This window comes from Pantoea phyllosphaerae (assembly GCF_051025595.1).
In the GTDB taxonomy this organism is placed as follows: Bacteria; Pseudomonadota; Gammaproteobacteria; order Enterobacterales; family Enterobacteriaceae; genus Pantoea.
This window is the reverse complement of record NZ_JBPFDE010000009.1, coordinates 113,710-207,289: the sequence shown is the minus strand read 5'-3', so window position 1 is coordinate 207,289 and position 93,580 is coordinate 113,710. Positions and strand designations below refer to the sequence as shown.

Annotated in this window: 85 protein-coding genes, 1 tRNA gene, 1 other RNA gene and 1 other annotated feature (1 of these 88 cut by a window edge); of the genes, 31 read left to right on the top strand and 56 right to left on the bottom strand. The window is 60.8% G+C overall.

What is annotated here, in order from left to right; genetic code table 11:
* The 3 genes from ACR6A7_RS14075 to ACR6A7_RS14065 all read left to right on the top strand — a co-directional run bounded on the left by ACR6A7_RS14075 (position 1) and on the right by ACR6A7_RS14065 (position 2,372).
* Positions 1–77: transfer RNA gene (locus ACR6A7_RS14075), tRNA-Val, on the top strand.
* A 344-nt stretch (positions 78–421) separates the two neighbouring features.
* Entirely contained in the window at positions 422–1,834 is a 1,413-nt protein-coding gene (pykF, locus tag ACR6A7_RS14070) for a pyruvate kinase PykF (RefSeq protein ID WP_434125531.1), read from the top strand.
* 301 nt (positions 1,835–2,135) lie between these two features.
* On the top strand, positions 2,136–2,372 hold the full coding sequence (locus tag ACR6A7_RS14065; RefSeq protein ID WP_007374746.1) for a major outer membrane lipoprotein: 237 nt from the start codon (positions 2,136–2,138) through the stop codon (positions 2,370–2,372).
* Positions 2,373–2,458: 86 nt separating this feature from the next.
* On the opposite strand, the gene ACR6A7_RS14060 is transcribed toward ACR6A7_RS14065, so the two are convergent.
* The 7 genes from ACR6A7_RS14060 to sufA are packed head-to-tail and all read right to left on the bottom strand — an operon-like array spanning position 2,459 to position 9,075.
* The gene (locus ACR6A7_RS14060; protein ID WP_434125529.1) at positions 2,459–3,442 is read right to left on the bottom strand and encodes a L,D-transpeptidase family protein; all 984 of its coding nucleotides are present in this window, start codon (positions 3,440–3,442) and stop codon (positions 2,459–2,461) included.
* 56 nt (positions 3,443–3,498) lie between these two features.
* A complete protein-coding gene (gene sufE / locus ACR6A7_RS14055) occupies positions 3,499–3,915 on the bottom strand; it encodes a cysteine desulfuration protein SufE (protein WP_033789826.1) in 417 nt (138 codons plus the stop codon).
* Between the two features lie 20 nt (positions 3,916–3,935).
* Positions 3,936–5,159, bottom strand: coding sequence for a cysteine desulfurase SufS (sufS, locus tag ACR6A7_RS14050; RefSeq protein WP_434125536.1), 1,224 nt, complete (start codon positions 5,157–5,159; stop codon positions 3,936–3,938).
* Positions 5,159–6,436 (bottom strand): Fe-S cluster assembly protein SufD, encoded by a 1,278-nt coding sequence (gene sufD / locus ACR6A7_RS14045; protein WP_434125528.1) that lies wholly within the window; start codon positions 6,434–6,436, stop codon positions 5,159–5,161. Before sufD ends, sufS begins: the two co-directional genes overlap by 1 nt.
* A complete protein-coding gene (gene sufC, locus ACR6A7_RS14040; protein ID WP_033789824.1) occupies positions 6,411–7,157 on the bottom strand; it encodes a Fe-S cluster assembly ATPase SufC in 747 nt (248 codons plus the stop codon). The genes sufD and sufC overlap by 26 nt, the downstream gene beginning before the upstream one ends.
* Positions 7,158–7,199: 42 nt before the next feature.
* Positions 7,200–8,693, bottom strand: a complete 1,494-nt coding sequence (gene sufB / locus ACR6A7_RS14035) for a Fe-S cluster assembly protein SufB (protein WP_434125526.1) — start codon at positions 8,691–8,693, stop codon at positions 7,200–7,202.
* 7 nt (positions 8,694–8,700) lie between these two features.
* Complete coding sequence (gene sufA / locus ACR6A7_RS14030; protein ID WP_434125525.1) at positions 8,701–9,075, bottom strand: Fe-S cluster assembly scaffold SufA; 375 nt, start codon at positions 9,073–9,075, stop codon at positions 8,701–8,703.
* A gap of 391 nt (positions 9,076–9,466) precedes the next feature.
* On the opposite strand from sufA, the gene ACR6A7_RS14025 reads away from it, so the two are divergent.
* Entirely contained in the window at positions 9,467–9,871 is a 405-nt protein-coding gene (locus ACR6A7_RS14025; protein WP_434125523.1) for a hypothetical protein, read from the top strand.
* A 33-nt stretch (positions 9,872–9,904) separates the two neighbouring features.
* On the opposite strand, the gene ydiJ is transcribed toward ACR6A7_RS14025, so the two are convergent.
* Positions 9,905–12,958: a D-2-hydroxyglutarate dehydrogenase YdiJ gene (ydiJ, locus tag ACR6A7_RS14020; RefSeq protein ID WP_434125521.1), complete on the bottom strand. Its 3,054-nt coding sequence runs from the start codon at positions 12,956–12,958 to the stop codon at positions 9,905–9,907.
* A 205-nt stretch (positions 12,959–13,163) separates the two neighbouring features.
* On the opposite strand from ydiJ, the gene ydiK reads away from it, so the two are divergent.
* Complete coding sequence (ydiK, locus tag ACR6A7_RS14015; protein WP_033747493.1) at positions 13,164–14,285, top strand: AI-2E family transporter YdiK; 1,122 nt, start codon at positions 13,164–13,166, stop codon at positions 14,283–14,285.
* Positions 14,286–14,529: 244 nt separating this feature from the next.
* An RNA gene (gene rprA, locus ACR6A7_RS14010) (antisense sRNA RprA) lies at positions 14,530–14,638 on the top strand.
* Positions 14,639–14,697: 59 nt separating this feature from the next.
* On the opposite strand, the gene ppsA is transcribed toward rprA, so the two are convergent.
* Positions 14,698–17,082, bottom strand: coding sequence for a phosphoenolpyruvate synthase (gene ppsA / locus ACR6A7_RS14005; protein ID WP_434125519.1), 2,385 nt, complete (start codon positions 17,080–17,082; stop codon positions 14,698–14,700).
* Positions 17,083–17,535: 453 nt separating this feature from the next.
* Between ppsA and ppsR the strand changes: the two genes are divergently transcribed.
* The gene (ppsR, locus tag ACR6A7_RS14000; protein WP_081137326.1) at positions 17,536–18,363 is read left to right on the top strand and encodes a posphoenolpyruvate synthetase regulatory kinase/phosphorylase PpsR; all 828 of its coding nucleotides are present in this window, start codon (positions 17,536–17,538) and stop codon (positions 18,361–18,363) included.
* A 153-nt stretch (positions 18,364–18,516) separates the two neighbouring features.
* Complete coding sequence (locus ACR6A7_RS13995) at positions 18,517–19,563, top strand: 3-deoxy-7-phosphoheptulonate synthase (protein ID WP_434125518.1); 1,047 nt, start codon at positions 18,517–18,519, stop codon at positions 19,561–19,563.
* A 4-nt stretch (positions 19,564–19,567) separates the two neighbouring features.
* Here ACR6A7_RS13995 and ACR6A7_RS13990 read toward each other — a convergent pair whose 3' ends face one another.
* The 15 genes from ACR6A7_RS13990 to ACR6A7_RS13920 all read right to left on the bottom strand — a co-directional run bounded on the left by ACR6A7_RS13990 (position 19,568) and on the right by ACR6A7_RS13920 (position 33,503).
* Positions 19,568–21,004 (bottom strand): protein adenylyltransferase SelO, encoded by a 1,437-nt coding sequence (locus tag ACR6A7_RS13990; RefSeq protein WP_434125516.1) that lies wholly within the window; start codon positions 21,002–21,004, stop codon positions 19,568–19,570.
* A 139-nt stretch (positions 21,005–21,143) separates the two neighbouring features.
* The gene (locus ACR6A7_RS13985) at positions 21,144–21,875 is read right to left on the bottom strand and encodes an EAL domain-containing protein (protein ID WP_434125514.1); all 732 of its coding nucleotides are present in this window, start codon (positions 21,873–21,875) and stop codon (positions 21,144–21,146) included.
* 313 nt (positions 21,876–22,188) lie between these two features.
* Positions 22,189–22,650: a C40 family peptidase gene (locus ACR6A7_RS13980; RefSeq protein ID WP_033747504.1), complete on the bottom strand. Its 462-nt coding sequence runs from the start codon at positions 22,648–22,650 to the stop codon at positions 22,189–22,191.
* Between the two features lie 71 nt (positions 22,651–22,721).
* Complete coding sequence (gene btuD, locus ACR6A7_RS13975; protein WP_434125513.1) at positions 22,722–23,462, bottom strand: vitamin B12 ABC transporter ATP-binding protein BtuD; 741 nt, start codon at positions 23,460–23,462, stop codon at positions 22,722–22,724.
* Positions 23,463–24,008: a glutathione peroxidase gene (locus tag ACR6A7_RS13970; RefSeq protein WP_434125512.1), complete on the bottom strand. Its 546-nt coding sequence runs from the start codon at positions 24,006–24,008 to the stop codon at positions 23,463–23,465.
* Between the two features lie 37 nt (positions 24,009–24,045).
* A complete protein-coding gene (gene btuC / locus ACR6A7_RS13965) occupies positions 24,046–25,029 on the bottom strand; it encodes a vitamin B12 ABC transporter permease BtuC (protein WP_434125511.1) in 984 nt (327 codons plus the stop codon).
* 247 nt (positions 25,030–25,276) lie between these two features.
* Complete coding sequence (gene ihfA, locus ACR6A7_RS13960) at positions 25,277–25,579, bottom strand: integration host factor subunit alpha (protein WP_033747517.1); 303 nt, start codon at positions 25,577–25,579, stop codon at positions 25,277–25,279.
* 4 nt (positions 25,580–25,583) lie between these two features.
* Positions 25,584–27,971, bottom strand: coding sequence for a phenylalanine--tRNA ligase subunit beta (pheT, locus tag ACR6A7_RS13955; RefSeq protein WP_434125510.1), 2,388 nt, complete (start codon positions 27,969–27,971; stop codon positions 25,584–25,586).
* 14 nt (positions 27,972–27,985) lie between these two features.
* A complete protein-coding gene (gene pheS / locus ACR6A7_RS13950; protein ID WP_033747521.1) occupies positions 27,986–28,969 on the bottom strand; it encodes a phenylalanine--tRNA ligase subunit alpha in 984 nt (327 codons plus the stop codon).
* 66 nt (positions 28,970–29,035) lie between these two features.
* Positions 29,036–29,160: a sequence feature (Phe leader region), on the bottom strand.
* Positions 29,111–29,155 carry a pheST operon leader peptide PheM gene (gene pheM / locus ACR6A7_RS13945; protein ID WP_001386830.1) on the bottom strand — a complete coding sequence of 15 codons (45 nt, stop codon included), beginning with the start codon at positions 29,153–29,155 and terminating at the stop codon, positions 29,111–29,113. Its footprint overlaps the feature before it by 45 nt.
* A 115-nt stretch (positions 29,161–29,275) precedes the next feature.
* Positions 29,276–29,632, bottom strand: a complete 357-nt coding sequence (rplT, locus tag ACR6A7_RS13940) for a 50S ribosomal protein L20 (protein ID WP_010616241.1) — start codon at positions 29,630–29,632, stop codon at positions 29,276–29,278.
* Positions 29,633–29,730: 98 nt separating this feature from the next.
* Positions 29,731–29,928, bottom strand: coding sequence for a 50S ribosomal protein L35 (gene rpmI / locus ACR6A7_RS13935; protein WP_006118955.1), 198 nt, complete (start codon positions 29,926–29,928; stop codon positions 29,731–29,733).
* A gap of 99 nt (positions 29,929–30,027) precedes the next feature.
* Complete coding sequence (gene infC / locus ACR6A7_RS13930) at positions 30,028–30,570, bottom strand: translation initiation factor IF-3 (protein ID WP_434125534.1); 543 nt, start codon at positions 30,568–30,570, stop codon at positions 30,028–30,030.
* Between the two features lie 4 nt (positions 30,571–30,574).
* Entirely contained in the window at positions 30,575–32,503 is a 1,929-nt protein-coding gene (thrS, locus tag ACR6A7_RS13925) for a threonine--tRNA ligase (RefSeq protein ID WP_434125509.1), read from the bottom strand.
* Positions 32,504–32,741: 238 nt separating this feature from the next.
* The gene (locus tag ACR6A7_RS13920) at positions 32,742–33,503 is read right to left on the bottom strand and encodes a DUF481 domain-containing protein (RefSeq protein WP_033747531.1); all 762 of its coding nucleotides are present in this window, start codon (positions 33,501–33,503) and stop codon (positions 32,742–32,744) included.
* Between the two features lie 353 nt (positions 33,504–33,856).
* Here ACR6A7_RS13920 and ghoS point away from each other — a divergent pair, with 353 nt between their 5' ends.
* Entirely contained in the window at positions 33,857–34,147 is a 291-nt protein-coding gene (gene ghoS / locus ACR6A7_RS13915) for a type V toxin-antitoxin system endoribonuclease antitoxin GhoS (protein WP_434125508.1), read from the top strand.
* A 134-nt stretch (positions 34,148–34,281) separates the two neighbouring features.
* Positions 34,282–35,175 carry a fructosamine kinase family protein gene (locus ACR6A7_RS13910; protein ID WP_434125506.1) on the top strand — a complete coding sequence of 298 codons (894 nt, stop codon included), beginning with the start codon at positions 34,282–34,284 and terminating at the stop codon, positions 35,173–35,175.
* 4 nt (positions 35,176–35,179) lie between these two features.
* Here the strand turns inward: ACR6A7_RS13910 and ACR6A7_RS13905 are convergent, their stop codons facing one another.
* Entirely contained in the window at positions 35,180–35,716 is a 537-nt protein-coding gene (locus ACR6A7_RS13905; protein ID WP_434125505.1) for a YniB family protein, read from the bottom strand.
* 143 nt (positions 35,717–35,859) lie between these two features.
* On the opposite strand from ACR6A7_RS13905, the gene hxpB reads away from it, so the two are divergent.
* The 6 genes from hxpB (at position 35,860) to ACR6A7_RS13875 (ending at position 41,256) form a co-directional block, all read left to right on the top strand.
* The gene (gene hxpB / locus ACR6A7_RS13900) at positions 35,860–36,540 is read left to right on the top strand and encodes a hexitol phosphatase HxpB (RefSeq protein WP_434125504.1); all 681 of its coding nucleotides are present in this window, start codon (positions 35,860–35,862) and stop codon (positions 36,538–36,540) included.
* A 194-nt stretch (positions 36,541–36,734) separates the two neighbouring features.
* Positions 36,735–37,571 (top strand): 5-dehydro-4-deoxy-D-glucuronate isomerase, encoded by an 837-nt coding sequence (gene kduI / locus ACR6A7_RS13895; protein ID WP_434125503.1) that lies wholly within the window; start codon positions 36,735–36,737, stop codon positions 37,569–37,571.
* Between the two features lie 16 nt (positions 37,572–37,587).
* Positions 37,588–38,349 (top strand): 2-dehydro-3-deoxy-D-gluconate 5-dehydrogenase KduD, encoded by a 762-nt coding sequence (gene kduD, locus ACR6A7_RS13890; RefSeq protein ID WP_434125501.1) that lies wholly within the window; start codon positions 37,588–37,590, stop codon positions 38,347–38,349.
* Positions 38,350–38,538: 189 nt separating this feature from the next.
* A complete protein-coding gene (locus ACR6A7_RS13885) occupies positions 38,539–39,129 on the top strand; it encodes a metal-dependent hydrolase (RefSeq protein ID WP_434125499.1) in 591 nt (196 codons plus the stop codon).
* Between the two features lie 156 nt (positions 39,130–39,285).
* Positions 39,286–40,677, top strand: a complete 1,392-nt coding sequence (locus ACR6A7_RS13880; RefSeq protein ID WP_434125497.1) for an L-cystine transporter — start codon at positions 39,286–39,288, stop codon at positions 40,675–40,677.
* Between the two features lie 195 nt (positions 40,678–40,872).
* Positions 40,873–41,256 (top strand): DUF6515 family protein, encoded by a 384-nt coding sequence (locus tag ACR6A7_RS13875; protein WP_434125495.1) that lies wholly within the window; start codon positions 40,873–40,875, stop codon positions 41,254–41,256.
* Positions 41,257–41,322: 66 nt separating this feature from the next.
* Here ACR6A7_RS13875 and osmE read toward each other — a convergent pair whose 3' ends face one another.
* The gene (osmE, locus tag ACR6A7_RS13870; RefSeq protein WP_434125494.1) at positions 41,323–41,658 is read right to left on the bottom strand and encodes an osmotically-inducible lipoprotein OsmE; all 336 of its coding nucleotides are present in this window, start codon (positions 41,656–41,658) and stop codon (positions 41,323–41,325) included.
* 193 nt (positions 41,659–41,851) lie between these two features.
* On the opposite strand from osmE, the gene ACR6A7_RS13865 reads away from it, so the two are divergent.
* The 4 genes from ACR6A7_RS13865 (at position 41,852) to cho (ending at position 45,558) form a co-directional block, all read left to right on the top strand.
* The gene (locus ACR6A7_RS13865) at positions 41,852–42,430 is read left to right on the top strand and encodes a TetR/AcrR family transcriptional regulator (protein ID WP_434125493.1); all 579 of its coding nucleotides are present in this window, start codon (positions 41,852–41,854) and stop codon (positions 42,428–42,430) included.
* Positions 42,427–43,620 (top strand): multidrug effflux MFS transporter, encoded by a 1,194-nt coding sequence (locus ACR6A7_RS13860; RefSeq protein ID WP_434125491.1) that lies wholly within the window; start codon positions 42,427–42,429, stop codon positions 43,618–43,620. Before ACR6A7_RS13865 ends, ACR6A7_RS13860 begins: the two co-directional genes overlap by 4 nt.
* Before the next feature lie 126 nt (positions 43,621–43,746).
* A complete protein-coding gene (nadE, locus tag ACR6A7_RS13855) occupies positions 43,747–44,571 on the top strand; it encodes an NAD(+) synthase (RefSeq protein ID WP_434125489.1) in 825 nt (274 codons plus the stop codon).
* 126 nt (positions 44,572–44,697) lie between these two features.
* A complete protein-coding gene (cho, locus tag ACR6A7_RS13850) occupies positions 44,698–45,558 on the top strand; it encodes an excinuclease Cho (protein ID WP_033747571.1) in 861 nt (286 codons plus the stop codon).
* Positions 45,559–45,633: 75 nt separating this feature from the next.
* Here cho and spy read toward each other — a convergent pair whose 3' ends face one another.
* The 6 genes from spy to ACR6A7_RS13820 form a co-directional block, all read right to left on the bottom strand.
* Positions 45,634–46,119: an ATP-independent periplasmic protein-refolding chaperone Spy gene (gene spy / locus ACR6A7_RS13845; RefSeq protein WP_434125487.1), complete on the bottom strand. Its 486-nt coding sequence runs from the start codon at positions 46,117–46,119 to the stop codon at positions 45,634–45,636.
* A 277-nt stretch (positions 46,120–46,396) separates the two neighbouring features.
* A complete protein-coding gene (astE, locus tag ACR6A7_RS13840) occupies positions 46,397–47,395 on the bottom strand; it encodes a succinylglutamate desuccinylase (protein WP_434125485.1) in 999 nt (332 codons plus the stop codon).
* 35 nt (positions 47,396–47,430) lie between these two features.
* Positions 47,431–48,756, bottom strand: coding sequence for an N-succinylarginine dihydrolase (astB, locus tag ACR6A7_RS13835; RefSeq protein WP_434125484.1), 1,326 nt, complete (start codon positions 48,754–48,756; stop codon positions 47,431–47,433).
* Complete coding sequence (gene astD / locus ACR6A7_RS13830) at positions 48,753–50,222, bottom strand: succinylglutamate-semialdehyde dehydrogenase (protein ID WP_434125482.1); 1,470 nt, start codon at positions 50,220–50,222, stop codon at positions 48,753–48,755. The genes astB and astD overlap by 4 nt, the downstream gene beginning before the upstream one ends.
* Entirely contained in the window at positions 50,219–51,250 is a 1,032-nt protein-coding gene (gene astA / locus ACR6A7_RS13825) for an arginine N-succinyltransferase (RefSeq protein ID WP_434125481.1), read from the bottom strand. Before astA ends, astD begins: the two co-directional genes overlap by 4 nt.
* Positions 51,247–52,467, bottom strand: coding sequence for an aspartate aminotransferase family protein (locus ACR6A7_RS13820; RefSeq protein ID WP_434125480.1), 1,221 nt, complete (start codon positions 52,465–52,467; stop codon positions 51,247–51,249). The genes astA and ACR6A7_RS13820 overlap by 4 nt, the downstream gene beginning before the upstream one ends.
* 918 nt (positions 52,468–53,385) lie before the next feature.
* On the opposite strand from ACR6A7_RS13820, the gene ACR6A7_RS13815 reads away from it, so the two are divergent.
* Entirely contained in the window at positions 53,386–54,459 is a 1,074-nt protein-coding gene (locus ACR6A7_RS13815; RefSeq protein ID WP_434125479.1) for a porin, read from the top strand.
* Between the two features lie 99 nt (positions 54,460–54,558).
* Here ACR6A7_RS13815 and ACR6A7_RS13810 read toward each other — a convergent pair whose 3' ends face one another.
* From ACR6A7_RS13810 to ACR6A7_RS13770, 9 genes are all read right to left on the bottom strand, one after another.
* Entirely contained in the window at positions 54,559–55,467 is a 909-nt protein-coding gene (locus ACR6A7_RS13810) for a bestrophin family protein (RefSeq protein ID WP_434125477.1), read from the bottom strand.
* A 104-nt stretch (positions 55,468–55,571) separates the two neighbouring features.
* Positions 55,572–55,934 carry a hypothetical protein gene (locus ACR6A7_RS13805; protein ID WP_434125476.1) on the bottom strand — a complete coding sequence of 121 codons (363 nt, stop codon included), beginning with the start codon at positions 55,932–55,934 and terminating at the stop codon, positions 55,572–55,574.
* A 75-nt stretch (positions 55,935–56,009) separates the two neighbouring features.
* Positions 56,010–57,452 carry a YchO/YchP family invasin gene (locus tag ACR6A7_RS13800; protein ID WP_434125475.1) on the bottom strand — a complete coding sequence of 481 codons (1,443 nt, stop codon included), beginning with the start codon at positions 57,450–57,452 and terminating at the stop codon, positions 56,010–56,012.
* A 163-nt stretch (positions 57,453–57,615) separates the two neighbouring features.
* Positions 57,616–58,413, bottom strand: coding sequence for a glucose 1-dehydrogenase (locus ACR6A7_RS13795; protein ID WP_434125473.1), 798 nt, complete (start codon positions 58,411–58,413; stop codon positions 57,616–57,618).
* A 12-nt stretch (positions 58,414–58,425) separates the two neighbouring features.
* Positions 58,426–59,493, bottom strand: a complete 1,068-nt coding sequence (locus ACR6A7_RS13790) for an ABC transporter permease (protein ID WP_434125472.1) — start codon at positions 59,491–59,493, stop codon at positions 58,426–58,428.
* Positions 59,494–59,546: 53 nt separating this feature from the next.
* A complete protein-coding gene (locus tag ACR6A7_RS13785) occupies positions 59,547–61,073 on the bottom strand; it encodes a sugar ABC transporter ATP-binding protein (RefSeq protein ID WP_434125471.1) in 1,527 nt (508 codons plus the stop codon).
* Between the two features lie 9 nt (positions 61,074–61,082).
* Complete coding sequence (locus tag ACR6A7_RS13780; protein WP_434125470.1) at positions 61,083–61,694, bottom strand: DUF2291 family protein; 612 nt, start codon at positions 61,692–61,694, stop codon at positions 61,083–61,085.
* Between the two features lie 47 nt (positions 61,695–61,741).
* Complete coding sequence (locus tag ACR6A7_RS13775; protein WP_033747606.1) at positions 61,742–62,677, bottom strand: D-ribose ABC transporter substrate-binding protein; 936 nt, start codon at positions 62,675–62,677, stop codon at positions 61,742–61,744.
* 54 nt (positions 62,678–62,731) lie between these two features.
* Positions 62,732–63,529, bottom strand: coding sequence for a GolD/DthD family dehydrogenase (locus tag ACR6A7_RS13770; RefSeq protein ID WP_434125469.1), 798 nt, complete (start codon positions 63,527–63,529; stop codon positions 62,732–62,734).
* A 378-nt stretch (positions 63,530–63,907) separates the two neighbouring features.
* On the opposite strand from ACR6A7_RS13770, the gene ACR6A7_RS13765 reads away from it, so the two are divergent.
* Positions 63,908–64,726, top strand: a complete 819-nt coding sequence (locus ACR6A7_RS13765; RefSeq protein WP_434125468.1) for a DeoR/GlpR family DNA-binding transcription regulator — start codon at positions 63,908–63,910, stop codon at positions 64,724–64,726.
* On the opposite strand, the gene cobA is transcribed toward ACR6A7_RS13765, so the two are convergent.
* The 7 genes from cobA to ACR6A7_RS13730 form a co-directional block, all read right to left on the bottom strand.
* Positions 64,723–65,520 carry a uroporphyrinogen-III C-methyltransferase gene (gene cobA, locus ACR6A7_RS13760; protein ID WP_434125466.1) on the bottom strand — a complete coding sequence of 266 codons (798 nt, stop codon included), beginning with the start codon at positions 65,518–65,520 and terminating at the stop codon, positions 64,723–64,725. The genes ACR6A7_RS13765 and cobA overlap by 4 nt on opposite strands.
* 11 nt (positions 65,521–65,531) lie before the next feature.
* Complete coding sequence (locus ACR6A7_RS13755; RefSeq protein ID WP_434125465.1) at positions 65,532–68,132, bottom strand: nitrate reductase; 2,601 nt, start codon at positions 68,130–68,132, stop codon at positions 65,532–65,534.
* Positions 68,129–72,193 (bottom strand): nitrite reductase large subunit NirB, encoded by a 4,065-nt coding sequence (gene nirB / locus ACR6A7_RS13750; RefSeq protein WP_434125464.1) that lies wholly within the window; start codon positions 72,191–72,193, stop codon positions 68,129–68,131. The genes ACR6A7_RS13755 and nirB overlap by 4 nt, the downstream gene beginning before the upstream one ends.
* A 12-nt stretch (positions 72,194–72,205) precedes the next feature.
* A complete protein-coding gene (locus tag ACR6A7_RS13745; RefSeq protein WP_434125462.1) occupies positions 72,206–72,991 on the bottom strand; it encodes an ABC transporter ATP-binding protein in 786 nt (261 codons plus the stop codon).
* Between the two features lie 9 nt (positions 72,992–73,000).
* Positions 73,001–73,873: a nitrate ABC transporter permease gene (ntrB, locus tag ACR6A7_RS13740; RefSeq protein WP_434125460.1), complete on the bottom strand. Its 873-nt coding sequence runs from the start codon at positions 73,871–73,873 to the stop codon at positions 73,001–73,003.
* A gap of 11 nt (positions 73,874–73,884) precedes the next feature.
* Complete coding sequence (locus tag ACR6A7_RS13735; protein ID WP_434125459.1) at positions 73,885–75,135, bottom strand: CmpA/NrtA family ABC transporter substrate-binding protein; 1,251 nt, start codon at positions 75,133–75,135, stop codon at positions 73,885–73,887.
* Between the two features lie 270 nt (positions 75,136–75,405).
* Positions 75,406–76,635 (bottom strand): nitrate- and nitrite sensing domain-containing protein, encoded by a 1,230-nt coding sequence (locus tag ACR6A7_RS13730; RefSeq protein WP_434125457.1) that lies wholly within the window; start codon positions 76,633–76,635, stop codon positions 75,406–75,408.
* Between the two features lie 498 nt (positions 76,636–77,133).
* On the opposite strand from ACR6A7_RS13730, the gene ACR6A7_RS13725 reads away from it, so the two are divergent.
* The 8 genes from ACR6A7_RS13725 (at position 77,134) to ACR6A7_RS13690 (ending at position 86,155) form a co-directional block, all read left to right on the top strand.
* Positions 77,134–77,628 (top strand): SH3 domain-containing protein, encoded by a 495-nt coding sequence (locus ACR6A7_RS13725; protein ID WP_199187370.1) that lies wholly within the window; start codon positions 77,134–77,136, stop codon positions 77,626–77,628.
* Between the two features lie 85 nt (positions 77,629–77,713).
* Entirely contained in the window at positions 77,714–78,931 is a 1,218-nt protein-coding gene (icmH, locus tag ACR6A7_RS13720) for a type IVB secretion system protein IcmH/DotU (protein WP_434125455.1), read from the top strand.
* Positions 78,931–81,045, top strand: coding sequence for a type VI secretion system membrane subunit TssM (gene tssM, locus ACR6A7_RS13715; RefSeq protein WP_434125454.1), 2,115 nt, complete (start codon positions 78,931–78,933; stop codon positions 81,043–81,045). The genes icmH and tssM overlap by 1 nt, the downstream gene beginning before the upstream one ends.
* A gap of 13 nt (positions 81,046–81,058) precedes the next feature.
* Positions 81,059–81,757: a type VI secretion system-associated protein TagF gene (tagF, locus tag ACR6A7_RS13710; RefSeq protein ID WP_434125452.1), complete on the top strand. Its 699-nt coding sequence runs from the start codon at positions 81,059–81,061 to the stop codon at positions 81,755–81,757.
* A 36-nt stretch (positions 81,758–81,793) separates the two neighbouring features.
* The gene (tagH, locus tag ACR6A7_RS13705) at positions 81,794–82,921 is read left to right on the top strand and encodes a type VI secretion system-associated FHA domain protein TagH (protein ID WP_434125451.1); all 1,128 of its coding nucleotides are present in this window, start codon (positions 81,794–81,796) and stop codon (positions 82,919–82,921) included.
* Positions 82,918–83,694 (top strand): PP2C family protein-serine/threonine phosphatase, encoded by a 777-nt coding sequence (locus ACR6A7_RS13700; RefSeq protein WP_434125450.1) that lies wholly within the window; start codon positions 82,918–82,920, stop codon positions 83,692–83,694. The genes tagH and ACR6A7_RS13700 overlap by 4 nt, the downstream gene beginning before the upstream one ends.
* 14 nt (positions 83,695–83,708) lie before the next feature.
* Complete coding sequence (locus tag ACR6A7_RS13695) at positions 83,709–84,662, top strand: hypothetical protein (protein ID WP_434125449.1); 954 nt, start codon at positions 83,709–83,711, stop codon at positions 84,660–84,662.
* 44 nt (positions 84,663–84,706) lie between these two features.
* Positions 84,707–86,155, top strand: a complete 1,449-nt coding sequence (locus ACR6A7_RS13690) for a serine/threonine protein kinase (RefSeq protein WP_434125448.1) — start codon at positions 84,707–84,709, stop codon at positions 86,153–86,155.
* Between the two features lie 43 nt (positions 86,156–86,198).
* On the opposite strand, the gene ACR6A7_RS13685 is transcribed toward ACR6A7_RS13690, so the two are convergent.
* The gene (locus ACR6A7_RS13685) at positions 86,199–86,876 is read right to left on the bottom strand and encodes a gamma-glutamylcyclotransferase (RefSeq protein WP_434125447.1); all 678 of its coding nucleotides are present in this window, start codon (positions 86,874–86,876) and stop codon (positions 86,199–86,201) included.
* 188 nt (positions 86,877–87,064) lie between these two features.
* Complete coding sequence (chaB, locus tag ACR6A7_RS13680) at positions 87,065–87,295, bottom strand: putative cation transport regulator ChaB (RefSeq protein ID WP_033747642.1); 231 nt, start codon at positions 87,293–87,295, stop codon at positions 87,065–87,067.
* Positions 87,296–87,665: 370 nt separating this feature from the next.
* On the opposite strand from chaB, the gene chaA reads away from it, so the two are divergent.
* Positions 87,666–88,757, top strand: coding sequence for a sodium-potassium/proton antiporter ChaA (chaA, locus tag ACR6A7_RS13675; RefSeq protein ID WP_434125446.1), 1,092 nt, complete (start codon positions 87,666–87,668; stop codon positions 88,755–88,757).
* Positions 88,758–88,821: 64 nt separating this feature from the next.
* Here the strand turns inward: chaA and kdsA are convergent, their stop codons facing one another.
* The 6 genes in view from kdsA to hemA are tightly spaced (at most 43 nt apart) and all read right to left on the bottom strand, a layout consistent with a single transcriptional unit that may run on beyond the window.
* The gene (gene kdsA, locus ACR6A7_RS13670; RefSeq protein ID WP_434125445.1) at positions 88,822–89,676 is read right to left on the bottom strand and encodes a 3-deoxy-8-phosphooctulonate synthase; all 855 of its coding nucleotides are present in this window, start codon (positions 89,674–89,676) and stop codon (positions 88,822–88,824) included.
* Between the two features lie 26 nt (positions 89,677–89,702).
* On the bottom strand, positions 89,703–90,512 hold the full coding sequence (sirB1, locus tag ACR6A7_RS13665) for an invasion regulator SirB1 (RefSeq protein ID WP_434125444.1): 810 nt from the start codon (positions 90,510–90,512) through the stop codon (positions 89,703–89,705).
* A complete protein-coding gene (locus tag ACR6A7_RS13660; protein WP_084881896.1) occupies positions 90,509–90,907 on the bottom strand; it encodes a SirB2 family protein in 399 nt (132 codons plus the stop codon). The genes sirB1 and ACR6A7_RS13660 overlap by 4 nt, the downstream gene beginning before the upstream one ends.
* Positions 90,908–90,919: 12 nt before the next feature.
* Complete coding sequence (gene prmC / locus ACR6A7_RS13655; protein ID WP_434125441.1) at positions 90,920–91,753, bottom strand: peptide chain release factor N(5)-glutamine methyltransferase; 834 nt, start codon at positions 91,751–91,753, stop codon at positions 90,920–90,922.
* Positions 91,753–92,835 (bottom strand): peptide chain release factor 1, encoded by a 1,083-nt coding sequence (gene prfA / locus ACR6A7_RS13650; RefSeq protein ID WP_434125440.1) that lies wholly within the window; start codon positions 92,833–92,835, stop codon positions 91,753–91,755. Before prfA ends, prmC begins: the two co-directional genes overlap by 1 nt.
* 43 nt (positions 92,836–92,878) lie before the next feature.
* Positions 92,879–93,580, bottom strand: partial view of a glutamyl-tRNA reductase gene (gene hemA / locus ACR6A7_RS13645; protein ID WP_434125438.1) — the 3' portion only. Its footprint extends 555 nt past the window's final position; the window shows 702 of its 1,257 coding nt (coding positions 556–1,257); its start codon lies off the right edge, out of view; the stop codon is at positions 92,879–92,881.

The window sequence follows — 93,580 nt, the reverse complement described above, 5'->3', positions numbered from 1 at the left end:
GCGCTCTTAGCTCAGTTGGTTAGAGCACCACCTTGACATGGTGGGGGTCGATGGTTCGAGTCCATTAGAGCGCACCACTCTTGCTGTTTTCCTTCCTTGCGCAACATCGCTTTTTATTGATCTCCGTCGTTTCCTTCTCTGCTTTTTAATTGGTTTTCGGATACTTAGCGTCTATACTATCCCGCGTTGTTCCACTTGAAAGGTTTCAGCGCGGCGTGCCTATGGCGATAACTCAAACTCTTTGCGCAACACGCTATTGTCGGTTTCCAGACGTAACCGCACAACTTCCCTGCACGCTCAGCCTGCGTCACCTATTCTTACGTTGTACTGTCCGTTTCGTTATCAACCAGAATTCTCATTTCGGTGCGTCGTCATCGAATCCCAACCTTCGTCATCCATCACAACTTACAGATAACCTGTCATGAAAAAGACCAAGATCGTTTGTACTATCGGCCCGAAAACCGAATCAGAAGAGATGCTGACCCAGCTGCTTGAAGCCGGCATGAACGTTATGCGTCTCAACTTCTCGCACGGCGACTACGCCGAGCATGGCCAGCGCATCACCAACATGCGCGCGGTAATGCAGAAAACCGGTCGTCAGGCTGCCATTCTGCTCGATACCAAAGGTCCGGAAATCCGCACCATGAAACTGGAAGGCGGTAACGATGTTTCCCTGAAAGCGGGACAGACCTTTACCTTTACCACCGACCAGAGCGTGATCGGTAACAGCGAACGTGTTGCCGTCACCTACGCGGGCTTCACCGAAGATCTGAAAATCGGCAACACCGTGCTGGTGGACGATGGTTTGCTCGGCATGGAAGTCAAAGAAGTCACGGAAAACACCGTGGTATGCACCGTGCTGAATAATGGCGACCTCGGCGAGAACAAAGGTGTTAACCTGCCAGGCGTCTCTATTCAGCTGCCTGCGCTGGCGGAGAAGGACAAGCGTGATCTGATTTTCGGCTGCGAGCAAGGCGTCGACTTTGTGGCGGCTTCCTTTATTCGCAAGCGCTCCGACGTGCTGGAGATCCGCGAACATCTGAAAGCCCACGGCGGCGAGCATATCCAGATCATCTCCAAAATTGAAAACCAGGAAGGCCTGAACAACTTCGACGAAATCCTCGATGCTTCTGACGGCATCATGGTGGCGCGCGGCGATCTGGGTGTAGAAATCCCGGTGGAAGAAGTGATTTTCGCGCAGAAGATGATGATCAAGAAGTGCAACAAGGCGCGCAAGGTCGTGATCACCGCGACCCAGATGCTCGACTCAATGATCAAGAATCCGCGCCCTACTCGCGCGGAAGCGGGCGACGTAGCCAACGCCATCCTCGACGGCACCGATGCGGTTATGCTTTCCGGTGAGAGCGCTAAGGGCAAATATCCGCTGGAGTCAGTGACCATTATGGCCACCATCTGCGAGCGTACCGACCGCGTGATGAAGTCGCGCATCGACGCGCTGGAAGACTCCCGTAAGCTGCGCATCACAGAAGCCGTCTGCCGCGGCGCGGTGGAAACCGCCGAGAAACTGGAAGCGCCGCTGATTGTGGTCGCTACCGAAGGCGGCAAGTCTGCCAAATCGGTGCGCAAATACTTCCCGGACGCCACTATCCTTGCACTGACCACCAATGAGACTACCGCTCGCCAGCTGATTCTGAGCAAAGGTATCGAAACGCGTCTGGTCACCGAGATCGCTTCTACCGACGATTTCTATCGCATCGGCAAAGAAGCGGCGCTGGAAAGCGGCTATGCGCAAAAAGGCGACGTGGTGGTGATGGTATCGGGCGCATTAGTACCAAGCGGTACCACAAATACCGCCTCAGTACACGTCATTTAATTTGTCTGAGCATTTATTTAAAAGCGCCTTCAGGGGCGCTTTTTTTATTCTGTCACTAATACAAAAACGGGAAATTTCCAATCGATAATAACTATTCAATATCCTCCGAAATTAAGGTTAATCCGATTAAATCTCTCTGTTTTCGCTAAATATTTTTATCATATGCGGTTGAGCGCTGCTTCTTTGAGCGAACGAGCAAGTTTAAGCATCTTCTCATCAAAAATTTATTCTCAACTTAAAAAGCTTTGTGTAATACTTGTAACGCTACATGGAGATTAACTCAATCTAGAGGGTATAAATAATGAATCGTACTAAACTGGTACTGGGCGCGGTAATCCTGGGTTCAACTCTGCTGGCTGGTTGCTCAAGCAACGCTAAAATCGACCAGCTGTCTTCAGACGTTCAGACTCTGAACGCTAAAGTTGACCAGCTGAGCAACGACGTGAACGCAATCCGTTCTGACGTGCAGGCTGCTAAAGATGACGCAGCTCGTGCTAACCAGCGTCTGGACAACCAGGCTCACTCTTACCGTAAGTAAGAGTTCTGGTATTAAAAATGGCGCCCATGTGGCGCCATTTTTTTTGCCCTGGTTTTGCCGCCTGGGTACGGCGGCGATTATCAGGTTCAGGGCGTCGCCTGCGCGCTCTGCGTCTGTTCTGACGCCGCCTCAGATGGCTTTGTCACTGCCTCCCCGCTCGACACCAGCACCGGCATGCCGGAACGACGCTCCAGCGCCGCTTTGATCAGCGCGCTGTCGCTCTGTGGACTCTTGATAAACTTCTTCATCGCTGGGCTGAGCGATATCGGCATGGTTTGTGGGTCATCTTTATCGCTGTGTGACAGCGGCTGATGCACTTCGATATAGCGCTTGCCATCCGGCTCAACGGCATACTTCACCGGCTGGTTAATCACCTGCACGCGCGTGCCTTTCGGCACGCTGTTGAACAGCGCTTCGATATCCTGCGGACGCAGACGTATGCAGCCGGAGCTGACGCGCATACCGATGCCGAAATCGGCGTTAGTGCCGTGGATCAGATAGTTGCCGCTGCCGCGCGCCAGACGCAGCGCAAAGAGCCCCATCGGGTTTTCCGGGCCAGCAGGCACCACCGCTGGCAGCGTGATGCCATCTTTAGCGTAGCGCTTGCGGATATTGACGGTTGGCGTCCAGGTTGGATTCGGTATCTTCTGGCTGATGCTGGTCACCATCACCGGCGTCGCGGCGCCAAGCTGGCCGATACCGATGGGATAGACGATAACGCTGTCTTCGCCTTTGGGGTAGTAGTAGAGGCGCAGTTCGGCCAGGTTCACCACAATCCCTTCGCGCGGCGTATCCGGCAGCAGCATCTGCTGCGGCACCACCAATTGCGTGCCCGCCTTCGGCAGCCAGGGATCGGTGCCTGGATTCGCCTCCAGCATGCTCAGCAGACCAATCTGGTACTTCGCCGCAATCGCTTCAAGAGGACGTTTGTCGTCGGGAACGGTGGTTAGCTGATTTTCGCCGATAAGGCGGCTGTCGGCGGCAGGAAGCGGGTATTCCGTGGAGAAAGCCGGCGCGGCAAGTCCAACGCTTAGCAGCAGCGCACCGGCGAAACGTAAGGCTGATTTCATGCAATCTTCTCTTTCAGATAAAAAAACAGACGCCTGTTGGCGTCTGCTAGTTTAACTCAGAGGAGATTTTGAGCGTTATGGCGAATTGCCCGAATCATCGCCTCCAGGCCCTGCGACCGGGACGGCGTCAGATGCTGGGTTAATGCCAGCTCGGCGAACCAGTGCCGCACGTCCAGCGCGACGATATCGGCTGCCGTCAGGTTCTGGTACAGACTAAACACCACTGCAATCAAGCCCTTAACGATAGCCGCGTCGCTGTCCCCTTCAAACGCCAGGGTGCCGTCACTCTGCGGCGTCATCTTGATCCAGACCTGGCTCTGGCAGCCGGAGATGACATTTTCTGGCTGATGCAGGCTTTCAGATGATTCTGGAAGTTTTGCGCCCAGCTCAATGATGTAAAGGTACTTCTCTTCCCAGTTGGCACAACGGTTAAAGTTGCGCACCAGTTTCTCTTTATCTGGCAACGTGGCCATGAATAACTCCTGAACTCGGCTCAACCGCCCAGCAAACGATGAATACGGGTTAACCCCGCCGCCAGGCGATCGGCCTCTTCTTCGCTGTTGTAGAAGGCGAACGAAGCGCGACACATCGCCGGCACGGCGAAATGGCGCATCAGCGGCATGGCGCAGTGGTGGCCGGTACGGATGGCGATACCGTATTGATCCAGGAAGCTGCCGACGTCGTAGGCGTGATGCTTGCCCAGGTTGAACGCGATGACGCCTGCGCGCGCCTGCGGGCCATAAATCACCAGATCGGGCACCGAGGCGAGCTTGTCGAGCGCGTAGCGCATCAGCGTCTGTTCACGCTGCTGAATGGCCTCAAGACCGATCTCTTCGACATAACGCAGCGCCGCGCCGAAGCCGATAATGCCGCCGGTATTGGGCGTGCCCGCTTCGAAACGCCAGGGGGCCTTGTTCCAGGTAGTGCCGACAGGCAGTACCACCTGATCGATCATCGAACCGCCGCCTTCCCAGGGCGGCATCTCATCAAGCAGCGCTTTGCGCCCGTAGAGAATGCCGACGCCGTTAGGGCCGTAAATTTTGTGGCTGGAGAAGACGTAGAAATCGCAGTCGATATCCTGCACGTCGACCTTGCCATGCATGACGGCCTGCGCGCCGTCTACCAGCGTCACCAGGCCGGCGGCCTTCGCCTGCTCCACCAGTGCTTTAACCGGGTTAACGGTGCCGAGCACGTTGGAGACATGCGTCACCGCCAGCAGGCGCGTACGGCTGTCAATCAGCCCTGCCAGCGCGTCGATGGCCAGCTCGCCGCTGCTGTTCAGCGGCAGCACGCGGATCTCTGCGCCGGTGCGCTGCGCCACCATCTGCCACGGCACGATATTGGCGTGGTGCTCCATCTCGGTAATGATCAGGTTATCGCCAGCCTGCAGCTGGCTTGCGCCCCAGCTGTTTGCCACCAGGTTGATGCCCTCGGTGGTGCCTTTGACAAACACAATCTCTTCCGGCGAGGAGGCGTTAAGAAAACGCGCCGCCTGCAGGCGGACGTTTTCCATATCGGTGGTCGCCTGCGCGCTCAGGCTGTGAATCCCACGATGTACCGCCGCATAGCCATACTGATAAAAATGGCTTTCGGCGTTAATCACCGCCAGCGGACGCTGGGCGCTGGCCGCGCTGTCAAGGTAGGCCAGCGGATGACCGTTGACCTCACGCTTCAGGATCGGGAAGTCGGCCCTGATACGTTCGAGATCGAAGTTCATCATGAGGCATCTCCAGGGAAACGCGCCGCGATGCGTTGCAGAACCGCCTGACGCAGCGTCTCATCATCCAGCGCTTCGGTCAGTTCGGCCGCAAAAGCGTGAATAATCATCTGCTGCGCCGCCTCTTCTGCAATGCCGCGCGAACGCAGGTAGAACATCTGCTCATCATCAATGCGGCCGATGGTCGCGCCGTGGCTGCACTTCACGTCGTCCGCATAGATTTCCAGCTGCGGCTTGGTGTCCACTTCCGCCAGACGACCCAGCAACAGGTTGTTGTTGGTCATCTGCCCGTCGGTTTTCAGCGCGTGCTGCGCCACTTTGATGTGGCCGTTAAACACCGCGCGGCCTTTGTCGCGCGAGATGGTTTTATGCAGCTGACGGCTCAGGCAGTGGCCTTTGTTATGCTCCAGATAGCTGCGGGTATCCGCCACTTCCGAATTCATCGGCAGCACCAGGCTGTTCAGCGACAGCTGGGTGTTCTCGCCGTTGAGCTGCACGCTGGTGTTGTGACGAGAGAGGCCCGCACCCAGCAGGAAGCTGGTGCTGCTCACCTGCGCATCGCGACCGATAACGATATCGTTATGGGCAAAGTGGTAGCTGCTGCTCTCTTCAAACGCCAGCTTGATATGTTTCAGCTGGGCATTGTCGCCGACGGCAAAGGTAAAGCGCGCGCCGGTAAAGTGCTGCGCGCCGTCCAGCGTGACATAATGCTCGATAACCTGCGCCTGTGCGCTCTCTTCCAGCTCGCAATGGTGGCGATGATGCACGGTGTTAAGCGCATCGGCCTGGCCGCTGGTGATATGCAGCAGGTAGAGCGGACGCGCCGCCGCCTTGCCGCGCGCCAGGCGAATCGAGGTGACCTCTTCCGCCAGGCTTTCGGTGAGATGCAAAAAGACTTCCGGCTGCACCGGCGCCGGCAGCGGACGACGCTCGGCGGCGCGGCTGTGCTGAACGGTAAAGCCTTCCGTATCGGCCGCGCTCAGCGACGGCTGAAACTGACCGTCAACAAACACCAGACGGATCGCGTCCAGCGGCAGCGCCAGCGCGTCGACCTGCGCCTGGCTCAGGCTTTTTGCCTGTGGCAGCGCAAACTGGTGGGCCAGCAGCCCATCCAGCGCGGTGTATTTCCAGTTTTCATGCTTACGCGTCGGCAGGCCGACGCGCATCAGCTGCTGCCAGTGCTGCTGAGCCTGCAGAGAGCGTGACTCGCCGCGCGATTCAAACAGGTGGTGCCACTGCTGCAGGGCGTTATCACTCTTCGTCGGTAAGCCAGCCATAGCCTTGCTCCTCCAGCTGTTTCACCAGCGTAAAGTCGCCCGATTTGACGATCTTACCTTTGTACAGCACGTGCACGAAGTCTGGCTTGATATAGTCCAGGATACGCTGATAGTGGGTCACGATGATAAAGGCGCGCTTCTCGTCACGCAGGCTGTTGACGCCTTCCGCAACGATCTTCAGCGCATCGATATCCAGACCGGAATCGGTTTCATCAAGGATGCACAGCTCTGGCTCCAGCGCCGCCATCTGCAGAATATCGTTGCGTTTCTTTTCGCCGCCGGAGAAGCCGACGTTGACCGAGCGGGTCAGCAGATCTTCCGGCATCTTCAGCAGATGGATCTTGTCTTCGATAAAGTCCTGAAAGTCAAAGCGATCCAGCTCTTCTTTGCCGCGATATTTACGCACCGCGTTGACCGCGGTCTGCAGGAAGAACTGGTTGCTGACGCCCGGGATCTCGACCGGATACTGAAACGCCATAAAGATGCCTTCGCCCGCGCGGTCTTCCGGGTCAAGCTCCAGCAGATCTTTGCCTTTAAAGCTCACGGAACCGCCGGTGATTTCGTAATCTTCACGGCCAGCCAGCGTGGCAGAGAGTGTGCTTTTGCCTGAGCCGTTCGGGCCCATAATGGCGTGCACTTCGCCCGGTTTCACTTCGAGGTTAAGACCGCGCAGAATCTCTTTGTCTTCAACGCTAACCTGTAAATCTTTAATGCTTAACATACTTATTCCTTCACATTGCTTCCGGCAACGCGTGTGACGGCATCAGCCCACACTGTGCTCAAGGCTGATGGCTAACAGTTTTTGCGCTTCCACGGCAAATTCCAGTGGCAGCTCAGAGAAAACGTCTTTACAGAAGCCGTTAACGATCATGGAGATCGCATCTTCTTCGCTGATACCGCGCTGGAGGCAGTAAAACAGCTGATCTTCGCCGATGCGTGAGGTGGTCGCCTCATGCTCCAGCTGAGCGGTGTTGTTGCGGGTCTCGACATACGGGAAGGTATGCGCGCCGCAATCGGGGCCGATCAGCATTGAGTCGCACTGGGTAAAGTTACGCGCGTTGGTCGCGGTCGGCATGATTTTCACCAGGCCGCGATAGGTGTTCTGGCTCTTACCGGCCGAGATACCTTTGGAGATGATGGTCGATTTGGTGTTTTTACCAATGTGGATCATCTTGGTGCCGGTATCTGCCTGCTGACGGCCGCTGGTCAGCGCTACCGAGTAGAACTCGCCGATAGAGTTATCGCCGCGCAGGATGCAGCTCGGGTATTTCCAGGTGATGGCGGAGCCGGTCTCGGACTGCGTCCAGGACATTTTGCTGTTCTCGCCTTCGCACAGCGCGCGCTTGGTGACGAAGTTGAGAATGCCGCCTTCGCCTTCGCCGCCTGGGAACCAGTTCTGCACGGTGGAGTACTTCACTTCCGCGTTTTTATGAATAATGACTTCCACCACCGCCGCATGCAGCTGATAAGTGTCGCGCACCGGCGCGGAACAGCCTTCGATGTAGCTGACGTAGCTCTCTTCGTCAGCAATCAGAATGGTGCGTTCGAACTGTCCGGTTTTCGCCGCGTTGATACGGAAATAGGTCGACAGCTCCATCGGGCAGCGAACCCCTTTCGGGATATAGACGAAGGTGCCGTCGGAAGCGACCGCGGAGTTCAGCGCCGCAAAGAAGTTGTCGTTCGCCGGCACGACGGTGCCGAGATACTTCTGCACCAGCTCAGGGTGTTCCTGAATCGCTTCGCCAAACGAGCAGAAAATAATGCCCTGCTCCGCCAGCTTGCCGCGATAGGTGGTGGCGACTGAAACGGAGTCGAAAATGGCATCGACCGCCACTTCGCGTCCTTCGCGCACCGGCACGCCCAGCTGATCGAACGCCTTCTCAACTTCCTGCGTCAGGTAGGTGTTGGTCTCTTCGATGCCTGACGACTGCAGCGCGCCCGGCTCAGAGGCGCAGCTGTCGTCGCAGTTGCCGCATGACGGCGCCGAATAGTAGCTGTAATCCTGATAATCCAGTTTGTCGTAATGCGCTTTCAGCCAGTGCGGCTCTTCCATTTCAAGCCAGGCGCGAAAGGCTTTAAGACGAAACTCCAGCATCCACTCTGGCTCGTTACGTTTAGCCGAGATCGCGCGCACCACATCTTCGTTGATGCCGTGCGCCATTTCGTCGGTTTGCAACTGGGTAAAGAAGCCCTCTTTGTAATTGAGCTTGCCTTCCCACATTTGTACATCGTCAGATGTTTCGCTGTGTCGTGACATATTTCACTTACTCGACGCCAAAGCTTTCACCGCACCCGCAGGCGTGTTGAGCTTTAGGGTTATTGAATTTAAAAATCTGGTTCAGGCCTTCGCGGACATAATCCACTTCCGTACCGTCGATAAACGGCATCGCCTGAAGCGGCACGTAAAGCGTTGCGCCGTTATGGGTAAACTGCAGGTCGTCGTCGGCAGGCGTTTTCACCAGATCCATAACGTAACCAAAACCGGCACAGCCGGATTGCTTCACGCCCAGATGCAGACCTTTTACTTCAGGATCTTGCGCTACCAGGCTAAGAATTTGCTTTGCCGCGGAATCAGTCAGCGTGACCCCTTTCCAGACGAAATCATCAGGAGAGAACGTTGCTGCATTTACAGATGCCATGTTGTTACCTCGTAAGTCCGGACCTTTTCAGGCTATCCCCCTATGGTAAGGATCTGGGCGATCACTTCAACCTCTTGTTTTGCAGGGATAATCATCTTGTGCTCTTTTTAATCGCTGCTTTCTTAAGCATAGCTGCTTCACAGCCCTTTGCGGCGAGCGCGAGCGCGCCAAAATCTATGACCTAACCTGTTAAAAATACGTAAAATTTTTTTCGGCCAGTTATTAATAATTTCTTATTGATAGGTTACGCCTTTATCGCATGTGCAGAAATTGTTCTTGCCGATTTTATTAACAGGCTAAGTAAATCGTGAAAATTTTCGCACGGCGCAATTGCAATCCGCATCCAGTTGAATATGATAATTATTATCATTCAATATTTGAGGTGGCGCCCATGACGCTCTCAGTCTCTGCCTGGCTACAACGCAAAATCGACGATTACAGGTTTTCCGTACGCGATATCACCGTTGACTTCTACCTGGCGCAGGCAAAACTGAACCGGGCCGACGCGACTATTCATCAGCTGCGCCAGTTCAACGACACCTGTCTGGATATGGCTGAAATCTGCCAAATCAACGGGGACGATCACAGTTATCTGCACGCCATGGGCAAACTGCATCATCGGCTGGTGCAGGAAATGGGCAACAGCGAGCGCGACAGGCTGTTCCGCATCCAGGCTTATCAACTGGCGCGCCTTTCACTCACTCAACTGTGTCATCAGCTGACGCTGGCTGGAGAGTGGGACAAAGCCACCGCGCTGCAAAGCGACTTTGTACGCCATGCGGGCTGGATATTCTAATCCAGCCGCCTCGTGACGTCGCGCACAATTTCATTACATCAGGGTTAATAGCGCCTGAAGTGGATGACGCATGCCATTGCCTTCCAGCCGCTTAACCTGGCTGCGGCAGGAGAATCCGGTCGCCAGGCAGCGCTGACGCGGCAGTTTCTGCAGCTGCGGATGCCACGACAGCCCATAGATCCCCAGCGAGTTATCAAGATTCTTGCTTTCATGGCCGTAGGTGCCCGCCATGCCGCAGCAGCCGACATTAACACTCTCCAGCCGCGCGCCGAAGCGCGCGAAAATATCCTGCCACTGGTTTGGCGTGTTGGGCAACGCCGTCACTTCGGTACAGTGCGCGAACAGATACCAGCTCTCCCCGCTGCCCGGCATCGCTTCGCGCGTGCTGACCACTTCGCGCAGCCACTCATGCACCAGCTGAACGTGAAAGTCGCCGCGCTTGTCGCCGAGCGTCTGCCTGTATTCATCGCGATAGCAGAGCACCGTTGCCGGATCGACACCGACCATCGGCATACCGAGCCTGGCGACCCGATTAAGGAAATCAGCGGTTTTGCCAGCGGTGCGCGCAAAGCGCTGCAGAAAGCCTTTAACGTGCTGCGCCTTGCCGTTCGGCATAAAGGGCAGCAGCACCGGCCGCAGACCCAGCTTTTCGATCAGGCGAATAAAGTCAGCAATCAGCTGCGCCTCGTAGAAGCTGGTAAAGGGGTCCTGCACCACCAGCACCGTTTCGGCGCGCTGTTCGGGGCTTAGCGCCTCAAGTTTCTCCAGCGTCATGCCCATTGCCGGATGGCCGCTCAGCTCCTGCTTCAGCGAAGGGGACGACAGCAGTGGCAGATCGACCATACCGATATGGGTTTTGCTTAGCTCGCGCACCCAAGGCTGGCGCAGAAAGAAGTTGAACGCCCTGGGCGCTTTTGCCATCAGCGGCGCATAGCCCTCGACCGCCGCTACCAGATGGTCGCTCAACGGACGCAGATAGCGCGTATGGTAGAGCTGCAAAAAGCGGGCGCGAAAATCGGGCACGTCAATTTTGATCGGGCACTGGGTCGAGCAGGCTTTACAGGCGAGACAGCCGGACATCGCCTCATGCACCTCGTGGGAGAAATCATATTCGCCTTTGCTGGCGTGCCAGCTGTTGCGCACGCGGCCAATCAGGGCGCGCAGCGACAGGCTGTTTTCCGGCAGCTGCTTTTCAAGCTGCTGCGGATCGACCCCCTGCTCCGCCAGCAGGCGCAGCCATTCGCGCGTGAGGGTGGCGCGTCCTTTCGGCGAATGGATGCGGTTACGGGTAATCTTCATGGAGGGACACATTGGGCTGCGCGCATCGAAATTGAAGCAGAGGCCGTTGCCGTTGCACTCCATCGCGCCGCGCCACTCGCTGCGTACCGATAGCGGAATCTGGCGGTCATAGCGGCCGCGCGTCGTCGCGTCGACCTGCATCATCGGCTCGTTGCTGTCGATGGGGGTACAGATCTTGCCGGGATTCATACGGTTGTCAGGATCGAACGCCGCCTTGATGCGCCGCAGCTCGTTGAACAGCGTTTCGCCGAAGAATGCCGGGCTGTACTGGGCGCGAAAGCCTTTGCCGTGTTCGCCCCAGAGCAGTCCGCCGTAGCGCGCGGTCAGCGCTACCACCTCATCCGACAAGGTTTTCATCAGCATCTCCTGCTGCGGATCGCACATGTCCAGCGCTGGACGCACGTGCAGCACCCCCGCGTCAACGTGGCCAAACATGCCGTAGCTCAGACCATGGCTGTCGAGCAGCGCGCGAAACTCGACGATATAGTCGGCAAGGTGCTCTGGCGGCACCGCGGTATCCTCGACAAAGGGGATTGGCTTGGCGCGCCCTTTGGCGTTGCCCAGCAGGCCGACCGCCTTTTTCCGCATATTATAGATGCGCTCAATGCCGACGAGGTCCTCACAGAGCTGATAGCCGATTACGCCACCCTGTCGCTGCGCCATCAGGCTCTCCAGCCGCGCACAGAGCGAGGCGACCTGCTGCTCGATCAGCGCGCCGTCGTCCCCGGCGAATTCAACGATATTGAGGCCGAGCATCTCTTTGTCCGGCACGTCGGTAATCAGCTCGCGCACCGAATGCCAGACGATATCTTCCCGCGCCAGGTTAAGGACTTTGGAATCCACCGTTTCAACCGACAGCGCTTTCGCCTCGACCATAAAGGGCGCGTTGCGCAGTGCGGAGTCGAAAGAGTCATATTTGATGTTCACCAGCCGACGCACTTTGGGGACAGGCGTGATATTGAGCCGCGCCTCGGTGATAAAGGCCAGCGTCCCCTCCGCGCCGCACAGCAGGCGCGTCAGATCGAAGGTCTGCATATCATCGCTGAAGACGTGACGCAGATCGTAGCCGGTGAGGAAGCGGTTTAGCTTCGGAAATTTTTCCAGAATCAGCGCACGCTGCTCGCGGCATCGCGTCAGCACCTGCTGATAGATGCGCCCTTCCGGCGTCGCGGTCTGCGCCAGCGTCTCCGCCAGCGCGGCGGCCATTGGCCGGGTATCAAGAATATCGCCGCCGAGCAGCACCGCGCGCAGTCCCAGCACATGATCGGAGGTTTTACCGTAGACCAGCGAGCCCTGGCCAGAGGCGTCGGTATTGATCATCCCGCCCAGCGTCGCACGGTTGCTGGTGGAGAGCTCCGGCGAGAAGAAAAAGCCATAGGGCTTAAGCCAGGCGTTAAGCTGGTCTTTGACCACGCCCGCCTCGACGCGCACCCAACCCTGTTCGAGGTTAATCTCCAGGATGCGGTTCATATGGCGTGACATGTCCACTACGATGCCCTGATTCAGCGACTGGCCGTTGGTGCCGGTTCCGCCGCCGCGCGGCGTGAAGATCAGCTCGTTAAAGCGCGCCTCGCCCGCCAGGCGCGCAATTAGCGCGACGTCGGCGGTGGAGCGCGGAAAGAGCACCGCGTCCGGCAGCAGCTGATAGATGCTGTTGTCGGTGGACATTAACAGACGGTCGGCGTAGCTGGTGGCGGTGTCGCCAGTGAAGCCCTGCGCCTTGAGCGCGTCGAGGAATGTCAGCACCCGTTGAACGAGGCCGGGCGCCTGAGAAATCTGTGGGATCATTATTGGGAGACCAGATGTTGTAAACGTTTGCGTTGCTTGTTTTGTCTGAACGTTCCGTTTTAACACATTTTTTTCGCGCTCGCTGTTTTTTCAGAAGAGGGAAAAACCGCCTCTTTCGCCTCTGTCTAAAGGGGCCAAAATAGCTCATCATTAAGCCGGGCCTGATTGCCCCCTAATGAAGGATTATTTGAGGTCGTTGTCTCTTATGAAAAACCTGCACCGCACCACGGATATGCCGCAGCGGCTCTTTACGCTGCTCTTTATCCTGCTGATGATCGTCGCCTGCATCTGGATAGTTCAGCCATTTATACTGGGTTTCGCCTGGGCGAGCATGGTGGTGATCGCCACCTGGCCGCTGATGCTGCGCGTGCAGCGTCTGCTGTGGAACCGGCGTTCGCTGGCGGTCATCGTGATGACGCTGCTGCTGTTGCTGCTGTTTATTATTCCTATCGCGCTGCTGGTCAACAGCCTTATCGACAATAGCGCGCCCGTTATCGCCTGGGCGACGCAGGGTCATATGGAGATGCCGTCGCTGCTGTGGCTGAATGATATTCCGGCCATCGGCGATAAACTCTTCTCCAGCTACCATAAGCTGGTGGCGGGCGGCGGATCCGCCATAATGGCGAAACTGCAGCCCTACGTGGGTCGCACCACCGGCTTCTTTGTCGCGCAGGCGGGCCACTTTGGCCGGCTGATGATCCATCTCGGCGTGATGCTGCTGTTCAGTGCCCTGCTGTTCTGGCGTGGCGAACAGGCGGCGCAGGGCATCCGCCACTTCGCCTTTCGTATGGCGGGCCGACGCGGCGACGCGACGGTGCTACTGGCCGGTCAGGCGATCCGCGCCGTGGCGCTCGGCGTGGTGGTAACCGCACTGGTACAGGGCGTGCTGGGCGGCATCGGCCTCGCGCTCTCCGGCATCCCCTACGCCACGCTGCTCACCGTGCTGATGATCCTCTGCTGTCTGGTGCAGATAGGGCCGCTTATCGTGCTGGTCCCCGCCATTATCTGGCTCTACTGGAGCGGCGACACCACCTGGGGCACGGTGTTGCTCATCTGGAGCTGCGTGGTCGGCACGCTGGACAACGTGCTGCGCCCGATGCTGATCCGCATGGGTGCCGATTTGCCGATGATCCTGATCCTCTCCGGCGTGATCGGCGGACTGGTCGCCTTCGGTCTGATTGGGCTCTTTATCGGTCCTGTTGTGCTGGCGGTCTCATACCGACTGGTCTCCGTCTGGATGCATGAGGCCCCGCCGCCGCCAGAAGGCGATCTCGCCAGCGTGGTCGAGATTCTGTCCGATCACGACGAAGAGCATCTGCCTTCCTGAAACCGGGCTCAGGGCGGTTAATCGCCCTGACTTATTTGCGCAACGTTAATATTTTTTTTCATTAGCAGTTTTTAAGAAAAAACGCAGTTTTCAGCCATGAGGCCGCATATCAGCGTCCAATAGTTTATTTTTCACACTGGTTTACCTCGATTTTGCTGATAAACAGGTGACAAAAGTTTACTGGCTTTAAACTAATAAGAGGATTCTTAAAGACGCAGAACCGCGCGATGAATAACATGATTCCTAAGTTTGAAATCAACCTACTGATTTTTAAACAACCTTTTTCCCCTGAGTAAAGTGAAGAATTGCTGTGTGTAGTCTTTGCCCATCCCCTGTGATGGGCTTTTTTTTGGCCCAAAGAAAGTAAAAAGGCCAGCAAAGCTGGCCTTCAGGCACTAATTTACCTCATTAATCATGCGCTTTTGCTTAACTCAGCCAGCGATATCCAGGTTTCTACCACGGTATCTGGATTAAGTGACAGGCTGTCGATCCCCTCTTCCATCAGCCAGGCCGCAAAGTCCTGATGATCGGATGGCCCCTGGCCGCAGATGCCGACATATTTGCCCTGCCTTTTCGCGGCCTGAATCGCCATCGACAGCAGCGCTTTTACCGCCTCGTTGCGCTCGTCAAACAGCGCCGACACCACGCCTGAATCGCGATCCAGCCCCAGCGCCAGCTGCGTCATATCATTCGAGCCGATTGAGAAGCCGTCGAAATGCTCAAGGAACTGATCGGCCAGCAGGGCGTTGGAAGGGATTTCGCACATCATAATGATTTTCAGGCCGTTCTCGCCGCGCTTCAGGCCCTGACGTGCCAGCTCTTCAACCACGGCCTGCGCCTGCGCCACGGTGCGCACAAAGGGCACCATGATTTCAACGTTGGTCAGCCCCATGTCGTTGCGCACGCGCTTCACCGCTTCGCACTCCAGCGCGAAGCAGTCGCGGAAGCTGTCCGCCACATAGCGTCCGGCGCCGCGGAAGCCCAGCATCGGGTTCTCCTCTTCCGGCTCGTAGCGCTCTCCGCCGACCAGATTGGCGTACTCGTTCGATTTGAAGTCCGACAGGCGCACAATCACCCGTTTTGGCGCGAAGGCGGCGCCGAGGGTGGCGATCCCTTCCGTCAGGCGTGCGATATAGAACTCGACCGGGCTGTCGAAGCCCTTCATCATGCCGCGGATCTGCTGCTGCAGTTCCGGGGTCTGCTGGTCAAACTCCAGCAGCGCTTTCGGGTGCACACCAATCATGCGGTTGATGATGAACTCCAGACGCGCGAGGCCGACGCCTTCGTTTGGCAGGCAGGCAAAATCGAATGCGCGGTCAGGGTTGCCGACGTTCATCATAATCTTCAGCGGCAGCGCCGGCATTTCGTCTACCTGCGAGCTGGTGACGTCGAAATCGATCAGATCGCTATAGACATAGCCGGTGTCGCCCTCGGCGCAGGAGACGGTCACTTTGTTGCCGTCCTGCAGGCGATCGGTGGCGTCGCCGCAGCCCACCACGGCCGGGATGCCCAGCTCGCGCGCGATAATCGCCGCGTGGCAGGTGCGTCCGCCGCGGTTAGTGACGATCGCCGAGGCTTTCTTCATGATCGGCTCCCAGTCGGGGTCGGTCATATCGGTGACCAGCACGTCGCCTTTTTCAATGCGGTTCATTTCGCTGATGTCGTGGATGACTTTGACTTCGCCCGCACCGATGCGATGGCCGATGGCGCGGCCCTCCACTACCACGCTGCCTGTGCCCTGCAGGTTATAACGCTCCATCACCTGCCCATTGGAGCGCACGGTTTCCGGACGCGCCTGTACGATAAAGAGCTTGCCGGTATGGCCATCTTTGGCCCACTCGATATCCATCGGGCGCTTGTAGTGCTGCTCGATCAGCACCGCCTGACGCGCCAGCGCCTGGACCTCCTCATCGGTCAGCGAGAAGCGGTCGCGTTCGCTTTCCGGCACGTCTTCGATACGCACCTGCTCGCCGTGCGACTGCGAATCGGCATAGACCATACGCACTTTTTTCGAGCCCATATTGCGGCGCACAATCGCCGGGCGATCGGCGGCCAGCGTCGGCTTGTGCACGTAAAACTCGTCGGGATTGACCGCGCCCTGCACCACCATTTCGCCAAGACCGAAGGCGGAAGTGATAAACACCACCTGATCGAAGCCCGATTCGGTATCGATGGTAAACATCACGCCCGAAGAGGCGAGATCGGAGCGCACCATGCGCTGAACGCCCGCCGACAGCGCGACGCCGCGATGGTCATAGCCCTGATGCACGCGGTAGGAGATGGCGCGATCGTTAAACAGCGAGGCGTAAACGTGCTTCACGGCGACGATTACCGCGTCATAGCCCTGCACGTTAAGAAAGGTTTCCTGCTGGCCGGCGAAGGAGGCGTCCGGCATATCTTCCGCCGTGGCGGAAGAGCGTACGGCGAACGATGCCTCGGCATCGTCTGCGGAGAGCTGCTCATAAGCCTCGCGAATAGCCGTTTCCAGTTCAGGCTGAAACGGGGTATCCACGACCCACTGACGGATCTGTTTGCCGGCTTTCGCCAGCTCATTGATATCGTCGATATCAGTCTTGTCCAGTAAATCGTAAATGCGCTGGTTGAGGCCGCTCTGCTCGAGGAACTGATTAAAGGCATAAGAGGTGGTCGCATAGCCGTTAGGAACGGATACGCCCAGCGACGACAAATTCGTAATCATTTCACCCAGAGAAGCATTTTTGCCTCCCACGCGATCGACATCGTGCATACCAAGCTGGTTATACCAGAGCACTAACGGCTGTTCGCCTGTAATGGACATCGAGATTATCCTTTTTAAGAATGAATGGGCACATGGAAAATTTAGCTATTCGCAAAATTAGCCTGGCACAATGCGCAATTAATGACTAAATGTTGAATCGTTAAAGCGCGCAATAAATAGCACTTTAGGAATTATTCCGATAATTACGCCAGGTTGCGCAAATTCGCTATTTCCTGCTAAGACTATGATGTTGTTTGTTTTCGCTATCTATCATTGGCTTATCCGCTCTTTTTGTTGCGCAACAATCTGCTACGTTATTTCCCTGCCGCAGGCGGTAATAGCGAGTGAAGCGAAGTTAAAACGCCATTTCATTATTTAGCAGCGTCTCATTTCGCCACCCAGGCGAGAAAAATGAAAAGTTCACATAATTCAGACATGGATTTTTTATTTTGTTTTGAGCGCTAATTAAAGCTGCTAACCTGATGCTATCTCTCTTTGCATAAGGTAAAGGCCATGAGCAGCGAAAGAAGCGTTTTCTATATTTCCGACGGCACCGCGATTACCGCAGAGGTGCTTGGCCACGCGGTGCTGTCGCAGTTTCCGGTGGGCTTCAATAGCCTGACGCTGCCGTTTGTCGAGAATGTGCAGCGCGCCCAGGCGGTGAAGGCGCAGATCAACGCGCTCTATCAGAAAAGCGGCGTGCGTCCGCTGGTGTTTTTCTCTATCGTCACGCCGGAAGTCCGCGACATCATTATGCAGAGCGAGGGCTTCTGTCAGGATATCGTGCAGGCGCTGGTGGCGCCGCTGCAGGAGGAGCTGGGCATGGCGCCCGCCCCGGTGGCGCACCGCACCCACGGTCTCGACGCCAGCAACCTCGGCAAGTACGATGCGCGCATTGCCGCCATTGACTATACCCTGGCGCACGACGACGGCATCTCACTGCGCGGGCTGGAAGATGCGCAGGTGATCCTGCTGGGCGTATCGCGCTGCGGCAAAACGCCGACCAGCCTCTACCTGGCGATGCAGTTCGGCATCCGCGCCGCCAACTACCCTTTTATCGCCGATGATATGGATAACCTTAAGCTGCCCGCGGCCCTGCGCCCCTTCCAGAACAAGCTGTTTGGCCTGACCATCGATCCCGAGCGGCTTGCCGCCATTCGCCAGGAGCGGGCGGAAAATACCCGCTACGCCTCTATGCGCCAGTGCCGGCTTGAAGTCGGCGAGGTCGAAGCGCTGTTTCGCACCCACCAGATCCGTTACCTCAACAGCACCAACTATTCGGTCGAAGAGATCGCCACTAAAATTCTCGACATCATGGGCCTCACGCGCCGCATGTACTGAGGTACCAGCGGCGGCGTTTTTGTAAAGCGCCGCTGCCGTCGCGCAAAATATCTTTTCAGTTTATAGGCTTGCATTCGCAAACTAATAATTTATTGTGATCATCATCACTTCCCGGTATGTCACCGCTGCGAAGAAAAAGCTTTCGAGACGCCCATGAACAAAACTGATGAACTGCGTACGGCACGCATCGGCAGCCTGATTACGCCTGCCGCGTTAGCCGCCGAACACCCTCTCTCCGCCGAGGTGGCGGATAACGTCACGCGCGCGCGCCAGCGCATCGCCCGTATTCTTACCGGCGAGGATCCGCGCCTGCTGGTGATTATCGGCCCCTGCTCGCTGCACGACCCGCGCGCGGCGCTCGACTACGCCCAGCGGCTGAATGCGCTGCGCGAGCGCTATGCCGACCGGCTGGAAATCGTGATGCGCACCTATTTCGAAAAACCGCGCACCGTGGTGGGCTGGAAAGGCCTGATCTCCGATCCCGACCTGGACGGCAGCTTCAACGTTAACCGCGGCATCGGCCTGGCGCGTCAGATCCTGCTCGATATCAATCGTCTGGGTTTGCCTACCGCGACAGAATTTCTCGATATGGTCACCGGCCAGTTTATCGCCGATTTAATTAGCTGGGGCGCGATTGGCGCCCGCACCACCGAGAGCCAAATTCACCGCGAGATGGCCTCTGCGCTCTCCTGCCCGGTGGGCTTCAAGAACGGCACCGACGGCAACGTGCGCATCGCGGTAGACGCGATTCGCGCCTCGCGCGCCAGCCATATGTTTTTGTCCCCCGATAAAGATGGCCAGATGACGATTTACCAGACCAGCGGCAATCCGCACGGCCATGTGATCCTGCGCGGCGGCAAAGCGCCTAACTATCACGCCGACGACGTGGCCGCCGCGGCCGCCAGCCTGCGCGAATTTAACCTGCCGGAACAGCTGGTGATCGATTTCAGCCACGGCAATTGCCTGAAGCAGCATCGTCGTCAGAAAGAGGTAGCGGCCGAGGTGGCGCAGCAGATCCGCGCTGGCTCGCGCGCGGTCGCGGGCGTCATGATCGAAAGCTTTATCGAAGAGGGAAATCAGAAGGTGGTCGCGGGCGAGCCGCTGGTTTACGGCCAGTCGATTACCGATCCCTGCCTCGGCTGGCAGGACAGCGAAGCGGTGCTGTCGCTGCTGGCCGAGGCGGTGAACAGCCGCTTCTGAGCCGTTAGCTGGAGCAGCTCACCTCCAGCGATTTTCCCCAGTCTGGCGGCCGCTGACGATACTCAGCGGCCGTTTCGTCGCTAAAGGGCTGCTGCAGCGCCTGGTGCAGCCGCGCCAGCGCCCCGCTCTCGCCCTTTTCCGCCTCGTCGATCGCCTGCTGCGCCAGATAGTTGCGCAGCACCAGCGCCGGATTAGCGGCCTTCATCTGCTGCTGACGCGTCTCATCCTCTACCCCTTCCTGCAGCAAGCGCGCGCGATAGCGCTGATACCAGCGGTCAAAGGCGTCGCGATCCATAAATTCGTCGCGCAGCGGCGAGCGCGCCTCCTGCTGCTGCGTGTCGCTCAGCAGGCGGAATGTCAGGGTGTAGTCGCTGCGCTCCTGGGTCATCAGCGACAGAAGTTCCACCAGCAGGTCGTTGTCGCCGCTGTCGGGCTGGCTAAAGCCCAGTTTCGCCCGCATACGCTCGCCCCAGACGCGCATCAGCTCTGGCTCGTAGCGGCTCAGCGCCTGCTTAAGCTGGTCGACGCTCAGCAGGCCAGAAAGCGCATGCGCCAGCCGGTTGAGGTTCCACAGGCCGATCATCGGCTGATTTTCGAAGCTGTAGCGCCCCTGATAATCGCTGTGGTTGCAGATAAAGCCGGGCTGATAGTCATCCAGGAAACCGTACGGGCCGTAATCGATCGTCAGCCCCAGCAGCGACATGTTATCGGTGTTCATCACGCCGTGCGCAAAACCCACGCTTTGCCACTGGGCGATCAGGCGCGCGGTACGCTCGACGACGTCGGTAAACCATAAAGCATATTTATCCGCTTCATTGACCAGATGCGGCCAGTGGTGGCGCAGCGCATAGTCCGCCAGCTGTTCGACCTTTTCCTGCTGCTGGCTGTAGAAGAAGTGTTCGAAGTGGCCGAAGCGCAGATGGCTTTCCGCAATGCGCATCAGGGTCGCGCCGCGCTCGGGCGATTCGCGATAAACTGGCTCGTCGCTGATGGCGAGAGCAAGCGCGCGCGTAGTGGGAATGCCGAGATGGTGCAGCGCTTCCGAGGCGAGAAATTCGCGCACCGTGGAACGAATCACCGCGCGCCCGTCCCCCATGCGCGAATAGGGGGTCAGCCCCGCGCCCTTCAGGTGCCAGTCGACCTTGCCGCCCGCGTCGAGGCGCTGCTCGCCCAGCAGAATGCCGCGCCCGTCGCCAAGCTGACCGGCCCAGACGCCGAACTGGTGGCCGCTGTAAACCTGCGCCAGCGGCTGCATGCCCGGCAGCAGCGCGGCGCCGTGCCAGACGCCATGGCCTTCGCTGGCGAAAAGCGCCGCATCGACGCCCAGCGTCTGCGCCAGCGGCGCATTGTGGTAAAACAGGCGTCCGCCCTTGAGCGGCGTCGGCGCCTGAGCGGTATAGAAACCCGGCAGCTCGCGCTGCCAGCTGTTATCAAACAACATAGACTCTCCCGAGCGGCAGCCCGGCGAAACCAGAGCCGCCGTCGCTGTGAATAACCGGATATCGGGCCGTCCCGCCGCAGACACGGCCGCGCGAGACACCGCAAGTATAGTGGTGGGGAATCAAATACAACAGGCGGGCTTAGTCAGGGGCGCGGTATTCTCTGGTAATCAGTCGCGACAGCGACTCAGCCTTCACCGGCGGAAAAAGCGCGCCCTGCAGCGCGGCATGCTGCAGCGTAGCGGTTTTATCGAGTAGCGCGCCGTCATCAATGCCGCAAATAATCATCAGCTGCGTATGGCTGCGAAAGTTATCGACAATGCTCTGAATAAAGGGCTGGAATGAGGCGCGTTTTGCCAGCGACTGAATAAATTGTTTATCCAGTTTAATACAGTCAAACAGATTATCGTAGACCGCGCGGGTGGACGATTTACCCGCGCCGAAGGAAGATAATGATAACCGGAACTGTTGTTTTAGCGCAGAAATAAGAGGGTCATCAATACCGTTTAAAAGCTGCGGAAACGTTTCGCTGAGGTCGAGTAATAAAAAAGGAAGCTGTTTAATTTTACGTATCAGCAATTCACTCGCCAGCAGCGTACGCGCCAGATTTTCATCAATACGCATTAAAGCCAGGAGATGATTTTTATCAAAGAAGTCGCGGTACTGTTCCAGCAAGCCGATCTGCCGCTGCAGCAGGCGTAGCCTCTGCGTCTCATCAAGCTGCGGCAACAGCAAATCCTGCGGCAAGGTGACAGGCGCAGTATCATGGACGAACTGGCTAACCAGCTCGACAGCCGCCAGCTGCCCGCTAATTGTGCAGGCAGGATAAAACCAAATTTCCGACTGATAGTCGGCAGATAAATGAACTTTCATTTTTACAGCCAGATTAAGTGGCGACTGGCGCATCGTATATCATCGAAATCGGGCAGGCAATAGTACCAAACGTGGGAAGAGATGGACATCTTTGCCTTTAAATTTCGCTTTGCCCGCTGCGCCAGATCCCTAAGCCAAATAACGGTAGCGTATAAGACCCTTTACCAGAAAATTAACTCTCCGCCCTATTGATATAATTATTCTCCGGCAGCGTAAAGTGCCATTTTAAATAAGAGTTATAAAATGCGCTATGTGTCGCTGCTATTTTCTTGCTATTTCGACAATCGCCAGCGGGGGCGTTTATTAATTTGCCTTAGATACGCCGCGCCTGCCAGAAGGCTTTGCGCCAGTAAACGTTGTCGAGCGAAGAGCGAATCACGCCCTGGCTGGTAGAGGCGTGGATAAAAGCGTTGTCGCTGTCGTAGATGCCGACGTGCAGACCGTTTTCGCCGCGGCCGGTTTTAAAGAAGACCAGATCGCCCGGCTGCAGCTCATCTTTGCTGATGCGCGTACCGATATCGCTCTGCGCCCGCGTGCTGCGCGGCAGTTGCAGATCGAACCTGTCACGCATGGTGAGATAGACAAACCCTGAACAGTCGACGCCGCCGCGGCTCATGCCGCCGTAGCGATAAGGGGTGCCGCGCCACTGCCCCAGTTGCTCGTTGAGCTGGGCCACCACCATAATAGAATCTGACAGTCGGCCGTTCACCGGCGGCGCACGATGGCCGCTACATCCCGCCAGTATCAGCACCAGTAAAATCACGCCCATCCGCATTTGCGCGCCTCTCCTTTAATCGCAACGGCCTCACTCTAGCGTCAGGCACGCAGCCTGGCAAGACGCGACGTTCAGGGTTGTATGGTCAGCAGCGGCTGGCCGTCCAGCTCCAGCTGGCGGAACGGAATCGCGTAGAGCCCGCTGAGGCGCTCGGGCGTAAGGATCGATGCGGCCGCGCCCTGCGCCACCACACGGCCCTGCCCCATCAGCCAGACGCTGTCGGCATGGCGCAGCGTATGGTTAAGATCGTGGCTGCTGGCGATGACGCAGACGCCGGCGCGCCGCAGCCCGACGATCAGGTTATGCACGGCGTGTTGCTGGGCGATATCCAGCCCGGTCATCGGTTCGTCCAGCAGCAGCACCCGGCCTTGCGGGTTGAGGGCGGGATCAATCTGGGCGAACGCTGCCGCCAGTCTGACGCGCTGCCACTCGCCGCCCGACAGCTGCGTCAGCGGGCGCATCAGCTTGTCCTGCAGCTGCAGCGTCTCAAGCAGCCCGCTCAGCGCCTCCTGCGATCGCGCGTCGCTCAGGTGCAGACGCAAATAGTGGTAGACCGGCATCACGCCGGGCGCGATCTGCTGCGGCAGCCAGGCGCGCACCCGCGCCAGTGCCGCGCCGCGCCATTCGCGCAGCGGACGCTGCAGCAGCTGAATCTCCCCTTCGCCCGCCAGCATTCCCGCCATCAGCGCCAGCAGGCTGCTTTTGCCTGCGCCGTTGGGCCCGACCAGGTGCAGCAGCGTGCCGGCGCCCACGTCGGCGGAAAAAGGCGCCAGCCGTCCAGGAACGGCGGCGTCCTTAAGGCTCAGCACCATTTACTGCGCCAGCGCCTGCTGAATGCGCTGCTGGATAAGGGCGTCGTCCGGCGTCATATCCGGCGCGAAGCGCTGCACCACGTTGCCCTCGCGGTCAATCAGGAACTTTTCAAAATTCCACAGGATATCGCCAGGCGCTTTCGGCGCGCGGCCTTTGCTCGCCATGCGCTCGTAGAAGCCGCTGCCTTCGGGACGCACCGCCTCCGGCTGCGCCGCCACCAGCTGGGTGTAGAGCGGATGGCGCGCCGGGCCGTTGACGTCGCCTTTGGCCAGCAGGGGAAAGGTGACGCCGTAGGTGGTGCTGCAGAAGGTTTTGATTTCGTCGTTGCTGCCCGGCTCCTGCTCAAGGAACTGATTGCAGGGAAAGCCGAGCACGCTAAAGCCCTGCGCCTGATACTGCTGCTGCAGCGCCTCCAGCTGCTCGTACTGCGGCGTAAGGCCACATTTCGACGCCACGTTAACCACCAGCAGCACCTTGCCCTGCCACTGCTCCAGCGTGGTTTTCTCGCCGTCGATGGTGGTGACTTCTGTTTGATAAAGGCTCATAAAACTCTCCTGTAAAGATGCAGAAAGCCAGCCGAGGCTAGCGTGAAGATTTAACTAACAGCGCAATAAACAGCGGCGCGCCGAGCGTGGCGGTCACCACGCCAATCGGCAGCTCCGCCGAGGTCAGCGCCAGCCGCGCGATAATATCGGCGGCGAGCAGTACGCCTGCGCCCGCCAGCGCCGAGGTCGGCAGCAGATAACGATGGTCGCTGATGCCGCTGAGCCGCAGCAGATGCGGTATTACCAGGCCGACAAAACCGATCGCGCCCGCCATGGCGACGCTGACGCCCACCAGCCAGCCCATCGCCAGCACCAGCACATTACGCCAGAAAAAAAGCGACAGGCCGAGCTGCTGCGCCGAGGCTTCACCGAGCGCCAGCAGATTGAGCACGCGCGCGGAGGCGATCAGCCCAGCGGTAACCGGCAGCAGCGCCAGCATCATCCAGCCATAGCGCCAGTCGATGCCGCTGAAGCCGCCCATCATCCAGTACATCAGCTGGCGCAGGTCGAGGCTGGTGCTGAAATAGACCGCCCAGGTCATGATGGCGCTGCAGATAATGCCCAGCGCCACGCCGGTCAGCAGCAGCCGCGTGACGGAGAGCTGCCGGTGGGCGAAATGCAGCAGGATCAGGGTGATCAGCAGCGCGCCCGCCATCGCCGCCAGACTGAGGCTCCAGAGCGAACCGCTGCCGAACAGCACGCCCAGCACCAGCCCGATGCCGGCGCCGTTAGAGACGCCGAGCAGGCCCGGCTCCGCCAGCGGGTTGGTAAACAGCGCCTGCATCACCACGCCGCACACCGCCAGCGCCGCGCCGACCAGCACGACCGCCAGGGTACGCGGCAGACGCAGCTGCCAGACGAACAGCCGGCCGCTGTCGCTCAGCCACTGCGCTGGCGCGATCCAGCTATCCCCCGCGCACAGGCTGAGCACCATTAACGCCAGCAGAAGAAGACAGAGCGCCGTGAGCGCGCGACGGCTGCGGCGATCCGCCTGATAAGCAAGCTGATCCAGCAGGGACATAGTTGAGGATTCATTGAGAAAACAGAGATTTGATTGTAGAGAGATTGGCAGAAAAAGAAAGGCTGGCGTAGGCGGCGCCGTCGGGCACCGCCTCGAGGGTTAGCCTTGCGCCGGGCGCGGCGGCGGCGGCTCGCCGTGCGGCTGACGATCGCTGCGCGATGCATTCTCGCGTTTCGCTATAAAAAGCGCGCGCGGCGCGCAAATGAAAAAGGCCGCGTAAGCGGCCTTTTTAGAACACTGAAATCGGTCAGTCGTTATCTTTCGGGGAAGCGTTTTCGACGCGGCTTTTCAGCTTCTGACCCGGGCGGAACGTTACCACGCGGCGCGCGGTAATTGGAATATCTTCCCCCGTTTTTGGATTCCTGCCTGGACGCTGATTTTTATCGCGCAGGTCGAAATTACCAAACCCAGACAGTTTTACCTGTTCACCATTCTCCAGAGCGCGGCGAACCTCTTCAAAAAACAGCTCCACCAGCTCTTTTGCGTCGCGTTTGCTCAGCCCAAGCTTCTCAAACAGGTACTCTGACATTTCAGCTTTTGTAAGCGCCATAGGTTCAATCCCTCAAGGTTGCCTGGAATCGCTCTTTTAATGCCGCAACGCATTTGCCAACGGTCGCGGCAATCTCCTCTTCTTCGAGTGTCCGGCTGGTATCCTGCAAAATCAGGCTGATGGCGAGGCTCTTGAAACCCTCTTCAACGCCCTTACCGCGGTACACGTCAAACAAGTTTACGCCAACTACCTGATTTACGCCAACTTTCTTACACTCGGCGATGATATCTGCTGCGGGGACGTTTTCAGCCACCACCACAGCGATATCGCGACGGTTCGCCGGGAAGCGTGAAATCTCGCGCGCTTCAGGCAGGACGCGGTCTGCGACCTTATTCCAAAGCAGTTCAAAGACTAAGGTGCGGCCGTTGAGATCCAGCTTACGTTCCAGCTCAGGATGAACCACCCCGATAAATCCGATTCGTTCTTCATGCAAATAGATCGCCGCACTCTGCCCCGGATGCAGCGCCGGATTGGCCTCCGCGCGGAAGCGGATGTCGTCCAGCTTGCCGGTTAAATCGAGCAGCGATTCTAAATCGCCTTTCAAATCATAGAAGTCAACCGCCTGACGCGCCAGATCCCAGTGCTCTTCATTGCGATTGCCGCTCAGCACACCCGCCAGCATAAGATCCTGACGGATGCCTAAATTCGCCTGGGTATCAGGGACAAAGCGCAAACCGCTTTCAAACAGGCGCACGCGACTCTGCTGGCGGTTCTGGTTATAGACCACAGCGCTCAGCAGGCCGGTCCACAGCGACAGGCGCATGGCTGACATTTCGCTGGAGATAGGGCTTGGCAGGATCAGCGCCTCTTCGCCCGGATGCAGCAGCTGCTGGATTTTCGGGTCGACGAAGCTGTAGGTGATCGCTTCCTGATAGCCTTTATCCACCAGCAGATTTTTCACGCGCTTCAGCGAGAGATCTGCCTCGCGGTGCTGCGTCATCACCAGGCCCGCCTGCACCGGCACGTCCGGGATATTGTTATAGCCGTAGATGCGGGCGACTTCCTCAATCAGATCTTCTTCAATCGCCATGTCAAAGCGCCAGCTCGGCGCAACCGCTTTCCACTCGCCCTGGCCCGACGTCACCTCGCAGCCGAGACGCGTCAGAATATCGGTCACCTGCTCGTCGGCGACGGCGTGACCAATCAGGCGGTCCAGCTTCTCGCGGCGCAGCGTAATAGTGGCACGCGGCGGCAGCGCCGCGTCGTGCGTCTGGTCGATAACCGGGCCGGCCTGGCCGCCGCAGATATCCAGCAGCAGCTGGGTGGCGCGCTCGATAGCCTTGTGCTGCAGCGCCGGATCGACGCCGCGCTCGTAGCGGTGCGAGGCGTCGGTGTGCAGGCCATGACGGCGCGCGCGGCCGGTAATCGCCAGCGGAGCGAACCAGGCGCATTCGAACAGAATATTCTGCGTCTCTTCATTGACGCCGGAATGCTCCCCGCCGAAGATACCGCCCATTGCCAGCGCTTTATGGTGATCGGCAATGACCAGGGTGTCGCTGTTGAGCTTCGCTTCGCTGCCGTCGAGCAGCGTCAGGGTTTCGCCCTCTTCCGCCATGCGCACCACGATGCCGCCGTCGATACGGTCCAGGTCGAAGGCGTGCATCGGCTGGCCCAGCTCAAGCAGCACGTAGTTGGTGATATCCACCACCGGATCGACAGAGCGAATGCCGCAGCGGCGCAGCTTTTCACGCATCCAGAGCGGAGTGGCGGCTTTCACATTGATCCCTTTCACCACGCGGCCAAGGTAGCGTGGGCAGGCGTCAGTGGCGTCGACGCGGATCGGGAAGGTATCGGGGATGGCGGCGGCCACTGGCTCGATTGCTGGCGCGGTCATTGGCAAGCCGTTCAGCACCGCTACGTCGCGCGCAATGCCGATGATGCCGAGACAGTCGGCGCGGTTCGGCGTGACGCTGATCTCAATGGTGTTGTCGTCGAGCTTCAGGTAGTCGCGGATATCCGTGCCGATCGGCGCATCGCCCGGCAGTTCGATAATGCCGTTGTGATCGTCGGAAATGCCCAGCTCGGAGAATGAGCAGAGCATGCCCTCAGACGGCTCGCCGCGCAGCTTCGCCGCTTTAATTTTAAAATCGCCCGGCAGTACGGCGCCCACGGTAGCGACCGCCACCCTGAGGCCCTGACGGCAGTTCGGCGCGCCGCAGACGATATCCAGCAGACGATCGCCGCCGACGTTGACCTTAGTGACGCGCAGCTTGTCGGCATTTGGGTGCTGGCCGCACTCGACCACTTCGCCGACCACTACACCGTGAAAAGCGCCGGCAACCGGCTCCACGCCGTCCACTTCCAGACCGGCCATGGTGATCTGTTCAGAAAGGGCAGCGCTGTCCAGAGCCGGGTTTACCCATTCACGTAACCAGAGTTCACTGAATTTCATTGGATAACCTGCCCTTATTTAAATTGTTTGAGGAAACGTAAGTCATTTTCGAAGAAGGCGCGCAAGTCGGTAACGCCGTAGCGCAGCATGGTGAGGCGCTCCATGCCCATGCCAAAGGCGAAGCCAGAGTAAATCTCCGGGTCGATGCCGACGTTGCGTAATACGTTCGGATGCACCATGCCGCATCCCAGCACTTCCAGCCATTTGCCGTTTTTGCCCATGACGTCGACTTCCGCTGACGGTTCGGTGAACGGGAAGTAGGAAGGACGGAAACGGATCTGCAAATCTTCCTCAAAGAAGTTGCGCAGGAAGTCGTGCAGCGTGCCTTTCAGATTGGTAAAGCTGATGTTCTTGTCGACGATCAGCCCTTCCATCTGGTGGAACATCGGGGTGTGCGTCTGGTCGTAGTCGTTACGATAGACGCGGCCCGGCGCGATGATGCGAATCGGCGGCTGCTGATTTTTCATGGTGCGGATCTGCACGCCGGAAGTCTGGGTGCGCAGCAGGCGCGTGGCGTCGAACCAGAAGGTGTCGTGATCGGCGCGCGCCGGGTGGTGGCCCGGGATATTCAGCGCGTCGAAGTTGTGATAGTCATCCTCGATTTCCGGGCCGGTCACCACCGCGAAACCCAGCTCGCCAAAGAAGGTTTCAATGCGATCGATGGTGCGGGTGACCGGATGCAGACCGCCATTTTCCGTGCGGCGTCCCGGCAGCGAGACGTCGATGGTTTCGGCAGCCAGGCGAGCGTTGAGCGCGGCGGATTCCAGCGTCTCTTTGCGCGCGTTCAGGCGCTCCTGCACCTGTTGCTTGGCGTCGTTGATCACCGCGCCCGCAGCCGGACGCTCTTCCGGCGGCAGCTCGCGCAGCGTGGTCATCAGCTGCGTCAGGTGGCCTTTTTTACCGGTATATTCGACGCGCACCGCGTCAAGGGTGGCGATATCCGTCGCCTCGTCGATAGCGGCTGTGGCGCGGGCCACCAGTTCTGCGAGTTGGGACATGGTTTCCTCTTCTTCCAGGCGGGCTGGTCATTTCTCGTTGGGACGTTGCCGTCATGCTTCGCCAGAAACACGAAAGCCTCCACGAGGGAGGCTTTCGGCGCGATTTTTCGTTTCTTTTCTATGCGCAAAAGCCCCTGAGTGTCAGGTGCTAAAGTAAAAAAAGAAACGAAAAATAGCAGCATTCATGCTTGCGTTACCTTACTGTGACTCTGAGGGCACTATTGAAAAGCCCTGCGGTGAAAATGTCAATCTTTTGCTTGAGTTACGGGCAATAAAAAAGGGAGCAAGCTCCCTTTTTCATCTGACTTACGCCAGAGCTGATTTTGCTTTTTCGACCAGTGCGGTGAACGCCACTTTGTCGAATACAGCGATGTCAGCCAGGATTTTACGGTCAATTTCAATGGACGCTTTTTTCAGGCCATTGATGAAACGGCTGTAAGAAATGCCGTTCTGACGCGCTGCAGCGTTGATACGCGCAATCCACAGTTGACGGAACTGACGCTTACGTTGACGACGGTCACGGTAAGCATACTGACCAGCTTTGATAACAGCCTGGAAGGCAACGCGGTAAACACGTGAACGTGCACCATAGTAGCCTTTAGCTTGTTTTAAGATTTTCTTGTGACGTGCGCGAGCAATTACACCACGTTTAACGCGAGCCATGTGAGCTCTCCTGTATCAATATTCTGTGATGCCTTTATCCCCTGCCGGCCAGCGGCCGTTATGCAGAGTCGTCGAGGCAGATTTATAAAAAAGTTAACTTATGCGTACGGCAGGCAGGCAACAACCAGACCCAGATCGCCTTTAGACACCATGCCTTTCGGGCGCAGGTGACGTTTACGCTTAGTTGATTTTTTAGTCAGAATATGACGCAGGTTTGCGTGCTTGCGCTTGAAGCCGCCAGAAGCGGTCTTCTTGAAGCGCTTAGCGGCGCCACGTACAGTTTTAATCTTTGGCATTTTAAAAATATCCACTTCGCATTGTTAATAAAACGAATCAGACAGGCGAACAAAAAGCCGCACAGCGCGAACGCTGCGCGGTCGTTGTTACTTGAAAGCCTACTGTTTCTTCTTGGGAGCGAGCACCATAATCATCTGGCGGCCTTCGATCTTCGATGGGAAGGATTCGACCACTGCCAGTTCTGTCAGATCGTCTTTGACGCGGTTAAGCACTTCAATGCCGATCTGTTGGTGCGCCATCTCACGACCGCGGAAACGCAGCGTGATTTTGGCTTTATCGCCTTCTTCCAGAAAACGAATCAGGCTGCGGAGTTTTACCTGATAGTCGCCTTCATCGGTACCAGGACGGAATTTAATTTCCTTAACCTGGATAACTTTTTGCTTCTTCTTCTGTTCCTTAGAAGATTTGCTTTTTTCATAAAGGAACTTGCCGTAATCCATAATACGGCACACCGGCGGTTCGGCGTTGGGGCTGATCTCTACTAAATCAACGCCCGCTTCTTCAGCTTTTTCAATAGCTTCGCGAAGGCTGACAATACCAATCTGTTCGCCATCCACGCCAGTTAAGCGTACTTCAGTGGCACGGATTTCACCGTTGATTCGATTCGGACGCGTCGGTTGTACTCGTTTTCCGCCTTTAATAACCTTATTCCTCTAATTGGTGAAGATTGCGGCTGCGAATCTCTTGTTGCAGCTTCTCAACAAACACATCGATGTCCATCGTCCCGAGGTCTTTACCACGGCGGGTGCGAACGGCGACTTTGCCTGCTTCCACCTCTTTGTCACCGCAAACCAGCATGTAAGGGACGCGACGTAATGTGTGCTCGCGGATTTTAAAGCCTATCTTCTCGTTTCTCAAGTCTGCTTTCACACGAATGCCAGCATTCTGCAATTTGCGTGTCAACATGTCGACATATTCCGCCTGCGCATCGGTGATATTCATCACCACCGCCTGCATTGGCGCCAGCCACGTCGGGAAGAACCCAGCGAACTCTTCGGTCAGGATGCCGATAAAGCGCTCCATCGAGCCAAGAATCGCGCGATGAATCATTACCGGGGTCTGACGGTCGTTATTTTCGCCCACATAGGTGGCGTCCAGACGTTTTGGCAGGGAAAAGTCTAGCTGAACTGTGCCGCACTGCCAGGCGCGATCGAGACAGTCATATAATGTGAATTCAATTTTCGGGCCGTAGAATGCACCTTCTCCGGGCTGAAATTCAAATGGAATTTCGTTTTCATTCAGCGCGGCGGCCAAATCTTCTTCCGCGCGGTCCCACATTTCATCGGTGCCGATGCGCTTCTCGGGACGCGTGGAGAGCTTCACCACGATCTTTTCAAAGCCGAAGGTGCTGTACATGTCATAGACCATGCGAATACAGCTGTTCACTTCGTCGCGCACCTGATCTTCGGTACAGAAGACGTGAGCGTCATCCTGCGTAAAGCCACGAACGCGCATCAGGCCATGCAGCGCGCCTGACGGCTCGTTGCGGTGACAGCTGCCGAACTCCGCCATGCGCAGCGGCAGATCGCGGTAGGATTTCAGCCCCTGATTGAAGATCTGCACGTGGCCCGGGCAGTTCATCGGCTTAATGCAGTATTCGCGGTTTTCTGAAGAGGTAGTGAACATCGCCTCTTTGTAGTTTTCCCAGTGCCCGGTTTTTTCCCACAGCACGCGGTCCATCATAAAGGGACCTTTCACTTCCTGGTACTGGTACTCTTTCAGCTTGCTGCGCACGAACACTTCCAGCTCGCGGAAGATGGTCCAGCCGTCATTATGCCAGAAAACCATGCCCGGCGCCTCTTCCTGCATATGGTAGAGGTCAAGCTGCTTGCCGATCTTGCGGTGGTCGCGCTTCGCCGCCTCTTCCAGACGCTGCAGATAGGCGTTGAGCTGCTTCTTATCCGCCCAGGCGGTGCCGTAGATACGCTGCAGCATTTTATTGTTGCTGTCGCCGCGCCAGTAGGCGCCTGCGATTTTCTGCAGCTTGAAGTGGTGGCAGAAACGCATATTCGGCACGTGCGGACCGCGGCACATGTCGACATACTCTTCGTGATGATAGAGGCCAGGACGATCGTCGTGGCTGATGTTCTCATCCAGAATCGTGATTTTGTAGCTCTCGCCGCGCTCGGCGAACACCTCGCGCGCCTGCTGCCAGCTAACGACTTTTTTCACTACGTCGTAGTTGGTTTCGGCCAGCTGGTGCATGCGTTTTTCCAGCGCGTCGATATCTTCCTGCGTCAGGGTATGATCGAGATCGACGTCATAGTAGAAGCCGTTGTCGATAACCGGACCGATCGCCATTTTCGTATTGGGCCACAGCTGCTTAATCGCGTGCCCCAGCAGATGCGCACAGGAGTGGCGAATAATTTCCAGCCCCGCTTCATCTTTAGCCGTGATGATGGCGACGGAGGCATCTTCGGTGATGGGATCGACCGCATCCACCAGCTGCCCATTCACGCGTCCGGCAATGCAGGCTTTCGCCAGGCCAGGACCGATGTCCAGCGCAATATCCATCACGCTTACCGCGCGGTCATAGCTGCGCTGGCTGCCATCAGGAAGAGTAATTACAGGCATTTCATATCCTTAATTGCAGTGGTAAGCCACACGAAAGCTTACATACAACATTGAGTAGAGTTGATTGCCCGGCGCGATGTCAGACCCACATTGTCGGAATGACGCCGGGAATAGTAGTGCGGCGCTGATGATAACAGCTTTGAGCGGTGAGCAAAACCCGCCCTCTTGCCGCTAAGTTGAGGAGCCGACGAAAAAAAACCGCAGACGGGCTGCGGTCAGGAAGCGATTACGGTGTGAATTACATCGCGTAGGTCAGCATGATGCTGGTTTTGGTGTCGGTGCGATCGGGAGCGGACTCGGGCGGGTTGTTGTTCCAGGTCACGTTATACGCCAGCTTCAGCGCAAAGTGATCGTTGATGCCCACCTGTAGACCCGTTTCCGAGTTGACGGTGGTGTCTTCGCCAAAGCTGCTCAGCACAGAGACGCCCTGAATGAATTTGGTGTTGTCGGTCAGCTGCCACTGATAGCTCAGCGCGCCGTAGCCCAGTGCTTTGGTTTCGCTGCCGCCGTCGTGGAAATCGTCATAGCGCACGCCCGGACCAAATTCCGCGCGCAGCGAATGAATCGGCCCGCTCAGGATCTGACGACCGTAACCGGCGGTCAGCACATCGCGTGAGTCGTAGCCGTTAAAGCGATCGCTCAGCCAGCTCGCCTGACCAAACAGGTAGTCGAAGCTGTTGAGGTTGTAGCGCGAACGGCCGCCGATGCTGTAGGTTTCAGAAGAGCGCTCGTCGTTGGACGAGGTGTTCGCCGCGTTACCCCACAGGCTGTAAGCCATAGAGCTCTGATACCACGTCATGTTGGTTTGCGCAGTCAGCGAGGAGCTGGTGGTGTTACCGGTCTGCGCCAGGTAGCCTGCGGAGGCGCTGCCGTCGAACGGTTTTTTCGCCGTTGAAGGATCGTCCATCGCAGTAAAAACGGTGTTGTCCGCCAATGCCTGGTGGCAAAATGCGCCGGCGGAAAGCAAAAGAACGGCTGAGAGCTTGTGAAGCACTTTCATTTATTGTGACCCGTACAACAGTTTAAAAAAGAGTGAGTGTGAAGAGTTTTACCGGCCAATCAACGCAATTTACGGTAAGTATTGTAAATAAATATTAACCTGGCTGAAACAGGCTTCACACAGGCTATCCCGCTTGTTTGTTGGGATTTTTCTCATTAACGGCGCGCATTATAGAGGGCGTCTGGCTGAAAAGCAGTGGCGCGATGACAAAATTTTTCTGCGCCACCCGTCAGCGCCTTTACCCTGCTTTACTTTTGTGCCTGCTCTAAATAACCGCTTTATCCTGTTCATTATTCGCGCATTTTTTAACCATGGTCTACGCTGAGCACAGTCATGCCGCACAGAGGTGAAACATGAGCGACGATCTCAAGCGTTACATTGTCACATTTCACTATCAGGAATCGGGCCTCGGTGATATTCAGGCGCTCAACAGCGCGATGATCGCCACCGGCTTTAGCACAACGCTTAACGATGATCAGGGCCACCCGCACGAGCTGGGCACCAATAGCTTTGGTCTGGTCAGCGCCCTGTCACAGGAGGATCTGCAGCGTCAGGCCACTGCCGTGGGCGAAAGCGTACTGCATCAGACACCCGACGTCGCCGTCACCACGCTGGAGGCGTTCTTAGGTGACGCGGCGCAGTAGCCGCGCTCGCCATCCGTTCCGGTAAGCTGTGCGCAAGCGCGGGTTTTCAGCGATATTGAGGCGATATAATCGTTTTTATGTTGCAGACCACTCTGACTGACACCGCAGCCTGACAGGTTAAAAGAGGATCGCCCATGTGGAACGCTATTAGTCGTCTGTTAAGCGAACAGTTTGGCCAGGCCGACATTACCGATCGCCACGAGCTGCCCGGCGGCGACGTTCATCCCGCCTGGCGCTTTCGCTATGGCGAGCATGACGTCTTTATGAAGTGCAACAGCCGCGAAATGCTCACCCTTTTCACCTGGGAGGCCGATCAGCTGGCGCTGCTGGCGCGCACCCAAAGCGTGCGCGTGCCGGCGGTCTACGGCGTCGGCCACCATCGCGATCAGAGCTTTTTACTGCTGGAGTATATTGCGCCGCAGCCGCTGGACGCGGAGAACGCCTTTCAACTCGGCCAGCAGCTGGCGCGCCTGCATCAGTGGAGTGAACAGGCGCAGTTCGGCCTCGACTTCGACAACAACATCACGACTACGCCGCAGCCCAATAGCTGGCTGCGCCGCTGGTCGGTTTTCTTTGCGGAGCAGCGCATCGGCTGGCAGCTGCAGCTGGCGGAAGAGAAAGGCATCGCCTATGGCAATACGGAAGAGATCGTCAACTGCGTGCAGCGCGCGCTGGCCACCCACCAGCCGCAGCCTTCCCTGCTGCATGGTGACCTCTGGCCGGCCAACTGCGCCGGCAGCGCCAGCGGTCCCTGGCTGTTCGATCCCGCCTGCTACTGGGGCGACCGCGAATGTGACCTGGCGATGCTCGGCTGGTTTCCCGATTTGCCGCGACAGATCTATGAGGGCTATCAGTCGGTCTGGCCGCTGCCGGACGGCTTCTCGCAGCGGCAGCCGGTCTACCAGCTCTACTACCTGCTTAACCGCGCTAACGTTTTCGGCGGCAGCTGGTTAAGCGAGGCGCGCTTCGCCGTCGCGCGCCTGCTGGAAGAGGATGCGCTAGCGCAGCGTCAGGCCAGACTGGCCTGACGCCTTACAGAAAGCCGAGCAGCGACAGCGCGAAGTAACCGGCGACGGCGATCGCTACCGGCAGGATATAAAGCGGAAAGATTTGCAGGAAAATCGTGTGGTGCGGCACGCGAATTTTCTCTTCCAGCTGCTGGCGCGTGCGGGCATCGCTGCCGCGCGCCTGCTCAAGAATGAGCTGATCCTCAATACCCTCTTTGATATGGCGCGCCTGACGCGCCATGCGCGAACCGGACGCTTCCAGCGCCAGGCCGACGAAAATCAAAATATAGATAATCCAGAAGCCGATATTCATCTGACCGTTAAACTCCGGCACCGGCGAGTTACGCCAGAAGAAACCGAGGAACGGCGTGTTGAAACGGATCATATCGACGATGACATGGACAAAATCGAGCATCACGGCGTCGATGCCCGGTTGTTTTTCACTGTGCCTGAACATAAAGCCCAGCACTGAAATCGCGGTCGACAGCAGCGCGAGCAAAAAAATCGCCCAGCCAGCCACTCGCTTGAGGATGGCAATGCGGCCAGCCTGTTGATAAGTCATGGTATCTCCTGTACCTGAATCCCGTTTGCAGCCAGTCTACCTGCCTGTGGTTTTTATTTCCCGTAAAAAGCGCCGCCTGCGTCACTTTCGCCGCGCGCGCTGGCCCATGATAAGGTAGCGCAAATTCTACAAGGAGCCAGCCGATGCGTTACACCCGCCCCGTTTATGCCGCCCTGTTTGATATGGATGGTCTGATTATCGATTCCGAACCGCTGTGGGATCGGGCCGAACTGGATGTTTTTGCCACGCTCAACGTCGACCTGTCACGCCGCAACGAACTGCCCGACACGCTGGGCCTGCGCATCGATCAGGTGGTGCGCATGTGGTATGAAACCCTGCCCTGGTCAGGCCCGGATCAGCAGACGGTTACGGCACGCATTATTGCCCGCGCGCTGGCGCTGATCGAGGAGCAGCGCCCGCTGCTTCCGGGGGTGAAGCAGGCGCTGCAGCTCTGTCGGCAGCGCGGGCTGAAAACCGGGCTGGTCTCCGCCTCGCCGCTGATGATGCTGGAGCGGGTGCTCGCCCTGTTCGATCTGCGCGACCAGTTCGACGTGCTGGTCTCCGCCGAGGCGCTGCCCTACAGCAAGCCGCATCCGCAGGTCTATCTTGACGCCGCCGCGCGGCTGGGCGTCGATCCGCTCAACTGCGTGACGCTGGAGGATTCGGTTAACGGCATGATCGCCACCAAAGCGGCGCGTATGCGTTCTGTTGTGGTGCCGCCCGCCGCGCTGCGCGACGATGCGCGCTGGTCGCTGGCTAACGTAAAGCTGGACAATCTGACCCAGCTTACCGCAGCGCATCTGCTGGGCGATGCCGCTCGCTAAACCCTGTGCGACGAGGCGAACGCGCCGCCTGTTCGAACCCGCCCGCCGCCGGCGGGTTTTTCTTTACGGCATGATCCTCCTCTCAAATAAATAAAACAGCGTTTCATTTTTATTGAATTGATCTCCCACTCCTCCTAAGATGCCCTCAGACGCCCTGCGGGGCCTGTGTATCTGTTTCGCCAGAGGGGACCAGAATGGACGTTCGTCAAAGCATTCATAGCGAGCATGCCCGTCAGCTCGACACCGCCGCGCTGCGCCGCGAATTCCTGATTGAAAAAATCTTTGAAGCGGACCGCTATACGCTCACCTACAGCCATATCGACCGCATTATTATCGGCGGCGTGATGCCGGTCGCCGATGGCGTGACCTTCGGCAACGAGATGGGCAAGCAGTTAGGCGTCAGCTACTTCCTGGAGCGCCGCGAGCTGGGCGTGATTAATATCGGCGGGCCGGGCACCATCGAGGTAGACGGCAAGGTCTGGGAGATCGGGACGGAAGAGGCGCTCTACATCGGTAAAGGCGCGCAGACGCTGAGCTTCCGCAGCAATGATGCCTCGCGCCTGGCGAAGTTCTATTTCAACAGCGCGCCCGCGCACAGTCGCTTTCCCGATAAAAAAGTGGGCAAAGAGGACGCGGTTCGCACCACGCTGGGCGATGCGGCGACCTCAAACCGCCGCACCATCAATAAATATCTGGTGCCGGACGTGCTGCCGACCTGCCAGCTTACCATGGGCCTGACCCGCCTGGACGAAGGCAACCTGTGGAATACCATGCCATGTCACACCCACGAACGCCGGATGGAGGTCTACTTCTATTTCGATATGAATCCGGAAAGCGCGGTGTTTCATATGATGGGCCAGCCGCAGGAGACGCGTCATCTGCTGGTGCATAACGAACAGGCGGTTATCTCGCCCAGCTGGTCGATTCATGCCGGCGTCGGCACCGAACGCTACACCTTTATCTGGGGCATGGTCGGCGAGAATCAGGTATTCGACGACATGGATCATGTCAACATCCGCGATCTGCGCTAAAAAAGGAGGCGCTCTCATGATACTCAACGCATTTAATCTGGAAGGTAAAATCGCGCTGGTCACCGGCTGCAACACCGGGCTCGGCCAGGGCATGGCGCTGGGGCTGGCCCAGGCTGGCTGCGATATTGTCGGTGTCAACCGTGACGATCCCGCCGAAACGCAGCAGCGCGTCGAAGCGCTGGGCCGTCGCTTCTGGTCGCTGCAGGCGGACCTTATCCGCACCGAGCAGGTGCCGGGCGTGGTAGAAAAAGCGGTGGCCGCCGCTGGCAAAATCGACATTCTGGTCAACAACGCCGGTATTATCCGCCGTGAAGACGCGCTGAACTTCAGCGAACAGGACTGGGATGACGTCATGAACATTAACAGTAAGAGCGTCTTCTTCCTGTCGCAGCAGGTAGCGCGCCAGTTTATCGCGCAGGGCCAGGGCGGCAAAATCATTAATATTGCCTCAATGCTCTCTTTCCAGGGCGGCATTCGCGTCCCCTCCTACACGGCGTCGAAAAGCGCGGTGATGGGCCTGACGCGGCTGATGGCGAACGAGTGGGCGAAACACGGCATTAACGTCAACGCCATCGCGCCGGGCTATATGGCGACCAACAATACCGAACAGCTGCGCAATGACGAAGGCCGCAGCGCCGAGATCCTCGGACGTATCCCCGCCGCGCGCTGGGGCGTACCGGAAGATATGATGGGCCCGGTGGTGTTCCTTGCCTCTTCAGCCTCTGACTATGTCAACGGCTACACGCTGGCGGTCGACGGCGGCTGGCTGGCGCGCTAGCGTCTCGCAGGTGACAAGACGCAGCTGAAAAGCTTGCGTTCCCGGCCTGCTGGTAAACCCGACGAAACGGCGGCGCAATGCCGCCGTTTCGCTAAAAAAAATTCACGCTTCGTTACAGCGTCACAACTTCTCATTTACTGGATAAATCCCTATACTGGATGCATCGACAGTTTGCAGCCAGGTTTTATCATGACGGGCGAAGGCCACGTAATTTTCGCTATTGCCACCGCTATTTTCGCTAAGCGCGCCGAGCTGACGCCCGTGCTGGCGCAGGCTGACTGGTGGCATCTTGTTCCTGCCACGCTGCTTACCTGTTTGCTGCCCGATATTGACCATCCTAAATCTTTGCTTGGTCAACGGTTAAAGTGGCTCTCCTATCCTATCGCGCGTGCTTTTGGTCACCGGGGCTTTACCCATAGCCTGCTGGCCGTCGCGGCCAGTCTGTGGCTGTTTCAGATTAACGTGCCGGCAGACTGGCTACTGCCTGCTGATGTGTTGCAGGGCATGACCCTGGGCTATCTCAGCCATATCGTTGCGGATATGCTGACGCCCGCTGGCGTGCCTCTGCTGTGGCCATGCCGCTGGCGATTTCGTCTGCCCATCCTGAGAAGCCAGAAAGGCAACCAGCTGGAGCGCACGCTCTGCCTGATACTGGTCGGCTGTTCGCTGTGGTTTCCCGCAGGCGCGCCCTCTTTTGGTGCGCAGGGCTGGACCTCGCAGCTCTTTGATACGCTACAAAATGGCGTCTCACGCTTAATTTCCACCCAGAAAGCGCATTAAAGCAGCAGAAAACGCTGTCTGGTTATAAGGCATTCCATTTGGATATAAGTCGACACCGAGGTGAGCTGGTAACATACCGCCACTTAATTCGTGCGTCATAATATCTGGCGTTCCGGCGCAATAGCTGTCGCCGGGCGTGTTTTTTCGGGAGCCAACATGGATCTACCTCTGATTCTTAATCTTGCCGCCTTCGTCGCGCTGCTGCTGCTGCTGTCGCGCCTCGGCCGTAACAGCTGGAGCCTGTCGAAAAAGGTGCTGGTCGGTCTGGTGATCGGCGTGCTGTTCGGCCTGGCGCTGCAAACCCTTTACGGCGCGCAGAGCGAGGTGCTGAAAACCTCTATTAGCTGGTTCAATATCGTGGGCAACGGCTACGTGCAGCTGCTGCAGATGATCGTGATGCCGCTGGTGTTCGCCTCGATTCTCAGCGCTGTCGCCCGCCTGCATAACGCCTCGTCACTGGGTAAAATCAGCCTGCTTACCATCGGCGTGCTGCTGTTCACCACCGCGATCTCCGCGCTGGTCGGCGTGCTGGTGACCGGCCTGTTCCACCTCAGCGCCGAGGGGCTGGTTCAGGGGGCGCAGGAGAGCGCGCGTCTTGCCGCGATTCAAAGCAATTATGCAGGCAAAGTGGCGGACCTCACCGTTCCGCAGCTGCTACTCTCTTTCGTGCCGAAAAATCCGTTCGCCGATCTGACCGGCGCCAGCCCGACCTCGATCATCAGCGTGGTGATCTTCGCCGCCTTCCTCGGCGTGGCCGCGCTGCAGCTGCTGAAGGATGACGAAGTCAAAGGCCAGCGCGTGCTGGTGGCGATCGATACCCTGCAGTCCTGGGTGATGAAGCTGGTGCGTCTGATCATGAAGCTGACCCCCTACGGCGTGCTGGCGCTGATGACCAAAGTGGTCGCCGGTTCCAACCTGCAGGATATTATCAAGCTGGGCGGCTTTGTCGTCGCCTCATACCTGGGTCTGGCGATTATGTTCGGCGTGCACGCGCTGCTGCTGTCAGTCAACGGTATTAACCCGTTGCGCTTTTTCCGCAAGGTCTGGCCGGTGATCACCTTCGCCTTTACCAGCCGCTCCAGCGCCGCAAGCATTCCGCTTAACGTGGAAACGCAGACGCGTCGCCTGGGCGTACCGGAATCGATCGCCAGCTTCTCCGCCTCTTTCGGCGCGACAATTGGTCAGAACGGCTGCGCAGGCCTCTACCCGACCATGCTGGCCGTGATGGTGGCGCCGACCGTCGGCATCAACCCGTTCGATCCGGTCTGGATCGCTACGCTGGTGGGCATCGTTACGCTGAGCTCGGCAGGCGTGGCCGGCGTCGGCGGCGGCGCGACCTTCGCCGCGCTGATTGTGCTGCCCGCGATGGGTCTGCCGGTGACGCTGGTCGCCCTGCTGATCTCCATTGAACCGCTGATCGATATGGGCCGTACCGCGCTCAACGTCAACGGCTCGATGACCGCAGGCTCTCTCACCAGCCGCTGGCTCGGTATGACCGATAAAGCCGTGCTGGAGAGTGACGAGCACGCAGAGCTGGCGCACCGCTAAGCGCACGCTGCATGACAATAAGCCGGGCCTTCGCGCCCGGTTTTTTTATGCACGCGCTTCACAATCCGCCCCCTTTATGGCGACGCCGTAAAGAAAGCGTTAAGCGTGGTAAAGAGAGGAAAAAGTCGCGCCCCTGCGCTTGTTTTCACGGCGGAAAAAGAGAATGCTTCAGGCAGTTATCGCAGGAGAAAACCCATGAAAAAAGTTATCGCCTCGCTGCTGGCGTTAACGCTGTTATCGCCAGCGCTTGTCTCTGCTCATCCCGGCGGCTGGGGCCCTGGCCCGGGTCCGCACTGGGGCGGCCACGGCCGCGGCTGGGGTGGTCCAGGCCCGCTGCGCTTTTTGCCTGAAGCGGCGACCGCGGTGCTCATAGGCGGCCTGACCTACTATATGCTCAACGGCGCTTACTATCAGCGCCAGGGCGAAAATTACGTGGTGGTGCAGCCGCCAGCTGAGCCGGACGGCGCGCTGCGCGTGCTCGACTTTAACGGTCGTCGTTTTTACGTGCAGGCGGGCCACTACTACCAGCGCGATATCAACGGTGAATATATCGAGGTACCGCGCCCCGCAGGACTTTAATCCGCCACAACGAAAAACGGCCCGTCACTGACGGGCCGTTTACTTTCTGTTCGTTCGGTTCGCCGCTTACTGAGCAGCCTGCGGATCGGTGTCGTAGTCTTTGCAGCTCTGGAAACCGTAATTCATGACGCGACCGGTGTCGTTGTAGCTCACGAAGTAGGTCTGCGGTTTGCCGTCACGCTCGCCCAGCACATAGGTCTGGCAGGTGCCGCGCGCGTGAACCATGGTGATTTCAGTCGAAGCCGGGCCCGCAATCTGGCGCACCTGATCGCGCGTCATGCCTTTTTTCACATCCTTAACGACGGGCTTGCTCACGTAGCTCTCAGCACGATCGTAAGCCGTACAACCAGACAGTGCGACCAGCGTCAGCGCCGCAGCGATACATCCCATTGCTTTATTCATCAAGTTGTTCCTCATTGTATTGTCCATGTAAGCTTAAGCCTGGAACAGAAATGCAGATTAATCAACTTTATGGCGCATTTTTACGTTCAGTCTGAACTGTCAGGTTAGCGTAAAAAGGCTGTTCTTGACGCGATCGCCCCGTATAATCCGGCGCGAGAATAAGCACTCTCAAAACTATTTTTTCGGAGGCAGGATGAACCCACAGCGTGAAGCGCGGCATCGCACGCGCCAGGATGAGATCATCGCGGCGGCGCGGCGCTGTTTTCGTCGGTCGGGTTTCCACGGCGCCAGCATGGCGCAGCTTGCCAGCGCCGCCAGCCTCAGCGTCGGGCAGATCTATCGCTACTTTCCCAGCAAAGATGCGCTGATTGAGGAGATGGTGAAACGCATCGTCGACGGCCGCGTGGCGGCGATGAGCGCGCAGAGTGACGCCAGCCATATCGCCGATATGATCGCCCACCGGGAAACCCTGAACGACGAGGATGAGATGCTGATGCTGGAGGTTGCCGCCGAAGCGAGCCGCAATCCGCGTATCAGCGACATCCTGCAGGCCGCCGAGACGCGCCTGTTTCATAACGCCTGTGAAAAAATGCGCGCCGACTATCCGCACCTTACCGAGCCGCAGCGCGCCGCCTGCGTCGAAGTGCTGGCGGTACTGATAGAAGGCACCGCTTTTCGCCGCCTGACGACGCAAAAAGCGTCAGCGGATCTGCTTCATACGCTCTACAACCAGATGATCCACAACCTGGTCAACCCCTCAGAGGACAAATGACACCTGCACGCAATAACCGACTGGTCTATGCCATCACGCTGGGCCTGCTGGCGGCGCTTGGCCCGCTCTGCATCGATCTCTACCTGCCTGCGCTGCCTGAGCTGGCGCGCGATCTGCAAACCTCAACCGCCACGGCGCAGCTCAGCCTGACCGCTGGCCTGCTCGGCCTTGGTGCCGGGCAGCTGCTGTTCGGGCCAATGAGCGATAAGTTCGGGCGCCTGCGTCCGCTGACGCTCTCGCTGGCGCTGCTGTTTATCGCCTCCATCGGCTGCGCGCTGGCGCAGGACATCCACCAGCTGCTGCTGGCGCGCCTGTTCGAAGGCCTGGCGGGCGCGGGCGGCGCGGTATTGTCGCGCGCGGTGGCGCGCGATATGTACAGCGGCCACGAACTGACGCGCTTCTTCGCGCTGCTGATGCTGGTGAACGGCCTGGCGCCCATCGGCGCACCGGTGCTGGGCGGCGTGCTGATGACGCTGCTTAACTGGCGTGGCATCTTCGTGGTGCTGGGCGCAACGGCGCTGCTGCTGATCCTGCTGGCGCGCTGGAAGCTGCACGAAACCCTGCCGCCCGAGCGCCGCAGCCAGGGCTCGGTCTTCTCCGCCTGGGCGGCGCTGGGCCAGGTGATGGTTCATCGTCCCTTTATGGGCTTCTGTCTGACGCAGGCCTTTATGATGTCGGGCATGTTCGCCTATATCGGCGCGTCGCCCTTCGTGCTGCAGCAGATTTATGGCCTGTCGCCGCAGGCGTTCAGCTTCTGCTTCGCCGCGAACGGCATCGGGCTGGTGATCGCCTCGCAGACCAGCGCGCGCCTCTGCCCGCTCTGGGGCGAATACCGCGTGCTGAAGGGCGGCCTGACGCTCGCCTTTGCGGCCTCCAGCCTGCTGCTGCTGGCGGGGCTCACCGCCGCGCCGCTGCCGCTGGTGCTGGTGGCGCTCTTTTTCACCATCGCGAGCAACGGCGTGATCGCCACCACCGCCTCGTCGCTGGCGATGCAGAGCCAGGGGCATCGCGCCGGCAGCGCGTCAGCGGTCATCGGCGTCTGCATGTTCTCCTTCGGCGCAATTTCGGTGCCCATTACCGGGCTGGGCGGCACCTCGCTCGTCAGCATGACCGGCACCATCTTCGGCTGCTTTATGCTGGCGATCCTGATGTTTATTTTCCTGGCGCAGAAACCGGCGCCGCGCGAATAAACTGCCTGATATCGCAACAGTTAACCGGAAACAACTGGCGCTTTGGCTTGTTGTTTTCGCCGATGCGCGTTAGCTTTAATAAAAGGTTCGCACGGGCCAACAGGCCTCTGACTTGAGGAGAGATTCATGTCACTGCAGCAGGAAATCATTACCGCACTCGGCGTTAGCCCGGATATCGACCCGCAGCAGGAAATTCGCCGCAGCGTCGATTTCCTCAAAAGCTACCTGAAGCGCAATCCATTTCTGAAGACCCTGGTGCTCGGCATCAGCGGTGGCCAGGACTCGACGCTGGCGGGCAAACTGTCGCAGCTGGCGATCGGTGAACTGCGTGAAGAGAGCGGCGACAGCGCCTACGCCTTTATCGCCGTACGCCTGCCCTACGGCGTGCAGGCGGACGAACAGGACTGTCAGGACGCGCTGGCGTTTATCCAGCCCGATCGCTCGCTGGTGGTGAATATCAAAGAGTCGGTGCTGGCCAGCGAACGCGCGCTGCGCGAGGCGGGCGTCGAGCTCTCCGATTTTGTGCGCGGCAATGAAAAAGCGCGCGAGCGCATGAAGGCGCAGTACAGCATCGCCGGCATGACCAAAGGCCTGGTGGTGGGCACCGACCATGCGGCGGAAGCGGTGACCGGCTTCTTCACCAAATATGGCGACGGCGGCACCGACATCAACCCGCTGTTTCGCCTCAATAAGCGCCAGGGCAAGCTGCTGCTGAAAACCCTGGGCTGTCCGGAACACCTCTACCTGAAGCGCCCGACGGCCGATCTGGAAGACGATCGTCCCGGCCTGGAGGATGAAGTGGCGCTCGGCGTCACCTATGAGATGATTGACGACTACCTGGAAGGCAAAAGCGTCGCGCCGGAAACGGCGAAGATCATCGAAAACTGGTATCTGAAGACCGAGCACAAGCGCCGTCCGCCGATTACGGTGTTCGACGACTTCTGGAAATAACGCCCTCTTTCCCCTGCTGCCCGGCAGGGGAAATCTTATCCCGCCTCGATGTTCACTGATTAACCCGCTGGCGAAAGCCTGAGCAGCCTGATATGCTGTATGAATACACAGTTACAGGAGTCTGTCTTGGTTCGACGTGCCGCCACGCACCGCCTCGAGTTCGACGCGGCTGCCATCTACGAATATCCCGAACACCTGCGCGAATGGCTGGAAGGTTTGCCCAATCAGCCCGGCGTCTATACCTTTCACGGCGACAGCGAGACGCTGCCGCTCTATATCGGGAAAAGCATCAATCTGCGCTCGCGCGTGATGTCGCACTTCCGCACGCCGGAAGAGGCGCGCATGTTGCGCCAGGCGCGCCGCGTCAGCTGGATCCCCACCGCGGGCGATCTCGGCGCGCTGCTGCTGGAGGCGCAGATGATCAAGACGCAGCAGCCGCTGTTCAATAAGCGCCTGCGCAAAAATCGCCAGCTCTGCTCGATTCAGATCGCCGAAGGCAAGCCTGAAGTGGTCTACGCGCGCGACGTCGATTTTTCCCACTCCCCCAACCTTTTTGGGCTTTACCGCAGTCGTCACAAAGCGCTGGAGACGCTGAAGTATCTCGCCGACGAGCATCAGCTCTGCCACGGGCTGCTGGGGCTGGAAAAGCTGAGCGCCAACCGCGCCTGTTTTCGCGCGGCGCTGCGCCGCTGCGCCGGTGCCTGCTGCGGCCGCGAAACGCTGGACGATCATCAGGCGCGGCTGCTGGAAGCGCTGGAGAGCGTGCGGGTGATCTGCTGGCCATGGCAGGGCCCGGTCGCGCTGATCGAGGAAGGGAAACTGATGACGCAGATCCACGTGATCGACCACTGGTTCTATCTGGGTTCGGTCAGCGATATGGAAGAGGCGCGTCGGCTGAAGCGCGCGCCGAGCGGCTTCGACCATGACGGCTATAAAATTTTGTGTCGACCGCTGCTTTCCGGCCACTACCCCATCGAACCGCTATAAAAAAACCGCCGACGCTGCCCAGACTTTCTGCCTGTCTGGACAACGTCGGCGGTCTTACTGCCTTACCTCAGCCGGTTATTCAGCGGCTGGCGGCGCCATTTTCTCGTCGTGCGGGCCTTTCTCGGTCAGACGCTTTTCAAAGTTAGCGTTGTACTGCTTCTTCTGCTCCGGCGTCAGCACGTTATAGAGCTTGTTCTGCGTCTCCATCATCGCCACCGCGCGCGCTTTCGCATCGGCGGTCATTTTCTCCGCCTGCGCTTCCGCTTTCGCGCGGTCGAAGGTGTCAGAGGCGATAATCGCGTGACCGGCGCGGCGCTCTTCCAGCGACGGACGTTTAAACTCTTTGTGGCTCTCTTTCATGATGTCGCGAATCTGGGTCTTCTGCGCATCGGTCAGGTTCAGGCCTTTGAACATCATCATGCCGTGGTGCATCGGCGGCTTATGCATCGCTTTTTCGCTACCGGCCGGAGGTGGCGTCAGGTTGTCGGCCGCTGCATGGACCGCGCTTGCCGCACCGAATGCCAGGGTAGAAGCGAGAATCAGAGAAGTCAGTTTACGCATAATAGTTGTCCTTATCATTCAGTTAATGACGACAGCAGCCTGTCGCGTCTTCGAGAACAAGATTACGCTGCTGAATGTCAATCTCTCAGAGAGTGAGTAAAGCCGTGAAAGCATAAAAGACAAAAATCGGGCAATCATGAAGAGAATAAGAAGGATCCGGTGAGGAATTGCAAAAGAATATGAATTTAAAGCGGATTTGGCAGGAATTATGGAGGAGTGTAAGGGTTCCGGCAGCAAAGCGGAAGGAAAATTCGCCGCTTCGCCGCCGGACAGGATGTCAGTCTGGCAGCGCCGCTGCTGGCGCCTCCTCCTCCACCAGCATCAGACCGGCGCGCAGCCCCAGCGCGACGGCAGGATTGGGAAACAGCACATATTCGCGCGCCTGCTGCACGACGTAGCGCGTGGCGCCATCCTCAGCCAGCAGCATGCCCTGCGGGAAGGCGGTAAAGTTGCGCGTCTCCGCATCCATATGCAGCCGGAACTGCTCGCTGAGGCGGGTGATCTGCTGCGCCACCCGGTAGCGACGCGGCTGCTCGCGCGCCTCCGGCAGCGGCCCGCCGCTCAGCAGCGCCGCCAGCGCCTGCTGCGCGGCGGCGAACTGCGTCAGATCGTTGGCGCCGAACGGCAGGGCCTTGCCCAGCTCCAGCGTGCAGCTGGCGGCGCCGAAGCTGGCGCAGCTGAAATGCGTAAAGGTGCCGCCTGGCGCGGTGTGGAAGACCAGCGCCTCCAGCCCCGCCGCCGTCAGCCAGCTGATAAAGGGAGCCGGCCAGGGATGCGGATTGAGCGGCAGCACGCCGAAGCGGGTATGCCAGGAGCCGCGAATGGCGGTGTGCAGATCGAGATGCCAGCGCGGCTGCGCCGCCTTGCCGCCCTCCAGCCAGAAGGCCTCCGTCGCCTGCTCCAGACGCAGCGCGCGCCGCGCCTCGTCGCAGTCGTCGATCTGCTGCCAGCGGCCGCCGAACAGGCGGTTCACGTCATGGCGCAGGTAGCGCTTCCCGGCGCGCAGCGCCGCCGGATTGCCGAGGATCGCCAGCACGCGATGACGCAACACCATCTCGCCGCGCAGCAGCGCGCTGATAAGCGCATTCATTATCTCTACCGGCGCGGTCTCATTGCCGTGAATGCCGGCCGACAGCACCAGCGCCTGCTGCGGCTCGTCGAGCGGGTCGAGCTGGAGAATACCGTGATCGATCCAGCGCCAGCGCAGCCAGGGCGTCTCACCGCACAGCTGATGCGGCGCCTCGCCTGACAGCGTCTGCTGAAGAAAATCGTGCATGAAAGCTCCTTTCTGCGATGTCAGCGCCGTTCCCGCTACTGCTGAAACGCGTAAACGTTGCCCAGGTCCAGCAGCCGCGTCAGCTCGTCCAGCGCCTCGCGGCCCTCTGTTAACAGCTGAGGGTCAGCCAGATCCGCCTGCGTCAGGCGATCGCGGTAGTGGCGATCCACCCACTCATTAAGCGTGGCGAACAGGCGATCGTTCATGATTACCGCCGGATTCAGCGCCTGCCGCTCCTGAGGCGTCAGCACCACGCGCAGCCGCAGACAGGCAGGACCGCCGCCGTTTTGCATGCTTTCGCGCAGGTCGAAGCTCGCCAGCTCGCGCACCGGGCCGCCCTGCTCCACCAGCTCGCTCAGGTAGCCCCAGACGCCGGGATGCTGGCGCGACTCTTCGGGCAGCACCAGCAGCATCGCGCCATCGTCGCGGCTCAGCAGCTGGCTGTTGAAGAGATAAGTGCTGACCGCGTCCGCCACCGAGACGCGGCTTTCAGGCACCTCAATGGCGGTAAAGCCAGGCACGCGCTGCTGCAACGTCGCCAGCAGCGCAGGCTGATTGACGAACGCCCGCTGATGGAGGAAGAGCGCTTCGCGGTTGCTGACCGCGATAACGTCGTTATGAAACACCCCCTGGTCGATCACTTCCGGGTTCTGCTGGGCAAAAATCGTGTGGCGCTCGTCAAGCTGATGCAGCCTGGCCACTGCCTGGCTCGCCTGCAGCGTCTGCCGCGCGGGATAGCGGCCCGGGGCGATGCCGCCGTTGTCGTCGCGCCCGTAAACAAAGAGCTGCAGGCTGCGTTCGCCATACTCGGCGCCGAGGCGGTTATGGTTCGCGGCCCCTTCGTCGCCAAACAGCGCCACCTGCGGCAGCGCGTCGTGCACGTTGAAATGCTGCGGATCGCGAAAGATAGCGCGCAGCAGCCGGGCGGTCTGCGGCGCCTCCATGGCGCGATGGAACTTGTTGTTCAGGTTGGCGACGGTGAAATGGACGCGCCCGTCGGCGCTGTCGGCCGAAGGCGACACCGTCGCCGCGTTGGCGACCCACATCGCCGAGGCGGAACTGACCGCCGACAGCAGCCCGGGCGACGCCTTCGCCGCCTGCGCCAGCACCTGTTCGTCGCTGCCGCGGAAGCCGAGCTGACGCAGCAGCGGCAGATTGGGCCGCTCATGCGGCGGGATCACCCCCTGCACAAAGCCTTTATCCGCCAGCGCCTTCATCTTCAGCAGGCCCTGCTTCGCCGCGAGGCGCGGGTTAGACGGCTGATGCTGGTGGCGCGTCGAGGCCTCGTTGCCGAACGACAGCCCGGCATAGTGGTGCGTCAGGCCGACCAGCCCGTCGAAGTTCGCTTCTGTGGTTTTCATGCCTGCTCCTCGCGCGCAGAAAAATCGAGCCCCGGCGAGAGCGCGGCGGGCAGCGTCAGATCGGGCGTCTCCAGCGACGCCATCGGCCAGGCGCAGTAGTCCGCCGCGTACCAGGCGCTGGCGCGGTGGTTGCCGGAGGCGCCAACGCCGCCAAACGGTGCGCTGCTGGCCGCACCGGTGAGCGGCTTGTTCCAGTTTACGATCCCGGCGCGCGCCTCCAGCAGCAGCTGGTCGAACTGCGCGCGCGACGGCGAGATAAGGCCGCAGGAGAGGCCGTAGCGGGTCGCGTTGGCGAGGCGGATCGCCTCATCGAAGCTGTCGTAGCGAATAACGTTAAGCAGCGGGCCGAACACCTCTTCGTCCGGCAGGCCGCTGACCCGCGTGACGTCGATAATGCCCGGCGTGAGCAGCGCATTGCTGCGCTGCGGCCAGCGCATCTCCAGCAGCGGCGTGCCGCCGAGCGCGACGCGCTGCTGCCACGCCTGATAGATCTTTTCCGCCGCCTCGACGGAGATGGCGCTGCCCATAAAGGGCTGCGGCTCGGCGTTCCACGCGCCGGGCTGCAGCCGCGCGCTGACGTCCACCAGCCGCTGCAGGAAGGCGTCGCCCGCCGCGCCGCGCTTCACCAGCAGGCGGCGCGCGCAGGTGCAGCGCTGCCCCGCGGTAATAAACGCGGACTGAATAGCGATATGCACCGCCGCGTCGATATCCGCCGGATCCTCGACGATGAGCGCATTGTTGCCGCCCATCTCCAGCGCCAGCATTTTCTCCGGCTGGCCAGCGAACTGGCGATGCAGTTGATAGCCGGTTCCCGCGCTGCCAGTAAAGAGCACGCCGTCGATCTGCGTCTCCGCCGCCAGCGCCTGTCCGGTGGCGCGCGCGCCCTGCAGCAGCGCCAGCACGCCGCGCGGCAGCCCCGCTTCCAGCCAGAGGCGCACGGTTTTCTCCGCCGTCAGGGGCGTCAGCTCGCTCGGCTTGAAGAGGACGCAGTTGCCCGCCAGCAGCGCCGGCACAATATGGCCGTTCGGCAGATGGCCGGGAAAGTTGTAGGGGCCGAAGACCGCCAGCACGCCGTGCGGGCGATGGCGCAGCGAGCTTTCGCCCTCGTGCTGTTCGCCGGTGCGCGTATGAAAAGCTTTCACAGAGATAGCGATCTTATTGATCATCGCCTGTACTTCGGTCAGCGCCTCCCAGCGCGGCTTGCCGGTTTCGGCGGCGATGGTGTCCGCCAGCTCGGTTTTATGGCTCTCCAGCAGCGCGGCGAAACGCTCGGCCAGCGCCTGACGCTCGGAGAAAGGTCGGCGCGCCCAGCCGGGAAACGCCTCGCGGGCGGCCGCCGCAGCCTGCGCGATCTGCTCCGCCGTGGCGGCCTCGCCCTGCCACAGCGTTTCGCCGAACACCGGATCGACTTTACGCAGCGCGTCGCCGCGGCCCGGCTGCCATTCGCCGTTAATCATTTGCGTCATGCTTTTTTCTCCTCGCCGCCCAGCGTCACCACGCGCAGGCTATCGCCTGGCTCAACGTGCAACGCCCTGAGCTGATTCTCATTAAGTACCACGTCATGCTGCTCGATGCGCGCGGGCAGCAGCGCGACGCGGAAACGGTGATAGTCCATATTCGCCACCAGACAGAGCGGCGCATGTTCGTCCGGTTCGCCGAGCGCGGCGCTGCGCACATGGCTCTTGCGGATGGCGCGAATGTCGTCGATTTCGCACTCCAGCGTCGGACCGCCATCGAAGATGTCGATATAGTTGCGGTAGCGGAACCCCTCTGCCTCCAGCACCGCGCGCGCGGGCGCGGTCTTCTCATGCACCTGGCCGATTACCGCCCGCGCCTCTGGCGACAGGTAGTCGATATAGAGCGGATGCTTCGGCATCAGCTCGGCGATAAAGGCTTTCTGGCCGGTGCCGCTGAGGAAGTCGGCCTTGCGAAACTCCATGGAGAAGAAGCGGCTGCCGACGCTCTCCCAGAAGGGCGAATGGCCCGCGTCGTCGCTGACGCCGCGCATCTCGGCCACCACGCGATCCATAAACTGATGGCGAAAGTTCGCCATAAAGAGAAAGCGCGACTTAGAGAGCAGGTAGCCGTTTTTGCCGTCGCGGTAGTCGGGATCGAGAAACAGCGTGCAGAGTTCGCTGCTGCCGGTATGGTCATTGCTCAGCGACAGGGTCGGCAGCGCCGCGTAGACGTTGAGCTCTTTTGAGGCGTGCACCTGGGTGCCGACGCGAAAGTTATACCAGGGCTCCTGCAGTCCGACCGCCACCTCAATGGCGCAGATGCCCACGGCGCGATTCTCTTCACTGTCCGCCAGCACAAAGACGTAGCCCTGTTCGGCGCGCGGCAGCCTGCCCTGCCAGGTTTGCAGCGAGCGCTCGATGCGCGCCTGCAGCGTCGGGCTGTCGACCGGCAGCGAGGTGAGTCCGCCGCCCGTTTTACCGGCCAGCGTCAGCAGCTGCGCCAGGTCGTCATGTTCAACAGGGCGAATCACCATCATGATGTCGATCCTCGCGCCAGGTGTTCACAGGCAGCGGCAAAGCGCGCCATGCCGGTTTTGACTTCCTCTTCGCTGATATTGAGCGCCGGCGCGAAGCGCACCACGTTAGCGCCGGCGATCAGTACCATCACGCCCTGCTCGGCCGCCGCCAGGTTAAACTGCTTCGCTTTACCGGCATAGTCCTCGTTCAGCACTGCGCCGATCAGCAGGCCCATGCCGCGCACTTCTTTAAACAGATGCAGCCGCTGGTTAATCTCCTCCAGCGCCTCGACGATCCACTGATGGCGTTCAGTCACGCCCGCCAGAGTCGCAGGCTGGTTGATCAGTTCCAGCACCTTGCCCGCCACCGCGCCCGCCAGCGGATTGCCGCCGTAGGTGGTGCCGTGGGTGCCGACGTTCATGACCTGCGCCAGATCCTCGCGCGTCAGCATCGCGCCGATAGGGAAACCGCCGCCCAGCGCCTTGGCGGTGGTGAGCACGTCCGGCGTCACGCCGTAGTGCATATAGGCGTAGAGCGAACCGGTGCGGCCTACGCCGCTCTGCACTTCGTCAAAAATCAGCAGCGCCTGGTGCTGGTCGCACAGCGCGCGCAGGCCGCGTAAAAAGGCGGGATCGGCAGGCAGCACGCCGCCTTCGCCCTGAATCGGCTCGACGATCACCGCGCAGGTGTTGTCGTCGATCAGCTGCGCCGCTGCTTCCAGATCGTTAAACGGGGTATGGCGGATATCGGGCGGCAGCGGCGCGAAATCTTTTGAGTAGGCGGGCTGACCGCCAGCGGAAACGGTAAACAGCGTGCGGCCGTGAAAAGCATTATTGAAGGCAACGATGCCGCTTTTATGCGCGCCGAAGCGATCGTGTGCGGTTTTACGCGCCAGCTTCAGCGCCGCCTCGTTGGCTTCGGCGCCCGAGTTGCAGAAGAAGACGCGGTCAGCGAAGGTGGCGTCGATCAGCTGCTTCGCCAGCCGCAGGATCGGCTCGTTGGTATAGCCATTGCCGGTATGCCACAGGCGCGACGCCTGTTCGGTCAGCGCCTGCTGCAGCGCCGGGTGCGCATGGCCCAGCGCATTAACCGCAATGCCGCCGGCAAAGTCGATATACTCTTTGCCGTTCTGATCCCAGAGGGTCGAGCCCGATGCGCGTACCGGTACAAAGTTCGCTGGCGCATAGACCGGCACCATCCATTGATCGAAATCGTGACGCGAAACCTGCAGTGACATAACTGTTTCTCCTGCCTTCCCGCCCGGCGCGCCGGTGAGTAAAGCGAATGTTTTAAGTTTGTGAAATTCGGGTGAATGCAGCCCTACTGTAAAGTGCAGCATGCGTGCCAGCAAAGCGAATAAATGCATAAAAGAGGCGTGACAACGAAATATCAATAACTTAAATACATGCGATATTCACTTTTATTGCATATATAGTGAATAATTTTGTGACTGTCGCGCCTGCGCCCTATAATCCGCAGCAGATTTATGCAGTTACCAGAGTAAATATTGCTTTTGTGATCGCTCCTGACTTTTATGTTCAAAATCAGGCAAAAAACGCCCTTTAGAGGTGCAGCGTGCTCTGTTTAAGGGCAGATCGATCGCCTGAAAGCGTGAAGGCGGATCGCCTGCCTCAAAATTAAGCCTGGCCAGTCCGTGGGGACCGTTACATGCGTAAAAGGCCAGGCGGATTATTCACCTGGCCTGAGTAAATAAACGGCATGCGTTAAAACAATTATTTCTGACGTTATTATCAATTCAGCAATAAGAATTTATGATGGCTATTTAATTTGTAAAGGAGCTAATTATTAGAGCTTTAATTTTGGCTGCTATTTGCACTTTTCCGATAAAGCTTGCTTTTCCTCTGGGATTAGCTAGCCAGATATCAAGACGCAGCCCTGCCCGAAACTTTCACAATAAGAATTTATATTTATGATTAAATTCAATGTGTTAAAATTAAATAATTTTACCAACCTTCTGGCTGGCAATAATTTACGCCTCGCATTGCCGATCAATAAATAACCAGCAGAAACATAAAATCAGCCATAGAAATATTCAGTTACACTTATTGCACTAGGTCAAATTATCCTTTTGTGTCATTTTTCTTTCACCCCGGATAGCGGGGAATAATAACTAACAAAGACAGGGTAAATATCAATGATGAAGCGCGCGATAGCGGCGGCAGTGGTGTCGTCTCTTGTAGGGATATCTGCCAGCCAGGCAGCAGAGATTTATAATAAAGATGGTAACAAACTCGACTTAGTGGGAAAGATTAACGTCTCGCACCTGTTTTCTAACGACAGCAGCAGCGATGGCGATACCTCTTCCTATGCGCGCTTCGGCTTTAAGGGCGAAACCAAAATTACCGACCGGCTGACCGGCTATGGCTTCTGGCAGTATCAGTACAGCCTGCGCAACTCGGAAGGCAGCGACGCGCAGACCGGCAACCGCACCCGTCTCGGCTATGCTGGCCTGAAGTTTGGCGACGCCGGCTCGCTCGACTATGGCCGCAACTACGGGCTGGTCTACGACGCATTCGCCTATACCGATATGCTCCCCTTCTTCGGCGGCGACTCCGGCTATACCGACGCCTTCCTGGCGGGGCGTTCCACCGGCCTGCTTACCTGGCGTAACAAAGATTTCTTCGGCCTGATCAAAGGGCTGAGCCTGGCCGCGCAGTATGAAGGCAAAAACGATCGCGCTGGCAATACCGACGGCGTGCGCCGCTCCAATGGCGACGGCTACGCCCTTTCCGCCAGCTACGCCTTCGATTTCGGCCTGAGCTTTACCGGCGCTTACGCCAGCCTCGACCGCACCGAGACGCAGAACGCGGCGGCGCGCGGCGACGGCGACCGGGCGCAGAACTGGGCCACGGCAGTAAAATATGATGCGAATCAGATCTACCTGGCGGCGATGTATGGCGAAACCCTGAACGCCACGCCGATCAGCGGCGGTTTCGCCAACAAAGCGCAGAACTTCGAAGCGGTGGCGCAGTATCAGTTCCTGAACGGGCTGCGCCCGTCGATAGGCTACGTCTCATCAAAGGGCAAAGAGATTGAGAATATCGGCGACGCCGACATCTTCAAATATGTTGCGGTAGGCACCACCTACTACTTCAACAAAAACATGTCGACCTACGTGGAGTACAAGATCAACCTGCTGGACGACAACAACCCGCTGGGCCTGAAGACCGACGATATCACTGCCGTCGGCCTGATCTACCAGTTCTGATAAGGTTTTACCCTCACTCTGCGCCCGGTCCGTGTCAACCGGGCGCGCAGGGCCGCGCAAGCGGCCTTTTTTGCGTCACGCAGAGGCGTGCCGCCAGAGTCAGGTCAGACGGTAGTAGGCGTCCGGGCGCAGCGGCGTCGGCAGCGTCTCCTCCTCTCCCGCCATCTCACGCAGGCTAATCTCAATATTGGTGCAGATCGCATCCATCGGCAGATGGTTATTCTGATAGCCGAACGGCATCTCCAGCTCCTCCGCCAGCGTATCGAGCGACAAAAAGGTGTAGGAGATAAACATCGACACCAGCGGCGTCATCGCGTGCAGATCGGGCGCCAGCGCAAACGGCAGCAGCGTGCAGAAGAGATAGACGGTGCGGTGCAGCAGCAGGCCATAGGCGAACGGCACCGGCATGCTCGCCAGCCGTTCGCAGCCACCCAGCACCGCCGCCAGCTGATTCAGGCTCTCGTCGATCGTGCTCCACACCAGATCGCTGATTTTGCCCTGGCGACGCTGGTCCGCCAGCCAGTGCGAGAGCTGAAGGTGCAGCATATTGGTCGGCGAGCGGCGCGACAGCACCCAGTCGGCATCTTCCCCGAGCAGCCGCTGCAGATCGGCGCGCGCGTCGCTGCGGCGCAGCTGGTGCTTCAGGCTATAGCAGAACGCCAGCAGCAGCGCCTGGATCCGCGGCGCATCGTCAGGAAAGAGCGCCAGCACCTGACGCTGCAGCGTGCGGCAGGCGATCAGCAGCGCGCCGAAAAAATGGCGCGCCTCGCTGAAGCGCGCGAAGCAGACGCTGTTGCGAAAGCCGAGAAACACCGCAATGGAGACGCCGAGCAGGCTAAAAGGCGCCAGCGTCAGCTTGATGCCGAGGGTCTCGTACCAGTTGAGCAGCCAGAGCGCGAGCAGCGACATCAGCAGATTAAGAAACAGGCGGAATGAAATAACAGGCAGCACAGAGCCGTGCCAGGCGAACAAACGAACGAACCAGTGGCGATGAGGACGAACGATCATGATGGGCAGGTGACAAGGGATTTTGCGGCGATTCTGCGACTTTCCCGCACGCCTGACCAGCGATAAATTGTGACAATTGTCACAACTTATTCCTCTCTCGCGCGCTAGCTGCCCACTGAGCCGCAGCGCGCTATCATCGTCGCCACCGCCTGCGCGATTGCGGGCCGATCGGGCGCGTAATAGAACTGCGCGCTGGTTTCGTGATGGCTAAATTTCGCCACCTCGATCCATGCCACCGCCTCTGACTGCGCATTCAGCAGGTTAAACCGGTCCACGCCCCCAGGCAGCGGATCGTCGGCCTCTAACCGCAGTCGCTGGTTGAGCGCTGTGGTTTCCAGACACTGCTCAACCTCGAAGCGATGGGCGGCGAAATAGCCGGTGGTGGTCTGAGGATGAAGCGACACCTGGCCCAGATCCACGCAGCCGCATAAACAGCCGCAGGCGAACAGAAGAGAGAAAAGTTTCATTGATGACCTCTCGGCAGAGACAGCGAACAGCAGTGATGATAGCGCGCGCGGCGTCACGCAATCCTCAACAGCGCGTCAGGGCGCCATAATATCGAAGCGATCTGACGCCGCACCGGCATCGGCCTGCATCGGCGGCTGCACCTTCAGGGTGATCCAGTTCGAGGTGACGCGCTGCTGCTTCTCATCCTCCAGCGTCACCGACAGGCGGTACTCGTTGCTGGCGCCTGGCGAGTCGTCCCAGGCGGGCACGATCAGGCTCCAGCCCTGCGGCTGGCTGTTATTCGCGGGCGGCGTCAGGCTCAGCGCCTGGGTATCGCCCTGCCAGCTCACCGCCTTAATCGGGTTGCTGTGGCGGATCTGCAGCTTCAGCGGCAGGCTTTCGCCCGGCGTCAGCTGCCACGGCGGCGTGGCAAGAAACACCGACAGGGTTTTGCGCTGGCGAAAACTGAGCACCGGCGTATCGGAACGGGTGACCCGGTCATAGCGGCTGCCGCGCAGCGAACGCGCCTCGGCAACGTTGCTCGCCTCCAGCTGCTTGCTCAGCGCCACGCCGAAGCGATAGTTAAGCTTTAACCCCAGCTGATCCTGCGTCTCGCCCGCGCTGCTGGTCTTGTGGCTGGCCGATAGCGTCACCAGCGGCACCGGCGTATAGGAGAGGCCCAGCGACAGCGCGGAGGGGTTGTGGTAGCGGTTGCCGCTGTGAAAAAGATCGACGTTATCGCCGAGATACTGCTCCCAGCTCAGCGACACGCCGAGCTGACGATAGAACGGCAGATAGCTCTGCGTGGTGATGTCGTAGCCGCGCGCCATACGCTGCTGCTCGCTGTCGCCGCTGTTCTTCCAGCTGCCCAGCGGGTGATAGTAGTTGGCGGAGAAGCGCAGATTCTCGTTCCAGGCTTCGGTGCCGAGCGAAGCGCGCTGCTGGCCGATATCGACGCTGCGGTCGAGAAAGGCGTTATAGCCCAGTAGCCAGCCTGGCGTCACCCAGCGCTGCCCCAGGCCGACATTGCCCACCAGCCCGTCACTGGTGTCGCGCACCCCCACCTGGCTAAAAGTGAGATGGCTGCGCTCGTCCGACAGCGCGGTGAAAAGATCGCCGCCGGTGCCGGTGAAGCTGCCCTGCATATCCACCATCAAATCGATCTGGGCATTACCGTAGGGCGACAGCAGCGACTGCCCTTCACTCTCGACGCGGTTCGCCACCTCGTCACGAAAGTGGTTAAAAGCCCAGACGCCCGCCTGCTGGCCAAAACTGGTGCTGTCGTCGCCGTTCAGGCTTGCTTCGCCAATGTCTTTGGCGATAGCGGCGAGCCGCTTATTCCACTCGTCGTCGCTCTGCGCGTTGCCCAGCGACGGCAGCGCCGCCAGCTGCTGGTTAAAACGTGCCGGATCGTCAAAAGGCGTCTCCGCCACGGCGGCGGTGCCGGTGAAAGCCTGGGCCGCAGGCAGAGCGGAAAGCAGCGCCGCGACAAGGGGCGAAGAGGCAAAAAGCGGGCGGGCAAAGCGGTGAAGAAACATAGCGTCTTATCGGTTTTTTCAGCTGATTAACGAGATCTGTCTCACAAAAGGATTTGAATTTACTTTAACACATCGCGATGAATTTGCAGAGAATGGCAGGGAAAAGCGGAAAAAGCAGGGAAAAAGCTGGATAAACGCAGCGTTATCCAGCCTGAAGTCGCTATCAGGAGAAGATAAGCCCGCCATCGACGTTAATGGTCTGGCCGGTAATATAGCGGGCGTCGTCAGAGGCGAGAAACGCCACCAGCCCGGCGACATCCTCCGGCTGGCCGGCGCGCTTCAGCGGAATATTCTCTACCCACTCCGCCATCAGCTCGCCCTTGCCATATTTTTTCTTATCGCTGCTGAGGATCTCGCCCCAGACGCGGTCGTTGTAGTCCCACATCTCACTCTCGATAATGCCGGGACAGAAGGCGTTCACGGTGATATGCCAGGGCGCCAGCTCCAGCGCCAGGCTCTGGGTAATGCCGATCACCCCCATCTTGCTCGCCGCGTAGTGCGGCGTGTAGATAAACCCCTGGCGCCCCTGGCCCGAAGAGGTGTTGATCAGGCTGCCGCCGTTCTGCTGCACCATATATTTCGCCGCCTCGCGACAGCAGAGCCAGACGCCGGTGGTATTCACCGCCAGCACCTTGTCGAAATCCGCTTTCGGCATGGCGTCGAAGCGATCGATGGTGATCACGCCCGCGTTCTGTATCGAGACGTCGATGCGGCCGAAGCGGTCGAACGCCTGCTGATAGAGCTGCTGGACCGCGGCTTCGTCGGTGACGTCCGCCTGTAGCGCCAGAATATCGCTGCCGTACTTCTCCTTCAGCGCCTCGGCGGTGGCGAACACCCGCTCGGCGTTGGAGACCATCACCAGGTTAGCGCCGTCGCGCGCGAAGCGCGCCGCGATGCCGGCCCCAATGCCGCGACAGGCGCCGGTAATAACGACGGTTTGCCCTTGAAAATGACGCATCATGTTGCCCTCCGCTTATCCATGACTGACTTCAGATACCGATGTCGACTGCTGCTTTTTTTCATGGCGACGCAGCAGCACCACTTTGCTTTGCAACCGCTGCTGGAACTGGTCGATCACCACGGCGGTGACAATCACCAGCCCCTTGATCACCATCTGCCAGAAGTCGCTGACGCCCATCATCACCATGCCGTCGGCGAGGAAGACGATGACGAAGGCGCCGATAATCGAGCCGGAGACGCGGCCGCGGCCGCCCGCCAGCGCCGTGCCGCCCAGCACCGTAGCGCCGATAGCGTCCATCTCAAACATATTGCCGGTCATGGGATGGGCGGTTTGCAGCTGCGACGCCACCACCAGCCCCACCAGTCCGGCGCAGAGGCCGGAGAAGGCGTAGACGAAAATTTTCACCTTCACGATCGGCACGCCCGCCAGCCGCGCGGCCGATTCGTTGCCGCCGGTGGCGTAGATATAGCGCCCCAGCGGCGTTTTGCGCGTCAGGTAGAGCCCGAGCAGCAGAAAGCCCACCATCAGCCAGATCGGCAGATAGATGCCGAGCAGCGTGCCGGAGCCGAGAAAGGCGAAGCCGGTATTGCCGAGCGCCGGCAGGCCGACCAGGTTGGCGTAGGTGCTGCCGTCGTTGAACAGCAGCGCCGCGCCGCGCGCCACATACATCATGCCCAGGGTGCAGATAAAGGGCGCGACGCCAAGCCGGGTGATCACCGCGCCGTTCACCAGCCCAATAACCACGCCGAACAGCGCCACCGCGAGGATCACCTCCGGCACGTTGAGAAACAGGATATTGCCGTTCCACAGCGGCACGCCGCTGGTGAGCAGCGCGCCCGCCACCATGCCGCAGATGCCCGCCACCGCCCCCACCGAGAGATCGATGCCGCCGGTGAGGATCACCAGCGTCATGCCGATCGCCAGCAGCCCGGTAATGGCGACGTGCTGGGTCATAATCAGCAGGTTCGACGGGGTAAGAAAGTTCGGCACCATGACGCTGAAAAAGCCGATGACGATCAGCAGCGCAATAAAGGTGCGCGCTTTCAGCAGGTACATATAGAGCAGGTATTTTTGGTTCATCATCTCTCCTGCGGGCGAGCGACGTCGCCCGTCATGCCTGGTAAACCGGCGGCTTAGTCATGCGGCGTCGAGGCCGTAATCAGTTTTTCGCGCGTGACCTCAGCGCGGGGTAAATCGGCGGTGATACGGCCGTCGGCCATCACCAGCACGCGGTCTGCCAGCGCCATCACCTCATCCAGCTCGGAAGAGGAGAACATCACCGCCAGCCCCTGCTGCGCCAGCGTGCCAATCAGGTGATAGACGTCGGTTTTCGCGCCGACGTCGATGCCGCGCGTCGGCTCGTCCAGCAGCACCACCTGCGGCCCGGTCATCAGCGCCTTGCCCAGCACCACCTTCTGCTGGTTGCCGCCGCTCAGCGAGGTAATCGGCAGCTCGGGATCGCTGACCTTGATCGCCAGATGCTGGATCATCTCGTCGACGCGCCGCTTCTCTTTGGCCGGATGCAGCAGGCGCAGCGCGCGGCGAAAGCCGCGCAGGCTGAGGTCGGTCAGCGTCATATTGGCGGTGATCGACATCAGCTGCACCACGCCTTCCCCCTGGCGATCCTCCGGCACCAGCGTAATGCCGCGCTTCAGCCGCTGCTGAAAGCTGCACCGCTCCAGCGCGCTGCCCGCCAGCCGCACCTTGCCCGACTGGCAGTGCATCAGGCCGATCAGCCCTTTGAACAGCTCGGTGCGCCCGGCGCCCAGCAGGCCATAAATGCCGATCACCTCTCCTTTGCGCAGCGAGAAGCTGACCTCGTTGAGCCGGTAGCCGCCGTTCTGGTGCAGCGCGGTCAGGCCGTCTACCTCCAGCACCGTTTCGCCCTGCGCCGCCGCCTGATAGTCGAAGTGCTTTTTCTTGTCGCCAACCATCTGTTCGATAATCCAGGGCACGCTGGCGTCGCGCACCTCGCGCTCGCTGATAAAGCGGCCGTCGCGGAAGATGGTGATGTGGTCGCCGATCGCCATCAGCTCCTCCAGCCGGTGCGAGATATAGATGATGGTGACGCCGCGCCGCTTCAGCTGCTCAATCACGTTGAACAGCACCTTCACCTCCGACTGGCTGAGCGCGCTGGTCGGCTCATCCATAATCAGCACGCGCGTATCTTTCGAGAGCGCCCGCGCGATCTCCACCAGCTGCTGATGGCCGATGCCCAGCTCGCCCAGCGGCGCATAGGGATCGACATCCAGCTCCAGCCGCTCCAGCAGCGACTTCGCCAGCGCATACTGATACTTCTCGTTGATCACGCCGCGCTGGAAGAACTCGTTGGCGATGAAAATGTTGTCCATCACGTTCATGTTGGGGAACAGGTTCAGCTCCTGAAAGATGATGCTGATGCCCTGTTTTTCCGCCTGGTGCGTCGAGGAGAGCGATACCGGCTCGCCGTCGAGCAGGATCTCGCCGCTGGAGGGGGTCTCGACCCCGGCCAGCATCTTCATCATGGTGGATTTGCCCGCGCCGTTTTCGCCAATCAGCACGTTGACCTTGTTGCGATAGACGCGGTAGTTGACCTGATCGAGCGCGGTGACGCCGGGATAGATGCGCGACAGGCCGCGCGTCTCGATAATCACCTCGCCGGTTGCGTGTGAATGCTGCATAACCGCTCCTTACTGCCGCGCGATGGCGACAGGCGTCACGTTCGGGATCTGCTGCGGCACATCCCAGCTGCTGAATACGCCCGTCAGCTGCACCTTGTCGCCCACTTTCGGCTTGAAGGCGGTCATCATGTCGGAGGCCTGCTGATTGATGGCGCGGCCGTAGTCGCCGAACAGCACCTGGTCGTTAAAATCCTGATAGCTGGCCCCTTTATAGGCGTCGCGCAGCGCGGTGCCGGGAATAATCGGCCCAGTCTGCACCGTGATGTTGTCGCCCGAGGCCTCTTTGACCGTCATGCGGCCGCTGCGCGAGGTGGTATTGACCGCCGTTACTTCGCCGCTGACGCGGACGCTAAACACGCAGGGGTTTTCCGCCTGGCTGCGATAGCCCAGCGTGCTGCAGGCGGTGTCGAAATCTTTCGCCGCCTGCAGCGCCTTCAGCAGGTCGCCCGCGGGCTTCGCGTCGCGCTGCACCTGCGGCACCAGCTGTTCGCGCCAGGTCTGGGCGATATTCGCCATCTTCGGGTTCGGCGGATTTTTCAGGTCCGCCAGCTCCTGCTGCGACACAATGCGGCAACCGCTGAGCACCATCATCGGAAGCAGAAGCCAGAGTCGTCTGTGCATGGGATTCTCCTGACGCCCGTCCCGGACGGGCGCCGCTGCAAGGGGGATTACGACTTAAAGTTGAAGTCCTGCACGCCGCTGGCGTTATCCGGCGTAATCAGAATGCCGCGGAACATCACGCGCTGCTTCGCCGGCTTCACCCCTTTCTGAATAAAGTTATCCAGATCGGTGACGCCCTGTGCGGCGATCGCCTGCGCCTGCAGCATCACCGTGGCTTTCAGCGTGCCCGCCTTCACCGCGTCGCGCTCGTCGTTGCTGCCGTCAATGCCCACCACGGTGACGTCGTTGCGGCCCGCCGCCTTCAGGGCGGCAATCGCCCCCAGCGCCACCGGTCCGTTGCCGCAGATCACCCCTTTCACATCGGGATGCGCCTGCAGAATGCTGTCCATAATGCGCTTGCCGTCGATCAGGGTGCCTTTCGCATCCTGGCGCGCCACGCTCTGCATATCGGGATACTGGTCCAGCACCTGATGGAAGGATTTCGACCGCGTCACGCAGTTGTTGTCGGCCAGGTTGCAGGTCAGCTCGGCATATTTGCCTTTCTCGCCCATCTTCTCGACGAATACGGTGGCGACGTCGGAGCCGGCCTGGAAGTTGTTATGGGTGATCTGCTCCAGCGCAACGTCATCGACCGGAATTTCGCGGTTAATCAGCACCACCGGGATCCCGGCCTCTTTGGCCTTTTTGATCGCCGCGACGCTGGCGGTGGAGTCGGCGTTATCCAGGATAATGCCCTGCACTTTTTTGCCGATGGCGGCGTCGATCAGCTCGCTCTGCTTCTTCACGTCTTCGCCGTGCGACAGCACCGAGGTTTTGTAGCCCAGCTCTTGCGCCTTGAGGTTGGCGCCCTTGGCCTCCGAGGCGTAATAGGGGTTATCCAGCGAGTTAACGAGGATCATGATGGTGCCTTTCTCCGCCGCGAAGCCGGCGCTGGAGAAGAGGCTGGCGGCGATCGCGGTGCACAGCAGGGAGCGGATTTTCATAGTGATATTCTCTCTTCTATTTGTAGGGGGTGAGGCGTTGGGGCGGGTGCTGCATTACCAGATGGTGAAGCCGCCATCGATCATCAGATCGGCGCCGGTAATCATGTCGCTGCCGTTGCTGGCGAAAAACAGCACGGCGGCGGCGATTTCGTCGGTGTAGGCGAAGCGGCCTAGCGGGATCAGCTTTTTCATCGCTTCGCCCTTCTCGCCGCGCCAGGCTTTTTCGCCCATCGGCGTCAGCACCACGGTAGGCGACAGGGTATTTACGTTAATGCGGTGCGGCGCGAACTCTTTCGCCATCACTTTGGTCATGCCGAGCAGCCCCGCCTTCGCAGAGGTGTAGGCGACGTGGTTATCGATGGCAATCGACGCCGCCTGTGAGGCGATATTGATGATTTTGCCCCCCTTGCCCGCCGCGACCATGCGTTTGCCCGCCGCCTGCGCGCAGAGAAACGGCCCGGTAAGGTTGACGGCGATCTGCTTCTGCCATTCGGCGAAATCGGTTTCCAGCACCGGCTGCAGCATTACGTAGCCAGCGCAGTTAACCAGGATATCGATCTGGCCATAGTGCTGTGTCACCGCGTCGAACGCCTGCTCGACCGAGGCCGGGTCGGTGACGTCGCAGGTGACAAACTGCACCTTGTCGGCGTCGAAGCTGTCGCGCAGGCCGGCGACCTTTTCCGCTTCGAAAGGGGGATAAAGCAGCGCCAGACGCGCCCCTTTCGCCAGCAGCATCTCGTTGCTCGCCATGGCGATGCCCCCAAGTCCGCCGGTCACCACTGCCACTTTGCCGCCAAGATCCATCGCGCTGTTGACGCCGTAGCGCAGGTTTACGTCATATTCGCTGCTCATCCTTTCCTCACTTGTGTCGTTGCCAGCGGCCGCTCCTGTTGAAACGGATTTACCCGGGCGTATGGCCATTTGATTTTCGAACAAAAATATAAGCTATCGAATCGCAATGGTATGTGGGTGAGATCAAATTTCATACACCTCGCAAAAATTATTTTTATCCCCTTGTTTTCGCGTGATATAGCCTGATAAGCCTTTAGGCGGCATGGATAAAGGCGCTATGTGAACCCTGCGCTTTCAAAGGGATGCAAGATATTCATTTTCGTTCGAAAGCTAATAGCGCACCGCACTGCCTCGCATTCATCAAAAGCGCGGGGTAAACTCAGCGTCAGGCATCTATTCGCCGGATATAACCGTGGTTGAGAAGAGGGAGCGTTTCGATTGAAAAGCAAAACTGAGCAGCTTGCCGATATGCAGCAGCGCCGCGAAAAGATTCTGGAGATGATCCGCGAAGATGGCACGGTGACGGTTAAGGCGCTGACGGAGGCGTTCGGTCTGACGGAGGCGACTATCCGTACCGACCTGAGAATGCTGCAAAAGCAGGGGTTTGTGCAGCGCTATCACGGCGGCGCCACCCTGATGACCGGCAAGCAGAATACCGGCGCGCTGCTGCTGGAGCGGCAGACCCATCTGGAGGAAAAAGAGGCGATCGGCCGACTGGCGGCGCAGCATATCGAAAACGGCGACACGGTGATTTTCGATTCAGGCACCACGACCACCGCCATCGCCGAGGCGATCGGCCATATTCGCCGCCTTTCGGTGGTGACCACGGCGGTGAATATCGCGCTCAAGCTGGGCGGCGAGCCGGGCATCAACATCCTGCTCACCGGCGGCACCTTTAAATTCCCGACGCTCTCCACCTCCGGCGAAAAGGCGGCGAGCTTTTTTGAAAACGTGCTGGCGCAGAAGCTGTTTCTCGCCACCGCCTGCATTTCGCCGCGCCTTGGGCTCAGCTTCCCCAGCGAAACCGACATCAAGGTGAAAATGGCGATGATCAACTCCGCCAGCACGGTCTACGTGGTAGCGGACTCCAGCAAAATCGACAAGGTGTCGATGTTTGCGCTGCCCTGCGACTGGAGCCATATCCACTATCTGATCACCGACGACGGCATCAGCGCGGCGCAGATCGCCGCCTTTGAGGCGCTTGGCGTCAACGTGCTGGTGGCGTCGCTGCCGCAGGCGCAGCGGCGTGCGATCTAGGCCTGCGCGGCGGTGGCCTGCTGCGCCGCTGTGGCGTAGCGCACCACCTCGCCGACAATCAGCAGCGATGGCGAAACCGGCCGCTGCTGCGCCACCGTCTGCGCCAGCCCGGCCAGCGAGGTGATTAACACCCGCTGATCCGCGCGCGTGCCGTTCTCGACAATCGCCACCGGCGTATCGCCCGCGCGCCCCTGCTTCTGCAGCTGGGCGGCGATAGAGGCGCTCCAGCGCAGCCCCATATAGAACACCAGGGTTTCTCGTGGGTCGCCACAGGCCCGATCTGCCAGCTGTGGCTCGCCCAGCTTGCCGTGGCCGGTGATCAGCCGCAGCGACTGCGCGCAGTCGCGGTGCGTCAGCGGGATGCGGCTGGCGGCGGCGCAGCCCACGGCGGCAGTGATACCCGGCACCACCTCGCAGCGCACCTGCGCCTGCTGCAGAAACGCCAGCTCTTCGCCGCCGCGTCCGAAGATAAAGGGATCGCCGCCCTTCAGCCGCACCACTTCGCGGCCGCCGCGCGCCAGATCCGCCAGCAGCTGGTTGATCTCGCCCTGCTTCATGCCGTGACGGCCGGGCTGCTTGCCGACGTCGATGCAGAGCGCCGAGGTCGGCACCTCCGCCATCACCGCCTCGCTCACCAGCCGGTCATAGACCACCACCTCAGCCTGATGCAGCAGCCGCAGCGCTTTTACCGTCAGCAGCTCAACGTCGCCCGGCCCGGCGCCAACCAGCCAGACCCGCCCCTGCTCGCCGCCGTTCGACAGCAGTTTGTTCAGTGAATCGATCGCAAAAGTCATCGCGCTCTCCGTTACGCCGTGGCTGGCGTGAATAACAGCTGTTTCAGTTCAGGAAGGCAGGAGCCGCAGCCGGTGCCGCACTGCAGCGCGCTGCCGAGCGCCGCAGGCGAGTCGCAGCCCTGCGCTATCGCCTGGCGGATCGCCGTTTCGCCCACGCCGAAACAGCTGCAGATAATGCGCCCCGCGTCGCTGCCCTGCCCGCGGCGCCCCGCCAGCAGCGCAAAGCGTCCGGCGGCGTCGGCGGGCGGCGCGCGGAAGGCGGCGGTGATGAAGGCATGGTCAAGCCTCGGCAGGCGCGGCGCGGCGTAGAATGCCAGCTGCAGCTCGCCCTCGCGCCACGCCAGCAGCCGGTACTCTCCCGCCGCGCCCACCGCCTGCTGCAGCTGCATGTTCTGCGTCGCCAGCTGCGCCTGCGCCCAGTCGCGCGCGGTGCCGTCGCCCGCCAGCGTCAGCCGCTGGGCGCCCGCCTGCGGCGCGCGTGCCCAGTAGCGCAGCCCGGCGGGCGCCTTGATATTGCGCTGCCACAGCCAGCCCTGCCAGCCGGCAGAGAGCGGCTGGATGCGCACCGCCGTCTGCTTCAGCGCCGGCTGGCCCGACGCGGGACAGCAGCGCGCCGTCACCAGCGCGTCAACATGGCTCTGCAGCGCAAACTGACGGTTCCAGTGCATCGGCGCAAACAGCTCGTTAAGACGCATACCGCTGTCGACACGCACCCGCGCCGCCATCCAGCCGCGCGCCGACTGCACCCGGGCCAGCTCGCCATCGGCAAGGCCCCAGCGCTGCGCCGTCGCGGGATGCAGCGCGATAAAGGGCTCGTCGATATGCTGCATCAGGCGCGGCACCGCCCCGGTGCGCGTCATGGTGTGCCACTGGTCGCGAATACGTCCGCTGTTCATCAGCAGCGGATAGGCATCGTCGCCCGCGCGCTCCAGCGGCGCAGCGCAGGGCAGCAGCCGCGCGTTGCCGTCGGCATGGTAAAAGCGGCGATCGCCAAACAGTCGCGCGCAGCCGTCAGGGAAGCGCGCGTTGACCGGCCACTGCACCGGTTTCAGCCGGTCCCAGGCGTCGTCGCTGAGCTGCGCCAGCCCGCTGATGTCGAACGCGCGCTGGCCGTGATTTTCAAAGCCGGAGAGCGCGGCGTGCTCGCGAAAAATCTCTGCCGGATGCTGCCAGCCGAAGGCGTCGCCAAAGCCGAGCCGCTGCGCCACCTGCGCCAGCAGCCACCAGTCGGGCTTCGCCTCGCCGGGCGGCGGCACAAAGGCGCGCTGGCGCGAGATGCGCCGTTCGGAGTTGGTGACGGTACCGTTTTTCTCGCCCCAGCCGAGCGCGGGCAGCAGAATATCGGCGAACGCCGTGGTGTCGGTGTCTGCCATCACGTCGGAGACGATCACCAGCGGGCACGCGGCCAGCGCCTGCGCCACGCGGTTGCCTTCCGGCATCGACGCCGCCGGATTCGTGCCGAGGATCCACACCGCCTTCACCTCACCGCGCGCCACCGCCTCGAACAGCGCGATGGCGGTAAGCCCGGGCCGCCGCGCCACCGTCGGACTGCGCCAGAAGCGCTGCAGCCGGTCGCATTCGGCGTCGCTGAAGCCCATATGCGCCGCCAGCTGATTCGCCAGCCCGCCCACCTCGCGTCCGCCCATGGCGTTAGGCTGTCCGGTCAGCGAAAAAGGGCCGCAGCCCGCGCGGCCCAGCTTGCCGCTCAGCAGATGGACGTTAATAATCGCGTTGTTATGGTCGCTGCCGGCGGCCGACTGGTTGATGCCCATGCACCAGAGCGTGAGCACGCGATCGCTGTCGGTAAACAGCTGGTAGAACTGCGCCAGCAGGCCGCTGTCCAGTTCGCAGGCGGCGGCCGCGCGCGCCAGCGTCCAGGGCTGCGCCGCCGCCAGCGTCTCTTCGACGCCGTTCAGGTGCGGCAGCATGCTGCTGTCGATGGCGCGATGCTGCGCCAGCCAGTTAAGCAGCCCGCTAAACAGCGCGCCGTCGCTGCCTGGACGCAGCGGCAGATGGAGATCCGCCAGGTCGGCGCTGGCGGTGCGGCGCGGATCGATCGTCACCACGCGCAGCGCCGGGCGCTGCTGCTTCGCCTGCGCCAGCCGCTGATAGGCCACCGGATGGGTCCAGGCGGCGTTGGAGCCCACCAGCACCACCAGATCCGCCTCGGCGAAATCCTCATAGCAGCAGGGCACCGCGTCGGCGCCGAAGGCGCGCTTGTAGCCGACCACCGCCGAGGCCATGCAGAGGCGTGAGTTGGTGTCGATATTGGCCGCACCGAGATAGCCCTTCATCAGCTTGTTGGCGACGTAGTAATCCTCGGTGAGCAGCTGGCCGGAGGCGTAGATCGCCACCGCCTCCGGGCCGTGCTGTTCGATAATGGCGCGCAGGCGCGCCGCGGCGCTCTCCAGCGCGTGCGCCAGCGCAACCGGCTCGCCGTCGACCCGCGCCCGCAGCAGCCGCCCGCTGGCGTGCAGGGTCTCATCCAGCGCCGCGCCTTTGACGCACAGGCGGCCAAAGTTGGCCGGATGGCTGCCGTCGCCGGTGACGGCGCCGTCGTCGCCTACGCTGACGCCGCAGCCCACGCCACAGTAGGGGCAGGTGCTCTTCATGAGGCCTCCGCCATCAGGTTCAGCGGCTGGTTCGCCACCCAGATGCGCCCCGCTTCCAGCTTCACCGGCCAGCAGCGCAGCTGGTGCTGCGGATTGTCGAGGCTCTGCCCGTCGCGCAACCGCACGCGCTGCTTATAGAGCGGCGAGATCACCACCGGCTCGCCCGCCACGTCGCCGAGGATGCCGCGCGACAGCACGCTGACCTCGCTGCCCGGCTCGCGATCCTCCAGCGCGTAAAGGTCGTCGCCGAAGCGGAACAGCGCGATGCGCTCGCTGCCAAGGCGCGCCCCGATGCCCGCCTGCGGCGGCACCGCCGCGAGATCGCACAGCGCGCTCCAGGGGTCGGCTGGCAGCTCGCGCAGCGCAATACGCGCCGGCGTCGCGGGCTGCCGCTGATCCCGCACCCGATCGTAACGCAGCCCCTCGTCCGCCCCCCCGCCGTTTACGGCGGCGGTAAAGAGCGCGCGCCGCGACGGATCCGCCAGCGTGGTTTGCCATTCGCACTGGTAGCTGTCGACCACCTGCTGCATCTCCGCCTCCAGCGTCGCCGCGAGGCCGAGGCTGTCCTCCATCACCACCTGGCGCAGGTAGTCGAGCCCGCCCTCAAGGTTATCCATCCAGACGCTGGTGCGCTGCAGCCGGTCGGCGGTGCGCACGTAGAACATCAGGATGCGGTCGACGTAGCGGATCAGCGTTTCGCTATCGAGATCGCTGGCGAAGAGATCGGCGTGGCGCGGCTTCATGCCGCCGTTGCCGCAGACGTAGAGATTCCAGCCCTTCTCGGTGGCGATCACGCCGATATCTTTGCTCTGCGCTTCGGCGCACTCGCGGGTGCAGCCCGACACCGCCATCTTGATCTTGTGCGGCGCGCGCAGCCCTTTGTAGCGATGCTCCAGCGCGATGGCGAAGGCGGTCGAGTCCTGCACGCCGTAGCGGCACCAGCTGGAGCCGACGCAGGATTTCACCGTGCGCAGCGATTTGCCGTAGGCGTGGCCGGTCTCAAAGCCCGCCGCCAGCAGCGCTTCCCAGATGGCGGGCAGCTGATCCAGCCGCGCGCCAAAGAGATCGATACGCTGGCCGCCGGTGATTTTGGTGTAGAGATCGAAGCGCGCCGCCACTTCGCCGATGGCGATCAGCCCCTGCGGGGTGATCTCGCCGCCCGGCACGCGCGGCACCACGGAGTAGCTGCCATCTTTCTGAATATTGGCGAAGTAGCGATCGTTGGTCTCCTGCAGCGGCAGGTGCGCTGGCGTCAGCAGGTAGTCGTTCCAGCAGGAGGCGAGCAGCGACGCCGCCAGCGGCTTGCAGACCTCGCAGCCGTGGCCGCGCCCGTGCGCCGCCAGCAGCGCCTCCCAGCTTTTCAGCTCGCCGACGCGCATCAGGTGATAAAGCTCCTGCCGCGACCAGGCGAAATGTTCACAGATATCTTTTTTCACCTCGACGCCGAGGGTCGCCAGCTGGTGCTCCATCACCTGTTTCACCAGCGCCGAGCAGCCGCCGCAGCCGGTGGCGGCGCGAGTGCACTGCTTGATCGCCGCCATATCGCCGCAGCCCGCCTGCACCGCAGCGCAGATCTCCCCCTTGCTGACGCTGTGGCAGGAGCAGACCTGCGCGCTCTCCGGCAGCGCCGCCACGCCCAGCGCCCGCCCCGGCGCGTCCGCCAGCGCGGGCAGGATCAGGCTCTCCGGCGCGGCGGGCAGCGCCATCTGGTTGAGCATCATCTGCAGCAGCGTGCTGTAGTCGGCGCTGTCGCCCACCAGCACGCCGCCCAGCAGGCTTTTGCCCGCGCCGCACACCACGATTTTCTTGTATATCCCTTTAGGCTCGTCGGTCCAGTAGTAGCTCTGGCTGCCCGGCGTGCGGCCGTGAGCGTCGCCGAACGAGGCGACCTCAACCCCCAGCAGCTTGAGCCTGGTGCTCATATCGGCGCCGGTAAACCGGCTCGCCTCGCCGGCGAGGTGCCCGGCCAGCGCGCGCGCCATCTGGTAGCCAGGCGCCACCAGACCGAAAATCTGCCCGTTCCACAGCGCGCACTCGCCGATGGCGAACACCGCCTCATCGCTGGTCTGGCAGAGATCGTTAATGGCGATGCCGCCGCGCGGCCCGAGCGTCACGCCCGCCGCGTGCGCCAGCTCGTCACGCGGGCGGATGCCCACCGAAAAGAGCACCATGTCAACGTTGAGCGATTCACCGTCGGCGAAGCGCAGCGTCAGGCTGTCGTCCGCCTCGCGCACCAGGGCTTCCGTCTGCTTCGCGGTGTGCACCTGCACGCCGAGCGCGTCGATTTTACGCCGCAGCATCTGCGCGCCGCCGTCATCCAGCTGCACCGCCATCAGGCGCGGCGCGAATTCGACCACGTGGGTCTCCAGCCCGAGCTGGCGCAGCGCGTTGGCCGCCTCCAGCCCCAGCAGGCCGCCGCCGATCACCACGCCGCGCCGGCTGCGGCGCGCACAGGCGGCAATGGCGTCGAGATCGTCCAGCGTGCGGTAGACGAAGCAGCGCGGGTCGTCGTGGCCGGGGATCGGCGGCACAAAGGGACGGGAGCCGGTGGCGAGCACCAGTCTGTCCCACGCCAGCTCGTCGCCGCGGCTGTCGCGCAGGCTGCGCTGCTGGCGATCGATCGCCACCACCCGGCAGTTGCTGCGCAATTCGATGCCGTGCGCCGCAAAAAAATCCTCGCCGACCAGCGACAGATCGGCGGCGCTTTTGCCGTCGAACCAGGATGAGAGATGGACGCGATCATAGGCGGGCAGCCGCTCTTCGCCGTAGACCACGATGTGATAGCGCTGGTGCAGCGCGCGCGCCACCAGCTGTTCGAGGAAATGGTGGCTGACCATGCCGTGACCGACCACGGCTAATACCGGTTTACTCATCATCGGGCTTCCTGCAGCCTGCGGCTGCGATTCGGGTGAAGTATCAAAAAGGGTGTGGAGCGCGGCGCGCTCGCCCGCCTGCAGTTTCGCCAGCAGCGGCGCGGCCTGGCGACAGTCGCCGTAGAGCAGCACGCCGCTCAACCGGCCGTCGCGCAGAAAGAGACGGCGGTAGTCGCCCGTCAGGGGATCGACGCTGACGCAGCTCTCCGCCTCGCGGATGTCGCCCGCGCTAAACAGCGAAATGCCGCTGACCTTGAGGCGGGTGCCGTCAACCTGATGGCGGAAATCCGCCACCGGCTGCCCGGCCAGCTGCGCCGCCAGCACCGCCGCCTGCGCCAGGCAGGGCGCCACCAGCCCGACGGTCTCGCCGCCGATTTCGCAGCACTCGCCGAGGGCGTAAACGCCGGGCAGCGCGCTGCGCAGCTGGCGATCCACGACGATGCCGCGATGGCACGGCACCCCTGCTGCCGCCGCGACGGCGATCTCCGGCTCGACGCCGATGGCGATCACCACCTGCGCGGCGGGCAGCGCGCGGCCATCCGTGAGCACGACGCCGGTTTCCGTCACCGCCGCCAGCCCGCTGTTAAGCACGACCTGCAGGCCGCGCGACCTGAGCTGCGCAAGGAGCAGCGCGCCCGCCTCGGCGTCGAGCTGGCGATCCAGCAGCCAGCTTTTGTGGTGCAGCAGCGTCACGTCGCGCCCCCGGGCGCGCAGCGCGGCGGCCGCTTCGATGCCGAGAAAGCCGCCGCCCAGCACCACCACCGGCCCCGTTCCGGCCAGCAGCGCGTCGACGTCCGCTTTACTGCGAAAGCCAAAGACCTGCGGTCGGCCGACGCCGGGTATCGCGGGCAGCCGCGGGCGCGATCCGGTGGCGAACACCAGCCGATCCCACGCCAGCGCGCGTCGGTCGGTCTCCAGCCGCCGCGCCGCGAGGTCGATCTTCAGCGCCGTTTCCCCCGCCAGCAGCGTGACGCCGTGCTGCGGATACCAGTCGGGCGCGTGGATCAGCGTCTCCTCGAAGGGATGCTCGCCCGCCAGCACCGGCGAAAGCAGCACCCGGTTGTAGTTGCCGTGCGGCTCGCGCCCGATCACGGTGATGGCGTAACGATCCGGCGCGAGGCGCAGCAGGCTTTCCACCATGCGCATCCCCGCCATGCCGTTGCCCACTACCAGCAGCCGTTGCTTCATCTCTGCGGCTCCTCAGGCGGCGGTCTGTTTTTCATAGAGAAAGTGCAGGATCTGCTGGCGCAGCTGGTGGTAGCGCGCCTCCTCCGCCAGCGCGACCCGCGCGCGCGGCCGGGCGAGATCGATGGTCAGGATGTCGCCCACCTTCGCCGCCGGGCCGTTGGTCATCATCAGCACCCGGTCGGAGAGCAGCACCGCCTCGTCGACGTCGTGGGTGATCAGCACAATGGTAGTGTTCAGCTCCTGCTGGATGCGCATCACGCTCTCCTGCAGATGCGCGCGCGTCAGGGCGTCGAGCGCGCCGAACGGCTCGTCGAGCAGCAGCACGCGCGGCTTCATCGCCAGCGCGCGCGCAATGCCGACGCGCTGCTTCATGCCGCCGGAGATCTCGCCGGGGCGCTTGTGCATCGCATGGCTCATCTGCACCCGGTTCAGGTTGTGCTCGATCCACTCCGCCATCTCCGCGTTGCTCATGCGGCCTTTAAAGACCTGGCGCACCGCCAGCTCCACGTTCTGCCAGGCGGTCAGCCAGGGCAGCAGCGAGTGGTTCTGAAACACCACCGCGCGCTCAGGGCCGGGCCCGGCGATTTCGCGGTTGTCGCACAGCAGCACGCCGCTGCCTGGCGCGGTGAGTCCGGCGATCAGGTTAAGCAGCGTCGATTTGCCGCAGCCGGAGTGGCCGATCAGGCTCACCGTCTCCCCTTCGTGAATATCGAATGAGACGTTATCCAGGGCGAGAAAGTCGCCGCCCGCGGTGGTGAAACGCTGGCTGACCTGCTGAACGCGAATAATCGGTGACATAGCGGCTCCTTATTTATCCCAGCTAAAACGGCGGGCCAGCAGCATCAGGCCCTGCTCCAGCAACAGTCCCACCACGCCGATAATCAGAATGGCGATGAGGATGTTCTCGACGTTGAGGTTGTTCCACTCGTTCCAGATCCAGAAGCCGATGCCGAGGCCGCCGGTGAGCATTTCGGCCGCGACGATCACCAGCCAGGCGATGCCGATAGAGAGGCGCACGCCGGTGAGCACCGCGGGCAGCACGGCGGGAAACAGGATGCGGCGCATCACCGTCCACTCGGAAAGCTGCAGCACGCGCGCCACGTTGAGATAGTCCTGCGGGATGCGCTGCACCCCTTCGGCGGTGTTGATCACCATCGGCCAGACAGAGCAGATAAAAATGGTCCAGCTGGAGGCGGGCTCAGCGCGCTGGAACAGCAGCAGGCCGATCGGCAGCCAGGCGAGCGGGCTGACCGGACGCAGCAGCGAAATAATCGGGCTAAACATGCGCGACACAAAGGTGAAGCGCCCGAGCAGAAAGCCGGCGGGTATGCCCACCAGCGCCGCCAGGCCAAAGCCGACGGCGACGCGCTGCAGCGAGGCGAGCACGTTCCAGCCGATACCTTGGTCGTTTGGGCCGGCGTTATAGAAGGGATCGGCGAACAGCGTCAGCGCCGCCTGCCAGGTGGCGTACGGCGTCGGAAAGCCGCTGCTCCAGAGCGCGGCGATCTGCCACACCAGCAGCATCAGCAGCAGGCCGCACAGCGCCGGAATAACCCACTGCATCAGCGGCCGCAGGCGCGGCGGACGCGCCGCGCTTCTCGGCTTCAGGTTAAGGGTGACGACGGTGCCGGTTTCGACGGCGGTTGGGGTTGGGGCGCCGATCTGCGCAACTTTTTTCATCTCAGCCTCTCTTAGCGTTTCAGGGCGAAGCCGGCGGCATAGGCGGCAGGATCGCTGCCGTCCCACACTTTGCCGTCCATCAGGGTGCTGCTGCGCAGTTCGCCCGTCGGCAGCGCGACGTTGCCGACGGCGCTTGCCGCCTGTTTGTAGATGTCGATGCGGTTGATCTGACGCGCCACCGCCAGATAGTCAGGATCGGCGCTGAGCAGGCCCCAGCGCTTCATCTGCGTCAGGAACCACATGCCGTCGGAGAGCCAGGGAAAACTCACCGCGCCATCGCCAAAGAAGCGCATGGCGTGCGCGTCCTGCCAGCTTTTGCCGAGGCCGTTCTGGTACTGGCCGAGCATGCGCCCCTCCAGCGTCTCAACTTTGGTGTTGATCCAGGCGCGCTGCGCCAGCACGGCGGCCGTTTCGCGGCGGTTGTCATCGGAGGCGTCGATCCAGCGCGCCGCCTCGAGCACCGCGGCGGTCAGCGCGCGGGCGCTGTTGGGGTGGCTGTTCACCCACTCGGCGCGGGTGGCGAGGATCTTCTCGGGATGCTCCGGCCAGATCTGCTGCGACGTGGCGGCGGTGAAGCCGATGTTGTCGCTGATGGCGCGCTGGTTCCACGGCTCGCCAACGCAGAACCCGCTCATGTTGCCGATCTTCATGTTCATCACCATCTGCGGCGGCGGCACCACCAGGGTGCGGACGTCGTCAAAGGGATGAATGCCCGCGCTGGCGAGCCAGTAGTAGAGCCACATGGCGTGGGTGCTGGTGGGAAAGGTATGGGCGAAGCTGAAGGCGCCTTTCGGCTGCGCCGCCACCGCCTGCTTCAGGCTGGCGACGTCGGTCACACCCTGCGCCTTAAGCTGGCTGGAGAGCGTAATCGCCTGGCCATTGTTGTTGAGCGTCATCAGGTTGGCCATGTCGTGCTGCGGCCCCGCCACGCCCAGCTGCAGCCCATAGATCATGCCGTAGAGCGCGTGGGCGGCGTCCAGCTCGCCGGAGGTGAGCTTGTCGCGCACCGCTGCCCAGCTCGCCTCTTTGCTCGGCTGCAGCGTCAGGCCGTACTTTTTATCGAAGCCCTTCACCGCCGCCATCACCACCGGCGCGCAGTCGGTGAGCGGGATAAAACCGACGCGCAGGCTCGCCTTCTCCGGCGCGTCGGAACCGGCGGCCCAGACGGCGCTGCGCAGCCCCGGCAGCAGATATGCGCCGCCTGCGACGGCACCGGCGAGTAACAGCTTGCGCCGTGAGGCGGAAAAAGAGGAGTGGCTCATCGCTCGCTTCCTGAAAAAAGAGAATAAAAAAAGGCGTCCGACCGACATGCCTGCGCATGCGGATGGACGCCTTTATCCAACGCACTGTTTCGCCGCCGTTGGCGAAAGAAGTGCGAACTCCCTGACAATGCAGCAAGGAGCGTGCCAGGTTAGAAAGCCCGCGCTGGCGCAGGGTCTGGCGCGGCAAAGCCGAAGGAATGCACTTTGCTAACGCAGCCTGCGCACAGCGGTTGTGCATCTACCTCCAGAGAGGTAGCCGCGCCGCGACGCTCACTGCGACGCTGGCGGCTGCGCCATTGCGGCCACCGCCAGCACCGCCTGCGCGATGTCGATAATGCGTTTGTTCTGGTTCATGGCGCTTTTGCGCAGCGCCTGCCACGCCGCCTGTTCGCCGTAGCCGTGCTGCTGCATCAGCCAGGCCTTCGCCTGATCGATCACCCGTCGCTCTTCTAAGCTGGCACGCATGGTCGCCAGCTCATCCGCCTGACGTTGCAGACGCTGCGCCTGCTCGCGCACCAGCGACAGCACCGAGCGGCCAAGCTGGTGCGCCAGGCCGTCGCTGTGCAGCCGGGTCTGCTCTTCCGGCAGCCAGTCGGCGCCGGCGATATAGAGGCTGAAGCTCTGGTCCGCCGCCAGCATGGGCTGTGCGGCTTCGCTCTGCGCCGCCTGAATGCTCTTCCGGCAGCGCGCCATCAGCGTGGCGGTCAGGTGATCCTCCAGCTTTTTCATCTGATCGATGCGGGCGCTCAGCAGCGAGAACCAGCGCAGCGTGCCCGACTCCTCCGCCTGGCCAAGCGTGCAGGCGATGCGCCGCAGTCGCTCCACCTCCCGGCTGGCGGACGCCAGCGGTTGCCAGCGGGCCAGCGCGTCGGCGTCGGCAAACTGGCTGAAGGTGGCGAAGCTTTGCTCCTGCGCCGCGATCAGCGCCACCATGCGCTGACGCTGCTCTGCGCTGAAGCGGCCAGCGGCGAAGCCTGCCGATCCGGTGGCGCGCTCCTGTCCCGCCAGCTCTTTGCCCTGCATAAAGCTGAACAGCGCAATCAGCGCGCGGGAAATGTCGGGATGGCTGGCGGTATCCGCCGCCTCGAACACCAGGTTCAGCAAAGTGCGGATCACCTGGCTGAATGCCTGCATCGACTGCGCCTGATCGCGCTCGCCCGCCAGCATCTGCGCCCGCAGGCCAGGCAGCGCCGCCAGCGCCTGCAGCGCGGCGGCGATCAGGTTGCAGAAGCGGCTGTCGCCGGGGTGGGCGGCGGCGGGCGGCAGCGCCAGGGTAAAGCGTCGCATCGCCGCGCTCACCTCCTCCTCGCGCGCCAGCCGCTCCTGGGCAAACAGCCGCCCCTGCGAGCAGATCCAGATATTGCTGGCGCCGCGCTCGCGCTGAAGCTGATGGATCAATTCGCTCAGCGCCGCTATCAGCTGGCCGGTGTGCAGCAGCCGTTGCAAACTGGCGATGTCGCTGTCGCGCGATGCCTGGAGGTATGCCAGCGCGTCGGTCATAGGGATCACCTTCTACTCTGCGTCGTCTTATTGGGGCAAAACAAAGCAAAAGGCGTGCCGGTTTATGAAATAAGGGCGATCGCGCTCACCCGGATATTCTGAAAAGCGCGGGCGCTTAAAAGCGGGCAAGGTTGCCACAGCGCGCTAAAGCAATTAAAAAAATTTAATAATTTCCTATTCCCGGTGGCGCATGTCAAAATAGCGTGCTTCATAATTCATCACGTTACGTCATTCATTCGTAAATTTCGCTTAACTGAACCACCCAGCGACCTTTTTCGGCATCTTTACGCGCTGCGCGACAGGCTGGCTAGCATGGCTTTAGCGACAGCGCAATGGTTTGAAATCTCAAAAGTCTTAGGTAGACTGGATGCGGTACTATCCTGATGTAATTTGTCTGTTTTTTTAGCTGATGCTGTGAAGGCATGATGCAGGTTGCGGGTCGTCACCAGCGTGACGATGGCGACGTATTATGCAGTTACTCTGATGAAATCGAGGAACATGGTGAAAAAGAGTCTTGCGTTAATGCTGCTGGCGACATTGACCCTGGCGGGCTGTAAAGCGCCACCGCCGCCTGTCACCGATGACACGCTGGTCACCAGCGAGGTCAATGGCGTTAAGTTGGTGCATCGTCATGCGGTCGTCGCGCCTGCCGAATTTACCCCGGTGAATGAGACCTGGCGCGCGCTCTATGCGGCGTCGGTGATGACCACGCCCGACTACGGCGGCAAAGTGGTGCGCTATCTGGAAACCGGCAAGCCGTTTGAAGTGCTGGGCAGCGTCGAAAACCACTGGCTGGCGATCGCCGACCAGGCTGACGGCCCGCTGATCGGCTATGTTCCGCTGAAGGCGGGCGTAGAGAGCAGCCGCTACGACGCCACGCTGCGCAGCGATCGCCCGCGTCCGCGCGGTAAAAATAAGCAGGTCTGCGTGGATGTCGGCGGCGCCAGCAAAGCGTGCCGCACCAACGATACCGCGACCTGGATCTTAGACTGATAATGAAATCCGGCGCATATTGCCAGTTTGTCATCCCTGAGCTCGCCACTCAGGGATCTGTTCTTGTCTGGAAGAATCCCCGTTAATGACTCAGGAATCGCAGGCCGCAGAGGCGAACACCTCGGGCAACGATAATCTTTTACTGCAGGCTGCGGCGCCGCTGTTGAACGCCGTGGTGCAGCTTCGCCAGGCGGTGACGCACGACGATCCCGCCGGCCTGCGTCAGTCGCTGATTGATGAAATCCGCCAGTTCGAGCAGCGCTGCAAGCAGGCGGGGCTGCCGTTCGAGATGATTATCGGCGCGCGCTACTGCCTCTGCAGCGCGCTGGATGAGGCCGCGGCGCAAACCCCCTGGGGCACGCGCGGCGTCTGGTCCGGCAACGGCATGCTGGTCACCTTTCACAACGAAAGCTGGGGCGGCGAAAAATTTTTCCAGCTGCTGTCGCGCATTTCGCAGAGCCCGACTCAGCACCTCTGGCTGCTGGAGGTGGTGCACTACTGCCTGCTGCTCGGCTACGAAGGCCGCTATCGCGGCAGCGACAGCGGACGAGTGCAGTGCGACGCCATTCGCAAGCGCCTCGCGAAGCTGATTGAGGAGACGCGCCAGCCGCAGCGCGAGAGCGCCAGGCCGCTGGTCGAGGTGCACCCGCTGGTCAGCAGCATCTCGCGCCCGATGATCCCGCTCTGGGCCTGCGCGACCGTCGCCGCGCTGCTCGCCTGCCTGCTCTACAGCGCGCTCAACTGGCGGCTCGGCAACGACGCTGAACCGCTGCTGCGCGCCATTTATCAGACGCCGCTGCCGCAGATCACCGTCGGACGCCGCCCCTCTTCGCCGCAGGCGCTGCTCGATTTGCGCCAGCGCCTTAACGACGTTATCGCCGCTGGCCAGCTTGAAGTCAGCGACGGCGCGTTCGGCAGCAAGGTCATTATTCCCGCCGACAAGCTGTTCGCCGAACAGGGCACCGCCATCAATCCGGTCGGACGCGCCTTGCTGGCCCGCGTCGCCACGGCGATGAAGAACGTCAAAGGCACGGTGCTGGTCTCGGTGTTCACCGACAATCGCCCGGTGGACAACAGTCGCTTCGCCTCCAGCTATGAATTCTCGTTCGCCCGCGCCCGCGCCGTGACCCAGCTGCTGCAGTCGCAGCTTGCCGACGGTCATGCGATCCGCTCAGAGGGACGCGGCGACAGCGATCCCCTGCTGCCCAACGACAGCAACGAAAACCGCACTCGCAACCGCCGCGTCGAAATTACGCTCTTCGCCGCGCCGGAAACGCTCAGTAATCATCAGGGAACCCAGTAATGCGCGCATCCTTACGCCCTGTTCTCACTCATCGCCTGCTGTGGAGCTTTATCGGCGTGACGGCGCTGAGCTGTCTCGTCTGGATCCTCGGTCCCTTCTGGAGCTGGGGAGAGACTCGCCCGCTGGAGCAGGCGCTGCCGCGCCAGCTGACGGTGGGCCTGCTCTTTTTTATCTGGATTTTGTTTCAGTTTATCCCTTCGCTCTATCGCGCCTGGTTCAACAGCAAGCTGCTCAATAACCTGCAGCAGGCGGGCGCGGAAGATCTCTCCGATCGTCAGGCGACCGAGGAGCTGCTCACCCAGCGCTTCAGCGAGGCGGTGATGCAGCTAAAACGCATGCCTCTTAGCCGCAAAAGCAGCAGCCGCTGGCTGGCGGGCATGCAGTCGAGCTATCTCTATCAGCTGCCGTGGTATCTGGTGATCGGCGCGCCCGGCGCGGGCAAAACCACCGCGCTGCTCAACGCCGGGCTCGATTTTCCCCTGACCGACAGCGTCGGCAAGACCGCGATTCGTGGCGTAGGCGGCACCCGCCACTGCGACTGGTGGTTTACCGACCAGGCGGTGCTGATTGACACCGCCGGACGCTATACCCTGCAGGAGAGCCAGCGCGCGCGCGATGCCGGCGAGTGGCACAGCTTTATCAATTTACTGAAGCGCTACCGCACGCGCCAGCCGATTAACGGCGTGATTATGACCCTCAGCGTGGCGGATCTGCTGAGCGAATCGGCCGAGGCGCGCTATGCCCAGGCGAGCGCCATGCGCAATCGCCTGAGCGAGCTGCACCAGCAGACCGGCATTCACTTTCCGGTCTACGTGATGGTGACCAAAACCGATCTGCTGAAAGGCTTTATGGGCTATTTCGGCGCGCTGGAGAAGCGCCAGCGCGACGCCATCTGGGGCTTTACCTTTCCCTGGGAGCCGGGCAGGCCACATAAAGATGACTGGCACCGCAGCTTTGATCAGCAGTTCCGCCGACTGGAGCGCCAGCTTCAGCAGCAGCTCAGCCACAAGATGGCGCAGGAGCGCGATCTCAGCCAGCGCGCCGACTGTTTTCTTTTTCCGCAGGAGTTCGCCTCGCTGCGCCCGCTGCTGAGCGAGTATCTCGACGTGGTGTTCTCCGACCAGCAGGCGTCGATCGCCTGGAGCGCCCGCGGGCTCTTCTTTACCAGCGGCACCCAGGAAGGCCTGCCCTTCGACCGTATCATGGGCGAGTTGAGCCGCAGGCTGCAGCTGCCACAGGCGGGCGGCCAGACCATTGCCGCCTGGGACAGCGTCAACCGCAACAGCCCGATCCCCGGCAACAAAGGCCAGAGCTTTTTTATCCGCGATCTGCTCAGCGACCTGGTATTCCGCGAAAGCGGCCTTGCCGGCAGCAACCGTCACTGGGAGCACCGCAATCAGCTGTTCCACTGGATCGGCTACGGCGTGCTGGCGGGCGCGCTCACCATCGCCTCGGGACTCTGGCTGATCAGCTTTTTCCAGAACCAGCGCTACCTCAGCCAGGTGGCGGAGCGCGTACCGGTCATCGCCACCCAGAGCCAGCAGGTCATTCATCAGCCAGCTGATAATATTTTTGATCTGCTTCCCTTTTTGAACAACCTGGTGAAACTGCCGCTGTCTGACCACTTTTCTCTGGATAATCCGCCAGTTACCATGCGCGCTGGGCTTTATCGCGGCACCCAGGTCAGCGATGCCGCCTGGGCGCTTTATCAAAATGCGCTAAAGTCTTTGCTATTACCGCGCGTCGCGCAGCAGATCACTAACCTGCTGCGAAACGACAAGGGCGACGACAATGAGTACAGCCGCAATGCGCTGCGCGCCTACCAGATGCTCTATCAGCCGCGCAACTACGACGGTGAATTTCTACGCGCCTGGCTGATGCAGAATTTGCAGCGTTCGCTGCCGGAGAATGTCAGCGCGCGCGATTTGCAGCAGCTCGACTGGCACCTCAGCCAGCTGCTGGATCAGCAGATTCAGTCTTCGCCCTATGCGCGCGACAATGCGCTGATGATGCGCAAGCTTGCGGAAAATCTTAAAAATGCGGGTCGCGAAGGCAGCGCGCTGGCCGTGGCGCCGACGGCGGACGCGCAGCGATTGACCGCGCATAGCGAGTAATGATGAGGTGAGTATGGCTGCGATCCTTGCCCCCGGCTGGTACGGGAAGCTCCCCTCAACCGGCGATTTCCTTCGTCACCGGTTGAGCGAGAAACATATCGCGCCCTGGACCCATTGGTTTCAGCAGGGGCTGATGCACTGGCACAGCCAGGAGCAGGCGGCCACCAGCTGGTTTTTGCAGGCGCCGGTATGGAACTTTGTGCTGCCGATCACGCCGGGCGTGCAGCAGGTGCAGATGGGCTGCCTGATGCCCTCATGCGATCGCGTAGGCCGCGCCTGGCCGCTGCTGGCGCTGCGCACCTTTCCGCTCAGCCAGTGGCATCCGGCGCAGCTCGCGATTTCCGGCGACTGGTTTCAGGACTTAGGCGCCACGCTCTACCAGGCGGTACAGGTGCAGATCGCCCCCGACCAGCTGGAGCAGCAGGTGCAGGCGATGCCGCCGCTGCTGGTGCCGGAGAAGCAGCGCTCCGACATTATGGACGTTATCGGCTTTAACGATCTGCCCTGCACCCTGAGCTGGCGTGAGGTGGCGGAGCGTTTCGATCCCCAGCAGCACATCAGCTACTGGTGGACCAACCGCTGCGACGGCTTCGCTCACGCGACCCACAAGCACAGCGGCAACCTGACGGCGCAACTGTTTTTATTACTTTTTAACCCGGCGGCAGGTACTCAGCCGGGACGTAACGGCCTCTATCCGCCGATGTTCGAATAACGGCCTTGCGTTTGCCCATCAGACACGGGATGACTCATGCAATTTACCATTGTGCAGTGCAATACGGATGTTCCGGTAAAAACCGTGGCGTTTCAGCCGCCCGGCGGCACCATCGGCCGTAGCCAGGATAACGATCTGGTATTGCCGGATGAATCGCGCGCGATTTCGCGCCTGCAGGCGCTGGTGCACCTGTCCGCCGAGGGCGAGTGCCGCCTGACCAACCAGGGCAGCGTGACCGCGGTGGTGCACAACGGCGTCGCGCTCGAGCGGGGAAGTCAGGTTCAGCTGCACCATGGCGACGCGCTGCAAATTGGCGAATATCAGCTTGCCGTGCAGGATCCGGCGCGCGCCGACGCGGCGAAGGACGATCCGCTGGCGCTGTTCGTCAGCGAGCTGCAGACAGAGGGCGATCCGTTGGGCATGTTTGAGGTCGAACCCACCGAGAGCATCCTCTCTGCGCCTTCTGCTTTGCCGCGCCACAGCGACGCCCGGCTGGCGATCGATCCGCAAAAGAGTGAGGCGCCGCGTTTGACCGGCATCGCTTTACAGGATCAGGAGAAGCTGATCGCTGCGCTGCTGGAGGGGATGGGACTGAACAACGGCCACGCCACGCCGATTGACGAAGAGCAGATGCGCGTCACAGGGCGAATGCTGAGCCTCTTCTCGCAGGGTACGGTCGCACTGCTGTCGTCGCGCCAGATCCTGAAGCGCGGCGTCAAGGCGGATATGACGATGATCCTGAACGAGGCGAACAACCCTTTTAAGATCCTTCCCTCCGGCAAAACCGTGCTGATGCAGATGTACCAGAGCCAGATGCCCGGTTTTATGCAGCCGGAGCAGGCGGTGCGCGACGCGCTGGTGGATCTGCAGGCGCATCAGCTCGGCATGATCGCCGGTATTCGCGCCATTATCGCCGCCATGCTGCAGTCTTTTAACCCGCAGCGTCTGGAAGAGCAGGCGCGCAGCGAGGGCGTGCTGCCCAAACTCCCCTTCTCTGTCGCCCGCAAAGCCGCGCTCTGGGACTACTTTACGCGCGACTATCAGCGCACTGCCGGCGAGATTGAAGATGACTTCCACACCCTGTTCGGCGAAGCCTTTCTGCACGCCTACGATGTGGAAGTAAACCAGTATAAAGATTCGCAGACCCGGACGGATGACGCATGAAAATAGTCTTTGCCAGCCGCTGCCAGCAGGGGCTGCGCGATGAGAACCAGGACCGCACCGGCGCGGAGATCACCGACGAGAAAGCCTGCTTCGTGGTTTGCGACGGCGTGGCGGGCCTGGCGGGCGGCGAACGTGCCGCACAGCTGGTGCGCGATACCCTGCTCGCCGATCTGCGCGACCAGCCGCAGCTGACGCCGGAAAACACGCACGCGGCGATTGAACGCTGCCGCGCGGCCCTGCGCGAGGCGCAGACGCAGCAGCCCGGTTTCTCCCGCATGAGCACCACGCTGGCGGCGCTGTTTATCGATCGCCTGCAGCGGCGCGCCTGGTGGGCGCACGCCGGCGACAGCCGGGTCTACCACTTTCGCCACGGCACGCTGTTCGACGTCACCCGCGATCACAGTCTGGCGCAGCAGTTAAAGGATGCGGGCTATGAAAATACCGGCATTAACAGTAATTTACTTTATAATGCGCTCGGCGCGGATCCGGCGCGTCCCGTGGCCTTCTCCGCCGAGCTGGCGCTGGAGGATGGCGACGCCTTTCTGGTTTGCACCGACGGTTTCTGGCTTAACCTGACGACCAGAGAGATGGAGCAGGCGCTGCGCATGGTGAACGCCTGCGAAGAGTGGCTGGCGCTGATGGAAAAAGCGGTCAGCCGCAGCGTAAAAAAAGATAATCTCAGCGCGCTCTCTGTGTGGATCGGCGAACCTCAGGACGCCACGTTGCTTTATTCTGCGGCGGATTCGGCACGTTTTCTGCCGCCCCGCGACTGATACCAAGGATCCTTATGAAATTGTGGTTGTCCGGCATTGCGTCCCTACTTATCGCTTTCAGCGCGCAGGCCGAAGATTATCGCGTGGTCTACTCCCCCAGCCTGGCGCTGGAGGTTTTTATCGACGGCGTGAAAAGCAAAGCGCCCGACGACTGGTGCAAAGAGTCGCTGCCGCTGCGCATTGTTTCGGGCAAAAGCACCGATTCCGCCGTGCTGACGACGTTTTTGCCGCGCGTTGGCACGCTGCTGGCCAATCAGTGCGGCACGCTGGACGAGCTGCCCTGGCAGATGACCAATAAAGAGGGCGGCGTGCTGGCCAGCGGCAGCGCCAGCAAGCTGCAAAACTGGCGGCCGATTGTGATGGCCGACGCGACCGCCAGCGCCAGCGCCGCCAACGCGGCGCCGCTGGATCTGTCGCGTCCGGCCAACGGCGCGCCGCTGCAGCATTTCGATCTGCCCGGCGGCTGTCGCTTCCGCACCTGGTGGGACGCCGACGGCCAGTCGCTGTTTATTCCCGACGTCGCGCGGGCGCAGTGCCCCCACGACGGCTGGCTGGAAGGCAAAAGCGCATTAACGTTAACCAGCAAGGGCACCAGTACGCCGCTGCCGGTCACCTTTTATCAGGGCTACCCCGTCGCAAACCTGCAAATCTCCGGCAACTCGCTGCAGGTGGTGGCGGTGAACAGAGAGCGCATGATCGTGACGCGTGCCGATGCGGCGGACAGCTGGCTGGTGCTGCCGTTCGACGAGGCGAGCCACGTCTGGCGCTTTAACGGCACGCTGCTGGTGAAAATGGACAAAAACACGGCGCAGCAGGATCCGGACGCCGTGAAATCGCGGGTGGAAACGTTGCGTGGTCTTTGGGGACCGCAGTTTATGCCACAGCAAAAAGTGAATGTGTTACTGATCGACACCCTGCACGCCGACCTGGTTGATCCGGCGATAGGTGCGTGGCGTAACATCAATTAATTACAGCGCAGCCTGGCTGCCAGGCGGTGTTCAGAGAGTTCACTATGTCGGCAAATGATAATCAGAAAGCGGTGCCCAACGCGCTCCCGGCGGGATACCGATTTAACGAGTTTGAAATCAAGGAAGTGATTGGCGGCGGCGGGTTTGGCATCGTTTACCGCGCCTGGGATCATCAGCTTGAACGCACCATCGCCATTAAAGAGTATATGCCGGTGTCGCTGGCGGTGCGCGCTGAGGATCTGTCGCTGGAGCTGCGCGGCGAGCGCTATCAAAAGCTGTTTAACGCCGGCCTGGCCAGCTTTATGCAGGAGGCGCGTCTGCTGGCGCGCTTCAACCATCCCGGCCTGCTGCACGTGCTGCGTTTCTGGGAGCAGAACGGTACCGCCTATATGGGCACGCTCTACTACAGCGGCATGACGCTGAAAGAGTGGCAGCAGACCAGCCCGGATGCGTTGAGCGAGGCCTGGATTCGTCGCCTGCTGCCGCCGCTGTTCGGTGCCATCAGCACTATCCATCAGGCCGGCTATCTGCATCGCGATATTTCGCTGGATAATATTCAGATCCAGGAAAACCAGCTGCCGGTGCTGCTCGACTTCGGCTCGGCGCGTAAAGAGATCGGCAACCTGTCGGATGAAACCGAGATTATGCTCAAGCCCGGCTTCGCGCCGATTGAGCAGTACAGCGAAGAGGGTGAAAACGAACAGGGGCCGTGGACCGATATTTACGCCCTCGGCGCGGTGCTGCACAGTCTGATCACCGGCAATCCGCCGCCGGTGAGCGTGGTGCGCTGCATTGAGGATAACTACCAGCCGCTGGTCGAACGCCAGCCGCCCGGCTATTCCCTGCCGCTGTTGCATGCGGTGGACTGCGCGCTGGCGATGAAGCCAGCCGATCGCCCGCAGTCGATTGACGCCTTTGCGGCGCTTATCGATCTGCCCGTCAGCGACGTCGAGGCGGTGGTCAATAGCCTGCAGCCCGCGCCCGAGCCGCCGCCGGTCGCTGCAGCGCCCGCACCCGCGCCCGTGGTCGAAGAGGAAGCCGTTGTGACGCCGGCGCCGGTGGTGATGGCGGTGAATCACGCCTCACCCAGCGTCGAGCCGGTCACGCCGCGCAACGTGCGCCGCCTGTCGCCTGGACTGGTGGCGCTGGCGGCCGCGGCGCTGTTGGCGGTCGTGGTGGTCACCTGGCTGGCCAACAGGCGCGACGCGACGCCGGAAAACGCGACGCCTGCGGTGGCGCAGAACCCCGTCGTGAACAGCGCGCCGCCCGCGACGCCCGCGGCGCTGGCGACGGTCTACCTCAAGCTGGAGCGCGGCGCCAACGTGGTGCTCAACGGCCAGCCGGTGGAGGTGAAAACCGGCAGCAACGGTTTCGCCGCGCTCAACCTGGCGGCGGGTCAGTATCGTATTGAGGTGCATTCGGGCACCAGCATGCGCGCGCAGTCGCTGGTGATTGACAAGCCGGGCACCTGGCTGCTGAATCCGGGGAACTAGCGCGCTCTCGCGGCGTGGATGAGCACGCCGCGAGCCCTCTCCTTTAGCCCTGTGCGCAGCGAACGCCCGCCTGCAGCGCGCGTACCTGGTGCGCCAGACGGCTTAAACTCTCCTCCTCCATGCCGCGCTTCGCCAGCTCCTGCTCAAGCGAAAAAAGATACTGCGCGTTGCTGCCCAGCGGGCCGCTCGCCGCGGCAATCAGCGGCGCGATCGCCTCAGGACAGGAGTCCGATTCATAGAGCGGATGGCGCGGATCCATAATAAAGGCCAGCGCGGTGACGCTGCGCCCATCCTCCAGGGTTAATTCGCACCAGGTCGGCAGATAGCAGCCGGTAATCATCTCGCGCTTCCACAGCAGCTCCAGCTCTTCATGCAGGCGCGTCTCCGGCAGGCGAAACGCCAGGCCGCTGGTCGAGCCGCCCTCTTTTAGCGCCAGCATCCGGCCAGGATGGGACGAGGTGCCGCGTCCGGCGATCAGACGCAGGCAGAAGGCGCGGTGCCAGCCGTTCAGCGTGCCGGAGGCGACCTCGTCCGCTTCAAAAACCGGATTCCACATCAGCGATCCATAGCCGAAGATCCAGACCGGGCTCTGGTCGGGACGGCAGGCGAGCGTGGCCGCCAGCGACGCGGCGCGCTGCTCACAGCTCCAGAGCAGCGATTCCTCAATATCGCCGAATGAGGTTTTGCAGTCGGCTTTTAGTAAAAATTCTCGGGTTAACAATGCGACCTCCTGACTTCTTTAACGTCCTGTCCGACGGGCTCCCTTATAAAATCGGCTGGCGGGCGACAATCTTGAGCCCCAGCCTGCAGTGACAGTATGCATTTTCCGCACCGCTTTCAAGGCCGCGTCAAGACGAGAAATTAAAAAACCGTCGCATCAGGCCGGCTGCGCCGGCCCGCTGTTCATGGCTATTTTTTGGGGTGCCACTTATCATCGTCCCCTTTTTCATACTCTTTTTTCACCGCTGACCAGGCAACTTTATGCGCCACCTCTTCCTGAGACTCGTCGCCGCGTCGCTCATCTTTGTCTTTGTACTGATCCCAGGCGCTGTTGAACGCCTTCTGATAGATCTCCTGCGCGTGCGGCGGCAAAACATGTTTCACGTTATCCGGCAGCGCTTCACGATTTTTGTAAGGCATTGCATTTCCTCCATTAAGGGCCCGCTTTAAGCCTGGCGTATGGCGAAAAATTTACAACCTTGTTATTCAGCGCGTCCTTTCTGAAAAAATGGCCGAAGAACATAAAAGACAAGGCTATCGCCGCTCTAACTGGCGATTACCAGCGACATTTTTGCCTGGCTAATAAAGTTAATATAATGAATAGAAAGCGATAAACGATGTTGATAATGGATTTTGACAAGGTGAGAACATATTTGCGTAAAAGTAAAAACCGGTAAATTTCACCCAGGCTAAATAGTGAAAAGTTACACTCTAAGGGGTAATAAACGCTCTACTATTTTGTGAAGCCCCGTTGGGTTTCGCTGAGGCATTTCTCTGAAGAGGATGGTGAATGACCACACATGAAAAAACACGTCACAAAGAGTTTTCGCTGATACTTCCCCTCGCCGCCCTGGGCGTACTCTTTTTCTTTGGCGGGCAACATTCCCTGCCCGCGGTTATCGGCATCAATCTGCTGGCGCTGGTCGCGATCCTCAGCAGCGCCTTTAGCGTAGTGCGCCATGCCGACGTGCTGGCGCATCGGCTGGGCGAGCCTTACGGCTCGCTGATCCTCAGCCTGTCAGTGGTTATCCTTGAGGTCAGCCTGATCTCCGCGCTGATGGCCACGGGCGATGCCGCACCGGCGCTGATGCGTGACACGCTCTACTCTATCATTATGATCGTCACCGGCGGGCTGGTGGGGTTCTCGCTGCTGCTGGGCGGGCGCAAGTTCGCCACACAGTATGTGAATCTTGCCGGGGTAAAGCAGTATCTGATTGCCATCTTTCCGCTGGCAATCCTGGTGCTGGTGTTCCCCAACGCGCTGCCGGGCGGTAACTTTACCACCACGCAGGCGCTGCTGATCGCGGCGATTTCGGCGGCGATGTATGGGGTTTTTCTGCTGATTCAGACGCGCACCCACCAGAGCCTGTTTGTTTACGAGCATGAAGACGACAGCGACGATGGCGACCCGCACCACGGCAAGCCCTCGGCCCACAGCAGCATCTGGCACACCGCCTGGCTGATCGTCCATCTGATTGCGGTCATCAGCGTTACCAAGATGAACGCCAATACGCTGGAGCATCTGCTGTCGGAGTTTAATGCGCCCGCACAGTTCACCGGCTTCCTGGTGGCGCTGCTAATCCTCTCGCCGGAAGGCCTGGGCGCACTGAAGGCAGTGCTGATGAATCAGGTGCAGCGCGCCATGAACCTCTTTTTCGGCTCGGTGCTGGCGACCATCTCGCTGACCGTGCCGGCGGTGACCATTATCGCCACCCTCACCGACCAGCAGCTGGTGTTCGGCCTTGAGCCGCCGCAGATGGTGATGATGTCAGCGGCGCTGATCCTGTGTCATATTTCGTTTTCAACCGGGCGCACCAACGTGCTGAACGGCGCGGCGCATCTGGCGATTTTCGCCGGCTATCTGCTGACGATCATGCTCTGAACAAGAGACGAAAAAAAAGAGCGACTCACGTCGCTCTTTTTTATTTGGCAGCGTGAAGCGCGGGTTACTTGCTGGTATCCAGCTCCGGGAAGCTCTTCACCAGGTCGTCAATCGCCTTCATCTGCACCAGGAACGGCTCCAGCTTATCCAGCGGCAGCGCGGACGGGCCATCGCACTTCGCGTGATCCGGATCCGGATGCGCCTCAATAAACAGACCGGCGATACCGACTGCCATACCGGCGCGCGCCAGTTCACCCACCTGGGCGCGACGACCGCCGGAAGCGGCGCCGAACGGGTCGCGCGTCTGCAGCGCGTGGGTCACGTCGAAAATCACCGGGCTGTTGTTGGTGACTTTCTTCATTACGTTAAAGCCGAGCATATCGACGACCAGATTGTCATAGCCGAAGTTGCTGCCGCGATCGCACAGGATCACCTTATCGTTGCCGCCTTCGGCGAACTTATCCACGATATTGCCCATCTGGCCCGGGCTGACGAACTGCGGCTTCTTCACGTTGATTACCGCGCCGGTCTTCGCCATCGCTTCTACCAGGTCGGTCTGACGCGCCAGGAAGGCGGGCAGCTGGATCACGTCCACCACGTCAGCCACCGGCTGCGCCTGCGACGCCTCGTGCACGTCGGTAATGATTTTCACGCCGAACGCCTGCTTCAGCGCCTGGAAAATCTTCATGCCTTCTTCGAGGCCGGGACCGCGATAAGATTTGATGGAGGAGCGGTTCGCCTTGTCAAAAGAAGCCTTGAATACGTACGGAATGCCAAGCTTGTCGGTGACCTTCACGTAGTGCTCGCAAATACGCATGGCGAGATCGTGCGATTCCAGCACGTTCATGCCGCCAAACAGCACAAATGGCAGATCGTTAGCGACCTTGATATCACCAATAGTGACGACTTTCTGAGTCATGCCCTTTCCTTAATGGTGTGGTGCGCTTAGTGCAGCGTCACCTGTTTCTGTTCAATTGCGTGAATTTGTACTTTGATCATTTCGCTGACCGGATCCTCGGGACACTGCTCAACGAAATAGGTTAAATCGTTTAGCGCAATGTGATCGCACTCCAGCTGCGCGTAGATCAAACCGCGATCGCGGATCTCGTACGGGTCGTCCGGATCGATCTGCAGCAGCACCTGACTCACGCCCAGCGCCAGCTCCATCTGCTTCTCCTCCATCAGCGCCGACTTCATGGTGTCGAGCATCTTGCGCATCACGCTCACGGTCTTCGCCTCTTCCAGATCGTCGTCGTAGAGCTTCGCCGTGGGGCTGATGTTGCCCTTCAGCCACACTTCCAGCGTATGGGTATCCAGCGTCTCGCCGTTGAACGGGTTGATCAGCCACATCTCGCCGTCGATCCAGTCGGCGCGCAAAATCAGCTGCGTGGGGAAAATAACCGGCATCAGCGGAATATCGAGCGCCTGCGCGATATGCAGCAGGATCACGCCCAGCGACACCGCGGTGCCCTGACGCGTCTTGAGCACTTTATCCAGCCACAGCGCGTCGGAAAGGTTATAGATGCCGCTGGCGCCGCCGAAGCCCCACTGGCGGTAGAAAAGTTCCAGCAGCTTCTCCAGCTGCATGTCGGCGTCCTGTTCGCTGCTCACATAGCGGCGCGCTTCTGCCACCAGCGTCGCCAGCTGCTCCTGCACGGACGAGGCGGGAAAATCGGCGCGAATCGCGCGGGTAGCGCCAATCACCGCTTCACACAGCGGCGTCTGGCTAAAATCTAATTGCTCTGTGGAGGTCATACTATCCCCAATAACGGCATTTTGGTCACCGCCAGCTTAATCACTGTCACCAGCGCGACCAGCGCGACCAGGAAAGCGATCCAGCGCGTACGGCTGGTGCGCGGGCGACGACTCAACGCCACGGAACCTAAGGCGATGTAGATAATAACGCCTAAAAGCTTCTCCGTCAGCCAGCTTCCTTGCGGCGAGAACGGGTAAAAGTGGGTAATCATCACCAGCAGCACGCCGGTCAGCAGTAAAAAGGTGTCGTTAACGTGTGGCGTAATGCGCACCCAGCGCCGCTGCAGCAGCGCCGAGCCGCTGCGCAGCCAGTAAAAACGCACAATAAAAAGCGCAATGCTGATAAACACCGTCAGCAGATGCAGTTGCTTGATAAGCGGGTAGTAAGCGGCCATGGAACGTCCTTTTTAAGAGGGAATGCGACCGAGCGTGACGCGCGGATTGCCGCCGTAGTCATTTACGGTCGCGACCTGAAGAAAATTGTGCTGCTGCATCAGCGCGCGCACCGCCGCGTCCTGCTGCCAGCCATGCTCCAGCAGCAGCCAGCCGCCGGGCGCCAGCCACTGCGGCGCCTGGGTAATAAGCAGGCGCAGATCCGCCAGCCCCGCCTCGTCGGCCACCAGCGCGCTGCGCGGTTCGAAGCGCACGTCGCCCTGCGAGAGATGCTGGTCGCACGCGTCGATATAGGGAGGATTGCTGACGATCAGGTCGAAACGCGCGGCGGGCAGCGCGTCGAACCAGTGGCTCACGGCGAACGCGGCGTTGGGGATCGCCAGCCGCTCGGCGTTGCTTTGCGCCAGCGCCACGGCGGCCTCGATGCGATCGACGCCCAGCACCTCGCAGTCGGGCCGTTCGCTCGCCAGCGCCAGCGCGATGGCGCCGGTGCCGGTGCCGAGGTCGAGAATGCGCGACGGTGCGGCGGGCAGACGCGCCAGCGCCTGCTCAACCAGCACTTCGGTATCGGGACGCGGGATCAGCGTCGCGTCGGAGACGCGCAGCGGCAGCGACCAGAATTCGCGCTCGCCAATGAGGTGCGCCACCGGCTCGCCGCGCACGCGCCGCGCCAGCAGCGCGTCGAGCTGCGTCAGCTGTTCAGGCAGCAGCTCAGTCTCGCCGAACGCCACCAGCCAGCTGCGCGATTTGCCGGTGACGTGCCCCAGCAGGATCTCCGCGTCGCGCTTCGGGCTGTCGCCGCCCTGTAGCGCGGCGACAGCCTTTTTCAGCCAGTCCTGAAACGCCATTACTCCTGACCAGCCAGCGCGGCCAGCTGATCGGCCTGATGCTCCTGCACAATCGGCTCAATCAGGTTGTCCAGCTTGCCTTCCATGGTTTCGTCAAGGCGATAGATGGTCAGGTTGATGCGGTGATCGGTCACGCGGCCCTGCGGGAAGTTATAGGTGCGGATGCGGTCGGAACGGTCGCCGCTGCCCAGCAGGTTGCGGCGCGTGCTCGCCTCCGCTTCGTGGCGCTTCGCCATCTCCGCGGCGCGAATGCGCGCGCCCAGCACCGCCAGCGCTTTGGCTTTGTTTTTGTGCTGCGAACGCTCATCCTGACACTCCACCACGATGCCGGTCGGCAGGTGGGTGATGCGGATGGCGGAGTCGGTGGTGTTGACGTGCTGGCCGCCCGCGCCGGACGAGCGGAAGGTGTCGATCTTCAGGTCGGAGGGATTGATCTCCGGCAGCTCCGCTTCCGGCACCTCCGGCATCACCGCTACGGTACAGGCCGAGGTATGGATACGCCCCTGGGACTCGGTTTCCGGCACGCGCTGCACGCGGTGGCCGCCCGATTCAAACTTCAGGCGGCCATAGGCGCCGTCGCCGGTAACGCGGGCGATGACCTCTTTATAACCGCCGTGCTCGCCCTCGTTGGCGCTGACGATCTCCACGCGCCAGCGGCGGGCTTCAGCGTAGCGGCTGTACATACGGAACAGGTCGCCGGCGAAGATCGCCGCCTCGTCGCCGCCGGTGCCGGCGCGCACTTCGATAAAGCAGGCGCGCTCGTCGTCGGGATCTTTCGGCAGCAGCAGCACCTGCAGCTGCTGCTCCAGCCGCTCGCTCTCGGCGCGCGCCTGCTGCAGCTCTTCCTGCGCCATATCGCGCATCTCAGCATCGTCCAGCATCATCTGGGCGGTGTCGATATCTTCCTGCGTCTGCTGCCACGCGCGGAAACATTGGGTCACGTCGGTTAACTGCGCATATTCACGCGAGAGCGCGCGGAAGCGGTCCTGATCGGCGATAACGCTGGCGTCGCCGAGCATCGCTTCCACTTCTTCGTGGCGCTCCTGCAGCGCTTCCAGTTTGGCAACAATAGAGGTTTTCATGTCGTGATGGGATTCTCGTCACAGAGGGCAACAGCCCAGGAGTCTACTCGAGACCAAGGCTGTCGCGAAGCAATTGCAGGCGTTCAGTGTCGCCGTCGCGGGCGGCCTGCTGCAGGGATTTGGTTGGTGCGTGAATTAAACGGTTAGTCAGCTTGTGCGCCAGCTCCAGCAGGACTTTCTGCGGATCGGCGCCCTGCTGCAGCGCGGCCAGCGCGCGCGATTCGAGATCGGCGCGCACGCTTTCCGCCTGAGAGCGGTATTCGCGAATCGTCTCGACCGCACTCTGGGCGCGCAGCCAGGACATAAATTCGCCGCTCTCCTGCACCACGATGCTTTCGGCCTGTACGGCCGCGGCTTTGCGCTGCGCCATATTCTGCTCGATGATCGCCTGCAGGTCGTCGACGCTGTAGAGATAGGCGTTAGGCAGCTTGCCCACTTCCGGCTCGACGTCGCGCGGCACGGCGATATCCACCAGCAGCACCGGTTTGTTGCGGCGCGCTTTCAGCGCGCGCTCCATCATCCCTTTGCCGATAATCGGCAGCGGGCTGGCGGTGGAGGAGATGACGATATCGGCGTCGGCGAGGCGCGCGTCGATGTCGCCGAGGCCGATCACTTCCGCGCCGACCTCTTCCGCCAGCCGCTCGGCGCGCTCGCGCGTGCGGTTGGCGATAATCAGCTTCTGTACGTTATGCTCGCGCAGGTGGCGCGCTACCAGCTCAATGGTTTCGCCCGCGCCGACCAGCAG

Coding starts and splice junctions, on each gene's coding strand:
- pykF (WP_434125531.1), top strand. CDS start 422: ATGAAAAAGACCAAGATCGTTTGTACTATCGGCCCGAAAACCGAATCA.
- ACR6A7_RS14065 (WP_007374746.1), top strand. CDS start 2,136: ATGAATCGTACTAAACTGGTACTGGGCGCGGTAATCCTGGGTTCAACT.
- ACR6A7_RS14060 (WP_434125529.1), bottom strand. CDS start 3,442: ATGAAATCAGCCTTACGTTTCGCCGGTGCGCTGCTGCTAAGCGTTGGA.
- sufE (WP_033789826.1), bottom strand. CDS start 3,915: ATGGCCACGTTGCCAGATAAAGAGAAACTGGTGCGCAACTTTAACCGT.
- sufS (WP_434125536.1), bottom strand. CDS start 5,159: ATGAACTTCGATCTCGAACGTATCAGGGCCGACTTCCCGATCCTGAAG.
- sufD (WP_434125528.1), bottom strand. CDS start 6,436: ATGGCTGGCTTACCGACGAAGAGTGATAACGCCCTGCAGCAGTGGCAC.
- sufC (WP_033789824.1), bottom strand. CDS start 7,157: ATGTTAAGCATTAAAGATTTACAGGTTAGCGTTGAAGACAAAGAGATT.
- sufB (WP_434125526.1), bottom strand. CDS start 8,693: ATGTCACGACACAGCGAAACATCTGACGATGTACAAATGTGGGAAGGC.
- sufA (WP_434125525.1), bottom strand. CDS start 9,075: ATGGCATCTGTAAATGCAGCAACGTTCTCTCCTGATGATTTCGTCTGG.
- ACR6A7_RS14025 (WP_434125523.1), top strand. CDS start 9,467: ATGACGCTCTCAGTCTCTGCCTGGCTACAACGCAAAATCGACGATTAC.
- ydiJ (WP_434125521.1), bottom strand. CDS start 12,958: ATGATCCCACAGATTTCTCAGGCGCCCGGCCTCGTTCAACGGGTGCTG.
- ydiK (WP_033747493.1), top strand. CDS start 13,164: ATGAAAAACCTGCACCGCACCACGGATATGCCGCAGCGGCTCTTTACG.
- ppsA (WP_434125519.1), bottom strand. CDS start 17,082: ATGTCCATTACAGGCGAACAGCCGTTAGTGCTCTGGTATAACCAGCTT.
- ppsR (WP_081137326.1), top strand. CDS start 17,536: ATGAGCAGCGAAAGAAGCGTTTTCTATATTTCCGACGGCACCGCGATT.
- ACR6A7_RS13995 (WP_434125518.1), top strand. CDS start 18,517: ATGAACAAAACTGATGAACTGCGTACGGCACGCATCGGCAGCCTGATT.
- ACR6A7_RS13990 (WP_434125516.1), bottom strand. CDS start 21,004: ATGTTGTTTGATAACAGCTGGCAGCGCGAGCTGCCGGGTTTCTATACC.
- ACR6A7_RS13985 (WP_434125514.1), bottom strand. CDS start 21,875: ATGAAAGTTCATTTATCTGCCGACTATCAGTCGGAAATTTGGTTTTAT.
- ACR6A7_RS13980 (WP_033747504.1), bottom strand. CDS start 22,650: ATGCGGATGGGCGTGATTTTACTGGTGCTGATACTGGCGGGATGTAGC.
- btuD (WP_434125513.1), bottom strand. CDS start 23,462: ATGGTGCTGAGCCTTAAGGACGCCGCCGTTCCTGGACGGCTGGCGCCT.
- ACR6A7_RS13970 (WP_434125512.1), bottom strand. CDS start 24,008: ATGAGCCTTTATCAAACAGAAGTCACCACCATCGACGGCGAGAAAACC.
- btuC (WP_434125511.1), bottom strand. CDS start 25,029: ATGTCCCTGCTGGATCAGCTTGCTTATCAGGCGGATCGCCGCAGCCGT.
- ihfA (WP_033747517.1), bottom strand. CDS start 25,579: ATGGCGCTTACAAAAGCTGAAATGTCAGAGTACCTGTTTGAGAAGCTT.
- pheT (WP_434125510.1), bottom strand. CDS start 27,971: ATGAAATTCAGTGAACTCTGGTTACGTGAATGGGTAAACCCGGCTCTG.
- pheS (WP_033747521.1), bottom strand. CDS start 28,969: ATGTCCCAACTCGCAGAACTGGTGGCCCGCGCCACAGCCGCTATCGAC.
- rplT (WP_010616241.1), bottom strand. CDS start 29,632: ATGGCTCGCGTTAAACGTGGTGTAATTGCTCGCGCACGTCACAAGAAA.
- rpmI (WP_006118955.1), bottom strand. CDS start 29,928: ATGCCAAAGATTAAAACTGTACGTGGCGCCGCTAAGCGCTTCAAGAAG.
- thrS (WP_434125509.1), bottom strand. CDS start 32,503: ATGCCTGTAATTACTCTTCCTGATGGCAGCCAGCGCAGCTATGACCGC.
- ACR6A7_RS13920 (WP_033747531.1), bottom strand. CDS start 33,503: ATGAAAGTGCTTCACAAGCTCTCAGCCGTTCTTTTGCTTTCCGCCGGC.
- ghoS (WP_434125508.1), top strand. CDS start 33,857: ATGAGCGACGATCTCAAGCGTTACATTGTCACATTTCACTATCAGGAA.
- ACR6A7_RS13910 (WP_434125506.1), top strand. CDS start 34,282: ATGTGGAACGCTATTAGTCGTCTGTTAAGCGAACAGTTTGGCCAGGCC.
- ACR6A7_RS13905 (WP_434125505.1), bottom strand. CDS start 35,716: ATGACTTATCAACAGGCTGGCCGCATTGCCATCCTCAAGCGAGTGGCT.
- hxpB (WP_434125504.1), top strand. CDS start 35,860: ATGCGTTACACCCGCCCCGTTTATGCCGCCCTGTTTGATATGGATGGT.
- kduI (WP_434125503.1), top strand. CDS start 36,735: ATGGACGTTCGTCAAAGCATTCATAGCGAGCATGCCCGTCAGCTCGAC.
- kduD (WP_434125501.1), top strand. CDS start 37,588: ATGATACTCAACGCATTTAATCTGGAAGGTAAAATCGCGCTGGTCACC.
- ACR6A7_RS13885 (WP_434125499.1), top strand. CDS start 38,539: ATGACGGGCGAAGGCCACGTAATTTTCGCTATTGCCACCGCTATTTTC.
- ACR6A7_RS13880 (WP_434125497.1), top strand. CDS start 39,286: ATGGATCTACCTCTGATTCTTAATCTTGCCGCCTTCGTCGCGCTGCTG.
- ACR6A7_RS13875 (WP_434125495.1), top strand. CDS start 40,873: ATGAAAAAAGTTATCGCCTCGCTGCTGGCGTTAACGCTGTTATCGCCA.
- osmE (WP_434125494.1), bottom strand. CDS start 41,658: ATGAATAAAGCAATGGGATGTATCGCTGCGGCGCTGACGCTGGTCGCA.
- ACR6A7_RS13865 (WP_434125493.1), top strand. CDS start 41,852: ATGAACCCACAGCGTGAAGCGCGGCATCGCACGCGCCAGGATGAGATC.
- ACR6A7_RS13860 (WP_434125491.1), top strand. CDS start 42,427: ATGACACCTGCACGCAATAACCGACTGGTCTATGCCATCACGCTGGGC.
- nadE (WP_434125489.1), top strand. CDS start 43,747: ATGTCACTGCAGCAGGAAATCATTACCGCACTCGGCGTTAGCCCGGAT.
- spy (WP_434125487.1), bottom strand. CDS start 46,119: ATGCGTAAACTGACTTCTCTGATTCTCGCTTCTACCCTGGCATTCGGT.
- astE (WP_434125485.1), bottom strand. CDS start 47,395: ATGCACGATTTTCTTCAGCAGACGCTGTCAGGCGAGGCGCCGCATCAG.
- astB (WP_434125484.1), bottom strand. CDS start 48,756: ATGAAAACCACAGAAGCGAACTTCGACGGGCTGGTCGGCCTGACGCAC.
- astD (WP_434125482.1), bottom strand. CDS start 50,222: ATGACGCAAATGATTAACGGCGAATGGCAGCCGGGCCGCGGCGACGCG.
- astA (WP_434125481.1), bottom strand. CDS start 51,250: ATGATGGTGATTCGCCCTGTTGAACATGACGACCTGGCGCAGCTGCTG.
- ACR6A7_RS13820 (WP_434125480.1), bottom strand. CDS start 52,467: ATGTCACTGCAGGTTTCGCGTCACGATTTCGATCAATGGATGGTGCCG.
- ACR6A7_RS13815 (WP_434125479.1), top strand. CDS start 53,386: ATGATGAAGCGCGCGATAGCGGCGGCAGTGGTGTCGTCTCTTGTAGGG.
- ACR6A7_RS13810 (WP_434125477.1), bottom strand. CDS start 55,467: ATGATCGTTCGTCCTCATCGCCACTGGTTCGTTCGTTTGTTCGCCTGG.
- ACR6A7_RS13805 (WP_434125476.1), bottom strand. CDS start 55,934: ATGAAACTTTTCTCTCTTCTGTTCGCCTGCGGCTGTTTATGCGGCTGC.
- ACR6A7_RS13800 (WP_434125475.1), bottom strand. CDS start 57,452: ATGTTTCTTCACCGCTTTGCCCGCCCGCTTTTTGCCTCTTCGCCCCTT.
- ACR6A7_RS13795 (WP_434125473.1), bottom strand. CDS start 58,413: ATGATGCGTCATTTTCAAGGGCAAACCGTCGTTATTACCGGCGCCTGT.
- ACR6A7_RS13790 (WP_434125472.1), bottom strand. CDS start 59,493: ATGAACCAAAAATACCTGCTCTATATGTACCTGCTGAAAGCGCGCACC.
- ACR6A7_RS13785 (WP_434125471.1), bottom strand. CDS start 61,073: ATGCAGCATTCACACGCAACCGGCGAGGTGATTATCGAGACGCGCGGC.
- ACR6A7_RS13780 (WP_434125470.1), bottom strand. CDS start 61,694: ATGCACAGACGACTCTGGCTTCTGCTTCCGATGATGGTGCTCAGCGGT.
- ACR6A7_RS13775 (WP_033747606.1), bottom strand. CDS start 62,677: ATGAAAATCCGCTCCCTGCTGTGCACCGCGATCGCCGCCAGCCTCTTC.
- ACR6A7_RS13770 (WP_434125469.1), bottom strand. CDS start 63,529: ATGAGCAGCGAATATGACGTAAACCTGCGCTACGGCGTCAACAGCGCG.
- cobA (WP_434125466.1), bottom strand. CDS start 65,520: ATGACTTTTGCGATCGATTCACTGAACAAACTGCTGTCGAACGGCGGC.
- ACR6A7_RS13755 (WP_434125465.1), bottom strand. CDS start 68,132: ATGAAGAGCACCTGCCCCTACTGTGGCGTGGGCTGCGGCGTCAGCGTA.
- nirB (WP_434125464.1), bottom strand. CDS start 72,193: ATGAAGCAACGGCTGCTGGTAGTGGGCAACGGCATGGCGGGGATGCGC.
- ACR6A7_RS13745 (WP_434125462.1), bottom strand. CDS start 72,991: ATGTCACCGATTATTCGCGTTCAGCAGGTCAGCCAGCGTTTCACCACC.
- ntrB (WP_434125460.1), bottom strand. CDS start 73,873: ATGAAAAAAGTTGCGCAGATCGGCGCCCCAACCCCAACCGCCGTCGAA.
- ACR6A7_RS13735 (WP_434125459.1), bottom strand. CDS start 75,135: ATGAGCCACTCCTCTTTTTCCGCCTCACGGCGCAAGCTGTTACTCGCC.
- ACR6A7_RS13730 (WP_434125457.1), bottom strand. CDS start 76,635: ATGACCGACGCGCTGGCATACCTCCAGGCATCGCGCGACAGCGACATC.
- ACR6A7_RS13725 (WP_199187370.1), top strand. CDS start 77,134: ATGGTGAAAAAGAGTCTTGCGTTAATGCTGCTGGCGACATTGACCCTG.
- icmH (WP_434125455.1), top strand. CDS start 77,714: ATGACTCAGGAATCGCAGGCCGCAGAGGCGAACACCTCGGGCAACGAT.
- tssM (WP_434125454.1), top strand. CDS start 78,931: ATGCGCGCATCCTTACGCCCTGTTCTCACTCATCGCCTGCTGTGGAGC.
- tagF (WP_434125452.1), top strand. CDS start 81,059: ATGGCTGCGATCCTTGCCCCCGGCTGGTACGGGAAGCTCCCCTCAACC.
- tagH (WP_434125451.1), top strand. CDS start 81,794: ATGCAATTTACCATTGTGCAGTGCAATACGGATGTTCCGGTAAAAACC.
- ACR6A7_RS13700 (WP_434125450.1), top strand. CDS start 82,918: ATGAAAATAGTCTTTGCCAGCCGCTGCCAGCAGGGGCTGCGCGATGAG.
- ACR6A7_RS13695 (WP_434125449.1), top strand. CDS start 83,709: ATGAAATTGTGGTTGTCCGGCATTGCGTCCCTACTTATCGCTTTCAGC.
- ACR6A7_RS13690 (WP_434125448.1), top strand. CDS start 84,707: ATGTCGGCAAATGATAATCAGAAAGCGGTGCCCAACGCGCTCCCGGCG.
- chaB (WP_033747642.1), bottom strand. CDS start 87,295: ATGCCTTACAAAAATCGTGAAGCGCTGCCGGATAACGTGAAACATGTT.
- chaA (WP_434125446.1), top strand. CDS start 87,666: ATGACCACACATGAAAAAACACGTCACAAAGAGTTTTCGCTGATACTT.
- kdsA (WP_434125445.1), bottom strand. CDS start 89,676: ATGACTCAGAAAGTCGTCACTATTGGTGATATCAAGGTCGCTAACGAT.
- sirB1 (WP_434125444.1), bottom strand. CDS start 90,512: ATGACCTCCACAGAGCAATTAGATTTTAGCCAGACGCCGCTGTGTGAA.
- ACR6A7_RS13660 (WP_084881896.1), bottom strand. CDS start 90,907: ATGGCCGCTTACTACCCGCTTATCAAGCAACTGCATCTGCTGACGGTG.
- prmC (WP_434125441.1), bottom strand. CDS start 91,753: ATGGCGTTTCAGGACTGGCTGAAAAAGGCTGTCGCCGCGCTACAGGGC.
- prfA (WP_434125440.1), bottom strand. CDS start 92,835: ATGAAAACCTCTATTGTTGCCAAACTGGAAGCGCTGCAGGAGCGCCAC.